Origin of the sequence: Streptomyces sp. NPDC007084 (assembly GCF_040703595.1) — a bacterium.
In the GTDB taxonomy this organism is placed as follows: domain Bacteria; phylum Actinomycetota; class Actinomycetes; order Streptomycetales; family Streptomycetaceae; genus Streptomyces.
The window spans coordinates 1-115,343 of the sequence record NZ_JBEYFY010000014.1; the positions used below are offsets into that span (position 1 = coordinate 1).

Annotated in this window: 88 protein-coding genes and 5 tRNA genes (1 of these 93 running past the window's edge); 63 read left to right on the forward strand and 30 right to left on the reverse strand. The window is 71.9% G+C overall.

Features of this window, described 5'->3' with window-relative positions; all coding sequences use genetic code 11:
* The 5 genes from AB0912_RS14460 to serA all read left to right on the forward strand — a co-directional run.
* The coding region (locus AB0912_RS14460; RefSeq protein WP_366699358.1) for an EAL domain-containing protein at nucleotides 1-2,209 on the forward strand (2,209 nt) is incomplete at its 5' end.
* Nucleotides 2,210-2,451: 242 nt separating this feature from the next.
* On the forward strand, nucleotides 2,452-4,305 hold the full coding sequence (locus tag AB0912_RS14465) for an acetolactate synthase large subunit (RefSeq protein WP_366699360.1): 1,854 nt from the start codon (nucleotides 2,452-2,454) through the stop codon (nucleotides 4,303-4,305).
* Nucleotides 4,306-4,325: 20 nt separating this feature from the next.
* Nucleotides 4,326-4,853 (forward strand): acetolactate synthase small subunit, encoded by a 528-nt coding sequence (gene ilvN, locus AB0912_RS14470; protein WP_366699362.1) that lies wholly within the window; start codon nucleotides 4,326-4,328, stop codon nucleotides 4,851-4,853.
* A gap of 147 nt (nucleotides 4,854-5,000) precedes the next feature.
* Nucleotides 5,001-6,002, forward strand: coding sequence for a ketol-acid reductoisomerase (gene ilvC / locus AB0912_RS14475; protein ID WP_366699365.1), 1,002 nt, complete (start codon nucleotides 5,001-5,003; stop codon nucleotides 6,000-6,002).
* 311 nt (nucleotides 6,003-6,313) lie between these two features.
* Nucleotides 6,314-7,903 carry a phosphoglycerate dehydrogenase gene (gene serA, locus AB0912_RS14480; protein ID WP_366699367.1) on the forward strand — a complete coding sequence of 530 codons (1,590 nt, stop codon included), beginning with the start codon at nucleotides 6,314-6,316 and terminating at the stop codon, nucleotides 7,901-7,903.
* Nucleotides 7,904-8,105: 202 nt separating this feature from the next.
* Here the strand turns inward: serA and AB0912_RS14485 are convergent, their stop codons facing one another.
* Both AB0912_RS14485 and AB0912_RS14490 read right to left on the reverse strand, forming a co-directional pair.
* Nucleotides 8,106-11,078, reverse strand: a complete 2,973-nt coding sequence (locus AB0912_RS14485) for an AAA family ATPase (RefSeq protein ID WP_366699369.1) — start codon at nucleotides 11,076-11,078, stop codon at nucleotides 8,106-8,108.
* 155 nt (nucleotides 11,079-11,233) lie between these two features.
* Entirely contained in the window at nucleotides 11,234-12,886 is a 1,653-nt protein-coding gene (locus tag AB0912_RS14490; protein ID WP_366699371.1) for an MFS transporter, read from the reverse strand.
* A 109-nt stretch (nucleotides 12,887-12,995) separates the two neighbouring features.
* Between AB0912_RS14490 and AB0912_RS14495 the strand changes: the two genes are divergently transcribed.
* Entirely contained in the window at nucleotides 12,996-13,586 is a 591-nt protein-coding gene (locus AB0912_RS14495) for a TetR/AcrR family transcriptional regulator (RefSeq protein ID WP_366699373.1), read from the forward strand.
* Between the two features lie 7 nt (nucleotides 13,587-13,593).
* On the opposite strand, the gene AB0912_RS14500 is transcribed toward AB0912_RS14495, so the two are convergent.
* Nucleotides 13,594-14,853: a helix-turn-helix domain-containing protein gene (locus AB0912_RS14500; protein WP_366699375.1), complete on the reverse strand. Its 1,260-nt coding sequence runs from the start codon at nucleotides 14,851-14,853 to the stop codon at nucleotides 13,594-13,596.
* A gap of 164 nt (nucleotides 14,854-15,017) precedes the next feature.
* On the opposite strand from AB0912_RS14500, the gene AB0912_RS14505 reads away from it, so the two are divergent.
* The 3 genes from AB0912_RS14505 (at nucleotide 15,018) to AB0912_RS14515 (ending at nucleotide 18,391) form a co-directional block, all read left to right on the forward strand.
* A complete protein-coding gene (locus tag AB0912_RS14505; protein WP_366699377.1) occupies nucleotides 15,018-15,944 on the forward strand; it encodes a proline dehydrogenase family protein in 927 nt (308 codons plus the stop codon).
* Nucleotides 15,945-16,044: 100 nt separating this feature from the next.
* Nucleotides 16,045-17,676: an L-glutamate gamma-semialdehyde dehydrogenase gene (gene pruA / locus AB0912_RS14510; RefSeq protein WP_366699379.1), complete on the forward strand. Its 1,632-nt coding sequence runs from the start codon at nucleotides 16,045-16,047 to the stop codon at nucleotides 17,674-17,676.
* A gap of 172 nt (nucleotides 17,677-17,848) precedes the next feature.
* Nucleotides 17,849-18,391: a GNAT family N-acetyltransferase gene (locus AB0912_RS14515; protein WP_366699381.1), complete on the forward strand. Its 543-nt coding sequence runs from the start codon at nucleotides 17,849-17,851 to the stop codon at nucleotides 18,389-18,391.
* A gap of 49 nt (nucleotides 18,392-18,440) precedes the next feature.
* Here the strand turns inward: AB0912_RS14515 and AB0912_RS14520 are convergent, their stop codons facing one another.
* Nucleotides 18,441-19,388, reverse strand: a complete 948-nt coding sequence (locus tag AB0912_RS14520) for a LysR family transcriptional regulator (RefSeq protein WP_366699383.1) — start codon at nucleotides 19,386-19,388, stop codon at nucleotides 18,441-18,443.
* Nucleotides 19,389-19,454: 66 nt separating this feature from the next.
* On the opposite strand from AB0912_RS14520, the gene AB0912_RS14525 reads away from it, so the two are divergent.
* Both AB0912_RS14525 and AB0912_RS14530 read left to right on the forward strand, forming a co-directional pair.
* The gene (locus AB0912_RS14525; RefSeq protein WP_366699385.1) at nucleotides 19,455-21,071 is read left to right on the forward strand and encodes an MFS transporter; all 1,617 of its coding nucleotides are present in this window, start codon (nucleotides 19,455-19,457) and stop codon (nucleotides 21,069-21,071) included.
* Nucleotides 21,072-21,276: 205 nt separating this feature from the next.
* Nucleotides 21,277-21,408, forward strand: a complete 132-nt coding sequence (locus AB0912_RS14530; RefSeq protein ID WP_366699387.1) for a hypothetical protein — start codon at nucleotides 21,277-21,279, stop codon at nucleotides 21,406-21,408.
* Nucleotides 21,409-21,636: 228 nt separating this feature from the next.
* Here AB0912_RS14530 and AB0912_RS14535 read toward each other — a convergent pair whose 3' ends face one another.
* Nucleotides 21,637-23,238, reverse strand: a complete 1,602-nt coding sequence (locus tag AB0912_RS14535; protein ID WP_366699389.1) for a metallophosphoesterase family protein — start codon at nucleotides 23,236-23,238, stop codon at nucleotides 21,637-21,639.
* A gap of 142 nt (nucleotides 23,239-23,380) precedes the next feature.
* Between AB0912_RS14535 and AB0912_RS14540 the strand changes: the two genes are divergently transcribed.
* The 3 genes from AB0912_RS14540 to AB0912_RS14550 all read left to right on the forward strand — a co-directional run bounded on the left by AB0912_RS14540 (nucleotide 23,381) and on the right by AB0912_RS14550 (nucleotide 27,572).
* On the forward strand, nucleotides 23,381-24,424 hold the full coding sequence (locus AB0912_RS14540; RefSeq protein WP_366699391.1) for a 3-isopropylmalate dehydrogenase: 1,044 nt from the start codon (nucleotides 23,381-23,383) through the stop codon (nucleotides 24,422-24,424).
* A gap of 266 nt (nucleotides 24,425-24,690) precedes the next feature.
* Nucleotides 24,691-25,779, forward strand: coding sequence for a branched-chain amino acid aminotransferase (locus AB0912_RS14545; protein ID WP_366699393.1), 1,089 nt, complete (start codon nucleotides 24,691-24,693; stop codon nucleotides 25,777-25,779).
* A gap of 335 nt (nucleotides 25,780-26,114) precedes the next feature.
* Nucleotides 26,115-27,572 (forward strand): FG-GAP-like repeat-containing protein, encoded by a 1,458-nt coding sequence (locus tag AB0912_RS14550; RefSeq protein ID WP_366699395.1) that lies wholly within the window; start codon nucleotides 26,115-26,117, stop codon nucleotides 27,570-27,572.
* A 276-nt stretch (nucleotides 27,573-27,848) separates the two neighbouring features.
* On the opposite strand, the gene AB0912_RS14555 is transcribed toward AB0912_RS14550, so the two are convergent.
* Entirely contained in the window at nucleotides 27,849-29,282 is a 1,434-nt protein-coding gene (locus AB0912_RS14555; RefSeq protein ID WP_366699397.1) for a cytosine permease, read from the reverse strand.
* Nucleotides 29,283-29,448: 166 nt separating this feature from the next.
* On the opposite strand from AB0912_RS14555, the gene ureA reads away from it, so the two are divergent.
* From ureA to cimA, 5 genes are all read left to right on the forward strand, one after another.
* Nucleotides 29,449-30,153, forward strand: coding sequence for an urease subunit gamma (gene ureA, locus AB0912_RS14560; protein ID WP_366699399.1), 705 nt, complete (start codon nucleotides 29,449-29,451; stop codon nucleotides 30,151-30,153).
* Nucleotides 30,150-31,859, forward strand: a complete 1,710-nt coding sequence (locus AB0912_RS14565; RefSeq protein ID WP_366699401.1) for an urease subunit alpha — start codon at nucleotides 30,150-30,152, stop codon at nucleotides 31,857-31,859. The genes ureA and AB0912_RS14565 overlap by 4 nt, the downstream gene beginning before the upstream one ends.
* A 24-nt stretch (nucleotides 31,860-31,883) precedes the next feature.
* Nucleotides 31,884-32,921 carry an agmatine deiminase family protein gene (locus AB0912_RS14570; protein ID WP_366699409.1) on the forward strand — a complete coding sequence of 346 codons (1,038 nt, stop codon included), beginning with the start codon at nucleotides 31,884-31,886 and terminating at the stop codon, nucleotides 32,919-32,921.
* A 15-nt stretch (nucleotides 32,922-32,936) separates the two neighbouring features.
* A complete protein-coding gene (locus AB0912_RS14575) occupies nucleotides 32,937-33,527 on the forward strand; it encodes a TetR/AcrR family transcriptional regulator (RefSeq protein ID WP_366699411.1) in 591 nt (196 codons plus the stop codon).
* Nucleotides 33,528-34,005: 478 nt separating this feature from the next.
* Nucleotides 34,006-35,610 carry a citramalate synthase gene (cimA, locus tag AB0912_RS14580; protein WP_366699414.1) on the forward strand — a complete coding sequence of 535 codons (1,605 nt, stop codon included), beginning with the start codon at nucleotides 34,006-34,008 and terminating at the stop codon, nucleotides 35,608-35,610.
* A gap of 54 nt (nucleotides 35,611-35,664) precedes the next feature.
* Here the strand turns inward: cimA and AB0912_RS14585 are convergent, their stop codons facing one another.
* Nucleotides 35,665-37,545 (reverse strand): ricin-type beta-trefoil lectin domain protein, encoded by a 1,881-nt coding sequence (locus tag AB0912_RS14585; protein WP_366699416.1) that lies wholly within the window; start codon nucleotides 37,543-37,545, stop codon nucleotides 35,665-35,667.
* A gap of 258 nt (nucleotides 37,546-37,803) precedes the next feature.
* Between AB0912_RS14585 and AB0912_RS14590 the strand changes: the two genes are divergently transcribed.
* Both AB0912_RS14590 and AB0912_RS14595 read left to right on the forward strand, forming a co-directional pair.
* Entirely contained in the window at nucleotides 37,804-40,845 is a 3,042-nt protein-coding gene (locus tag AB0912_RS14590; RefSeq protein WP_366699418.1) for a glycoside hydrolase family 3 N-terminal domain-containing protein, read from the forward strand.
* A 211-nt stretch (nucleotides 40,846-41,056) separates the two neighbouring features.
* On the forward strand, nucleotides 41,057-42,412 hold the full coding sequence (locus tag AB0912_RS14595) for a hypothetical protein (protein ID WP_366699421.1): 1,356 nt from the start codon (nucleotides 41,057-41,059) through the stop codon (nucleotides 42,410-42,412).
* Nucleotides 42,413-42,740: 328 nt separating this feature from the next.
* Here AB0912_RS14595 and AB0912_RS14600 read toward each other — a convergent pair whose 3' ends face one another.
* Nucleotides 42,741-43,358, reverse strand: coding sequence for a YceI family protein (locus AB0912_RS14600; RefSeq protein WP_366699423.1), 618 nt, complete (start codon nucleotides 43,356-43,358; stop codon nucleotides 42,741-42,743).
* Nucleotides 43,359-43,647: 289 nt separating this feature from the next.
* On the opposite strand from AB0912_RS14600, the gene AB0912_RS14605 reads away from it, so the two are divergent.
* The 3 genes from AB0912_RS14605 (at nucleotide 43,648) to AB0912_RS14615 (ending at nucleotide 46,246) form a co-directional block, all read left to right on the forward strand.
* Nucleotides 43,648-44,145, forward strand: a complete 498-nt coding sequence (locus AB0912_RS14605; RefSeq protein WP_366699425.1) for a hypothetical protein — start codon at nucleotides 43,648-43,650, stop codon at nucleotides 44,143-44,145.
* A gap of 250 nt (nucleotides 44,146-44,395) precedes the next feature.
* A complete protein-coding gene (locus tag AB0912_RS14610) occupies nucleotides 44,396-45,994 on the forward strand; it encodes an acyl-CoA carboxylase subunit beta (protein ID WP_366699427.1) in 1,599 nt (532 codons plus the stop codon).
* Between the two features lie 57 nt (nucleotides 45,995-46,051).
* Entirely contained in the window at nucleotides 46,052-46,246 is a 195-nt protein-coding gene (locus tag AB0912_RS14615) for an acyl-CoA carboxylase subunit epsilon (RefSeq protein ID WP_366699429.1), read from the forward strand.
* A 148-nt stretch (nucleotides 46,247-46,394) separates the two neighbouring features.
* Here the strand turns inward: AB0912_RS14615 and AB0912_RS14620 are convergent, their stop codons facing one another.
* The 8 genes from AB0912_RS14620 to AB0912_RS14655 form a co-directional block, all read right to left on the reverse strand.
* Nucleotides 46,395-46,976, reverse strand: a complete 582-nt coding sequence (locus tag AB0912_RS14620) for an ATP/GTP-binding protein (protein WP_026248371.1) — start codon at nucleotides 46,974-46,976, stop codon at nucleotides 46,395-46,397.
* Nucleotides 46,957-47,553, reverse strand: a complete 597-nt coding sequence (locus tag AB0912_RS14625) for a DUF742 domain-containing protein (protein WP_366699431.1) — start codon at nucleotides 47,551-47,553, stop codon at nucleotides 46,957-46,959. Before AB0912_RS14625 ends, AB0912_RS14620 begins: the two co-directional genes overlap by 20 nt.
* A gap of 94 nt (nucleotides 47,554-47,647) precedes the next feature.
* A complete protein-coding gene (locus AB0912_RS14630) occupies nucleotides 47,648-48,061 on the reverse strand; it encodes a roadblock/LC7 domain-containing protein (RefSeq protein WP_054219305.1) in 414 nt (137 codons plus the stop codon).
* Between the two features lie 10 nt (nucleotides 48,062-48,071).
* Nucleotides 48,072-51,299 (reverse strand): nitrate- and nitrite sensing domain-containing protein, encoded by a 3,228-nt coding sequence (locus tag AB0912_RS14635; RefSeq protein WP_366699433.1) that lies wholly within the window; start codon nucleotides 51,297-51,299, stop codon nucleotides 48,072-48,074.
* Between the two features lie 354 nt (nucleotides 51,300-51,653).
* Nucleotides 51,654-52,229, reverse strand: coding sequence for an ATP/GTP-binding protein (locus AB0912_RS14640; protein ID WP_028802395.1), 576 nt, complete (start codon nucleotides 52,227-52,229; stop codon nucleotides 51,654-51,656).
* Entirely contained in the window at nucleotides 52,210-52,608 is a 399-nt protein-coding gene (locus AB0912_RS14645) for a DUF742 domain-containing protein (RefSeq protein ID WP_059131717.1), read from the reverse strand. The genes AB0912_RS14640 and AB0912_RS14645 overlap by 20 nt, the downstream gene beginning before the upstream one ends.
* A 111-nt stretch (nucleotides 52,609-52,719) precedes the next feature.
* Nucleotides 52,720-53,133 carry a roadblock/LC7 domain-containing protein gene (locus AB0912_RS14650; protein ID WP_095936862.1) on the reverse strand — a complete coding sequence of 138 codons (414 nt, stop codon included), beginning with the start codon at nucleotides 53,131-53,133 and terminating at the stop codon, nucleotides 52,720-52,722.
* 9 nt (nucleotides 53,134-53,142) lie between these two features.
* Complete coding sequence (locus AB0912_RS14655; RefSeq protein ID WP_366699435.1) at nucleotides 53,143-57,012, reverse strand: nitrate- and nitrite sensing domain-containing protein; 3,870 nt, start codon at nucleotides 57,010-57,012, stop codon at nucleotides 53,143-53,145.
* A gap of 595 nt (nucleotides 57,013-57,607) precedes the next feature.
* Here AB0912_RS14655 and AB0912_RS14660 point away from each other — a divergent pair.
* From AB0912_RS14660 to AB0912_RS14700, 9 genes are all read left to right on the forward strand, one after another.
* Nucleotides 57,608-57,796, forward strand: a complete 189-nt coding sequence (locus AB0912_RS14660; RefSeq protein ID WP_366699437.1) for a hypothetical protein — start codon at nucleotides 57,608-57,610, stop codon at nucleotides 57,794-57,796.
* A 181-nt stretch (nucleotides 57,797-57,977) separates the two neighbouring features.
* On the forward strand, nucleotides 57,978-58,754 hold the full coding sequence (locus AB0912_RS14665) for a fumarylacetoacetate hydrolase family protein (RefSeq protein WP_366699439.1): 777 nt from the start codon (nucleotides 57,978-57,980) through the stop codon (nucleotides 58,752-58,754).
* On the forward strand, nucleotides 58,747-60,264 hold the full coding sequence (gene gltX / locus AB0912_RS14670; protein ID WP_366699441.1) for a glutamate--tRNA ligase: 1,518 nt from the start codon (nucleotides 58,747-58,749) through the stop codon (nucleotides 60,262-60,264). The genes AB0912_RS14665 and gltX overlap by 8 nt, the downstream gene beginning before the upstream one ends.
* A 381-nt stretch (nucleotides 60,265-60,645) precedes the next feature.
* Complete coding sequence (locus AB0912_RS14675; RefSeq protein WP_366699443.1) at nucleotides 60,646-61,383, forward strand: HAD family hydrolase; 738 nt, start codon at nucleotides 60,646-60,648, stop codon at nucleotides 61,381-61,383.
* An 89-nt stretch (nucleotides 61,384-61,472) separates the two neighbouring features.
* Nucleotides 61,473-61,544 (forward strand) — tRNA-Gln (locus AB0912_RS14680).
* Nucleotides 61,545-61,587: 43 nt separating this feature from the next.
* Nucleotides 61,588-61,660: transfer RNA gene (locus AB0912_RS14685), tRNA-Glu, on the forward strand.
* A 62-nt stretch (nucleotides 61,661-61,722) separates the two neighbouring features.
* Nucleotides 61,723-61,795: transfer RNA gene (locus AB0912_RS14690), tRNA-Glu, on the forward strand.
* A 16-nt stretch (nucleotides 61,796-61,811) separates the two neighbouring features.
* Nucleotides 61,812-61,883 (forward strand) — tRNA-Gln (locus tag AB0912_RS14695).
* Nucleotides 61,884-61,912: 29 nt separating this feature from the next.
* A tRNA-Glu gene (locus AB0912_RS14700) sits at nucleotides 61,913-61,985 on the forward strand.
* 228 nt (nucleotides 61,986-62,213) lie between these two features.
* Here the strand turns inward: AB0912_RS14700 and ndgR are convergent.
* Nucleotides 62,214-62,930, reverse strand: a complete 717-nt coding sequence (gene ndgR / locus AB0912_RS14705) for an IclR family transcriptional regulator NdgR (protein ID WP_028806673.1) — start codon at nucleotides 62,928-62,930, stop codon at nucleotides 62,214-62,216.
* Between the two features lie 190 nt (nucleotides 62,931-63,120).
* Between ndgR and leuC the strand changes: the two genes are divergently transcribed.
* The 4 genes from leuC (at nucleotide 63,121) to AB0912_RS14725 (ending at nucleotide 66,482) form a co-directional block, all read left to right on the forward strand.
* Complete coding sequence (leuC, locus tag AB0912_RS14710; protein ID WP_366699445.1) at nucleotides 63,121-64,545, forward strand: 3-isopropylmalate dehydratase large subunit; 1,425 nt, start codon at nucleotides 63,121-63,123, stop codon at nucleotides 64,543-64,545.
* A gap of 5 nt (nucleotides 64,546-64,550) precedes the next feature.
* A complete protein-coding gene (gene leuD, locus AB0912_RS14715; RefSeq protein WP_366699447.1) occupies nucleotides 64,551-65,144 on the forward strand; it encodes a 3-isopropylmalate dehydratase small subunit in 594 nt (197 codons plus the stop codon).
* A gap of 312 nt (nucleotides 65,145-65,456) precedes the next feature.
* Complete coding sequence (locus tag AB0912_RS14720; RefSeq protein ID WP_366699449.1) at nucleotides 65,457-65,687, forward strand: hypothetical protein; 231 nt, start codon at nucleotides 65,457-65,459, stop codon at nucleotides 65,685-65,687.
* Between the two features lie 138 nt (nucleotides 65,688-65,825).
* On the forward strand, nucleotides 65,826-66,482 hold the full coding sequence (locus AB0912_RS14725; protein ID WP_366699451.1) for an HU family DNA-binding protein: 657 nt from the start codon (nucleotides 65,826-65,828) through the stop codon (nucleotides 66,480-66,482).
* A 186-nt stretch (nucleotides 66,483-66,668) separates the two neighbouring features.
* Here AB0912_RS14725 and AB0912_RS14730 read toward each other — a convergent pair whose 3' ends face one another.
* Together AB0912_RS14730 and cofC are read right to left on the reverse strand one after the other, a co-directional pair.
* A complete protein-coding gene (locus tag AB0912_RS14730) occupies nucleotides 66,669-66,872 on the reverse strand; it encodes a hypothetical protein (protein ID WP_366699453.1) in 204 nt (67 codons plus the stop codon).
* 47 nt (nucleotides 66,873-66,919) lie between these two features.
* Nucleotides 66,920-67,558: a 2-phospho-L-lactate guanylyltransferase gene (cofC, locus tag AB0912_RS14735; protein ID WP_366699455.1), complete on the reverse strand. Its 639-nt coding sequence runs from the start codon at nucleotides 67,556-67,558 to the stop codon at nucleotides 66,920-66,922.
* A gap of 144 nt (nucleotides 67,559-67,702) precedes the next feature.
* Here cofC and AB0912_RS14740 point away from each other — a divergent pair, with 144 nt between their 5' ends.
* From AB0912_RS14740 to AB0912_RS14750, 3 genes are all read left to right on the forward strand, one after another.
* Nucleotides 67,703-68,473 carry a lysophospholipid acyltransferase family protein gene (locus tag AB0912_RS14740; RefSeq protein WP_366699457.1) on the forward strand — a complete coding sequence of 257 codons (771 nt, stop codon included), beginning with the start codon at nucleotides 67,703-67,705 and terminating at the stop codon, nucleotides 68,471-68,473.
* Nucleotides 68,470-69,480 (forward strand): NAD(P)H-dependent glycerol-3-phosphate dehydrogenase, encoded by a 1,011-nt coding sequence (locus AB0912_RS14745; protein ID WP_366699459.1) that lies wholly within the window; start codon nucleotides 68,470-68,472, stop codon nucleotides 69,478-69,480. Before AB0912_RS14740 ends, AB0912_RS14745 begins: the two co-directional genes overlap by 4 nt.
* Before the next feature lie 117 nt (nucleotides 69,481-69,597).
* Entirely contained in the window at nucleotides 69,598-70,755 is a 1,158-nt protein-coding gene (locus tag AB0912_RS14750) for a D-alanine--D-alanine ligase family protein (protein ID WP_366699461.1), read from the forward strand.
* A 51-nt stretch (nucleotides 70,756-70,806) separates the two neighbouring features.
* Here AB0912_RS14750 and AB0912_RS14755 read toward each other — a convergent pair whose 3' ends face one another.
* Both AB0912_RS14755 and AB0912_RS14760 read right to left on the reverse strand, forming a co-directional pair.
* On the reverse strand, nucleotides 70,807-71,322 hold the full coding sequence (locus AB0912_RS14755) for a DUF3515 domain-containing protein (protein WP_366699463.1): 516 nt from the start codon (nucleotides 71,320-71,322) through the stop codon (nucleotides 70,807-70,809).
* A gap of 20 nt (nucleotides 71,323-71,342) precedes the next feature.
* Nucleotides 71,343-71,576, reverse strand: coding sequence for an Lrp/AsnC ligand binding domain-containing protein (locus AB0912_RS14760; protein WP_037625030.1), 234 nt, complete (start codon nucleotides 71,574-71,576; stop codon nucleotides 71,343-71,345).
* Between the two features lie 206 nt (nucleotides 71,577-71,782).
* Between AB0912_RS14760 and AB0912_RS14765 the strand changes: the two genes are divergently transcribed.
* On the forward strand, nucleotides 71,783-72,748 hold the full coding sequence (locus tag AB0912_RS14765) for a thiamine-phosphate kinase (RefSeq protein WP_366699465.1): 966 nt from the start codon (nucleotides 71,783-71,785) through the stop codon (nucleotides 72,746-72,748).
* 142 nt (nucleotides 72,749-72,890) lie between these two features.
* Here AB0912_RS14765 and rpmB read toward each other — a convergent pair whose 3' ends face one another.
* Complete coding sequence (gene rpmB / locus AB0912_RS14770; RefSeq protein WP_004924906.1) at nucleotides 72,891-73,076, reverse strand: 50S ribosomal protein L28; 186 nt, start codon at nucleotides 73,074-73,076, stop codon at nucleotides 72,891-72,893.
* A 258-nt stretch (nucleotides 73,077-73,334) separates the two neighbouring features.
* Here rpmB and AB0912_RS14775 point away from each other — a divergent pair, with 258 nt between their 5' ends.
* Nucleotides 73,335-75,137 (forward strand): DAK2 domain-containing protein, encoded by a 1,803-nt coding sequence (locus AB0912_RS14775; protein WP_366699467.1) that lies wholly within the window; start codon nucleotides 73,335-73,337, stop codon nucleotides 75,135-75,137.
* 91 nt (nucleotides 75,138-75,228) lie between these two features.
* On the opposite strand, the gene AB0912_RS14780 is transcribed toward AB0912_RS14775, so the two are convergent.
* Entirely contained in the window at nucleotides 75,229-76,269 is a 1,041-nt protein-coding gene (locus AB0912_RS14780; protein WP_366699581.1) for a DMT family transporter, read from the reverse strand.
* Nucleotides 76,270-76,363: 94 nt separating this feature from the next.
* Between AB0912_RS14780 and AB0912_RS14785 the strand changes: the two genes are divergently transcribed.
* The gene (locus AB0912_RS14785) at nucleotides 76,364-77,287 is read left to right on the forward strand and encodes a LysR family transcriptional regulator (RefSeq protein WP_366699469.1); all 924 of its coding nucleotides are present in this window, start codon (nucleotides 76,364-76,366) and stop codon (nucleotides 77,285-77,287) included.
* A gap of 761 nt (nucleotides 77,288-78,048) precedes the next feature.
* On the opposite strand, the gene AB0912_RS14790 is transcribed toward AB0912_RS14785, so the two are convergent.
* Both AB0912_RS14790 and AB0912_RS14795 read right to left on the reverse strand, forming a co-directional pair.
* Nucleotides 78,049-81,210 (reverse strand): tetratricopeptide repeat protein, encoded by a 3,162-nt coding sequence (locus tag AB0912_RS14790; protein WP_366699471.1) that lies wholly within the window; start codon nucleotides 81,208-81,210, stop codon nucleotides 78,049-78,051.
* Complete coding sequence (locus tag AB0912_RS14795) at nucleotides 81,207-83,045, reverse strand: HSP90 family protein (RefSeq protein ID WP_366699473.1); 1,839 nt, start codon at nucleotides 83,043-83,045, stop codon at nucleotides 81,207-81,209. Before AB0912_RS14795 ends, AB0912_RS14790 begins: the two co-directional genes overlap by 4 nt.
* Before the next feature lie 163 nt (nucleotides 83,046-83,208).
* Here AB0912_RS14795 and recG point away from each other — a divergent pair, with 163 nt between their 5' ends.
* The 8 genes from recG (at nucleotide 83,209) to mutM (ending at nucleotide 90,876) form a co-directional block, all read left to right on the forward strand.
* On the forward strand, nucleotides 83,209-85,425 hold the full coding sequence (recG, locus tag AB0912_RS14800) for an ATP-dependent DNA helicase RecG (RefSeq protein ID WP_366699475.1): 2,217 nt from the start codon (nucleotides 83,209-83,211) through the stop codon (nucleotides 85,423-85,425).
* A 192-nt stretch (nucleotides 85,426-85,617) separates the two neighbouring features.
* Nucleotides 85,618-86,205, forward strand: coding sequence for a 16S rRNA (guanine(966)-N(2))-methyltransferase RsmD (rsmD, locus tag AB0912_RS14805; protein WP_366699477.1), 588 nt, complete (start codon nucleotides 85,618-85,620; stop codon nucleotides 86,203-86,205).
* Nucleotides 86,202-86,711 carry a pantetheine-phosphate adenylyltransferase gene (gene coaD / locus AB0912_RS14810; RefSeq protein ID WP_366699479.1) on the forward strand — a complete coding sequence of 170 codons (510 nt, stop codon included), beginning with the start codon at nucleotides 86,202-86,204 and terminating at the stop codon, nucleotides 86,709-86,711. The genes rsmD and coaD overlap by 4 nt, the downstream gene beginning before the upstream one ends.
* 99 nt (nucleotides 86,712-86,810) lie before the next feature.
* A complete protein-coding gene (locus AB0912_RS14815) occupies nucleotides 86,811-87,890 on the forward strand; it encodes an ATP synthase F0 subunit B (RefSeq protein WP_366699480.1) in 1,080 nt (359 codons plus the stop codon).
* Nucleotides 87,891-88,067: 177 nt separating this feature from the next.
* Nucleotides 88,068-88,712 (forward strand): YceD family protein, encoded by a 645-nt coding sequence (locus tag AB0912_RS14820; RefSeq protein WP_366699482.1) that lies wholly within the window; start codon nucleotides 88,068-88,070, stop codon nucleotides 88,710-88,712.
* A gap of 2 nt (nucleotides 88,713-88,714) precedes the next feature.
* Nucleotides 88,715-88,888 carry a 50S ribosomal protein L32 gene (rpmF, locus tag AB0912_RS14825; RefSeq protein WP_006139588.1) on the forward strand — a complete coding sequence of 58 codons (174 nt, stop codon included), beginning with the start codon at nucleotides 88,715-88,717 and terminating at the stop codon, nucleotides 88,886-88,888.
* A gap of 19 nt (nucleotides 88,889-88,907) precedes the next feature.
* On the forward strand, nucleotides 88,908-89,774 hold the full coding sequence (gene rnc, locus AB0912_RS14830; protein WP_366699484.1) for a ribonuclease III: 867 nt from the start codon (nucleotides 88,908-88,910) through the stop codon (nucleotides 89,772-89,774).
* A gap of 241 nt (nucleotides 89,775-90,015) precedes the next feature.
* Entirely contained in the window at nucleotides 90,016-90,876 is an 861-nt protein-coding gene (gene mutM, locus AB0912_RS14835; protein WP_366699486.1) for a bifunctional DNA-formamidopyrimidine glycosylase/DNA-(apurinic or apyrimidinic site) lyase, read from the forward strand.
* On the opposite strand, the gene AB0912_RS14840 is transcribed toward mutM, so the two are convergent.
* Entirely contained in the window at nucleotides 90,873-91,289 is a 417-nt protein-coding gene (locus AB0912_RS14840; RefSeq protein WP_366699488.1) for a helix-turn-helix domain-containing protein, read from the reverse strand. The two genes, mutM and AB0912_RS14840, sit on opposite strands and share 4 nt — an antisense overlap.
* 262 nt (nucleotides 91,290-91,551) lie before the next feature.
* A complete protein-coding gene (locus AB0912_RS14845; protein WP_366699489.1) occupies nucleotides 91,552-92,514 on the reverse strand; it encodes a CAP domain-containing protein in 963 nt (320 codons plus the stop codon).
* Nucleotides 92,515-92,668: 154 nt separating this feature from the next.
* Between AB0912_RS14845 and AB0912_RS14850 the strand changes: the two genes are divergently transcribed.
* The 4 genes from AB0912_RS14850 (at nucleotide 92,669) to AB0912_RS14865 (ending at nucleotide 99,309) form a co-directional block, all read left to right on the forward strand.
* Nucleotides 92,669-92,950: an acylphosphatase gene (locus AB0912_RS14850; RefSeq protein ID WP_366699491.1), complete on the forward strand. Its 282-nt coding sequence runs from the start codon at nucleotides 92,669-92,671 to the stop codon at nucleotides 92,948-92,950.
* 378 nt (nucleotides 92,951-93,328) lie between these two features.
* Nucleotides 93,329-93,532 (forward strand): hypothetical protein, encoded by a 204-nt coding sequence (locus tag AB0912_RS14855; RefSeq protein WP_028802434.1) that lies wholly within the window; start codon nucleotides 93,329-93,331, stop codon nucleotides 93,530-93,532.
* A 256-nt stretch (nucleotides 93,533-93,788) separates the two neighbouring features.
* Nucleotides 93,789-97,523: an AAA family ATPase gene (locus AB0912_RS14860; RefSeq protein ID WP_366699492.1), complete on the forward strand. Its 3,735-nt coding sequence runs from the start codon at nucleotides 93,789-93,791 to the stop codon at nucleotides 97,521-97,523.
* Between the two features lie 367 nt (nucleotides 97,524-97,890).
* Nucleotides 97,891-99,309 (forward strand): sugar porter family MFS transporter, encoded by a 1,419-nt coding sequence (locus tag AB0912_RS14865; RefSeq protein WP_366699493.1) that lies wholly within the window; start codon nucleotides 97,891-97,893, stop codon nucleotides 99,307-99,309.
* Between the two features lie 131 nt (nucleotides 99,310-99,440).
* Here AB0912_RS14865 and AB0912_RS14870 read toward each other — a convergent pair whose 3' ends face one another.
* Complete coding sequence (locus tag AB0912_RS14870; protein ID WP_366699495.1) at nucleotides 99,441-100,409, reverse strand: LLM class flavin-dependent oxidoreductase; 969 nt, start codon at nucleotides 100,407-100,409, stop codon at nucleotides 99,441-99,443.
* 161 nt (nucleotides 100,410-100,570) lie between these two features.
* On the opposite strand from AB0912_RS14870, the gene ftsY reads away from it, so the two are divergent.
* Nucleotides 100,571-101,773, forward strand: a complete 1,203-nt coding sequence (ftsY, locus tag AB0912_RS14875; RefSeq protein WP_366699497.1) for a signal recognition particle-docking protein FtsY — start codon at nucleotides 100,571-100,573, stop codon at nucleotides 101,771-101,773.
* A gap of 207 nt (nucleotides 101,774-101,980) precedes the next feature.
* Here the strand turns inward: ftsY and AB0912_RS14880 are convergent, their stop codons facing one another.
* The gene (locus AB0912_RS14880; protein ID WP_366699499.1) at nucleotides 101,981-102,643 is read right to left on the reverse strand and encodes a bifunctional DNA primase/polymerase; all 663 of its coding nucleotides are present in this window, start codon (nucleotides 102,641-102,643) and stop codon (nucleotides 101,981-101,983) included.
* A gap of 445 nt (nucleotides 102,644-103,088) precedes the next feature.
* Between AB0912_RS14880 and AB0912_RS14885 the strand changes: the two genes are divergently transcribed.
* The 6 genes from AB0912_RS14885 to ftsH all read left to right on the forward strand — a co-directional run bounded on the left by AB0912_RS14885 (nucleotide 103,089) and on the right by ftsH (nucleotide 112,928).
* Entirely contained in the window at nucleotides 103,089-104,561 is a 1,473-nt protein-coding gene (locus tag AB0912_RS14885; RefSeq protein ID WP_366699501.1) for a hypothetical protein, read from the forward strand.
* 415 nt (nucleotides 104,562-104,976) lie between these two features.
* Entirely contained in the window at nucleotides 104,977-106,317 is a 1,341-nt protein-coding gene (locus AB0912_RS14890; RefSeq protein ID WP_366699503.1) for an ammonium transporter, read from the forward strand.
* Nucleotides 106,314-106,652, forward strand: a complete 339-nt coding sequence (locus AB0912_RS14895) for a P-II family nitrogen regulator (RefSeq protein WP_081219652.1) — start codon at nucleotides 106,314-106,316, stop codon at nucleotides 106,650-106,652. The genes AB0912_RS14890 and AB0912_RS14895 overlap by 4 nt, the downstream gene beginning before the upstream one ends.
* Nucleotides 106,653-106,703: 51 nt before the next feature.
* On the forward strand, nucleotides 106,704-109,166 hold the full coding sequence (locus AB0912_RS14900) for a [protein-PII] uridylyltransferase (RefSeq protein ID WP_366699505.1): 2,463 nt from the start codon (nucleotides 106,704-106,706) through the stop codon (nucleotides 109,164-109,166).
* A gap of 138 nt (nucleotides 109,167-109,304) precedes the next feature.
* Nucleotides 109,305-110,858: a signal recognition particle protein gene (gene ffh, locus AB0912_RS14905; RefSeq protein WP_366699507.1), complete on the forward strand. Its 1,554-nt coding sequence runs from the start codon at nucleotides 109,305-109,307 to the stop codon at nucleotides 110,856-110,858.
* A 132-nt stretch (nucleotides 110,859-110,990) separates the two neighbouring features.
* Nucleotides 110,991-112,928 (forward strand): ATP-dependent zinc metalloprotease FtsH, encoded by a 1,938-nt coding sequence (gene ftsH / locus AB0912_RS14910; protein ID WP_366699509.1) that lies wholly within the window; start codon nucleotides 110,991-110,993, stop codon nucleotides 112,926-112,928.
* A gap of 103 nt (nucleotides 112,929-113,031) precedes the next feature.
* Here ftsH and AB0912_RS14915 read toward each other — a convergent pair whose 3' ends face one another.
* On the reverse strand, nucleotides 113,032-113,889 hold the full coding sequence (locus tag AB0912_RS14915; RefSeq protein WP_366699511.1) for an SAM-dependent methyltransferase: 858 nt from the start codon (nucleotides 113,887-113,889) through the stop codon (nucleotides 113,032-113,034).
* 199 nt (nucleotides 113,890-114,088) lie between these two features.
* Here AB0912_RS14915 and proS point away from each other — a divergent pair, with 199 nt between their 5' ends.
* A protein-coding gene (proS, locus tag AB0912_RS14920) for a proline--tRNA ligase (protein ID WP_366699513.1) crosses the window boundary here: on the forward strand, nucleotides 114,089-115,343 show its 5' portion. Its footprint extends 161 nt past the window's final position; the window shows 1,255 of its 1,416 coding nt (coding positions 1-1,255); its start codon is at nucleotides 114,089-114,091; its stop codon lies off the right edge, out of view.

Below are 115,343 nucleotides of genomic sequence, written 5' to 3' on the forward strand. Positions count from 1 at the left end.
TGGACTTGCCGTCGTCCACGGAGCCGGCGGTCGCGAAGCGCAGCAGGGTGGTCGCGGCGCCCCCGGCCCGGCGAGCCCGCCTCCCGGCGAGCGCCGGAGCCGGCCCGCTCCCCAGGAGCACGCCCTCGGGCGGGAGCCGGACGGCCCCCAGCAGCCCGCCCCGCACGGACCGGGCCACGGCCGGTACCCGCTCTCGCGTCCGATCGCCGGATCGCTCGCCGCGCTCACGCCGTACCTCGCCGCCGCGGTGTGCACGCTGGGGATCCTCTACAACATCCTGAACGGGCGCAGGGTGGACCGCGTGGTGCTCATCACCGCCGGTCTCGTCGTCCTCGCCCTCGTCGTCCGCCAGGGCATCATGCTGCTCGACAACATCACCCTCACCCAGGAACTGGCGCAGAAGGAGAACCACTTCCGCTCCCTGGTGCAGGGCTCCAGCGACGTCATCATGATCGCCGCTCCGAACGGCGTGCTGCGCTACGTGAGCCCGGCCGCCGCCGGGGTCTACGGCCGTGACGCCGAGGAACTCGTCGGCTCCGAGCTGGCCTCCCTCATCCACCCCGAGGACCTCGGCTGCGTGGTCCACGAGGTGCGCCGGTTCCTCGCCGCCAGCCACGCGGAGGAGCCGACCACCCGGATCGAGTGCCGGTTCCGGTCCGGCGACGGCGGCTGGCTGAACGTGGAGTCCACCGTCAACCGGCACCACGGCGGCCTCATCTTCAACAGCCGTGACGTGACCGAACGCGTCCGCCTCCAGGCGCAGTTGCAGCACAACGCCGAGCACGACCCGCTCACCGACCTGCCCAACCGCGCCCTGTTCACCCGGCGCGTCCAGCAGGCCCTGTCCGGGCGCCGCTCCTCCGACCGGGGCACCGCCGTCCTGTTCATCGACCTCGACGGCTTCAAGGCGGTGAACGACACGATCGGGCACCAGGCGGGCGACGAACTGCTCGTCCAGGCCGCCCGCCGGCTCCAGGACTCCGTCCGGCACGGCGACACCGCCGCCCGCCTCGGCGGGGACGAGTTCGCGGCGCTCATCGTCGGCGACGGCGGCCGGGACCGCACGGCCCGCGAGCAGCAGATAATGGAACTGGCCGACCGGCTGCGGATCAGACTCTCCCAGCCCTACTGCATCGACGGCAACGATGTCCGTGTCGCCGCCTCCATCGGCGTCGGGTTCGCCGAACCGGGCCTGGGCGCGGGCGAGTTGCTGCGCAACGCCGACCTGGCGATGTACCGGGCCAAGGCGGCGGGCAAGGGCCGCGTCGAGCTGTACGCGCCGCAGATGCAGCAGGACGTGGTCCGCAAGGCGGAGCTGGCGACCCGGCTGCGTTCGGCGCTCCAGGACGGCGAGTTCGCCCTGCTGCACCAGCCCGTGGTGTCACTGGACAGCGGCCGGATCGCGTCGGTCACCGCACAGGCGCGCTGGCGTTCCTCCCAGGGGGTGCTGTTCACGCCCGCCGAGTTCCTGCGGGTCGCCGAGGACAGCGACCGGACCGCCGAGCTGAGCCGCTGGATGCTGGACGAGGCCGTCGGCCAGGCGGCCGAGCGCACCGCCGCGGGCATCGCGGTGCCCGTCGTCGTCCGGATGACCGCCCGGCGGCTGCTGGACCGCTCCATGCCGCTCGGCTCGGTCGAGTCCCTGCTCACCCGGCACGGGCTCGCCTCCGGCGGGCTGATCATCGAGCTGTCCGACACCGACCCACGGGTCCCGCTGGACGAGCTGGAGCGCCGTCTGAACGCCCTGCGGCGCCTCGGGGTCCGGATCGCCCTGGACGGCTTCGGCAGCGGCTACGCGGCGATCACAGCGCTTCGCCGGCTCCCCGTCGACATCCTGCGGCTCGACCGCGGCCTGATCGAGGGGGTCGTCGAGTCCGCCCGGCTGCACAAGATCACCAGCGGGCTGCTGCGGATCGCCACCGACCTCGGGATGCAGTCCGTCGCGGACGGGGTGGACCTCCCCGAGCAGGTGGTCGCGCTGCGGGCGATGGGCTGCACCCACGGCCAGGGCATGGCGTTCTCCGGGCCGCTGGACGAGTACCGGCTGCGCCGGGCGCTCTCCGCGGGCCATTTCCCCGTACCGGACGGGCCGGTGGAGCCCGTCTTCGCGGGCGGCAGAGCGGCCGTCTACACCGGGGGAATGCCGGTCGTCCTGGGGGGTGGAACGGCACTGCGCTCACATAATGAGACTCCCGTCCCACCCACTTGACAGTCGGTGCGTGCCGGGGGGAGGGTCAATGCCATGCGCACCCGAATTCTCGTACTTGGAAAGCGCGTCGGCTGAAGCCAGGTGGTCACCGGAGGATCCGGAACACCCAGCGACCGCACCGGCGCGCTCCCCTCGCTTGCCTCACGGCACGAGGGGTTTTTTGTTGCACCAGCGCCTTTCGATCAGCAAACGCACACCGCACAAAAGTCGCAAAAACCCTCAGCATCGAGAAGAGAATGCCGATGACCGAGCAGGCCACCGGGGCCCACCATCCGCAGCCGCGGCCCCGTTCCGGAGGACAGCAGTCCGCCCCCGTCGAGCACGTCACGGGTGCGAAGTCCCTCATTCGCTCGCTCGAGGAGGTCGGGGCCGACACCGTATTCGGTATCCCCGGCGGGACGATCCTTCCGGCGTACGACCCGATGATGGACTCGAGCCGGCTGCGCCACGTGCTCGTCCGTCACGAGCAGGGTGCGGGTCACGCGGCCACCGGTTACGCGCAGGCCACCGGCCGGGTCGGCGTCTGCATGGCCACCTCCGGCCCCGGCGCGACGAACCTGGTGACGCCGATCGCGGACGCCATGATGGACTCCGTCCCGCTGGTCGCCATCACCGGCCAGGTCGTCACCAAGGCGATCGGCACGGACGCCTTCCAGGAGGCGGACATCGTCGGCATCACCATGCCGATCACCAAGCACAGCTTCCTGGTCACCAAGCCCGAGGACATCCCCAAGGCCATCGCCGAGGCCTTCCACATCGCCTCCACCGGCCGCCCGGGCCCCGTCCTGGTCGACATCCCGAAGGACGTGCTCCAGGCGCAGACGACGTTCTCCTGGCCGCCGCAGAGCGACCTGCCGGGATACCGTCCGGTGACCAAGCCGCACGCCAAGCAGATCCGCGAGGCCGCCAAGCTGCTCACCCAGGCCAAGCGGCCCGTGCTGTACGTCGGCGGCGGCGTCCTCAAGGCGCACGCCACCGCCGAGCTGAAGGTCCTCGCCGAAGTCACCGGAGCGCCCGTCACCACCACCCTGATGGCGCTCGGCGCGTTCCCCGACAGCCACCCGCTGCACGTGGGAATGCCGGGCATGCACGGTTCGGTCACCGCCGTCACCGCGCTGCAGAAGGCCGACCTGATCGTCGCCCTCGGAGCCCGCTTCGACGACCGCGTCACCGGCAAGCTGGACAGCTTCGCGCCCTACGCGAAGATCGTCCACGCCGACATCGACCCGGCCGAGATCGGCAAGAACCGCGCGGCCGACGTGCCGATCGTCGGTGACGCCCGCGAGGTCATCGCCGACCTGGTCCAGGCGGTGCAGAAGGAGCACAGCGAAGGCAACACCGGCGACTACAGCGCCTGGTGGAAGGACCTCGACCGCTGGCGCGAGACGTACCCGCTCGGCTACGAGCAGCCCGACAACGGCTCGCTCTCCCCGCAGCAGGTCATCGAGCGCATCGGCCAACTCGCCCCGGAGGGAACGATCTTCGCGGCGGGCGTCGGCCAGCACCAGATGTGGGCCGCGCACTACATCCAGTACGAGCAGCCCGCGACCTGGCTGAACTCCGGCGGCGCCGGGACGATGGGCTACGCGGTCCCGGCCGCGATGGGCGCCAAGGCGGGACAGCCCGACCGCACCGTCTGGGCGGTCGACGGCGACGGCTGCTTCCAGATGACCAACCAGGAACTCACCACCTGCGCCCTGAACAACATCCCGATCAAGGTCGCCATCATCAACAACGGCGCCCTCGGGATGGTCCGCCAGTGGCAGACCCTCTTCTACAACCAGCGCTACTCCAACACCGTGCTGCACAGCGGCCCGGACGCGGACGGCAAGCAGCCGAGCGCCGGCACCCGCGTCCCCGACTTCGTCAAGCTGTCGGAGGCCATGGGCTGCCACGCGATCCGCTGCGAGTCCCCGGACGACCTCGACAAGGTGATCGAGGAGGCGAACTCGATCAACGACCGCCCGGTCGTGGTCGACTTCATCGTCCACGAGGACGCGATGGTGTGGCCGATGGTCGCCGCAGGCACCTCCAACGACGAGGTCATGTTCGCCCGGGACGTCCGCCCCGACTTCGGCGACAACGAAGACGACTGAGAGAGAGCCGAGTCAGACCCATGAGCAAGCACACCCTCTCCGTCCTCGTCGAGAACAAGCCCGGTGTCCTCGCCCGGATCACCGCCCTGTTCTCCCGGCGCGGCTTCAACATCGACTCCCTCGCCGTCGGTGTCACCGAGCACCCGGAGATCTCCCGCATCACCATCGTGGTGAACGTGATCGACGCCCTTCCGCTCGAACAGGTCACCAAGCAGCTCAACAAGCTCGTCAACGTGCTGAAGATCGTCGAGCTGGAGCCCGGTTCCGCCGTGCAGCGCGAACTCGTCCTGGTGAAGGTGCGCGCCGACAACGAGACGCGCTCCCAGATCGTCGAGATCGTCCAGCTCTTCCGCGCCAAGACCGTCGACGTCTCCCCGGAGGCCGTCACCATCGAGGCCACCGGCGGCGCCGACAAGCTGGAGGCGATGCTCAAGATGCTGGAGCCGTTCGGCATCAAGGAGCTGGTCCAGTCCGGCACGATCGCGATCGGACGCGGGGCGCGTTCGATCACCGACCGGTCGCTGCGCGCGCTCGACCGTTCCGCCTGAGCCGGCACACCGCCCGGTACACGGGCGGGCGGCACCCGCGGCCCGCCCGTATACCGAGACCCGAGAACTTCCCTTCCCCCGCCCGCCGTACGGTGGGACGCAACACCGGCGCAACACCCGCAATACCGGATAACAAGGAGAACCCCAGTGGCCGAGCTGTTCTACGACGACGACGCCGACCTGTCCATCATCCAGGGCCGCAAGGTCGCGGTCATCGGCTACGGCAGCCAGGGCCACGCCCACGCGCTGTCGCTGCGCGACTCGGGTGTCGACGTCCGCGTCGGTCTGCACGAGGGCTCCAAGTCCAAGGCGAAGGCCGAGGAGCAGGGCCTGCGCGTGGTGACGCCGTCGGAGGCCGCGGCCGAGGCCGACGTCATCATGATCCTGGTGCCGGACCCGATCCAGGCCCAGGTCTACGAGGAGTCCATCAAGGACAACCTGAAGGACGGCGACGCGCTGTTCTTCGGCCACGGCCTGAACATCCGCTACGGCTTCATCAAGCCGCCGGCCGGCATCGACGTCTGCATGGTCGCCCCCAAGGGCCCCGGCCACCTCGTGCGCCGCCAGTACGAGGAGGGCCGCGGCGTTCCCTGCATCGCGGCCGTCGAGCAGGACGCGACCGGCAACGGTTTCCAGCTCGCCCTCTCGTACGCCAAGGGCATCGGCGGCACCCGCGCCGGTGTTATCAAGACGACTTTCACCGAGGAGACCGAGACCGACCTGTTCGGTGAGCAGGCCGTCCTCTGCGGTGGCACCGCCGCCCTGGTCAAGGCCGGTTTCGAGACGCTGACCGAGGCCGGCTACCAGCCGGAGATCGCGTACTTCGAGTGCCTGCACGAGCTGAAGCTCATCGTCGACCTGATGTACGAGGGCGGCCTGGAGAAGATGCGCTGGTCGGTCTCCGAGACCGCCGAGTGGGGCGACTACGTCACCGGCCCGCGCATCATCACGGACGCCACCAAGGCCGAGATGAAGCAGGTCCTCGCCGAGATCCAGGACGGCACCTTCGCCAAGAACTGGATGGACGAGTACCACTCGGGCCTGAAGAAGTACAACGAGTACAAGAGCCAGGACGAGAAGAGCCTGCTGGAGACCACCGGCAAGGAGCTGCGCAAGCTCATGTCGTGGGTGAACGACGACGAGGCGTAAGCCGCGCGGGAAGGGGCCGGGGCGGCACGCTCCGGCCCCTTCGCCGAACCAGGGGTAACCCCCGGGGCAGCGGTGTTGTCCATCACGTCCAGCCACGGACGGGTGATCCTTCCGCCAAGGCACAGGACGACCGCTTCGGCGCCACTAGACTGCTGCACATCACCAACGCGTCAGGCCCACAGCGTCGTGCGTCTTCCACGCGGCTCAAGCGACCCCCTCAGAAGTGCAGGCACACCCCGGGGGCCGCTATAAACCCTCCACCGCCTGCGGCCGTCGGGACGGCCGTCCGCATTGGACTTGTGAGGACTCACGTGAGCTCGAAACCTGTCGTACTCATCGCTGAAGAGCTGTCGCCCGCGACCGTAGACGCCCTGGGCCCGGACTTCGAGATCCGGCACGCGAACGGCGCGGACCGCGCCGAGCTGCTGCCCGCCATCGCCGACGTCGACGCCATCCTCATCCGCTCGGCCACCAAGGTCGACGCCGAGGCCGTCGCCGCCGCCAAGAAGCTGAAGGTCGTCGCACGAGCCGGCGTCGGCCTGGACAACGTCGACGTCTCCGCCGCCACCAAGGCCGGCGTGATGGTGGTCAACGCCCCCACCTCCAACATCGTGACCGCCGCCGAGCTGGCCTGCGGTCTCCTCCTCGCCACCGCCCGCCACATCCCGCAGGCCAACACGGCGCTGAAGAACGGCGAGTGGAAGCGCAGCAAGTACACCGGTGTCGAGCTGGCCGAGAAGACCCTCGGTGTCGTCGGCCTCGGCCGGATCGGCGCGCTGGTCGCCCAGCGCATGTCCGCGTTCGGCATGAAGGTCGTCGCCTACGACCCCTACGTGCAGCCCGCCCGGGCCGCGCAGATGGGCGTGAAGGTCCTCTCCCTGGACGAGCTGCTGGAGGTCGCGGACTTCATCACCGTGCACCTCCCGAAGACCCCCGAGACGCTCGGCCTGATCGGCGACGAGGCGCTGCACAAGGTCAAGCCGACCGTGCGCATCGTCAACGCCGCGCGCGGCGGGATCGTCGACGAGGAGGCGCTGTACGCGGCGCTCAAGGAGGGCCGCGTCGCCGGCGCCGGCCTCGACGTGTACGCCAAGGAGCCCTGCACGGACTCCCCGCTCTTCGAGCTGGACGAGGTCGTCTGCACCCCGCACCTCGGCGCCTCCACGGACGAGGCCCAGGAGAAGGCCGGCATCTCCGTCGCCCGCTCGGTGCGCCTCGCCCTCGCCGGCGAGCTGGTCCCGGACGCGGTCAACGTCCAGGGCGGTGTCATCGCCGAGGACGTCAAGCCCGGTCTCCCGCTCGCCGAGAAGCTCGGCCGCATCTTCACCGCCCTCGCGGGCGAGGTCGCGGTCCGCCTCGACGTCGAGGTGTACGGCGAGATCACCCAGCACGACGTCAAGGTGCTCGAACTCTCCGCGCTCAAGGGCGTGTTCGAGGACGTCGTCGACGAGACCGTCTCCTACGTCAACGCCCCGCTGTTCGCCCAGGAGCGCGGCGTCGAGGTCCGGCTGACCACCAGCTCCGAGTCGCCCGACCACCGCAACGTGGTCACGGTCCGCGGCACCCTCGGCGACGGCCAGGAGGTCTCGGTCTCCGGCACGCTGGCCGGCCCCAAGCACCTCCAGAAGATCGTCGCCGTCGGGGAGTACGACGTGGACCTCGCGCTCGCCGACCACATGGTCGTGCTGAGCTACGAGGACCGCCCCGGCGTCGTCGGCACCGTCGGCCGCATCCTCGGCGAGTCCGGCATCAACATCGCCGGTATGCAGGTCGCCCGCGCGGCCGTCGGCGGCGAGGCCCTCGCGGTCCTCACCGTCGACGACACGGTCCCGCAGAACGTCCTGACCGAGGTGGCCGAGGAGATCGGCGCGACGTCGGCCCGCTCCGTCAACCTGGTCTGACCCGCCCCGGGTCTCCCCGGGAAGACCCACCGACAACGCCGAGGGCCGGGCCACCTACGGGTGCCCGGCCCTCGGGCGTGCCCGGCGCGGGGCGGGTGTACGCGTTCGGTACGCGCGGCGGGTGTACGGGTCCGGCCGGTGGCCCGGCCGGGGCGCTGGGTGAGTGGCCCGGCGTCCCGCCGCATGATCCAAACGACAGGGCCTAGGCCGGTGCGTTTTGTTCCGGTTCGATCAGGCCCTCCCGGTAGGCGATCGCCACCGCCTCCGTGCGGCTCGCCGCGCCCAGTTTGGCGAGGATGTTCGACACGTGGACGCTCGCCGTCTTCCCGCTGATGAACAGCTCCTCGCCGATCTGCCGGTTGGTGCGCCCCCGGCCGAGCAGCCGGAGCACATCGCTCTCCCGGGCGGTCAGCGCCGCGATGCGCTCCCCAGTCGCCGGCGCGTCGGAGAGCCGGCCGCGCCGGATCAGCGCGTCCACCGCCTCGCGCAACGGCACCGCGCCCAGCCGCGCGGCGCTGTCCCGGGCCGCGCGGGCCTGCTCGGCGGCCTCCTCGCGGCGGTCGGCGGTGAGCAGCGCCTCGGCGAGACGGGCGCGGCAGCGGGCCAGCTCATAGGGGTCGCCGTAGTCGAACGCGGCGACCGCCCGCTCCCAGGCGGCGACGTCCGGCCCGGTGGCCGCCCGCACCCCCTCGGCCTCCGCGCGCGCCAGCCAGGCCAGTCCCTCCGGGCCCTGCCGGGTGCCGTCCTCGCCCCGGTCGGCCGTGTGCCGGGCCAACTCCACCATCTCCGCGGCCGTTTGGGCCCAGCGTCCGGCCGCCGCCGAGTCCCCGGACCGGCGAGCCCCTTCCGCCGCGTCCGCGACCGCCGCCAGTGTGAGCGCGGCCAGCCGCACCACCACGTCGGGCCGGTCGGCCCCCGAGGCGTCCGTGAGGGCCTCGACCGAGTCGCGCATCCGGCGGACCGCGTCCTCGGCGTCGCCGCGCAGGGCCGCCGCGTCGGTCAGCACGACGCTCGCGACGAGCGTCGCCATCCAGTCGAAGGGCCGGTCGAGCAGCGCGCGGGCCCCGGCCACCGCCGCCTCCTGCTCGCCGCGCGCCAGAGCGACGTACAGCGCGGGCCCGGTCGCGAACCCGCCCGCCGCGGGCAGGAGTTCGGCGTCGGCGACGGCCGCTCGCGCGCACTCGTCCCAGCGGCCCAGCGTGTAGAGGAGCAGGGACTGCAGATAGCGCAGCTCCAGCGCGTACGGCGAGGAGAGGAGACCGCCGCGGCGGGCGCGGTCCAGGCCGTCACCGATCCAGGTCAGGCACTCGTCCAGGTCACCGGACTCGTAACAGCCGATGGCCAGGTTGAACAGGGCGCGCATCTCGACCGGCAGGTTCCCGGCGGCGCGGGCCAGCTCGCGGGCCCGGCACAGCCGCTCCCGGCCCCGCCCGGTCCGCCGGTTGTGCGCCTCCATGCCGACCAGCGAGATCATCAAGTCGGCCTGGGCATCGCCCAGCCGGAGCCGCTCGGCGATCTCCAGCGCCTGCCGGCCGACCCGCTCCGCGTCCTCGTCGCGCCCCACGTACCGCGCGGCCATGACATGGGTGGCCGCCGCCCACACCCAGGTGTACGAGGGCGGCTCGGCCGGGATCAGGGCGAGGGCCTCGCTGCTGTAGGTGAAGGCGTCCGCCAGGCTGTCGATCCGCATCAGGTTGCCCGCGAGGGTGTAGCGCACCCGCGCGGCGAGTTCGGAATCGGCGTCCGCGCCGGCCCGGGCGAGCGCGGAGCGGGTGAGCTGGACGGCGCGATGGGGTTCACCGGCGTGGGCGGCGGCGGCCGAGGCGCGCAGGGTGAGACCGACCGTGCCGCCGGCGGGGCGGGCGGAGGCGTCCACCACCGCCCACAGTTCGAGCGCGGCCTCCAGGTGGCGCAGCTCCTCGGCGGGCGCGCCCACGCGCTGGGCGTGGTCGGCGGCTTCCAGGGAGGCGGCCAGCGCGTCCGCCAGGTCGTGGCTCTCCCGCGAGTGGTGGGCGCGCTCCGCCGCACTGTCGCCCGAACGGCCGTCCGCGGCGAGGAGTCTGGCGAACACCCCGTGCAGCCGGACCCGCTCGCCGGGCAGCAGGTCCGCGTACACGGCCTCGCGGATGAGGGCGTGCCGGAACGAGTACGTCGCGTCGTCGCCCGGCAGCAGGAGCTGGCGTCCGACCGCCTCGCGCAGCGCCGACTCCAGCTCCTCCTCCGGCAGTTGTACGGCGTCACGCAGCAGGTCGTGCCCGACGCGGCGCCCCGCGACGGCCGCCGTGCGCAGCACCTGCTGGGCGGTCTCGGAGAGTTGCTCGATGCGGATGAGCAGGACGTCGGCGAGACCGCTGGGCATGGCGGGGGAGCCGTCCGCGTCGTCCCCGGGCAGGGCGGCGAGCAACTCCTCGGCGTAGAAGGCGTTTCCCTCCGCGCCGGCGACGATCCGGCGGACCGTGCTGTCGGAGACGGGGCCGGTGCGCAGCGCGCGCACCAGCCGGGCCACGTCCGCGTCGGCCAGCGGGCGCAGCTCCAGCCGGTCGACGGGGGGCAACCGGATCAGCTCGGCGAGCAGCGGGCGCAGCGGGTGGCGGCGGTGCAGGTCGTCCGCGCGGTACGAGGCGAAGACCGCGAGGCGGCGGGGCGGGCCGCCGGGGGAGGGGCGCTGGAGAACGCCCCGGCTGAGCAGGAAGCGCAGCAGGTCGCGGGAGGACTGGTCGGCCCAGTGCAGGTCTTCGAGGACGAGCAGCAGGGGGGTCAGGTCGGCGAGGTCGGCGAGGAGTCCGGCGATGCCCTCGAAGAGCTGGAGGCGGCTGCCGGCGTCCGGCGTGCTGCCGGCTCCGCCCGCCCGGCCGATCAGGCGGTCCACCGCCGGGTGCGCGGTGAAGGCGGGGGCGAGCCGCTCGTCGGCCGCGGCGGCGCCGAGGATCTCCGTGAACGGCAGGTACGGCAGGCCGACGTCACCGAGGTCCACGCAGTGGCCGGTCAGGACGGTCATGCCGGCGGCGGTGGCGTGCGCGGCGGCCTCCGTCAGGGTGCGGGTCTTGCCCACTCCGGCGTCCCCGGCGAGCAGCACGGCGCGCGGGTCGCCGGCCGTGGCCCGCTCCAGCACGCCGGTGAGCCGGGCGAGTTCGTCCTCCCGGCCGATGAACGGCGTACCGAATGTCTGCGTCACCCGACCATCCTGGCATGCCCCGCCGACAACGCCCGGCGAGTTTTCCTCGCCGCCCGGAGCGGGGGAGTACGACGACGCCGGGTGGGGCCGGAGGGGTCCGGCCCCACCCGGCGGAGGGGGCGTGCGGCGCCCGGCCCGGGCCCGGCACCGGACGCTCAGGCGGTCGCCTCTTCGGCGGCAGCTTCTCCGGCGCCCGTCGGGCGGGCTGCTGTCTCTCCGGCGCCCGTCGGGCGGGCTGCTGTCTCACCGGCCCTCGTCGGGCGGGCTGCTGTCTCACCGGCCCCCGCCGCACGCACCGCGACCCGGCGCAGGGTCGTCTCGGCGAGGAGAGCGGCGGCCAGCAGCAGTACCGCTCCCGCCACGGCCGCCGCCTGCATGCCGTGGGTGAAGGCCTCCCGCGCGGTGGAGGCGAGGGCCCGGCCCGCGTCGCCCGGCAGGTGTCCCGCGACGGCGAGTGCCCCGCCCAGCGTCTCGTGGGCCGCGGCCGGGGCGCCGGCCGGGATGTCGTGGCGGTAGACGGCGGTGCCGATGGAGCCGAGGACGGCCATGCCGAGGGCGCCGCCGAACTCGGCACCCGTCTCCAGCAGGGAGGCGGCGGAGCCGGAGTTGCCGACCGGGACGGTGCCGAGCGCCAGGTCCATCATCTGGGACATCACCGTGACGATCCCGGCGGCGAGGATGCCGGCGCCGGCCAGGACCAGCCAGAGCGAGTCGGTTCCGGCGAGGGCCAGCAGCGCGTATCCGCCGGCGGCGACGGCGAAGCCCCCGGCGACGACATGGGCACGGTGCACGCCCTTGTCGACCAGTTGGGCGGCGACCGGCGCGGCCACACCGACCAGGACGGTGGGCAGCAGCGACCACAGGGCGGCGGACATGGAGCTCTTGCCCAGTACCGACTGGAGGTACTGCGTGGTGAAGAACGCCGAGCCCATCATGCCGAACGAGGAGACCAGGTTGAGGACGACGGCGGGGGCGAATCCCCGGCCCCGGAAGAGCGCGGGGGAGATCAGCGGGGACCGCGCGGTGCGCTGACGGTGCACGAAGAGCGCGGCGAACAGCAGGCCGACGGTGACCGAGACGACGTACCGCACGTTCCATCCCTCGGAGGGGATCTCCTTGATGCCGTAGATCACCGGCAGGACGGCGGCCATCGACAGCGGCACGCTGAGCAGGTCGAAGCGGCCGGGCTCCGGGTTCCGCGACTCCGGCAGCAGGAACGGGCCGAGGGCCAGCAGCAGGACCATCGCGGGCAGGTTGACCAGGAAGACCGAGCCCCACCAGAAGTACTGGACGAGGACGCCGCTCATCACCGAGCCGAGCGCGATCCCGCCGGTCATGACGGCCGACCACAGGCCGATCGCCTTCGCGCGCTGCCCGGGGTCGGTGAACATCGTGCGGACGATCGCCATGGTGGACGGCATCAGGGTGGCGCCGCCGACCCCGAGGAGCGCGCGGGCGGCGATGAGGGTCCCGGCGCTGTCCGCGTAGGCGGCGAGGGCGGAGGCGGTGCCGAAGGCGGCGGCGCCGATCAGCAGCAGCCGGCGGCGCCCTATGCGGTCGCCCAGCGAGCCCATGGTCATCAGCAGGCCGGCCAGTACGAACGCGTAGATGTCGAAGATCCAGAGCTGCTGGGTGCCGCTCGGCCGCAGGTCCGCGCTGATCGCGGGGATCGCGAAGTACAGCACGGAGACGTCCATGGAGACCAGGAGCAGCGGAAGCATCAGCACGCCGAGGGCGGTCCACTCGCGGCGGCCGGCCCGGGCACCTGAGGCGCCGGGGGCGGGAGTCGTGCTCGTCGGGTTCGTCATGACAGGGACTGTACGGACGTCATAAACGCTTGTCTAGTACGGCTGTATAAAACGTTCGTCTGTGACGCCGGTATAGGACGGTTGTCTGAATCGCGGTAGGCTGGGTCGCATGGGACACCGTGAGGATCTGCTCGAAGGCGCGAAGCGCTGCCTGCTGGAGAAGGGCTTCGTGCGCACGACGGCGCGCGACATCGTCAAGGAGTCGGGGACGAACCTGGCGTCCATCGGCTACCACTACGGCTCGAAGGACGCGCTCCTCGCGACCGCGTACGTGGATCTCATCGCCAACATCGGGGACACGTTCGGGGCGTTCGCGAGGACCGACACGGCGAGCGCGCCCGGCTCCCTGGAGCGGTTCCAGGAGGCCTGGGAGAGCATCACCCGGTCCTTCGTCCGGGAGCGCCCCATCTGGCTGCTCACCTTCGAGGTGATCACCAACTCCGACCGGCTGCCCACGGTCCGCGAGCACCTGGCGAAGGCCTCGGACGAGGGCCGCCGCGGACTCGTCCCGCTGCTGGCCGGCGGCACGGAGGCCGACGTGGACGACACCACCCTGCGCACGCTCGGCGGCTTCTACCAGGTCCTGCTCAACGGCCTCAGCGTCCAATGGCTCTTCGACCCGGCCTCGGCGACGGACGCCACCCAGCTGACGGAGGGCCTGCGCCGGGTGATCGAGGGGGCGGCGAAGGCCGGGAGCTGAGGGCGTCCTACAGCCGCGCCCCCTTGAGGGTCATGTGGAGGAGGAGGCGGTCCTCGCCGTCGTCCAGGTCCAGGCCCGTGAGCTGTTCGACGCGGGACAGGCGGTAGTAGAGGGTCTGGCGGTGGATGCCCAACTCGGCTGCCGTGCGGCCCGCCTGGCCCGCGAGGTCGAGGAACGCCTCGGCGGTGCGGGCCAGTTCGCGGTGGGCCGGGGCCAACAGGGTGCGGACCACCGGGTCGTGGGCCGCCTCCGGGGGCAGCGCGGTGAGCAGCCGGTACGGTCCGATGGCCCCCCACTCGGCGACCGGCCCGAGCCTGGGTTCGGCCAGCACCGCCCGTGCCGCGGAGGCCGCCTCCAGCCAGGCCGCCCCCAGCTCGCCGAGCCCGGCCCGCGCCCCGGAGACCCCGGCCGCCGCCGGCCCGCCCGGGGAGGTCCCGGCCGCCGCAGGCCCGCCGGGGGAGTTCTTGGTGCCGCCTCCGCCGCCCGGTCCGGCGCCCGCCTCCCGTACGAAACGGGTGGCCGCCGTCAGCGCCGGGGCCAGGGCGTCCGCCGAGCGCAGCCGTACCAGCAGCGCGAGGCTCTGGGCGGTGGTGCCCCACGGGACGGTGCACAGGGCGGTCGCGCCGGGCACCGTACGCGCCGAGGGGGCGTCGTCCGGGTCGGCCGAGGGCCACGGCGCCACGCACACCACCGCGTGCAGGCCCTCCCCGCGCGGCCCCAGCGCCGTCCGCAGCTCCGCCACCGCCATGTCGCGCTGCCAGCCGCGCTCGGCGGTCAGCACCGCCCGCAGCTCCCGGGTGAGGTCCGCGCCCGCCTGCGCCTCGTCCGCGAGCAGGGCGCCGATCCGGGAGGTCACCTCCATGGCGGCGGCCAACTGGGTGTCCGTGGGGCCCGGGTCGTCGTCGAGCAGCCAGACATAGCCGAGGACGACACCCCGATGGCGTACCGGCAGACAGATCCGGCCCCGGTACACGCCCGCCTCCGGGGTCGGCGGGATGCGGACCGGCGCCGAGGCGCGGGTGATGCCGAAGCCCTCGAACCAGGTCCGGACCGCCGTGGTGGAACGCCGGGTCAGGATCGAGCGGGTGCGCACCGGGTCCAGCGCCGACGGATCGAGGTCGCCCTCGCTGTCGTACGCCCCGAAGGCGATCAGCTCGAAATCACGGTTCTCCAGCGTCGCGGGGACGCCGAGGAGTGCCGAGATCTCGTCGACCAGCTCCTGGTAGTCGCCTCTGTATTCACCGCTCACCCGGGCATTCTCCCGCATTTCAGCGAGCCCTTCATACATCTGTCTGAGATCCGGGGAACAGATGCGTGACAGGTGTCGATGGCCCAGGATCGAAGAGATCCCTAGGTTTCACGGTGGTTCTCCGTGCCGTACCCGAATCGTCGGGATTCGGCCTCCTGCTGGCCTTGTTGTGGAGGTGCCCCGTGCTGGGTCCCGTGATTCTCGCCGCCTCGCGCAGCGACAAGATGCGCCGTCTGATCTCGGCCGCCCCGGTGACCAAGCCGGTCGTGGACCGCTTCATCCCCGGTGAGACCGTCGACCAGGTCGTCCCGATCATCGAGGACCTGACGGCCAAGGGCCTGGAACTCACCATGGACGTCGTCGGTGAGGACATCACCACCCCCGAGCAGGCCGCCGCCGCCCGGGACGCCTACCTGGCGCTCATCGACCGCCTCAGGGAGCTGGACCTCGGCACCCGCGCCGAGATGTCCGTCAAGCTCTCCATGTTCGGCCAGGCGCTGGAGGGCGGCCACGAGCTGGCCCTCGCCAACGTCCGCCCGGTCGTCGAGGCCGCCGCCGCCATCGGCACCACCGTCACGCTGGACGCCGAGGACCACACCACCCTCGACTCGATGTTCGCCATCCACGAGGAGCTGCGGAAGGACTTCCCGCAGACCGGCTGTGTGATCCAGGCCTACCTGTTCCGCACCGAGGCCGACGCCCGCCGCCTCGCCGAGAACGGCAGCCGCGTCCGCCTGGTCAAGGGCGCCTACAAGGAGCCCGCCGAGGTCGCCTACCAGCAGAAGGCCGAGACCGACAAGGCGTACGTGCGGATCCTGAAGATCCTCATGGAGGGCGAGGGGTACCCGATGATCGGGTCCCACGACCCCCGGATCATCTCCATCGCCCAGGAGCTGGCCCGCCGGGCCGGGCGCAAACTGGACGAGTACGAGTTCCAGATGCTCTACGGCATCCGCGGCGACGAGCACCTGCGGCTCGCCGCCGAGGGCCACCGCATGCGCGTCTACACGGCGTACGGCACCGACTGGTACGGCTACTTCATGCGCCGCCTCGCGGAGAAGCCGGCCAACCTGCTCTTCTTCGCGCGCTCGATCCTCACCAAGGGCTGACCGATGGCCGCCGCACGGATCACCAAGGGCTGAGAACCGGCCTGAGCCCCACGGCTTGACATCCCGAAACACCCGCCCGACTCAAGGAGTTACGGAACCCATGGACGCTGTGACCCAGGTCCCCGCCCCCGTCAACGAGCCGGTGCACGGCTACGCCCCCGGCTCGCCCGAGCGCGCCCGTCTGGAGGCCAAGCTCAAGGAGCTGGCCGAGAACCCGATCGAGCTGTCGATGACCATCGGCGGCGAGAAGCGGCTCGGCGGCGGTGAGCGCTTCGAGGTCGTGCAGCCGCACAACCACAAGGCCGTCATCGGCACCGGCGCGCACGCCACCGCCCAGGACGCCCAGGACGCGATCGACGCCGCCCTCGCCGCCGCCCCGGCCTGGCGCGCCATGTCCTTCGACGACCGCGCCGCGATCATCCTGCGCGCCGCCGAGCTGCTGGCCGGCCCCTGGCGCGAGACGCTGGCCGCCTCCACCATGCTCGGCCAGTCGAAGACCGCCCAGCAGGCCGAGATCGACACCCCCTGCGAGCTGGTCGACTTCTGGCGCTTCAACGTCAAGTACGCCCGCGACCTGCTGGCCGAGCAGCCCCCGGCCAACTCGCCGGGCGTCTGGAACCGCCTCGACCACCGTCCGCTGGAGGGCTTCGTCTACGCGATCACGCCCTTCAACTTCACGGCCATCGCGGGCAACCTGCCCACCGCTCCGGCGCTCATGGGCAACGTCGTCGTCTGGAAGCCGTCCCCGACGCAGACCCACGCCGCCGTGCTGCTCATGCGGCTCCTGGAGGAGGCCGGCCTGCCCAAGGGCGTCATCAACCTCGTCACCGGTGACGGCGTCGCCGTCTCCGAGGTCGCCCTGGTCCACCGCGACCTCGCGGGCATCCACTTCACCGGCTCGACCAAGACCTTCCAGTACCTGTGGAAGACGGTCGGCAACAACATCGAGAAGTACCGCGCCTACCCGCGTCTCGTCGGCGAGACCGGCGGCAAGGACTTCCTCGTCGCCCACCCCTCGGCCGACCGCGCCGTCCTCAAGACCGCGCTGACCCGCGGTGCCTTCGAGTACCAGGGCCAGAAGTGCTCGGCGACCTCCCGCGCCTACATCCCGGCCTCCATCTGGAACTCCGGCTTCAAGGAGGAGTTCGCGGCCGAGGTCGACTACCTGACCATGGGTGACGTCACCGACCTGTCGAACTTCATGGGCGCGGTCATCGACGAGCGCGCGTTCGCCAAGAACAAGGCGGCCATCGACCGCGCCAAGTCCGACCCGGCCTGCACGATCGTCGCGGGCGGCTCCTACGACGACTCCGTCGGCTACTTCGTGCGCCCGACCGTGGTGGAGTGCTCCGACCCGGAGAACGAGGTCTTCAAGACCGAGTACTTCGGCCCCTTCCTCGCCGTCCACGTCTACGAGGACGACGCGTACGACGCGATGCTGACCCAGATGGAGTCCGCGTCCGACTACGCGCTCACCGGCTCGGTCATCGCGGGTGACCGCGCCGCCGCCGCGTACACGATGGACAAGCTCCGCTACGCCGCCGGCAACTTCTACATCAACGACAAGTCGACCGGCGCCGTCGTCGGCCAGCAGCCCTTCGGCGGCGGCCGGTCCTCCGGCACCAACGACAAGGCCGGCGCCCCGCAGAACCTGATGCGCTGGACGCTGACCCGCGCCATCAAGGAGACGCTGGTCCCGCCGACCGACTACGGCTACCCGCACATGGGCTGACACCCCGTCACCGACTCCGCCCCCGCCCACGGTCTCCCCCGTCCGTGGACGGGGGCGGTTCCATGCCCGGGCGTCGGAACGCGGCGGCACGGGCCGGCTGTGAACCCGGTGCCGTTGTGAACTATGTGGCAAGGGGGGGGCCGACGACCGCCGTCGTGTGAATACTGGCCGCATGGCCATCCGACTGCGGACCGCCCACACCGCGGACCTCGCCCCCGCCGAACTCAGCGCCGCCCGCACCCTCCTGGAGGACGCCTTCGACGGCGACTTCCGCGACGAGGACTGGGACCACGCGCTGGGCGGCCTGCACGTCCTCGTCCACGACGACCAGGGCCTCGCCGGACACGGCTCGGTGATCCAGCGCCGCGTCCTGCACGCCGGACGCTCGCTGCGCGTCGGCTACGTGGAGGCCGTCGGCGTCCGCGCCGACGCGCGCCGTACGGGCCTCGGCGGGCGCGTGATGGCCGAGGTGGAGCGGGTCATCGAGGGCGCCTACCCGCTCGGCGCGCTCTCCGCCAGCGAGGACGGCGCCGCCCTCTACACGGCGCGCGGCTGGCACCTGTGGCCCGGCCGTGTCTGCGCCCTCGCCCCGGACGGCGTGATCCGCCTCCCCGAGGAGGAGGGCACCACCTTCCTGCGCCCCACCCCCGCCCTCGGCACCCTCGACCCGGCGCACGAGCTGGTCTTCGACTGGCGCGACGGCGACGTGCTCTGACCGGCGCGGTCTCCTGGACGAGTGGGTCCCCCGGCGGGGGTGCCGCCGGTCAGGCGGGGCCGAACTCCGCCGCCAGCTGGGCGAAGGACCGCCGCAGCCACCGGTGCGCCGGGTCCGAGTCCAGCCGTACGTGCCACGCCTGCGCCGCCGTCACGCGCGGCAGGTCCAGCGGGATCTCCAGGACGGCGAGCGGCATCGTCCGGGCCGCCTCCGTCGCGACCTCGACCGGGACCAGCGCCAGCGCGTCGGTGCGCAGGGCGAAGAAGCAGGCCGCGCCGTAGGTGGGAGCGGTGGCCAGGACGTCGCGCTTCAGGCCGAGTTCGGCGAGCCGGTCGTCCACCACGCTGCGCGTGCGGCCACGCCGGGTGACGGTGATGTGGGGGAGCGACGCGAAGGACTCCGGCGTCAACGGGCCGCGCGCGAAAGGGGCGTCGGCGCGCGCGACGGCCACGTACCGGTGCACGTGCAGGATGGCGCTGCGCACGTCGTGCGGCAACGGCTCCGGCAACTCGCCCACGTCCAGGTCGACATGGGTGCGCAGGTCCGCCGGGTCCTCGTCGCCCTCCGGAAGCAGCCGCAGCCGTACGCCGGGTGCCTCGCGCGCCGCCAGCTCCAGCAGCGGGGCGCCCAGCGACATGGCGATCCCGTCGTTCGTACGGATCCGGAACTCCCGCTCCAGCGTGGCGAGTTCGACGTCCCGGGGCGGGTGCAGCGCGGCCACCGCCGCGGCGAGCGCCGCCTGTACCCCGGGCCGCATCGCGTGCGCCGCCGGGGTCAGGGTCAGACCCCGGCCGGACGGGACGAGAAGCGGATCGCCGACCACCCGGCGCAGCCGGCCCAGGGTGCGGCTCATCGCCGAGGGGGACACGCGCAGCTCGGCCGCCGCGCCCGCCACGCTGCCCGCCCGCAGCAGGGCGTCGAGCGCCGGGAGCAGGTTCATGTCCGGGAGGGGCGCCCGCTCGTCGGACGGAGGGGGCGCCGATCGCGATTGCTGCATGAGACGCAAGGCTAAGTGAAGCAATCGGACCTTGTGTGCAGCAATGGGCGCCCCGAGTCTGGACCCATGATGAATTCGCGTCAGCGCGGCACCGCGCTCCTGGTCGCGGGCTGCTTCTTCATGGAGATGCTGGACGGCACGATCGTGTCGACCGCCGCTCCCCGGATAGCGGGCGACCTGCACACCACCCCCGCCTCGGTCGGCCTGATCATCACGGCCTACCTCGTCACCCTCGCCGTCCTCGTCCCCCTCTCCGGCTGGCTCACCGCCCGCTTCGGCCCGCGCCGGGTCTTCCTCGCCGCGATCACCGTGTTCACCCTCGCCTCCCTCGGCTGCGCCGTGGCCCCGGGTCTCGGCGTCCTCGTGGCGACCCGGGTCCTCCAGGGCGCGGGCGGCGCGATGATGGTGCCGGTCGGCCGGCTCGTCGTCGTCTCCGGCATCGCCAAGCAGGACCTGCCGCGCGCCGTCGCCTACATCGTGTGGCCGGGCCTCGCCGCCCCGGTCGTCGCGCCGCTGCTCGGCGGAGTGATCACGACGTATGCCTCCTGGCACTGGATCTTCCTGCTGAACGTGCCGCTCGGGGTCGTCGCCCTGCTCGTCGCCCGCCGGCTCATCGCGCCCGGCACACCCGGCGGCGCGCCGCCGCTCGACGTGCCCGGCATGCTGCTCGCCGGCACCGGTCTCGCCGCCCTGACCTGGACCGCGCACCTCGTCGCCGAGACCGGCGCCGGTCCGGCCGGGGCCGCGGTGAGCGGCGCCGTGGCGGTCGTGGCCCTCGCGGCGGCCGTACGGCATCTGCTGCGCGCCCCGCGTCCGCTGGTCAACCTGCGCACCCTGGACGTGCCCTCCTTCCGGGTGGCGGCGCTCGACGGCGCCGTGAGCATGGCCGTCGTCTCCGCCGTCCCCTTCCTGCTGCCCCTGCTCTTCCAGGAGGTGTTCGGCTGGAGCGCGGTGAAGTCGGGCGCCGTGGTGCTGTTCGTGTTCGCCGGCAACATCGGCGTCAAGCCGGCCACCACCTATCTGATCAACCGGTTCGGGTTCCGGCCGCTGCTGCTCGTCTCCACCCTCGGCCTCGCGGTCACCACGGCGGCCTGCGCCCTGTTCACCGCCGCGACACCCGTCGCGGTCATCGCCGTCGTGGCGGCGGCCGGCGGTGTCGTCCGTTCGGTCGGGCTGAGCGGCTACGCGACCATCGCGTTCAGCGAGACCGGCGAGGAGCGGATGCGGGACGCCAACGCCCTCTTCGCGACCTCGCACCAACTGGCCGCCGGACTCGGCGTCGCCGTCGCCACCGTGGCGCTGCGCGGGGGAGCGGCCCTGACGGGCGGCGGCCGGCCGGCGTACGCCGTCGCCTTCGGGTTGCTCGGCGCGCTGTGCCTGCTGCCGGCCGCGGGCGCCCTGCGGCTGCACCCCTCGGCGGGGGACGCGGCACGCACACTCGCTCCCCGGACCGCGGCGGACACGGGCGCTCCCGGCGTGGCACGTGAGGCCGCTCCTGGCGTGGGGCGTGAGGCCGCTCCCGGCGAAGCGCGCGAGGCCGCTTCCGAAGCCGCGCCCGGGGCCGCGCCCGGCGAGGCGCGCGAGGCCGCTTCCGGAGCCGCTCCCGGCGAGGCGTCAACTGTCGTCCCTGGTGGGAGCGGTGTGACGCGGTCCACCGTCTCAGATAGTAGGAAGTCCGAGTAATTGTAGAGACAGAAGCCCGGTCCTCGCCTAGCTTGGTAGGAGCCGAACGTTTTCGCTCGACCCAGCGAATGGCGGTCGTGAGCCGGAGCCCCTGGCAGGCAACCCCTGCGGCACCGCTCCCCGCCCCTTCCGGCGTCTCGTAAAGACCTCACCGCTCTTCCGGCCGCCCCCGCGCGGGCGACGGAAGGTAAGGAGTCGCATCATCATGGCCGAGACGACCGTCCGCCGAGTCCGTCACCACTCCCGTTCGAGCAGCGAGTCCGACCGCAAGAACGCCGCCGCCGCGCTCCAGCGCTCCCTCGACCGCAGGGACAACGGCGGCGAGACGGGCCACTGAGGCCCGCCGCCCCTCGAACCCTCGAACCCGCGAACCCCTTCAGACCGGGAGCCGCCCGCGAAGGTGCGGCGCGAGGCCCACGCCCCGTGCCGCACCTCGGTCACGTCCTGCGCCGCGCCCCGCTCACGTCCTGCGCCGCGCCCCGGTCACGTTCTGCGCCACCCCCCGGTGTTCCATGCCGTGTGCCGCCCCGGCCGCCGGTGATGGGTGCCCCGCGCCCGCCCTGGCTCAACTGCCGCGCCGCACCACGAAGTGGTCGATCCGCTCGCCGTTCTGCGCCAGCGCCGACACCGTGAGCCGTGGCGCGGGACCGGCCTCCGCCTCCACCGAGAGGAAGGAGTAGCCGGTGTACCGCACCCGCGACCACTCGACCGTGTCCGGCTTCCGCTTCCCCGACTTCGTCCAGTGGAAGGTCTCCACGGACTCGCGGTCCAGCACCCTCCGCTCGTAGCTGTCCTTCACCCCGATGGGGAACCGGTACAGGCTCTTGCCCGCCCCGCCCGCCGTGACGTACACGATGCCGTCGCGGGTCGGGTCGGTCGTCGCGCCCACCGGCACCGCCCGGCCCACCGCGCCGCCCTTGATCGCGTCCGTCCGCTCGTACACGTGGTTGTGACCGTTGATCACGAGGTCCACCTGGTGCCGGGCGAACAGCGGCAGCCAGGCGTCGCGCACCCCGCCGTCGGAGGCGTGCGTCGACGTCGAGTACGCGCAGTGGTGGAAGAAGACCACGACGAAGTCGACCTGCCCGCGCAGCTCCTTGAGGCGCCGGTCGAGCCACGCGGTCTGCCGGCCGCCCGAGTAGCCCAGGTTGGCGGGGATCTCGTACGACACGTCGTTGGCGTCCAGCGCGACCACGCCGACGTTGCCGTAGGCGAACGAGTAGACGCCCGGCGCCCGTTTGGCGTCGAAGCCGTTGTCGGGGAGCGACCAGCGCGCCGACTGGCCGCCGTAGCCGTTCGGCGAGTACCAGGCCTCCATGTCGTGGTTGCCGGTCGTCACCATCCACGGCACCGAGCGCGCCACCGTCTCGGTCTGCTTCAGGAACAGGTCCCAGGCGGCCGGGTCGTAGATGTCCGACCGCTCGCCGTGGCCGATCCCGTCCGCGTAGCAGATGTCGCCCGCGTGCAGGTGGAACGCCGGGCCCCGGCCGAGCAGCACCTTGTCGTTGGCGAGCGCGTCCGGGGTGACCCCCTGGTCGCCGAAGGCGGTGAACACGAACTTCTCCGGCCGGGCCGGCGCCGTACGGAAGTGGCCGAGCGTCGCGTGACGCGCCTTGCCCGCCGGATCGAAGCCCTCGTGGCCGACGCCGTAGTAGTACGTCGTCCCCGGGCGCAGCCCGTCGAGCGCCGCGTGCAGGTAGTACTGGTCCAGCGCGAGCCGCTGCCCGGCCACGCCCGGGGTGTGCAGGTCGCGGACCTCGGCCTCGATGCGCCGGCTCAGCGACCAGGGCGTCAGGCCCACCCGGACGAACGGCTTGCGGACGGCGGAGGGGACCTGCCAGGAGATCCGCATCTGGGTCCTCGGGTCCGCGCCGAAGGCGAGATGGCGGCCGAACGGCGTGACGGCCGAGCCCGGCACCCGGCCGGTGGCCGGACGCGCCGCCGGTCCGGCCGCCCCCGGGCGGCTCCTGGGACCGGAACCCGCGCAGCCGGCCAGCAGCCCGCCGCCCGCGAAAGCGCTCGCCGACACCAGCGCCCGGCGCCGGGTCAGCTTCGCGCGCAGGTACTCGTACTGCTCCGCCATGCTCATGCTGTCCGCGAGCTGGCGCGGGATGCCGACGTCGGGGACGGGGGGCTCGGGGGGAGTCACCCGGGAAGGAGCGGTCATGTCTGGAAAGTTCCCAGCGCGCGCCAACAGCCGTCATACATACGGGTGAACACCGGTCGAAGGGTGGGCGTGCTCCGGGACTCGACTGTCCGGATGGCGGACATCGTGTGTCATCCCATGGGACAAGGAGTACGGTGCCGTCATGTCTCGCAGCATCGATCTCGCAGTGATCCCCGGTGACGGCATCGGCCAGGAAGTCGTGGCCCAGGGCCTCAAAGTCCTCTCCGCCGTCCTCCCGCAGGACGTGAAGCTGGAGACCAAGGACTTCGACTTCGGCGCCCGGCGCTACCACGCCACCGGTGAGACCCTCACCGACGCCGACCTCGAAGCGCTGAAGAAGCACGACGCCATCCTGCTCGGCGCGATCGGCGACCCCTCGGTCCCGTCCGGCGTCCTGGAGCGCGGCTTCCTGCTCAAGCTCCGCTTCGCCTTCGACCACCACGTGAACCTGCGTCCCTCGAAGCTGCTGCCGGGCGTGCAGACCCCGCTCGCCGGGCAGCCCGAGATCGACTTCGTCGTGGTCCGCGAGGGCACCGAGGGCCCGTACACCGGCAACGGCGGCACCATCCGCAAGGGCACCCCGCACGAGGTCGCCACCGAGGTCTCCGTCAACACCGCCTTCGGTGTCGAGCGGGTCGTCCGCGACGCCTTCGCCCGCGCCCAGGCCCGCCCCCGCAAGAAGCTCACGCTGGTCCACAAGAACAACGTGCTGACCTTCGCGGGCCACCTGTGGACGAACATCTTCAACCAGGTGGCCACGGAGTTCCCCGAGGTCACCACCGACTACATCCACGTCGACGCGGCGACGATCTACCTCGTCACCGACCCGGCCCGCTTCGACGTGATCGTCACCGACAACCTCTTCGGCGACATCATCACCGACCTCGCCGCGGCCGTCTCCGGCGGCATCGGCGTCGCCGCCTCGGGCAACATCAACCCGAGCGGCGAGTTCCCCTCGATGTTCGAGCCCGTGCACGGCTCGGCGCCCGACATCGCGGGCCAGGGCAAGGCCGACCCCAGCGCCACCGTCCTGTCCGTCGCCCTCCTGCTGCGCCACCTCGGCTACGAGACCGAGGCCGCCCGCATCGAGGACGCCGTCGCCGCCGACCTCGCCGAGCGCGTCGGCAAGCCGGCCCGCAGCACCGAGGAGATCGGCGACGCGCTGGCCGTACGCGTAGCCGGCTGACCCGCCGCACCGCCTACGTCACGTAGCAGCCGCCGGGTCGCATCCGCACCCGGCGGCTTTGCCCTGCCCTCGCCGGGTGCCACCATCAATCCCTGGGCCTCCCCGGGCCGCCATATCCGCCGTTTTCCCCCGCGGTCCTCCGCTGGGCGATAATCGAACGCGGAGCCGCGGAATGAGGGAATGCTCGGACGTCCTACCACTGGCCACTGGCAGTGCGGGCGTGAGCGCGGCCCGTCACATCCACACCGGTGAAGGACAAACCACTCATGACGCAGCCCACGATCGAGCTCAAGCCGTCCGCCGGCCCGCTCTCCGCCGCCGAGCGCGAGGCGATCCTGGCCAACCCGGGGTTCGGCCGCCACTTCACCGACCACATGGTGACGATCAAGTGGACGGAGGGCCGCGGCTGGCACGACGGGCAGCTCGTTCCCTACGGACCGCTCTCGCTCGACCCGGCGAACATGACCCTGCACTACGCGCAGGAGATCTTCGAGGGACTCAAGGCCTACCGCCAGCCCGACGGCTCCGTCGCCACGTTCCGCCCCGACAAGAACGCCCGCCGCTTCCAGGCCTCCGCCCGCCGGCTCGGCATGCCGGAGCTGCCGGTGGAGACCTTCATCGAGGCCTGTGACGTGCTGGTCCAGCAGGACCGCGACTGGGTCCCGGCGCACGGCGGCGAGGAGTCCCTCTACCTGCGCCCGTTCATGATCGCGACCGAGGTGGGCCTCGGCGTGAAGCCGGCCAACGAGTACCTCTTCCTCGTCATCGCCTCGCCCGCCGGCGCCTACTTCGCGGGCGGCGTGAAGCCCGTGTCCATCTGGCTCTCCGAGGACCGCGTCCGCGCCGTCCCCGGCGGCATGGGCGACGCGAAGACCGGCGGCAACTACGCGGCCTCGCTGCTCGCGCAGGCCGAGGCCGCCGCCAAGGGCTGCGACCAGGTCTGCTACCTCGACGCCGTCGAGCACAAGTGGATCGAGGAACTGGGCGGCATGAACCTGTACTTCGTGTACGGGGACCGGATCGTCACCCCCGCCCTCACCGGGTCGATCCTGGAGGGCGTCACCCGCGACTCCCTGCTGACCGTCGCCCGGGACCTCGGCTACACCGCCGAGGAGGGCCGCCTCTCCATCGACCAGTGGCAGACCGACGCCGAGAACGGCAGCCTCACCGAGGTCTTCGCCTGCGGCACCGCCGCCGTCATCACCCCGGTCGGCACGGTCAAGCGCGCCGGCGCCGAGTGGAAGCAGTCGGGCGGCGAGCCCGGCCCGGTCACCCTCAAGCTCCGCGAGGCCCTGCTCGACATCCAGCGCGGCGTCACCGAGGACACCCACGGCTGGATGCACCGCCTGGGCTGACCCCGCCGGCCCGGCCCCGTCCGGGCCGCCCGCGTCGGCCCCGAGTCCCCGCCAAGTCCCCGCGCGAGCGGACGACCGGGCGGGGACAGGCGTTTTCCGGCCCTCGCCCGGCCACCGGCGTTTCCCGGTCCTCGCCCGGCCACCGGCCCTCGCCCGGCCACCGGCCCTCGCCCGGCCACCGGAGCCGTCCGGTCACCGGGGCCCTCCGGCCCCCGCGCCGCCCCCTCCGCCGCGGACCCGGCGTCTTCCCGGCCGTCCCTCCATCCCCGTACAACCCTTCAGGCACATCGAAGGTCAACAACTCCGTGCCGTACGCATGTTCTGGAGGGAAACCCATGTCCCAGTACCGTCGTCATCGCTCCCGGCGTTCCGTCGCCCTGGCCGCCGGCGCCGTCGCGGCCGCCCTGGCGGGCGGTCTGCTGATCGCCCTGCCCGGCGCCGCGAGCGCCGCCCCCTCGGGCCTCGGGGACGACTTCAACGGCGACGGCTACCGGGATCTGGCGACCGGCGCCCCGGGCGCCGTCGCGGGCGGCAAGGCGAAGGCGGGCGCCGTGGTCGTCTCCTACGGCTCGGCGAGCGGCATCAGCGCCGCCCGGCACAAGACCACCTCGCAGAGTTCCTCCGGTGTGCCGGGCGCCTCGGAGACCTCCGACCGCTTCGGCACCGCACTCGCGCACGGCGACCTCAACCGCGACGGCTACGGCGATCTCGTGGTCGGCACCCCCCAGGAGGACGTCAGCGGCGACGTCGACGGCGGCTCCGTCACGATCCTGTGGGGCGGCGCCTCCGGGCTGTCGGGCGGAACGACGGTCAGCGACCCGAATCCCGCGGGCCACGACCGGTTCGGCCAGTCGCTCGCCGTCGGCGACTTCACCGGTGACGGCAAGGCCGATCTGGCGGTCGGTTCCACCGGCAAGGACGTGTGGATCTTCAAGGGCGGCTTCACCAAGTCAGGCGGCGCGGCCGGGAAGCTGCGCCTGGACGCGCGGATCGAGTCCGGCGCGTACCCGAAGGGCGCCGTCCGGCTCGCCGCGGGGGACTTCGACGGCGACGGGGCGGACGACGTGGTGGTGGGCTCCTCCGCCGGGAACTTCGTCTACCGGGGCGGCCCGGCCGGCCCGGTGTTCCAGACCGAGGCGGGCGGGGGGTACGCGGGGGCGCTCACGGCGGGCGACTTCGACCGCGACGGGCACGACGACCTGGTCGTCGGCACCGACTCTGTCCCCGTTCTGGACCCGACGGCGAAGGGCGGCTACGTCACCGTGTTCTACGGCGGTGCGGCGGGCGTCGACCCGGCGCGCACGGCCGTCTTCACCCAGGACACCCCGGGCGTGCCGGGAACGGACGAGTCCGACGACTCGTTCGGCGGCGCGCTCGCGGCGGGTGACGTCGACGGGGACCGCTACCCGGACCTCGCCGTCGGCGCGGCCTTCGAGAGCATCGGCTCCGCCACGCACGCGGGCAACGTCTGGGTGCTGCGCGGCGGCGCCTCCGGCCTGAAGGCGACCGGCGCCCAGTCCTTCAACCAGGGCACCGCGGGCGTCCCGGGCGCCAACGAGTCGTCGGACCTGTTCGGCGACGCCCTCCACCTCGCCGACCACGACAAGGACGGCCGGGCCGACCTGTCGGTGGGCGCGGGCGGCGAGAACAGCGACGACGGCGCCGTGTGGGTGCTGCGCGGTGCCGCCGGTGGCATCACGGCCACCGGCTCGGTGAGCTTCGGCGCGTCCTCCGTCGGCATCGGGAAGTCGGGCGACGACCCCATGTTCGGGGACGTCATGTCGGGCTCCTAGGGCGTGTCGTTTGGATCATGTGGCGGGTCGCGGGGCAGGGCACGCACTCCCCCAAGCTCTTCGAGCAGGGGGTACCCCCAGCGGCGTTGTCGTCGGTTGCCGACGCTCCGCGTCGTCGCCCTCCTCCGCCTTGCAGCTGCACGCACCCTGCCCCGCTCGGCCCAGCCGACAAGGCGCCGCACTCCGGCGCCACCTGATCCAAACGACACACCCTAGGTCCCGTCGTCGAATCCCCGTCGTTCGCCCGGCGGGCAGGCGGGGATTCGACGACAGGGCCTAGGCTCCGCTCTCCGCCGTGGCGAGTTCCTCCGCCGCGGTCGCGGGGGCCTGTGCCTGGCGGGCGGTGAGGGCGACATAGAGGAGGCCGCCCACCAGGCCCGACAGCAGGAAGCTGCAGTCCACCCCGCCGGTCAGCTTCAGCAGCGGGCCCTCGTACGAGGGGAGGGAGACCGCGAGCAGACCGGCGCAGGCGCCGACCGCCCAGGCCGCGGTGGCCTGCACGCTCCAGCCGGCCCGGTACCAGTAGACGCCGCCCTTCGAGCGCCGGTTGAAGACCTGGAGGGCGTCCGGGTCGTAGACACCCCGGCAGCGCGCGAAGCCGATCAGGGTGATGACCGCCCACGGGGTGCCGATCGCGGTGAGCAGCAGGACGAACGAGGTCATCGCGGACTGCGCGTTCCAGGCGTAGTGGCCGACGAAGACGCAGAGCATGGCGACGACGGCGACCGAGCAGGTGGCGCGGGCGCGGGAGGCGCGGGGCAGGATCGCGTCCAGGTCGAGGCCCATCGAGTAGAGCATCAGACCGGCGTTGCCGACCGAGCCGGCGGAGGCGGCCAGCAGCAGCGGCACCAGGTACCAGCCGGGGGAGGCGGCGACCAGCGGGCCCGCGTAGTCGAGCGCCGCGTGGGCCGCGTACGCCGTGAAGGTGCCGAAGAGCTGGGGGACCAGCAGGCCGGCAATCAGGCCGATCCAGGTGGCGTGCAGGACGGTGCGCGAGGAGTGGCGCTCGGGGGAGATGTAGCGGGTGTAGTCGCCGAGCAGCGTGATGAACGCGATCGGGCCCGACAGCCCCGCCGCCACCGCGGCCAGCAGCCAGGTGGGCCAGAACGAGCCGAGCAGATAGCCGCCGGTCTCCGGGATCGCGGCGGTGGTGAAGTGCGGGGCGTACGCGATCACGCCGACCACCAGCAGCGCGGTCATGCCGATCGCGAGGGCGCGGGACATGGTGAGCAGCACCCGGTAGCCGTAGACCGCGCCGGCGACGGTGGCCGCGGCGAGCACGACGTACACGACGGCGTACGCGGCGCCGCTCGGCGCGAGGCCGAAGAGCCGGCCGAGGACGCTCACCATCACGTCGCCGCCGATCCACACGGTCAGGGCGGTGTAGCCGAGGGCGAGGAGCAGTCCGACGACCGAGCCGACGAGCCGGCCCCGGACGCCGAACTGGGCGCCGGAGGAGGTGGAGAGGTTGGTGCCGGTGCGCAGCGAGACCAGGGCGAGCGGCGCGGTGAGCGCGGTGCCGACCACGGTGCCTGCCACGATCGAGCTGACCGAGGACCACCAGTCGAGCCCGAAGGAGGGCGGCAGCCAGCCGAAGATGATCACGCCGAGGCAGAGGTTGGAGCCGAGCAGGATCGACTTGAGGTCGCCAGGTCCGCTGGTGCGTTCCTCGTCGGGGATCGTGTCGACTCCGCGCTGTTCAATCGGCATGGCTGGTCTCCTTCGACGGCCGCCCGGGGCTGGTACCGCTCGCTTCACAAAGTTAGAGCGACGTTCAATGTGTCGTCTGGAACGCTCACCCGTCAATGTTTCCCTTCCATGAAATCCGCGTTTAGAGTGATGCTCTAAATGGAGGAAGGCGAGGAGGTGTCCTGGCGTGCGACTGACCCCCACGGAGCGTGACCGGCTGCTGCTGTTCTCGGCCGCCGAACTGGCCCGCGCCCGCAAGGCCCGCGGACTGCGGCTCAACGTGCCCGAGGCCACCGCGCTGATCGCGGACACCGTCTGCGAGAAGGCCCGCGACGGCGCCCGGCTGGCCGAGGCGATCGAGGCGGCCCGGTCCGTCCTCGGCCCCGACGACGTGCTGCCCGGCGTCGCCGACGTGGTCACCGAGGTGCACGTCGAGGCCGTCTTCGACGACGGCTCCCGGCTCGCGGTCGTCACCGGCCCCATCGGCGGCGGACTCGGCGAGGACGCCCCCGGCGCGCTGCTCCCGGCGCCCGCGCACACCGAGCCCCCGGCGGCGGTGCGGCTGACGGTCACCAACACCGCGGCCGTGCCCGTCTCCGTCACCTCCCACTTCCACTTCTTCGAGGCCAACCCCCGGCTCGACTTCGACCGCGCCGCCGCCTACGGCATGCGGCTCGCCGTCCCCGCCGGGTCCTCCGTCCGCTTCGGCCCCGGCGAGAGCGCCGAGGTCGGTCTCGTGCCGGTCGGCGGCGCCCGCGTCGCGATCGGCTTCGCCGGTCTGGTCGACGGCCCCCTCGACGCGCCCGGAGCGAAGGAAGAGGCCTTGCGCCGGGCCGCCGCCTGCGGCTACCTCGGCGTACCGGACACCCGCGAGAAGGAGGCCGGGCGATGAGCCGCCCCGGAGGACACCCCGCCGAGGCCCGCCGCCTCACCCCCCACGAGTACGCCGCCACGCACGGCCCCCGGGCCGGCGACCGGATCCGGCTCGGCGACTCCGGGCTGACCGTCCGCGTCGAGTCCGACGCCCAGCTCCCCGGCGACGAGTTCCTCGCCGGCTTCGGCAAGACCGCCCGCGACGGACTGCACCTGAAGGCCGCCGCCGTCCGCGACACCTGCGACGTCGTCATCAGCAACGTGGTGGTGATCGACGCCGCGCAGGGCGTCCGCAAGGTGTCCATCGGCATCCGCGAGGGCCGGATCTGCTCGATCGGCCGGGCCGGCAACCCCGACACCCTCGACGGCGTCGACGTGGTGGTCGGCACCGGCACCTCCATCGTCTCCGGCGAGGGACTCATCGCCACCGCCGGAGCCGTCGACACCCACGTGCACCTGCTCTCGCCGCGCATCATGGAGGCCTCGCTCGCCTCCGGCGTCACCACCGTCATCGGCCAGGAGTTCGGCCCCGTGTGGGGCGTCGGCGTCAACTCGCCCTGGGCGCTGCGCCACGCCTTCGGCGCCTTCGACGCCTGGCCCGTCAACATCGGCTTCCTCGGCCGGGGTTCGTCCTCCGACGGCGCCCCGCTGGTCGAGGCGCTCGCCGAGGGCGGCGCCTCCGGCTTCAAGGTCCACGAGGACATGGGCGCCCACACCCGCGCCCTGGACACCGCGCTGCGCGTCGCCGAGGAACACGACGTCCAGGTGGCCCTGCACAGCGACGGGCTGAACGAGTGCCTGTCCGTCGAGGACACCCTGAAGGTGCTGGACGGACGCACCATCCACGCCTTCCACATCGAGGGCTGCGGCGGCGGACACGTGCCCAACGTGCTGAAGATGGCGGGCGTCCCGAACGTCATCGGGTCCTCCACCAACCCGACCTTGCCCTTCGGCCGGGACGCGGTCGCCGAGCACTACGGCATGATCGTCTCCGTCCACGACCTGAAGACCGACCTGCCCGGCGACGCCGCCATGGCCCGCGACCGCATCCGCGCCGGGACGATGGGCGCCGAGGACGTGCTGCACGACCTGGGCGCGATCGGCATCACCTCCTCCGACGCCCAGGGCATGGGCCGGGCCGGCGAGACCGTCCGCCGCACCTTCGCCATGGCCGGCAAGATGAAGGCCCAGTTCGGGGCGCCCGAGGACCACGACAACGAACGCGTCCTGCGCTACATGGCCAAGCTGACCATCAACCCGGCCATCGCCCACGGCCTGGCCCACGAGGTCGGCTCCATCGAGACCGGCAAGCTCGCCGACATCGTGCTGTGGCGCCCCGAGTACTTCGGCGCCAAACCGCAGCTCGTCCTGAAGTCGGGCTTCCCCGCCTACGGTGTCGTCGGCGACCCCAACGCCGCCACCGACACCTGCGAACCCCTCGTCCTCGGGCCGCAGTTCGGCGCGCACGGCGCCACCCCCGCCGAGATCTCCGTGGCGTTCGTCGCACAGGCCGCGCTCGACCAGGGCCACGACACCATGCCGACCCGCCGCCGCCGCGTCGCCGTCCGCGGCACCCGCGGCATCGGCCCCGCCGACCTGCGCCTCAACTCCCGTACCGGAGCGGTCGATGTCGACCAGCGCACCGGCCTGGTCACCCTCGACGGTGACCCGCTGCGCTCCGAGCCCGCCGACTCGGTCTCCCTCAACCGCCTGTACTTCCTGTAACCGACCCCGCCACTAAGGAACACCATGTCTGCTGCCGCCGACGGCTTCCGTATGCCAGCCGAGTGGACCCCGCACGAGCGCACCTGGATGGCGTGGCCGGGCCCCAACCCCACCTTCGACAACCCCGAGGACCTCGCCGACTCGCGCGCCGCCTGGGCGGCCGTCGCCCGCGCCGTCCGCCGCTTCGAACCGGTCACCGTCGTCTGCGGCCCCGGCCAGTCCGAGGCCGCCGCCGCCCTCCTCGGCCCCGGTGTCGACACCGTCGAGCGGGAACTCGACGACGCCTGGATGCGCGACATCGGCCCCACCTTCCTCACCAACGGACAGGGCGAACTCGCCGCCGTCGACTGGACGTTCAACGGCTGGGGCGCCCAGGACTGGGCCCGCTGGGAGCACGACAGCCTGATCGGCGCCCAGGTCGCCGAACTGGCCGGCGCCAAGACGTACGCCTCCCGGCTCGTCAACGAGGGCGGCGCCATCCACGTCGACGGCGAGGGCACCGTGCTGCTCACCGAGACCGTGCAGCTCGGCCCCGAGCGCAACCCCGGCTGGAGCCGCGCGGAGGTCGAGGCGGAGATCCACGCCCAGCTCGGCACCCGCAAGGCGATCTGGCTGCCGCGCGGCCTGACCGGCGACTACCCCCCGCACGGCTTCGGCACCCTCGGCCACGTCGACATCGTCGCCGCCTTCGCCCGGCCGGGCGTGATCGTCGCGCACTCCCAGCAGGACCCGGCCCACCCCGACCACGAGGTCAGCCGGGAGGTCATCGGGCTCCTCAGGGGCCAGACCGACGCGCGGGGCCGCGCCATCGAGGTCGTCGAGGTGCCCGCCCCGACCGTCCTGGAGGCCGACGGGCACTGGGCCGACTACTCGTATATCAACCACTACCTCTGCAACGGCGGCGTCGTCCTGTGCGGCTTCGACGACCCGCGCGACGAGATCGCCGCGGGCGTCTTCCGCCGTCTCTTCCCGGAGCGGACGGTGACCCTGGTCGACGCACGTACGATCTTCGCGGGCGGCGGTGGCATCCACTGCATCACCCAGCAGCAGCCGAAGGTCTGAACACGGGAGTCACGGATGGCCGGTGCGCGCAGGAACGCGCCGCCGCGCGAGGAGGTCCTCGCCGCCGCCATGGAGATGATCGCCGATCGCGGTCTGGAGAAGCTCACCATGGCGGCGCTCGGCCGCGAGGTCGGCATGAGCAGCGGCCATCTCCTCTACTACTTCCGCACCAAGGACGAGCTGCTGCTGCGCACCCTGGAGTGGAGCGAGGGCCGGCTCGGCGCCGAGCGCGGCCGGCTGCTCGCCGCCCGCGGCACCGCCCGCGAGCGGCTCGACGCCTATGTCGACCTGTACGTCCCCGACGGCCACCGCGACCCGCACTGGACGCTCTGGCTGGAGGTCTGGAACCGCTCGCAGAACGCCGCCGAGGAGGCCCGGGACCGGCAGGTCGCCATCGAGGGCGCCTGGCACCGGGACCTGGTCGCGCTGCTCGCCGAGGGCATCTCGCGCGGCGAGTTCCGCGCCGTCGACCCGGACCGCTTCGCCGCCCGGCTGCGCGCCCTGCTCGACGGCTTCTCCATCCACGTGGCGATCGGCCTGCGCGGCACCGACCGCGAGCGGGTGCTCTCCCATGTGCGCGAGTTCCTCGACGAGTCACTGGGCTGACCCGCCCCGCGGCCCCGGAGCGCCCACCTCGCCAGGCCCGGAGCGCCCGCCTCGCCAGGCCCGGAGCCCCCGCCTCGCCAGGCCCGGAGCGCCCACCCCGCCAGGCCCGGCGCTCCCGCCCCGCCAAGCCCCGGAGCGCCCGCCTCCGCCGGACCCCGGGGCGCCCGCGCCGTCCGGAAGGGTGCTCGCATCCTGAGACACCCCGTGAGCGGGCCCGTGCTCTGTGCCAGACTGCCCCCGTGCTCTCGTTCGCCACGATTATTGGCAGCAGGCGCGCCGGTCCGCAGTGACCGCCTTGTACGACCAGGTACGGGCGGACACCGTCGTTCTCGACCCGCGCGCAGACCTCTCGCACCCGCGAGGGGTTTTTCGCTTTTCTGGCCCACCTTCAGCCGGGAGCGCCGCGCGCGGGATCATTGGGGGACGGTGGAGCCGGTCATTCCGGTAGACCGAGATTCAACACAGGAGCCTTGAGACCATGACGGAAACCAGCGAGCTGGACGACGCGTTCCACGTCTTCGACACGACACTGCGCGACGGCGCGCAGCGCGAGGGCATCAACCTCACCGTGGCGGACAAGCTGGCCATCGCACGGCACCTGGACGACTTCGGGGTCGGCTTCATCGAGGGCGGCTGGCCCGGCGCCAACCCCCGCGACACGGAGTTCTTCGCCCGCGCCCGGCAGGAGATCGACTTCCGGCACGCCCAGCTCGTGGCCTTCGGCGCGACCCGCCGGGCAGGCGGCAAGGCCTCCGAGGACCCGCAGGTCAAGGCACTCCTGGACTCCGGCGCCCCGGTGATCACCCTGGTCGCCAAGTCCCACGACCGGCACGTCGAGCTGGCGCTGCGCACCACCCTGGAAGAGAACCTGGAGATGGTCCGCGACACCGTCGCCCACCTGCGCTCCCAGGGCCGCCGCGTCTTCGTCGACTGCGAGCACTTCTTCGACGGCTACCGCGCGAACCCCGGCTACGCCAAGGCCGTCGTCCGCGCGGCGGCCGAGGCCGGCGCCGACGTCGTGGTCCTGTGCGACACCAACGGCGGGATGCTCCCCGCACAGGTCCAGGCCGTCGTCGCCACCGTCCTCGCCGACACCGGCGCCCGGCTCGGCATCCACGCCCAGGACGACACGGGCTGCGCCGTCGCCAACACCCTGGCCGCCGTCGACGCGGGCGCCACCCACGTCCAGTGCACGGCCAACGGCTACGGCGAGCGGGTCGGCAACTCCAACCTGTTCCCCGTCGTCGCCGCCCTGGAGCTGAAGTACGGCAAGAAGGTGCTGCCCGAGGGCGCCCTGCGGGAGATGACCCGGATCTCGCACGCCATCGCCGAGGTCGTCAACCTGACCCCCTCCACCCACCAGCCGTACGTGGGAGTCTCGGCCTTCGCCCACAAGGCGGGCCTGCACGCCTCCGCGATCAAGGTCGACCCCGACCTCTACCAGCACATCGACCCCGAGCAGGTCGGCAACACCATGCGGATGCTGGTCTCCGACATGGCGGGCCGCGCCTCCATCGAGCTGAAGGGCAAGGAACTCGGCGTCGACATCAGCGGAGACCGCGAACTGGTCGCCCGCGTCGTCGCCCGCGTCAAGGAGCGCGAACTGGAGGGCTACACGTACGAGGCGGCCGACGCCAGCTTCGAACTCCTGCTGCGCGCCGAGGCCGAGGGCCGGGCCCGCTCCTACTTCCAGGTCGAGTCCTGGCGCGCCATCGTCGAGGACCGCCCCGACGGCACCCACGCCAACGAGGCCACGGTCAAGCTCTTCGCGAAGGGCGAGCGCATCGTCGCCACCGCCGAGGGCAACGGCCCGGTCAACGCCCTCGACCGCGCCCTGCGGGTGGCCCTGGAGACGATCTACCCCCAGCTCGCCAAGCTGGAGCTGGTCGACTACAAGGTCCGCATCCTGGAGGGCAAGCACGGCACGTCCTCCACCACCCGCGTCCTGATCGCCACCTCCGACGGCACGGGGGAGTGGTCCACCGTCGGCGTGGCCGAGAACGTCATCGCCGCGTCCTGGCAGGCACTGGAGGACGCCTACACCTACGGCCTGCTGCGGGCCGGGGTGGAACCGGCGGCCTGACCGGCGAAGCGCCGGAGGAGCCCTCGCCCCTCCGGCGCTCATCCCTGTGGGGGGCTACTGGAGACGCCACTTCTGGTTGGCGGCGCCCGTGCAGGACCAGATCTGCGCCCGGGCCCCGTTCGCCGAGGAGTTGTCCGTCACGTCGAGGCACTTGCCCGCCGCCGTGTTCACCACGTCACCGGTCGAGGCGTTGTACGTCCAGCGCTGGGCGCCCGAGCCGTTGCAGTCGTAGAGCTGGACCTTCGCGCCGTTCGCCGTGGAGGCCGAGGTGACGTCGAGGCACTTGCCGAGCGAGCGCACCGAGCCGTCCGCCTGCACGCTCCAGGACTGGGCGGCCGTGCCGTTGCAGTCGTAGAGCTGCACCGCGCTCCCGTTGGCGCTCGAACCTCCCGCCACGTCAAGGCACTTGCCGGCCAGACCGACGAACGCGCCCGACTGCGCGCCCCCGCCCGACTGCGTGCCCGACCAGGTGAACGTCGCCGACGTCTTGCCCGGCAGCGAGTAAGTGGCGTGCTGGGAGCCCCAGTTGATCGTGACGGTCTTCGCGGCCGAGCCGTCGTTGTAGGCGATCAGGGCCTTGGAGCCGTCCGGGTTGCGCCAGGCGACGTTCGGGACCGCCGAGGACGCGGTGGAGGCGATCCGCTGCGCGCCGGGCCGGACGAACTTCGTCAGATGGCCCATCGTGTAGTACTCGACCGTGTAGTCGACGCTGCCGCTCGCCCCGTCGCCGTTGTGCACGGTGACCAGACCGGTGCAGGTGCCGCAACCGCCGTTGTGCGGGCCCATGTTCTGGTCCACGGCCAGCGACCACTTGGTCACCGACTTCGCCCAGTTGCGGGTGTAGTCGACGATGTTGAGCATGTCCTCGCGCTGCTGGTTGGCGATCCAGGTGCCGCCGGAGTGCTCGGTGCCGAAGGCGTCGAGGCCCGGGTACTGGTTGTGCACGCTCGTCTGCTTGGACACGTCACCGCCGTACCCGTGCCAGGCGATCCCGCCGAAGTTCGGGTGCGAGCGGACCGCCGCGTCGTCCACGGTCTGCGCCGCGTAGGAGTCGTAGACGTCCCAGTTCCAGTCGTGCGCCAGCACCTTGGTGGACAGCCCGGCCGCCTGGAGCTTGGGCAGCAGCTCGCTCTTGGTGAAGTAGGCGAGCCCCGAGGCGTTCCAGCTCATCGAGGGGTACCCCGAGCAGCAGGTCGGCTCGTTCTGCGCGGTGACGTAGGAGACGGGGACACCCTGGTCACGGTAGGCCTGGAGGTACTTCACGAAGTACGAGGCGTACGCGCCGTAGTCCTCGGCTTTCAGCCAGCCGCCGTTGAGCGACCCGCTGTCCTTCATCCAGGCCGGCGCCGTCCACGGCGAGGCCATCACGGTGAGGGACGGGTTGAGCTGGAGCGCCTGCCGGGTCAGCGGCACCACGTCGGCCAGGTCGTGCGCGATGGAGAACCTGGCCAGGTCCGGGTCGCTCTGCCCGGCCGGCACGTCGTCGTAGCTGTAGCCGAACCGGGCCAGGTCGGAGGCGCCCATCGGGTTGCGCAGGAAGGACAGGCCGATCCCGTCCGTCGGCGAGAAGAGCTTGCGCATGGTCGCGTCCCGGGTGCTCTGCGACAGCGCCCCGCTGCTGTTCATCAGCCAGGCCGCCGTGTCCGTGAACGAGGCGCCGCCACCGGTGAACGTCTGGTACCGGGTGTTCTCGTCGACGGTGATGTTCTCGCCGGAGCCGCCGCTGCCGGACTGGAAGGCGAAGGGTGCCTGGGCCTGGAGGCCGCGGACCACGTGCCGACCGCCGGAGTCGTCCGTGGTCGTCAGCCAGGCAGTGACCTGTTCGCCCGCGGCGTGCGCCGTGACCGGGGTGGCCGCCGTGAATCCCGCGGTGGTGAGCAGCCCGGCGACGATCAGCCGGACCGCCCGGGTGGACCTCCTGATGGATCTCCGCATGAGCGCCGCCCTTCTGGAGTGGGGGGTTGGGGAGGCGTGCGAGGCGTGAGTAAATGACGGCTTCCGACCCGCGTCAAGGGGTCGCGCGTTCACATTCTGAACGGACAACTCCCCTGATCCGGCCGGGACGTGAGTGTGTACCGGTTCTGACGTGAAGCCTTGACGGGTCTCCGGGACGTCAGTTAACTCACGCCGTGATCTAAGTCGTGAGAAGCCTGATCCACGCCGTGAGACGAACGTGAGAGTCGAGGGGAACCCATGACAGGGCTCGATCGGAACTCCGTACGAAGAACCGCACTGCTGGCCGGCGCCGCGCTGATCGCGGGACTGCTCCCGCTCGCGTCCGCGGGGACGGCCTCGGCCGCCGACCCCGATCCCGTCCCGGTCGACCGCTTCGAGGGCGAGGTGCCCTTCGCGAACCAGCCCGCCGAAGGCATCTTCACCTGGGGCGGCGACGCCGACGACCCGCCCCGGCTCGCCCTGACCGCGCGGTCCGACGCGCCCGAGGGCGACAAGGTCCTCACCGGCGAGTACGACATCAGCGGCTACGGCGGCTTCACCCACGACTACGCCGCCGACCGGCCGGGCCACGACTGGTCGGCGCACAAGGGCATCCGCTTCTGGTGGGACGGCCGCGACAACGGCCGGAAGATCGCCTTCGAGATCAAGGACGGCGGCGCGGGCGGCGAGGCCTCCGAGCTGTGGACGACCTCCTTCACGGACGACTTCACCGGCTGGAAACAGATCGAGATCCCCTTCACCGACTTCACCTATCGCACGGACTACCAGCCCGTCGGCGGCATCGACCAGGTGCTCGGACTGACCGACATGTGGGGCTACGCCGTCACCCTCCCGGTCGGCTCCCCGGGCGAGTTCGCCATGGACCACGTCGAGCTGTACGGCAAGGCCGACCAGTCCCTGCGCGCCTCCGTCACCACCGACTCCGCGGTCTACCCGGTGAAGGAGGGCGGCACGGCGAACGTGCGGGTCTCCGTCGCCACCACCGGGTCCGCCCCGCTCGACGAGCCCGTGACCGTCGCCTACGAGAGCACCGGCGGCACCGCCGAGTCCGGCAAGGACTACACCCCGGTCAAGGGGGAGTTCACCTTCCCCGCGGGCACGGCCTCCGGCGCGAGCCGCACGGTCCGCGTCCCCACCCTGCGCGACCGCTCCGCCGAACCGGCCGAGACGATCCCGCTCAAGCTCACGGTGACCGGCGCCAAGGCCCCCGCCGAGACCCCGCAGGTCGTCATCGACGCCCACGGACTGCCGTACCTGGACGCGAAGCTCCCCGTGAAGAAGCGGGTCGCCGACCTCCTCTCCCGGATGTCGCTCGCGGAGAAGGCCGGGCAGATGACCCAGGCGGAGCGCGGCGCGATCGGCGCGGGCGGTGACATCGCCGCGTACGACCTCGGCTCGCTGCTCTCCGGCGGCGGCTCCACCCCGACCCCCAACACCCCCGCCGCCTGGGCCAGGATGATCGACGGCTACCAGCTCCGGGCGCAGGCCACCCGCTTCCAGATCCCGCTGATCTACGGCGTGGACGCGGTGCACGGCCACAACAACCTGGCCGGCGCGACGGTCATGCCGCACAACATCGGCATCGGCGCCACCCGCGACCCCGCGCTCGCCGAGCGGACCGGCGCCGTCACCGCCGCCGAGGTCCGCGCCACCGGCGTCCCCTGGGACTTCGCGCCCTGCCTGTGCGTGACCCGCGACGAACGCTGGGGCCGCTCGTACGAGTCCTTCGGTGAGGACCCGGCCCTCGTCGAGTCCATGGAGACCGTCGTCCAGGGCCTCCAGGGCGACCGCGCCGGCAAGGACCTGAAGCGCGGCGACAAGGTCCTCGCCACCGCCAAGCACTTCGTCGGCGACGGCGGCACCGCCTACGGCTCCTCCACCACCGGCGGTTACACCGTCGACCAGGGCGTCACCAAGGTCAGCCGCCAGGAGCTGGAGGCCGTCCACCTCGCCCCGTTCCAGGAAGCGGTGGACCGCGGCGTCGGCACCGTCATGCCCTCGTACTCCTCGCTCGACATCCTCGGCGACGGCCTGGGCCCGGTGAAGATGCACGCCCGCGCCGACATGATCAACGGCGTGCTCAAGGACCGGATGGGCTTCGACGGCTTCGTCATCAGCGACTGGAACGCCATCGACCAGCTCCCCGGCGACTACGCCGCGCACGTCCGCACCTCGGTCAACGCCGGCGTCGACATGATGATGGTCCCCTACGGCTACAAGGAGTTCAGCGGGACGCTGATCGACGAGGCGAAGGCCGGCCGGGTCACCGAGCGGCGGATCGACGACGCGGTCGCCCGCATCCTCATCCAGAAGTTCCGCCTCGGCCTCTTCGAGAAGCCGTACGCGGACACCAGCGGCGCCTCCGCCATCGGCTCCACGGCCCACCGGGCGGTGGCCCGGCAGGCGGCGGCCGAGTCCCAGGTCCTGCTGAAGAACGCCGGCTCGGTCCTGCCGCTCAAGAAGTCCCAGAAGGTGTACGTCGCCGGGTCCAACGCCGACGACATCGGCAACCAGACCGGCGGCTGGACCATCACCTGGCAGGGCTCGTCCGGCGACATCACCCCGGGCACGACGATCCTCCAGGGCATGCGCAAGGCGGGCGGAAACGTCACCTACTCCCAGGACGCCTCGGCCCCGACCGCCGGATACGACGTCGGCGTGGTCGTCGTCGGCGAGACCCCGTACGCCGAGGGCGTCGGAGACGTCGGCAACGGCAACGACCTGGAGCTGACCGCCGCCGACAAGGCGGCCGTCGACAAGGTGTGCGCGGCCATGAAGTGCGCCGTGCTCATCGTCTCCGGCCGCCCGCAGCTCATCGGCGACCGCCTCGGCGACATCGACGCGCTCGTCGCCTCCTGGCTGCCGGGCACGGAGGGCGACGGCGTCGCGGACGTCCTCTACGGCAAGCGCGCCTTCACCGGACAGCTCCCGGTCACCTGGCCGAAGTCCGAGTCCCAGCTCCCGATCAACGTCGGTGACACGTCCTACGACCCGCAGTTCCCGTACGGCTGGGGCCTGACGACGCTCACCGGCGTGCCCGGCGGCGGCACCGCCACCCTCAAGGCGCTCGCCCTGGCCGCCTCGGTGGCGGAACGCGCCGGCGCCCACACGGTCGCCCGCGCGGCCGTGACCAAGGCCCGGCTGCTGGTCCAGCAGAAGATCGGCACGGCGGTCACCGCCGCCTTCGCCAAGCCCTTCGCGGACGCCGACCATCTGCTCCTGACCCGGCACTACGCGGCCGCGGTGGCCAAGCTGACGGAGGCCTACCGCGCCGGCTGACACCGGACGCGAAAGCGCCTGCCGGGGCGGCTGCTCAGCCCCGGCCGGCGCTTGCGGCCGTCCCGCGCTTTTCCGGCGGCGGGATCGGCGGAGAGGGCGGGGGAGAGCCGGTCGCCCGCCCGGTGCCCGGGTTCATGTGGAGCGCCGGTGCCCGCTTTCCCGCCGCCGGCCCGGTGCCCGGTTTCGCGGGGATTCAGGTAGCTTCGAAGATATGAGGGCCGCACGCACCCGAGGAATCCCGGGCCTGTTGGTCGCACTGGTATTCGCGGCCCTGGCCCTGCTGTCGTTCGCGCCCGGCGCGCAGGCGGCCACCAGCGTCTCCACCGTCGCCGCGGCGCTGCGCGAAAGCCCGGTCTACGTGGACCCGGCCGCCGCCGACCAGCTCTCCGCCGCGCAGGCCTCCGCGCTGGCCGAGAGGATCGAGAAGGCCGACAAGCCCGTCTTCGTCGCGGTGCTCCCCGCCGACTACCCCACCGAGGACCTCTTCCAGAAGCTGCGCACCGCCACCGGCGTCACCGGCCTGTACGCCATCCGGCTCGGCGACCGCTTCGACGCCCGCGCCGACTCCGCGGTGATGTCCCGCACCGCCGTGCGCAACCTCGTCACCAGCGTCCAGGGCGAGCGCGACGCGAACACCCAGCTCGGCGAGTTCACGGCAAGCGCGCTCGCCAACATCCGGGGCTCGGCGCCCTCGGGCTGGAGCGGTGGCGGGGACGGCGGCGGAGTCTCGGCGGGCGCGCTGATCACGGTCGGCGCGGTCGTGGTGGCGGGCGGCGCGGGCGCCTACACCGTCGCGCGGCGCAGCAGGCACCGCCGCGAGGAGGAGCAGCGGGCCGCGCTCGAACGGCTCCGCGTGGTCGTGGACGAGGACATCACCGCCTTCGGCGAGGAACTCGACCGGCTCGATTTCCACCCCGCCGAGGCGGGCGCCGACGACACCATGCGCGCGGACTACGAACGCGCCCTGGACGCCTACGAACAGGCCAAGTCCGCGATGGCCGCCGCCCGGCGCCCGGAGGACGTGCGGGCCGTGACCCAGGCACTGGAGGACGGCCGCTTCTCGCTCGCCGTGCTCGCCGCCCGCCGCGAGGGCCGGCCGCTCCCCGAGCGCCGGGCCCCCTGCTTCTTCGACCCCCGGCACGGCCCCTCGGTCGCCGACGCCGCCTGGACTCCCGCCGGGGGCACCCCGCGCGAGGTCCCGGTCTGCGCGGCGGACCAGGCCCGCCTCGCCGACGGCCTGGACCCGGCGGTCCGCGAGGTGGACACGGACCGGGGCCGCCGCCCGTACTGGGACGCGGGCCCGGCGTACGGCCCCTGGGCGGGCGGCTACTTCGGCGGCGGCCTGCTGCCCGGCCTGCTCGTCGGCACCGTCCTCGGCAACCTGATGGCCGGTCCCGCCTACGGGGCCGGATACGGCTCGGGCTACGGGGACTTCGGCGGCGGAGGGTACGGCGGCGGCGACGTCTCCGGAGCGGACTTCGACCCGGGCGACTTCGGCGGCGGCTTCGGCGGTGGCGGCGGGGACTTCGGGGGCGGCGGCGGAGGCGACTTCGGCGGAGGCTTCTGACCCACCGGGCCACCGGGACCGTCGGGACAGGCGGGGACGACCGGGACAGGCGGGACCACCGGGACAGGCGGCGACCACCGGGACCGTCGAAACCGTCAGAGCCGGCGGGACTGGCAAGACCGGCAGGGCACGGCGCCCGGCGAAGGCCCGGAACGCCGAAGCGCCCGCCCTCCGCCCGAGCTGGGCGGGGTGCGGGCGCGTTCGCGGCACCGGGACTCGTAGTACGGCGGAACTCGTCGTACGCCGGAACTCGCAGCACTCCGGTACTCGCGGTGCTGCCGACGCTCCTGGTGCTGCCGGTGCTGCCGGTCCTGCGAGGCCGGACGGCTCAGTCGCCCGCGCGGATCGCCGAGATGTCGAAGTTCAGCTTGATCTTGTCGGAGACGAGGACGCCACCGGTCTCCAGGGCCGCGTTCCAGGTGATGCCCCAGTCGGAGCGCAGGATCTCGGAGGTGCCCTCGAAGCCCACGCGCTCGTTGCCGAAGGGGTCCTTCGCGGCGCCGTTGAACTCCAGGTCGATGCTGATCTCCCTGGTGGTGCCGAGGATCGTCAGGTCACCGGTGATGCGGTAGTCGTCACCGCCCAGCGCCTCGGCCTTGGTGGAACGGAAGGTCATCGTCGGGAACTCGTCGATCTTGAAGAAGTCGGCGCTCTTCAGGTGACCGTCGCGGTCCGCGGACCCGGTGTCGATGCTGTCCATCTTGATGTCGAGGGAGGCCGTCGACTTGGCCGGGTCGCCGCCGTCCAGGTGGAGGGTGCCCTCGACGTCGTTGAACTTGCCCTTGACGTTGGTGACCATCGCGTGACGCGCGACGAAGCCGATCGTCGTGTGCGCGGGGTCGATCGTGTACTCGCCGGTCAGCGCGGTCAGTTCCGGGCTGACGGGAGCCGCGGCGGGGGCCGGCGACTCGGCGGCGTCGGTGGACTTGCGGCCGAAGATACCCATGACGTGCTCCTTGAGGGGACGGGCCACGGTTCGGGGCGGAGCCGTAGCGTTGTTCTGTTGAATCTTCAACGAGGTCAACACAGGGAACCGTAGACCCATTCCATTCAATGTTCAACATCATCCGCAATGTGTCTACGGCGTCACGTTATGTCATCTCCGCTCACCCCCTGGCGAACGCGCGTAGCGCTCGGGCACCATCTGCGTGCACCCCCTGCACAGCCGCCCCACAGGAAGCACGGCCGTATGCCGTACGGCCGCCGACGGTCCTCCGCAGGAAAGGTTCCCCCTCATGAAGTTCAGGTCCGCGCTGACCGCTCTCGCCCTCGTCGTCGCCCCCGGCGTCGCGGTGATCGGCACCTCCACCGACGCCTTCGCCGCCACCAAGATCAGCCACGCCACCGCGACCTCGATGTTCCGCCAGGTCGGCATCACTTGGTCCTCCTCCGGCGGTTGCTCCGACCGCAACAACTCCACCTGTACGTCCTTCGACCAGCTCAACCTCACCAGCGCTCAGGGCGCCCAGACCCTCAAGGGGGCCAGCGGCTGCGCCCTCAACATCACCGGCGGCACCGAGACCGGCCACGCGAGCGGCACCTACTCGCACTGGAACGGCTACAAGCTCGACTACGGCAAGAGCACCTGCGTCACCAACTACATCAAGAACAACTTCACCTACATCGGCCTGCGCGGTGACGGCGCTCCCCAGTACCAGTCCGGCTCCGGCAACATCTACGCCGACGAGGGCAACCACTGGGACGTCCTCTACTACAACTGTGGCGGCTGCTGAGCCGGCGCGCGAGGCGACGCGGACCCCCCTTCCGGGGTCCGCGTCACTCCACCGACGGCACGCGCCCCGAGGGAATGTGAGCTGTCTCTCGGCCGAGGGCTTTGTGCGACCCCTACAAGCAGAAGCCCCTCTGAGCAGTCCGATTGCCTGCATGGGGTGGCGGTTCTGTTCAGGGTTACCAGGAAAACGGGCCGGAGACTGTACAGAGTCGACGGGCCCCTTTCCTTGGTGGACTTCGTAAGGTCGCTACATGACCGTTTTGGACGAGGCCGGCTCCACGAGCGCCACAGGCGAACCGACGGACGCGCGCGGGCGGGTGGCGGAGCTGCACGCGATCCGTGCGGAGGCTCTGCGCGGCCCCAGCGAGAAGGCGACCGAGGCGCAGCACGCCAAGGGCAAGCTGACCGCCCGGGAGCGCATCGAGCTGCTGCTGGACGCGGGCTCGTTCCAGGAGGTCGAGCAGTTGCGCCGGCACCGGGCGACCGGTTTCGGCCTGGAGGCGAAGAAGCCGTACACCGACGGTGTCATCACCGGCTGGGGCACGGTCGAGGGCCGCACGGTCTTCGTGTACGCCCACGACTTCCGCATCTTCGGCGGCGCGCTCGGCGAGGCGCACGCCACCAAGATCCACAAGATCATGGACATGGCCATCGCGGCCGGTGCCCCGCTGGTCTCCCTGAACGACGGCGCCGGCGCCCGTATCCAGGAGGGCGTCTCCGCGCTCGCCGGCTACGGCGGCATCTTCCAGCGCAACACCAAGGCCTCCGGCGTCATCCCGCAGATCTCGGTGATGCTCGGCCCGTGCGCGGGCGGCGCGGCCTACAGCCCCGCCCTGACGGACTTCGTCTTCATGGTCCGCGAGACCTCGCAGATGTTCATCACCGGCCCCGACGTGGTCAAGGCGGTGACCGGCGAGGAGATCACCCAGAACGGCCTCGGCGGCGCCGACGTCCACGCCGAGACCAGCGGCGTCTGCCACTTCGCGTACGACGACGAGGAGACCTGCATCGCCGAGGTGCGCTACCTCCTGTCGATGCTCCCGCAGAACAACCGCGAGAACCCGCCGCGCGTCGCCTCGGACGACCCGGCCGACCGCCGCGGCGAGGTCCTGCTGGACCTGGTCCCGGCCGACGGCAACCGTCCGTACGACATGACCAAGGTCATCGAGGAACTCGTCGACGACGGCGACTACCTGGAGGTCCACGAGCGCTGGGCGCGCAACATCATCTGCGCGCTGGCCCGGCTCGACGGCCAGGTCGTCGGCATCGTGGCCAACCAGCCGCAGAGCCTCGCGGGCGTCCTCGACATCGAGGCCTCCGAGAAGGCCGCGCGCTTCGTCCAGATGTGCGACGCCTTCAACATCCCGATCATCACGCTGCTGGACGTCCCCGGCTTCCTCCCGGGCGTCGACCAGGAGCACGGCGGGATCATCCGGCACGGCGCCAAGCTGCTCTACGCGTACTGCAACGCGACGGTGCCCCGGATCTCCCTCATCCTGCGCAAGGCGTACGGCGGTGCCTACATCGTCATGGACAGCCAGTCCATCGGGGCCGACCTCACCTACGCCTGGCCCACCAACGAGATCGCGGTGATGGGCGCCGAGGGTGCCGCCAACGTCATCTTCCGCCGCCAGATCGCCGAGGCCGCCGACCCCGAGGCCATGCGGGTGCGCATGGTCAAGGAGTACAAGGCCGAGCTGATGCACCCGTACTACGCCGCCGAGCGCGGTCTGGTCGACGACGTCATCGACCCCGCCGAGACCCGCGAGGTCCTGATCAAGTCGCTCGCGATGCTGCAGACCAAGCACGCGGACCTGCCGTCCCGCAAGCACGGCAACCCCCCGCAGTAACCCCGCGGACCTTCCGCGGTACCCCCGCGGAAACCTCTCTCATGGAGACTGAGACCTATGAGCACTCCCGACATCCGCGTCGAGAAGGGCCACGCCGACGCCGAGGAGGTCGCCGCCATCACGGCGATCCTGCTGGCCCGCGCCGCCGCGGCTCCCGCCGACGCCGCTGTGGCCCACCGGCCCCGCCCGCGGGCCGGCTGGCGCCGCCTTGAGCGCGAGGGCGGCTTCCGCGCCCCGCACAGCTGGCGCTGACGCCCCCAGGCACCCTTACGGCCCCGTCCCTCCCCTCGGAGGGACGGGGCCGTCGGCATAGGGCGCCCACAGCTCGGCCGGTGGCGGAACGGGAAAGGCCCCCGTTCCTGCCTGTGAAGGAGGAACGGGGGCCCAGTCCGGTCAGGCCCTAGCGGAGGCGCGCCATCAGGGCGTGCTCCACGAGCGTGATCAGCGCCGACTTGGCGTCCGCGCGGTGGCGGGCGTCCGTCGTGATGATCGGGGTGTCCGGGCCGATCTGGAGGGCCTCGCGGACCTCGTCCGGGTTGTACGGCTGGTTGCCGTCGAAGCCGTTGAGGGCGATGACGAACGGCAGGCCGCTGTTCTCGAAGTAGTCGACCGCGGGGAAGCAGTCGGCGAGACGCCGGGTGTCGACCAGGACGATCGCGCCGATGGCGCCGCGGACCAGGTCGTCCCACATGAACCAGAAACGGTCCTGGCCGGGGGTGCCGAACAGGTACAGGATCAGATCCTGGTCCAGGGTGATACGTCCGAAGTCCATGGCGACGGTGGTCGTCGTCTTGTCTCCGGTGTGCGTGAGGTCGTCGATGCCCGCCGAAGCGGACGTCATGACGGCCTCGGTGCGCAGCGGGTTGATCTCCGAGACGGCGCCGACGAACGTGGTCTTGCCCACGCCGAAGCCGCCCGCCACCACGATCTTCGCGGACGTGGTGGAGCGGGAAGGCCCTCCGCTAGAGCTTGCGAAGTCCACTGAGCACCCTTTCGAGCAAAGTCACGTCTGGCTGGCCGCCGGCGTTCTCGTCGCCGCCGGGCTGATGGATGGCGACCAGGCCCGCCTCCGCCAAGTCGGCGACGAGGATCCTGGCGACACCGAGAGGGATCGTCAGCAGGGCCGAGATCTCGGCCACCGACTTGATCTCCCGGCAGAGGTTGCAGATCCGCTGATGCTCGGGCAACTGGCCCTGCATCTGGTGCGGCTGCGCGGTGGTGTGCACCAGCGCCTCGATGGCGAGCTGGTAGCGGGGCCTGGTGCGGCCGCCCGTCATGGCGTACGGACGCACCAGGGGGTTGGACGCCCCGGTGGGCGACGGCTCGGGTGAGCGCCGCTGCGGTTGGACGGGCTGGATGCGCGGCGCCGACGGCTGGTCGTACGGCGACGGCCCGGGGCCCTGTGGACCCTGGGGCGGGTACGGCTGCCGCCGGTGGCTGGGCGCGGAGGGAAAGTTGTACCGGTTCGGGTTCTGTGAACCGTCGCCCTGGCCGCCCTGCCCCTGGCCGGGGCCGTACGACCAGTTGCCCGAAGACGAACCGCCTGGGGGTGTTACCACTTTCTCCTCCTCCGACTGTGCCGGGCACCCATCACTGTGGGTCCGCGTCCCGAAACCTTACGGCTACAAGACGCCAATACGCACCGTCCGTCTGTTAGTTGAGAAGGCTGCCCTGGAGCTCCGCGCGGAGATCCGGGGTCAGGACCGTGCCCGCGCGGTCCACCAGAAGCGCCATCTCGTACCCAATGAGGCCGATGTCCGCCTCCGGGTGTGCAAGGACCGCGAGCGACGAACCATCGGAAACGGACATGATGAACAGGAATCCCCGCTCCATCTCCACAACCGTCTGGTTCACGTGGCCGCCCTCGAAGATGCGGGAGGCACCCGCGGTCAGCGAGGTCAGACCGGACGCGACAGCGGCCAGCTGGTCGGCGCGGTCACGGGGAAAGCCTTCGGACATGGCCAGAAGGAGTCCGTCGGCGGAGACCACCACCGTGTGCGACACCCCGGGGGTGTTGTCCACGAAATTGGTGATCAACCAGTTCAGGTTCTGTGCCGCCTGGCTCATCGGGCTCACACTAACGCTCCTGGTTGTAGGTGCTGTCAGAGCCGAAACCCTGACCGTTCGTGTCACTACCTGCATTGCGTCCCCGCTCGACACCCCGGCGCAGGTTGCTCAGCCTGCCCCGGACGTCCTCGGGAGCGCGGGAGACCTGGGGGCCGCCCTGGGGGGTCGATTCCGCGGTGCCCTCGACCAGGTTGGCCTTGGGAACCCGCCGGGGCAGACCGGATGAGGTGACCCCGCCCGCCTTCGGCTTCTTGAGCTGTTCGGCGCGCTGCCACCGGTCGTCGTTGGACGAGCGCCAGTCGCCGTCGGCCTTCCCGTCGGGAGCCGCCGGAGCCTGCTCCCCCGCGTGCTCCGCGGGAGTCCGGCCGGTGCCGTTGACGTTGCCGCCGGCGGTGGATCCGCGGCGGGGCAGTCCGGCATCGGTCAGCGCGTGGGCGGCCGAGGGGGCCGGTCCCGGACGACCGAAGCCTACGCGGTCGGGCTCACTCACGTCAGCGGCCTGCGATGATTCCGCTTCCGGAGCGTACTCGGGACGGTAACCGCCCTGGTACGCCTCCTGCTGCGGCCAGTCGTCCTGGTAGGACGGCTCTTCGAAGCCCGAATGCGTCTCCGGTGCGGAACCGCGCGCTCCGGCGTGCTCCTCCGGAACGGCTTCCGGATAGGCCGTCTCCGGGTAGCCGCCCGTGGACGGGAAGTACGCCTCGTCGTACGCGGCACGCTGCGGTTCCTCGTACGACGTCTGCTGGTCGTACGTGGTCTGCTGCTCCTCGCGCACACCCTGTCCGCCGTCGTACGCCGGAGCGCCGTCGAACGACTGCCGGCCGTTGTCGTAGGGCTGCCGGCCGTCGTCGAAGCCCTCGGTGTAGCCCTGCGCGCCCTCGATGGCGTCCATGCCCTGCGCCTGGGCCTCCAGGGCCGCCCGGCGCTCCTCGCGCATCAGCGAACGGCCCACCGGGTCGAGGTCGCGGATGTCGTCCGGGACCTCGTAGCGGCTGTCGTCGAAGCCGAGGTCCGCGGCGGTCAGGACCGGCTGCTGCTGGACGCCGAAGTCCTCGCCCGGGAACGACTGCTGCTCCGGGATGATCTGGGACACGGTGAACTCGTCGCGCAGCGGCTGCTCACCGCCGCCGCCGTGGGTGATGGCGTCGGGGAGCATGACCAGCGAGGTGGTGCCGGCCTGCTCGCCCGAGGGACGGAGCTGGACACGGATGCCGTGCCGGTCGGACAGCCGGCCGACCACGAACAGGCCCATGCGCTGGGAGATCGCGGCGTCCACGGTCGGCGGGTTGGCCAGCTTGTGATTGATGTCCGCGAAGTCCTCGGCGGTCAGGCCGATGCCCTTGTCGTGGATCTCGACCATGATGCGGCCGTCCGGCAGACGGGTCGCGGTGACGCGGACCTTGGTCTGCGGGGAGGAGAACGTGGTGGCGTTCTCCAGCAGCTCGGCGAGCAGGTGCACGAGGTCGGTCACGGCGCGGCCGTGGATCTCGGCCTCCGGCACACCGGAGAGTTCGATGCGCTCGTACTGCTCCACCTCGGAGGAGGCGGCGCGCAGCACGTCGACCAGCGGGACCGGCTGGTCCCAGCGGCGGCCGGGCTCCTCGCCGGCGAGGACCAGGAGGTTCTCGCCGTTGCGGCGCATACGGGTCGCGAGGTGGTCCAGGCGGAAGAGGTTCTCCAGCTGGTCCGGGTCGGCCTCGTTGTTCTCCAGGTCGGTGATCAGCGTGAGCTGGCCCTCGATGAGCGACTGGTTGCGGCGCGAGAGGTTGGTGAAGATCGCGTTGATGTTGCCGCGCAGCAGGGCCTGCTCGGCGGCCAGCCGGACCGCCTCGCGGTGGACCTGGTCGAAGGCGCGGGCGACCTCGCCGATCTCGTCCGTGGTGGTGATCGGGATGGGCTGCACCCGGGTGTCCACGCGGCCGGGGTCGGTGCGCGAGAGCTGGTCGACCAGCATCGGCAGCCGCTGCTCGGCGACGTTGAAGGCCGCGTTGCGGAGCTGGCGCATCGAGCGGCTCATCTGGCGGGCCACCATGCCGGCCAGGATGAACGCGGCGAGCAGGGCGATCACGACGGCGGCGCCGGTGATGAGGGCGTCGGTCTTGGCGCTGTCGGAGATGTCCGCGGCCTCGGCCACGGCCTTGTCGGCGAGGTCCGACTCGATCTGCCGGTAGGCGTTGTACTTGGCGGTGTTGATCGCCCACCAGTTCTGCGGGGTGATGCCCTTGGCGGCCAGGGCGACCCGGTCGCTCTCCTGCGGGGACTGGAGCCCGGCGAGGGTGGTGACCATCTCGGTCGGGTCGGACGGCGGCTTCACGTAGTTCGGGTCGGCCTCGGCGGCCTGCCTGCCCTGCTCGGTCAGCTCCGTCTTGATCTTCGCCTGGGCGGCCGTGAGCTTGTCGGCGTCGGCCTGGGTGCCACCGCCGATGTACTCCTCGATGGCGATGCCCTCGAGGTAGGCGTAGGAGGAGAGGGCGACGCGCTGGCTGGCGAGGCTGCTGACGCCCGGGCCGGGCTGGACCAGCATGTGCATACCGATCGACCGCTCCAGCGACAGAGCCGCCTTGGAGAGGGAGATCGCGTAGACGGTACGGCCGTAGCTGGTGATGTTTCCGGTGCCCAGACCGAGTTCGTTGGCGAACTCCATCAGCGGGTGCTGGATCTGGAGGTAGCCCTCCTCGGTCTTCACCCCGGGGAGCTTGGAGGTGTACGCGACCTTCCGCAGGGAGTCCAGACCGGGCTCGACCTTGCGGAAGACGGCGAGGCGCCGCTCCAGACCCGCCGTCTTCGGCATGTTCTGGGCGGCCGCGTCGAAGGCGTCGGCGGCGTTGTCGGTGTCCTTGCGGACGGCCGCGACGGTGGCCTTGTCCTTGGCGCTGGCCTGGCTGCCCTTGAGCAGCGGGGCCGCGCTCACGTCACGCTCGACGAACAGCTTGTCGCCGTAGTCGAGTGCCGCCCGCACCAGCCGCGCGGTCTTCTCGGCGTCCTGGGCCTGCTGCCAGGTGTCGATCGAGCTGCGCACCTGGAAGCCGCCCATGACGAGGCCGACGACCACGGGTATGAGCAGGATCGCGTTCAGCCTGGTCGGCACGCGCCAGTTGCGCGGGGAGAGACGGCCGCCGCTCGGTGCGGGCGCCGGGGTGGGCTCCGGGCCGGGCATGTGTGCGGGCGCCGCTCCGCGCGGCGGCGGGGTGAAGTTGCCCCGTGCCGACGGCTCGGGACCGTTCGTGCTTCGCCTCACTCGACCAACAACCTCTCGGCGTCGGCACCTACGTTGTGCCGCGGTATCTCCAGCGCCCGTGACTTGCTAATGGGCAGTTCAGCGCATTCCAGCACGTCAGGGAGCGCCCTTCCAAACACTCGGAACCAAGGATTCCGGGTGGCATCGGCCACAGATAAAACGGTCATAAAGAGCGAGCCCCGCCAAAAGGCGGGGCTTTCGTGAGCGCAGCGGTACCGGTCGACCGCGAACCGTGTCGGCGCCGGTGAAATTCTCTGTCGAAACGTTATGAACACTGTCGCCGACCGTGTCAAACGACACAGCCGGCTCCAGTCCGTCTACGACAACTTCCGTATGGAACTGTCGACTTGGCTGCTACCGCAGCCGGGCCATGAGCGCGTGCTCGACGAGCGTGATCAGCGCGCTCTTCGCGTCCGCGCGGTGCCGGGCGTCCGTCGTGATGATCGGGGCGTCCGGACCGATCTGCAGGGCCTCGCGTACTTCCTCGGGGTTGTACGGCTGGTGCCCGTCGAAGCCGTTGAGGGCGATGACGAACGGCAGGCCGCTGTTCTCGAAGTAGTCGACCGCGGGGAAGCAGTCGGCGAGACGCCGGGTGTCGACCAGCACCACCGCGCCGATGGCGCCGCGGACCAGGTCGTCCCACATGAACCAGAAACGGTCCTGGCCCGGCGTACCGAAGAGGTACAGGATCAGGTCCTGGTCGAGGGTGATACGGCCGAAGTCCATGGCCACCGTGGTGGTGGTCTTGTCCCCGGTGTGGGTGAGGTCGTCGATGCCCGCCGAGGCGGACGTCATGACGGCCTCGGTGCGCAGCGGGTTGATCTCCGAGACGGCACCCACGAACGTGGTCTTGCCGACACCGAAGCCACCCGCCACGACGATCTTCGCGGAGGTGGTCGCCCGGCCTCCGTCAGAGCTTGCGAAGTCCACTGAGCACCCTTTCGAGCAAAGTCACGTCCGGCGCGCCGCCGTTGTTCTCATCGCCGCCAGGCTGGTGAATGGCGACCAGTCCGGCCTCCGCGAGGTCCGCGACGAGGATCCTGGCCACACCGAGCGGCATGGACAGGAGGGCCGACACCTCGGCCACCGACTTCACTTCCCGGCACAGGTGGCAGATGCGCTGGTGTTCGGGGAGCAGGCCCATCAGTTGCGCCGGATCGGCCGTGGTGCTGATCAGCGCCTCGATGGCGAGTTGGTACCGCGGCCGGGTCCGGCCGCCGGTCATCGCGTACGGACGTACCAGCGGCTGGTCGCCCTCATCCCCGTACGGCTCTGCGTACGGATCATGAGAGGCGGTGGGCGGGGTCATGAATCCTCCGGGCGGGACAGCAAGTCGGTCAGTCGTGCCGTCTGTTGAGGCCGGTGGGGGGATTGTGGCGGCCGGACGGTGATTTCGTGCGGTGTCTGGATCCGGGGGCGGTCAGTGAAGCAGACTGCCTTGTAGTTCAGCGCGCAGGTCCGGCGTGAGGACGGCGCCCGCCCGGTCGACGAGCAGCGCCATCTCGTAGCCCACGAGGCCGATGTCGCACTCCGGGTGGGAGAGGACGGCGAGGGACGAGCCGTCCGAGATGGACATCAGGAAGAGGAAGCCGCGCTCCATCTCCACGACCGTCTGGGCCACCGTCCCGCCCTCGAAGATCCGGGACGCCCCGGCGGTCAGCGAGGTCAGTCCGGAGGCGACGGCCGCCAGTTGGTCCGCGCGGTCGCGGGGAAAGCCTTCGGACATGGCCAGAAGGAGTCCGTCGGCGGACACGACGACGGTGTGGGACACCCCGGGGGTGTTGTCCACGAAGTTGGTGATCAACCAGTTGAGGTTCTGTGCCGCCTGGCTCATCGGGCTCAACTAACGCTCCTGCTGGTGAGTGGGGCTGGGGAAGCTGCCGGTCTGGCTGCCTGGAGCGGCCTGTCGACCTTGCTGAATGCCCCTACGGAGGTTGGTCAGCCGGCCGCGTACGTCGTCAGGCGCACGGGAGACCTGCGGACCGCTTTGGTGCTGTTGCTGCTGTGCCGTGCCCGCGACGAGGTTGGCTCGCGGGACGCGGCGCGGCAGGCCGGAGGTGGTGACCCCGCCCGCCGACGGCTGACGGACGCGCTCTGCCTGCCGGACGAGGTCGTCGTTCGGAGAGCTGCGCCACGAGGCACTGGCCGGTGCGGCGGCCGGCCGGTGCGGCGGCGCCGAGGGGCCCTGCGGCTGCTGGGGGGCAGCCGGCGCGGAACCCTGGGAACCGTTGGTCTGGAGGTGCTGGCCGTTCTGCGCGGCGCCGTTCGCGCCGGTGCCGACGCCGTCCGACTGTCCGTTCGCCTGACCGTGGAACCAGTTGGTCTCCAGCGTGTCGAACAGCGGGGTGCGGCCGTCACCGGGACCGGTGGCCGGCGGCAGCGCCTCCGGCTCCTGCGGGCGCGCGGGCTGCTGCGGGACCGCCGGGCGCTCGAACTGGCCCGTGGACGAGGAGTCCTGCCGGTTGTCGTAGCCCGGTACCGCGAACTGCCCGGTGGACGAGGGGTCCTGGGCCGCTCCGTAGCCGGGGCGGGCGAACTGGCCGGTGGACGACGGGTCCTGGGAGGCGCCGTAGCCCTGGGGCGCGAACTGGCCGGTGGCGGCCGGGTTCTGTGCCGCCGGGACACTGCCCGGGCCGTACACGTCCGGACGCTGGAACTGTCCGGTGTGCTGACCGGTGTTGTGCTGGCCGCCGTTGCCCTGGCCGGTGTTGCTCTGACCGCCGTTGTGCAGGCCGCCGTTGTGCTGGCCGGTGTACTGCGGCGCTCCGGCGCCGGGGCGCGGGGCGTCGAAGTCGGGGCGGGCGAACTCCGAGGTGGAGGCCGGACCCTGGTGGTCCTCGATCCGCGGCATGCGCGAGGTGGCCTCGGGGTCCTCGTGACCGCGCGGGGCGTCGAGGGACGCGCGCGGCACGGGCGGCTGCGCGTTGTCGTCGCTCCAACTCGGCGTACGGGAACCGGTGTTGCCGCCGGGAAGCTCGGCGCGCGCGCCACCGCGGCCCGGCAGCTGCGGCCGGCGACGGCTGTTCTTGCCGGCCGGCGGCTGCGGGGCCTGCGGCGGCGTGGCGGCGGGGGCGTTGTCGCCGAAGCCGCCCTGCTGCCGGGCACCGGAGCCGGCGGGGGCGCCGAACGCGTTCTGCCGGCCACCGGAGGTGTCGCCGAAGGCGTTCGCCGAACCCGGTCCCTCACCGAAGCCCTGCGGGGAGCCGTTGCCGGCCTGGAGACCCTGGGCGCCCTGCGGGCTCTGCCCGAAGGCACCCGCGCCGGCACCGGCCGGAGCCGGCCTGCCCTGCTGTCCCGCACCGGGACCCTGCGGGCCGCGCGCACCGCCGGGAGCACCGGGGCGACCGCCCTGGTTGCTGCCGGGCAGCGCCGCCCGCGCACCCTGTCCGGCACCGACCTGGCCGCGCTGCGGCGGGGCGCCGAGGGAACCGCCGGCGGACGCCGAGGCGCCGGCGCCGAGCGAGGGACCGCCCTGCTGGCCGCTGCCGCGACGGGCCGCGGCCAGACCGGCCGAGGCCTGCGCGGCGGCCGGGCCGCCGCCCTGCGCGCCCTGGCCGGGCTTGCCCGGAACGGGCTTCTTGCCGCCCTGGGCGACATCGACGGGCAGCATGACCAGCGCGGTCGTACCACCGGAGTCGGACGGCCGGAGCTGGATGCGGATGCCGTGGCGCTGCGACAGACGGCCGACCACGAACAGACCCATGCGGCGGGAGACGGAGACGTCCACGGTGGGCGGCGAGGCGAGCCGCTCGTTGATCGCGGCGAGGTCCTCGGGGGAGAGGCCGATACCGGTGTCGTGGATCTCGATCAGCACCCGGCCGTCGGGCAGGGCGTGACCGGTGACCTTGACCTTGGTCTGCGGAGAGGAGAACGAGGTGGCGTTCTCCAGCAGCTCGGCGAGCAGGTGCACGAGGTCGTTGACCACGCGGCCGGCCACTTCGGTGGTCGGCACCGAGGCCAGTTCGATGCGCTCGTACTGCTCCACCTCGGAGGCGGCGGCGCGGAGCACGTCGACCAGCGGGACCGGGCGCGTCCAGCGGCGGCCGGGCTCCTCACCGGCGAGGACGAGGAGGTTCTCGCCGTTACGGCGCATGCGGGTCGCGAGGTGGTCGAGCTTGAACAGCGAGGAGAGCTGGTCGGGGTCGGCCTCGCGCGACTCCAGCTCGGATATGAGCGAGAGCTGGCGCTGGATGAGACCCTGCGAGCGGCGCGAGAGGTTGGTGAACATCGCGTTGACGTTGCCACGCAGGAGGGCCTGCTCGGCGGCGAGGCGGACGGCCTCGCGGTGCACGTCGTCGAAGGCCGCGGCCACCTGGCCGATCTCGTCCCGGGAGTGCACACCGACGGACTCGACGGAGGTGTCGACGTCCTGCGGGTCCGACTCCGAGAGCTGCTTGACCAGCTCGGGCAGCCGGTCCTGGGCGACCCGGGTCGCGGTGTCCTGGAGGCGCCGCAGCGAGCGGATCATGGACCGGGCCACGACGAAGGCGCCGACGAGCGAGACACCGAGCACGAGCAGGATCAGCGCACCGGAGAGGATCGCCTCGCTCTCCGACTCGTTGCGGAGCTGGCGGGCCTTCTGCTCCATCTGGCCGAGCAGCGTCGTCTCGATCGTCGACATCTTGTCGATCTTGTTCGAGTCGTCGTCGATCCAGTCCTTGTACGAGCGCTTGGGCTGGGTCTTCAGGCCGTTCGGGCTCAGCACACGGCGGGCGTACTTGTCCGCCTCCTGGATGATCGGGTTGGACCCCTCGATCGGCTTCATCAGCTCGGCGTAGCCGTTGCCGTAGATGTTCTTGAAGCCGCTGATCTCCGAGTCCTCGCTCTCCTGCGCGGAGGACGCGTAGAGGCGGTCGTTCTCGGAGAGCGTTCCGTAGGTCTTCGGCTGCTCGGGCAGCGCGGCGGCGATCACGGCCCGCTGGACGGAGGCGTACTCCTTGGCGGTGGAGAAGGCCGTCAGCGCACGGGTGCGCTGGATCATCTCCGGGTTGCTGGTCGCCTCGGCCATGTCCTGCGAGAGCGCGAGGAGCTGGCTGACGAGGCGGTGGTACGCCTCGACCGTCTGCATCGAGTTGCGCGGGTCGCTGTAGGCGCCGTCGCGGATGGTGTTGAGCTTGATCAGCTCGCTCGCGATGCCGACGAGGCTGTCGCGGACACCGGAGAGCTGACCCTTGCTGGTCGCGTCGTCGATGTCCTGCGTGCCTTCGAGGAAGTGCTTCTTCGCGATGTCCGTCGCGTCGCGCGCACCCTTGACCGTGTAGTCGCTGGACCGGGCGCCGTGCGCCAGCGGTCCGGCCGACAGGTCGCGCTCCTTCTGGAGCGCGGCGGCCAGCTCGGTCGCCTGCTTGGTCATCTCGGTCAGCAGCTTCATGTTGTCGAGCTGCTGGATGTTGTCCATCGACTCGTTGATGCGCAGTGCGCCCAGCGAGGTCGCGGCGACCACGGGGAGCGCGAGCAGCGAGACGAGTCGCGTCGAGATGCGCCAGTTCCGCAGGGCGACGCGCGGGCCGGGGCCCGGCGTGCTCGGCGGCGTGGCGGCCGGTGTGGTGGCGGGAGCCTTGGGCTTCGCGCCGGGGCGAGCGGACTCGCCGCCGCCGCCGACCTCTGCCGGTCCCGGGTTCTGGGCGTGCTGGGGCGAGGAACCGCGGTCGGTCCCGCCGCGCGGCTCCGGCTCCGCCGAAGCGCTGCCATCCCTCTTGAAACGTCCCTGCACTAGCGTCGCAACCTCTGGACCAGGCGCCCCTCCGCGTGAACGGCGGGACGGTGTCGGCGTCGTACAAAGGCGCAGATGCGCCTCATGGTGTGGTCGTGAGTGACCGGCGCAGGCTCCCCTTTCCCGCCGCCACTCGGCGCTGCGTTGCGCCCCTGCGCGCCGGTTCGTATCCCGCGGCGGTCCGTGGAATTCCAGCACAGTGCAGGATCTCCAACAAGGGCCGAGTACCAGGCTGTGACCTCCGTGACAGCACGTGAGGGGCGCGTCACGAGATGTGCAAAGTGATCTCGTACATACCGGGCGTATGCCTACGAGCCACTGGTGCGCACCCCCTGTCCCAGTCGCCATGATCAGGAGCGGAATGATTGCTTCAGTGGAGCAATGTCCGTTTGGTCGGCTGGAGTTGGGGGTCGGAATTGACCGCTTTGCCCCTGCGTGAGTGAGCAAACTCACACTACGATCATGGCGTCTTCACGTCTTCGCCCGGGAATTGCATGTTTAGCCTGACGCTTTACAGGGATGGCGAATCCGACAACCCGCGCCTATCCGGGGCTCTTCGCCCCCGGCGCCCAGGACGACAAGGTCGAGTACAACGGTGAAGACGACGATGATGTTCCGCAACATTGCCAACCCGCGACGCACCACGCTGGCGCACCTCGACGACGCCGGCGCCCTCGGGACCGCGGAGCAGCCGGAGCACTCCCTCGACCTTCCCGGCCAGACCGCCAACCCGCGCCGCACCATCCTCATGGAGGTCCCGGTCTCCGCGACCGCCGCGGAGTGAACCGGAGCGCCACCGGGTGGGCGCCGATGCGTGAGCGCCGCCGGGTGAGCGCGGGCGCCGCCGAGTGAACCGCCCGGCTTGCCGCGACCGCCCCGGCGGCCGTGCGCGAGGCCCGCACCCCTTGCCGCGTTAGCCTGGAGCGTCAGACTCCAGCCAGCTCAGTGAGGGGCGCAAGGATCCCGTGCGCATCGCCAGATTCTCCATCGACGGCAACGTCGCTTTCGGCGCGGTCGAGGGCGACAGGCCGGACGAGCTCGTCCTCGACATCATCAAGGGCATCCCGTTCGCGGACTTCGAGCTCTCCGGCACGAAGGTCCCGCTGAGCAAGGTGCGCCTGCTGCCGCCGGTGCTCCCGAACAAGGTCGTGGCCTTCGGCCGCAACTACGCGGAGCACGCCGAGGAGCTGGACAACGAGGTGCCCGACGCCCCGTTCGCCTTCTTCAAGCCGTCCACCTCGGTGATCGGCCCCGGCGACCCGGTCCAGTACCCCTCCTTCACCAGCGACCTGCACCACGAGGCGGAGCTGGCCGTGGTGATCGGCCGGATGTGCCGCGAGGTCCCCCGCGAGCGCGTCAAGGACGTCATCCTCGGCTACACCTGCGCCAACGACGTCACCGCGCGCGACGTCCAGAAGCGCGAGAAGCAGTGGGCCCGGGCCAAGGGCTTCGACAGCTCCTGCCCGCTCGGCCCCTGGGTGGAGACGGACCTCGACCCCGCCGACCTGACCATCCAGTGCACGGTCAACGGGCAGCAGCGCCAGCTCGGCCGCACCAGCGAGATGATCCACTCCGTCGAGGACCTGATCGTCAACATCACCGAGGCCATGACCCTGCTCCCGGGCGACGTCATCCTCACGGGCACCCCGGCCGGGGTCGGCCCCCTGAACGTCGGCGACGAGGTCGCCGTCGCCATCGAAGGCATCGGCACTCTCACCAACAAGGTGATCAAGCGTGGCTAACGCGATTTCCCCCCAGTCCTCGACTCCGCTCGGACAGGGGGTGCCCCCACGCGTACGTTTCTGTCCGTCCCCGACCGGCAACCCCCACGTGGGCCTGGTCCGCACCGCCCTGTTCAACTGGGCGTTCGCCCGGCACAACCAGGGCACCCTGGTCTTCCGCATCGAGGACACCGACGCGGCCCGCGACTCCGAGGAGTCGTACCAGCAGCTCCTCGACTCGATGCGCTGGCTGGGCTTCGACTGGGACGAGGGCCCCGAGATCGGCGGTCCGCACGCGCCCTACCGCCAGTCGCAGCGCATGGACATCTACCGTGACGTCGCCGCCAGGCTGCTGGAGGCCGGGCACGCCTACCCCTGCTACTGCTCCACCGAGGAACTGGACGCCCGCCGCGACGCCGCCCGCGCCGCCGGCAAGCCGTCCGGTTACGACGGCCACTGCCGCGACCTCTCCGCCGAGCGGAAGGCCGCCTACGAGGCCGAGGGCCGCACGCCGATCATCCGCTTCCGGATGCCCGACGAGCCGATCACCTTCGACGACCTGGTCCGCGGCGAGATCACCTACCTCCCGGAGAACGTGCCGGACTTCGGCATCGTCCGGGCGAACGGCGCCCCGCTGTACACGCTGGTCAACCCGGTCGACGACGCCCTGATGGAGATCACCCACGTCCTGCGCGGCGAGGACCTGCTCTCCTCCACCCCCCGGCAGATCGCCCTCTACAAGGCGCTCACCGAGCTGGGCATCGCCAAGAGCACCCCCGCCTTCGGACACCTCCCGTACGTCATGGGCGAGGGCAACAAGAAGCTCTCCAAGCGCGACCCGGAGTCCTCGCTCAACCTCTACCGCGAGCGCGGCTTCCTCCCCGAGGGCCTGCTGAACTACCTCTCCCTGCTCGGCTGGTCGCTCTCGGCGGACCGCGACATCTTCTCCGTGGAGGAGATGGTCGCCGCCTTCGACGTCACGGACGTCAACCCGAACCCGGCTCGCTTCGACCTCAAGAAGTGCGAGGCGATCAACGCCGACCACATCCGGCTGCTCGACGTCAAGGACTTCACCGAGCGCTGCGCCCCCTGGCTGCGCGCCCCCTTCGCCCCCTGGGCGCCGGAGGACTTCGACGAGGCCAAGTGGCAGGCGATCGCCCCGCACGCCCAGTCGCGGATGAAGGTCCTCTCCGAGATCACCGACAACGTCGACTTCCTGTTCCTGCCGGAGCCGGCCGTCGACGAGGCGTCCTGGACGAAGGCCATGAAGGAGGGCAGCGACGCCCTGCTCCGCACGGCCCGCGAGAAGCTCGACGCGGCCGACTGGTCCTCCCCGGAGTCCCTCAAGGAGGCCGTCCTGGCCGCCGGCGAGGAGCACGGCCTCAAGCTCGGCAAGGCCCAGGCGCCGGTCCGTGTCGCCGTGACCGGCCGCACGGTCGGCCTGCCGCTCTTCGAGTCCCTGGAGATCCTCGGCAAGGAGAAGACGCTGGCCCGCGTCGACGCGGCCCTGGAGCGCCTCGCCGCCGCCTAGGGCGTGTCGTTTGGATCATGTGGCGGGTCGCGGGGCAGGGCACGCACTCCCCCAAGCTCTTCGAGCAGGGGGTACCCCCAGCGGCGTTGTCGTCGGTTGCCGACGCTCCGCGTCGTCGCCCTCCTCCGCCTTGCAGCTGCACGCACCCTGCCCCGCTCGGCCCAGCCGACAAGGCGCCGCACTCCGGCGCCACCTGATCCAAACGACACGCCCTAGTCACCGGCTGTACGCGCGGTGGAGGGGCGGTGTCCAACCGGGCACCGCCCCTTTGCCGTACGCCGGCCAACCCCCGCGCCCGCCACCCCCGTCGGACACCCCCACGAGGAACCGCACCACGGCGACCGAAGGACAGCCGGCCGGTCACGGCGCTACGGTCGGGGCATGGGCATCGACGCCGTGGTCTGGGACATCGACGACACGCTCTTCGACTACACCGCCGCCGACCGGGCCGGCATGCGCGACCACCTGGCCGCCGAGGGCCTGCTCGACGGGCACGCCTCCGTCGAGCACGCCCTCGCCCGCTGGCGCGAGGTCACCGACGCGCAGTGGGCACGGTTCTCGGCGGGCGAGACGGACTGGCAGGGCCAGCGCCGGGACCGCGTCCGGGTCTTCCTGGGGGAGGAGCGGCTGAGCGACGCCGACGCCGACGCGTGGTTCGACCGCTACATCACCCACTACGAGACCGCCTGGGCGCTGTTCCCCGACGTCCTGCCGGTCCTCGACAGCCTCGTGACCAGCCACCGGCACGCGGTCCTGTCCAACTCCAGCCTGCTCGTACAGGACCGCAAGCTGCGCGTCCTCGGGGTGCGCGACCGCTTCGAGGCGATCCTGTGCGCCGCGGAACTCGGCGTCTCCAAGCCCGCCGCGGAGGCCTTCCACGCGGCCTGCGAGGCCCTTGGCCTGCCGCCGCACCGGGTCGCCTACGTGGGCGATCACCCGGAGATCGACGGCCGGGGCGCCGCCGAGGCGGGCCTGCTCTCCGTGTGGATCGACCGTGACGGCGCCCACAGCGCCGCCGGCGGTCCGCCGACCGGCCCGCACCGCATCGCCTCGCTGGCCGAACTCCCGGCGCTGCTCGGCGCCGATACCCGTTTTGGAGCGCCGTCCACCTTCGGGTAATGTTCTTCCTGCGCCGCCGAGAACGGGCCGAAAGGCCGGAGTTCGGAGGCGCTAGCTAAGACAAGATCCCGCAGGGGATTGCGTCTCAGTGGCCTATGGTGTAATTGGCAGCACGACGGTTTCTGGTTCCGTTAGTCTAGGTTCGAGTCCTGGTAGGCCAGCTCGCAGAGCTCATCTGCACACCGCGGAGACCAGCTCCGCAAAGCCCCCGTTGTGTAGCGGCCTAGCACGCTGCCCTCTCAAGGCAGTAGCGCCGGTTCGAATCCGGTCGGGGGTACAGATCCTTCCCAGGGGGACAGTCCGGGTCGCACCCACTGACTCCCATGCAGGATCGCTAGGGCCCCCGTTGTGTAGCGGCCTAGCACGCCGCCCTCTCAAGGCGGTAGCGCCGGTTCGAATCCGGTCGGGGGTACTGGTCTAAACCACCATGGGCTATGGTGTAATTGGCAACACTACGGTTTCTGGTACCGTCATTCTAGGTTCGAGTCCTGGTAGCCCAGCTCGGATCTGCGGAAACGCAAGATCCAAGGCCCCCGTTGTGTAGCGGCCTAGCACGCCGCCCTCTCAAGGCGGTAGCGCCGGTTCGAATCCGGTCGGGGGTACGTGTTCGAAAGGGTCTCCACTCCGGTGGGGGCCCTTTCGGCGTTCCCAAAGTCCTCTGTCACTCCCGGCCGTTCCCGTACGGGGCCGACGGTGTCGCCAACTCGGCGCGCGAAGAGGTGAGTTCGGTGCTCCGGGGCGGGCCTGCCGCGGCGTTGGGGCCGGCCCGTCCCGTGCGCGAGAACGTAAGACGAGGAATGTGAAGCGGGAGAGTGGGGGAGCGGGGGCGGTCAGCCCGTGCGGCGCAGGGCCTCGGAGAGGCGGCCCGCCGCGTCGATGACCGCCTGGGCGTGCATCCGGCCCGGGTGACGGGTCAGGCGCTCGATCGGCCCGGAGACCGAGACGGCGGCGACCACGCGGTTCGAGGGGCCGCGCACCGGCGCGGAGACCGAGGCCACACCCGGCTCGCGCTCGCCGATCGACTGGGCCCAGCCCCGGCGCCGCACCCCCGACAGGGCGGTCGCGGTGAAGCGGGCGCCCTGCAGACCGCGGTGCAGCCGCTCCGGCTCCTCCCACGCCATCAGGATCTGCGCGGACGAACCGGCCTTCATGGTGAGCGTGGAGCCCACCGGAACCGTGTCCCGCAGACCCGACAGGCGCTCGGCCGCGGCGACGCAGATCCGCATGTCTCCCTGCCGGCGGTAGAGCTGGGCGCTCTCGCCGGTGATGTCCCGCAGATGCGTGAGCACCGGCCCCGCCGTGGCGAGCAGGCGGTCCTCGCCGGCGGCCGCGGCCAGCTCGGCGAGGCGGGGGCCGAGGATGAACCGGCCCTGCATGTCACGCGCCACCATGCGGTGGTGTTCGAGTGCCACGGCGAGGCGATGTGCCGTGGGCCGTGCCAGTCCGGTCGCCGCGACCAGGCCCGCGAGGGTGGCCGGACCGGACTCCAGAGCGCTCAGGACAAGGGCTGCCTTGTCCAGAACGCCGACGCCGCTACTGTTGTCCATGAAACGATACTCGCGTCTCACTCTGTGAAACGCAAGTTCAATTTCCGGTGGAACGCGCCACCCTTGTAGACACAGCGGCCCGCCGACCAACGGGCCCGGCGGACGACGTCCGGACGAGGGGTACGAACGTCTGCCGCCTCGGAAATCTCTAGTTGGGCCGGCGCCACACAGGCCGGCCGGAGGGAAAGCGATGGGTAGGACACTCGCGGAGAAGGTCTGGGACGACCATGTCGTCCGGCGCGCCGAGGGCGAGCCCGACCTCCTCTTCATCGATCTGCACCTGCTGCACGAGGTGACCAGCCCGCAGGCCTTCGACGGTCTGCGCCAGGCCGGGCGCCCGGTGCGGCGGCTCGACCTCACCATCGCCACCGAGGACCACAACACCCCGACCCTCGACATCGACAAGCCCATCGCCGACCCGGTCTCCCGGGTCCAGCTCGAGACGCTGCGCAAGAACGCGGCCGAGTTCGGGGTGCGGCTGCACTCCCTGGGCGACGTCGAGCAGGGCGTGGTGCACGTGGTGGGCCCGCAGCTCGGCCTGACCCAGCCCGGCACCACCGTGGTCTGCGGCGACTCGCACACCTCCACGCACGGAGCCTTCGGCGCGCTCGCGTTCGGCATCGGCACCTCGCAGGTCGAGCACGTGCTGGCCACCCAGACGCTGCCGCTGGCCCGCCCGAAGACCATGGCCATCACGGTCGACGGCGAACTGCCCGACGGCGTCACCGCCAAGGACCTCATCCTCGCGATCATCGCCCGGATCGGCACCGGCGGCGGCCAGGGCTACATCCTGGAATACCGCGGCTCCGCCATCGAGAAGCTCTCGATGGAAGCCCGCATGACCATCTGCAACATGTCGATCGAGGCCGGCGCCCGCGCGGGCATGATCGCCCCCGACGAGACCACCTTCGCCTACCTCAAAGGCCGTGCGCACGCCCCCGAGGGCGAGGACTGGGACGCCGCCGTCGCGTACTGGAAGACCCTCAAGTCCGACGACGACGCCACCTTCGACGCGGAGGTCGTCATCGACGCCGCCGCGCTGGCGCCGTTCGTCACCTGGGGCACCAACCCCGGCCAGGGCGCGCCCCTTTCGGCCCAGGTCCCCGACCCGGCTTCGTACGAAGACGCTTCGGAGCGCCTGGCCGCCGAAAAGGCCCTGGAATACATGGGGTTGACCGCCGGGCAGCCGCTGCGCGACATCAAGGTCGACACCGTCTTCGTAGGTTCGTGCACCAACGGCCGTATCGAGGACCTGCGCGCCGCCGCCTCGATCGTCGAGGGCCGCAAAGTCGCCGACGGCGTACGGATGCTGGTCGTCCCCGGCTCCGCGCGGGTCGGTCTGCAGGCCGTCTCCGAGGGCCTGGACGTGGTCTTCAAGGAGGCCGGCGCCGAATGGCGGCACGCGGGCTGCTCGATGTGTCTGGGCATGAACCCCGACCAGCTCGCCCCCGGTGAGCGCTCCGCGTCCACCTCGAACCGCAACTTCGAGGGCAGGCAGGGCAAGGGCGGCCGTACGCACCTCGTATCGCCGCAGGTGGCGGCCGCGACCGCGGTCCTCGGCCACCTGGCCTCGCCGGCCGATCTGTCCGACGCCCCCGTGCCCGCTGGAGTCTGAGAGCCATGGAAGCATTCACCACGCACACCGGCCGGGCCGTCCCGCTGCGCCGCAGCAACGTGGACACCGACCAGATCATCCCCGCCCACTGGCTCAAGAAGGTGACCAGGGACGGCTTCGAGGACGGTCTCTTCGAGGCCTGGCGCAAGGACCCGTCCTTCGTCCTCAACCAGCCCGAGCGCGCGGGCGCCACGGTCCTGGTGGCGGGCCCCGACTTCGGCACCGGCTCCTCCCGCGAGCACGCCGTGTGGGCCTTGCAGAACTACGGCTTCAAGGCCGTGATCTCCTCCCGCTTCGCGGACATCTTCCGGGGCAACTCGCTCAAGAACGGCCTGCTCACGGTGGTTCTGGAGCAGAAGACCGTGGACGCGCTCCAGGAGCTGACCGAGCGGGACCCGCAGGCCGAGATCACCGTCGACCTGGAGTCCCGCGAGGTGCGCGCCGAGGGCATCACCGCCGCCTTCGACCTCGACGAGAACGCCCGCTGGCGGCTGCTGAACGGGCTGGACGACATCTCCATCACCCTGCAGAACGAGGGCGACATCGCCGCCTACGAGGCCAAGCGGCCCTCGCACAAGCCGAAGACGCTCCAGGTCTGACCCGACAGCCGCTTCGGGCCGGACCCGGCTCCGGCCGCGAGAGCACCTTCGCGATCTGAGCAAGGCTGATTTCGGCCACCCGCAACACCCCTCTGTACCCCCAATCGTGGACGGTTGGGGGTACGGCTGTTTCCGCCCCCGAAGGCCCCCGCGCACCCCCGTGACACCTGTCAACTCCCCTGGTTACAAGGGAATTTGAGGGGGTACGCGCAGAGTGCCACAGCATCCGGCCGACGTCGCCAGGAGGCCCTCGGGAGGCGGCAGTTACCCCCTGCGCAGGCGACAACTCGCCCCAGATGGCACAATCTGTGCATGGAACACGACGGCCAACTCCAGCTCTACTCGGCAGTCGCGGCCCAACTCAAGGAAGCGCACACAACAGTGCGCGCACTGCAAGTCCCGGAGGGCGTACGGATGGCGCTGACCCGGAAGCTGCTGGTCATTACGGCCGTGGCCAAGCACGATCTCGCCGACGCGACAAGGCGGCTGGAGCGGTTCACCAAGGACCTCGACGAGGGCCGATTCCTCGAAGGGGAACGCTGAGGAACTCCGCTGCGGCCCGAGTTCGTTGCGGCACAAGGGTGATTAGCCCGTTTCGTGTTTGATTTGCGGTATATATCTGCCTAACGTGCGAAAAAGCTTGAACGCATTCGTTCGGGCAATGTCTCCGAAGGGGAAGACGTGAACAAGGCGCAGCTCGTAGAAGCGATTGCCGACAAGGTCGGTGGCCGTCAGCAGGCCGCCGACGCGGTCGACGCGGTACTGGACGCGGTCGTCCGTGCGGTCGTCGGCGGGGACCGGGTCTCGGTCACCGGCTTCGGTTCCTTCGAGAAGGTCGACCGTCCGGCTCGTTACGCCCGCAACCCGCAGACGGGTGAGCGGGTCCGGGTCAAGAAGACCTCCGTGCCGCGCTTCCGCGCGGGCCAGGGCTTCAAGGACCTCGTGAGCGGCTCGAAGAAGCTCCCGAAGAACGACGTCGCGGTCAAGAAGGCCCCGAAGGGCAGCCTGTCCGGCGGCGCTTCGGCGACGGTGAAGAAGGCCGCGGCCAAGAAGGCCACGACGGCCAAGAAGGCGACGGCCCGCAAGGCCACCACCGCCAAGAAGGCGACCGCGAAGAAGACCACCGCGGCGGCCGCGAAGAAGACCACGGCGACGGCGAAGAAGACGACCGCCAAGAAGACCACGGCCACCGCCAAGAAGGCCGCGGCGAAGAAGACCACCGCCAAGAAGGCGACCGCCAAGAAGGCCCCGGCGAAGAAGGCGACGGCCAAGAAGGCCCCCGCCAAGAAGTCGGCGGCCCGCAAGACCACCACCGCCAAGAAGGCCACCGCCCGCTAGAAGCAGGGCGCCGGGGTACCTCACGCGCCGGGCCGGGCTCCCCTCGGGAGCCCGGCCCGCGGCGTGTTCAAAGCCCGGGCGGACGGGCTGTCCGGAGCCCCGGCGGACGGGCTGTCCGGAGCCCCGGCGGACGGCGTGTTCGGAGGCCCGGCGGACGGTCTGTTCAAGGCCTGTGCGGACGCGTGGTCAGAACGTCTGCAGGGTGATCAGCGTGATCCGGCGGTCCGCGCCCTCGCCCTCGGTCTCGATCCGCACCCGCTGTCCCGGCCGCAGCAGCCGCAGACCGCCGGCGTCGAACGCCGCCCCGTCGAAGGGCACCGGAGTGCCGTCGTCGAGCAGCACCTGTCCGCTGCGGGTCTCGGGGTCGTACGTGTACGAGGTCGCCTGCATGACGGCAGCCTAGTGACCCCGGCCCGCCCCGCACGGCCCCGGACGGCCTAGGCCTCCGGAATCAGCAGCCGGGCCGCCGCCGTGAGTGTCCGGGGCCCCACCCCGAGCGTCAGCGCCGCCCGCAGATCGTCCCCGGTGTCCACGTCCTGCCGAACGGAATCCACCGCGTCGAGCCCGAGTTCCGCGGCGCCCGAGGCGCGATGCCGGGCCCGGGAATCCGTACCGAAAGCCGGGAGCAATTCGGCGCCGGGAGAAGCGGCCAGGAGTGTGGTGCCGATTGCGGCCGCGTCGGGCAGAAAAGCGCGGGGGAATTCGGCGGCCGCGCGCAGAACCCGGGCCAATTCAGCGGGGCGCAAGGCGGGCAGATCGGCGTTCAGGGCCGCGACGGCGCTTCCGGGTTCCCGGGACCGTACGACGTCCGCGCCGTGCGCCAGTGCCGCGTTCAGACCGCCTCCCGGCTCGTCCGCGACGATGCGCGCGCCCAGCGCGGCCAGCTCGCGTCCGGCCAGCGGATCGCCCGTGACGACCGCCACATCCCCGACCGCCTCGCAGGCCAGCGCCGCCGCCACGGTGTCCTGCGCGAACGCCAGCGCGAGAGCCGGGCGCAGTCCCGCGGAGGCGGTGTCCGCGAGCCTGCTCTTGGCCCGCGCCAGGGGCTTGAGGGGAATGACCACAGTCCACCGCACGACGGCTCCGCCCTTACTCGTCACGCCTTATTGTGACCCGCCAGCCCTGGCGGTCCGGACGCCGGGGCGTACGGTGTTCTCGACAGACAGGCGGCCTGGGGCGACACTTGTGCGGCCCCCCAGGCCTTAGAGGAAGGTGTCCGCGTGCCCCGCCGCAGAATCGGCTTCTGGTACCGCTTGGCCGCGGTTCTCTGCAAACCGCCGCTGGTGGTTCTGATCAAGCGGGACTGGCGCGGAATGGAGAACATTCCGGCCGAGGGCGGATTTATCACCGCGGTGAACCACAATTCGCATGTGGACCCGTTCGCGTACGCGCACTATCAGTACAACACCGGGCGTGTTCCGCGGTTCCTGGCGAAGGCCGGCCTTTTCCGGAAGGGATTCGTCGGCGCCGCGATGCGCGGCACCGGACAGATCCCCGTCTACCGCGAGAGCACCGACGCGCTGAGCGCCTTCCGCGCCGCCATCGACGCCGTGGACCGCGGTGAGTGCGTCGCCTTCTATCCCGAGGGCACCCTCACCCGTGACCCCGACGGCTGGCCGATGACCGGCAAGACCGGTGCGGCCCGGGTCGCCCTGCAGACCAAGTGCCCGGTGATCCCGGTCGCCCAGTGGGGCGCCAACGAACTGCTGCCGCCCTACGCCAAGAAGCCCAACATCCTTCCGCGCAAGACCCACCACGTGCTCGCGGGCCCGCCGGTGGACCTCTCGCGCTTCTACGACAAGGAGATGAGCCCGGACCTCCTCAAGGAGGCCACCGAGGTCATCATGGCCGCCATCACCGCGCAGCTCGAGCTGATCCGCGGCGAGAAGGCGCCCGAGAAGGTGTACGACCCGCGCGAGGTGCGTATCGCGCAGCGCCGCAGGGCCGCGGCTCGGGCGAAAGCACAGCAGGAAGAGGGGCAGGGCACGTGAGCAACCCGGTCAGGGCGGCCGTCTTCGGGACCGGATCGTGGGGCACGGCCTTCGGGATGGTGCTGGCCGACGCAGGGTGCGACGTCACCCTGTGGGCCCGCCGCCCCGAACTCGCCGAAGCGGTCAACTCCACGCGGATGAACCCGGACTACCTCCCGGGCATCGAACTCCCGGAGAACCTGCGGGCCACCGCCGACCCGGCCGAGGCGGCGCGCGGCGCCGACTTCACCGTGCTCGCCGTGCCGTCCCAGACCCTGCGCGCCAACCTCGCCGAGTGGGTGCCGCTGCTCGCCCCCGGCACCGTGCTCGTCTCCCTGATGAAGGGCGTCGAACTCGGCACGGTGAAGCGGATGAGCGAGGTCATCGAGGAGGTCGCCAAGGTCTCCCCGGACCGGGTCGCCGTCGTCTCCGGACCCAACCTCGCCAAGGAGATCGCCCAGCGCATGCCCGCCGCGGCGGTCGTCGCCTGCCGTGACGAGTCGGTCGCCCGCAGGCTCCAGGCCGCCTGCCACACCCCGTACTTCCGCCCCTACACGATCACCGACGTCGTGGGGTGCGAACTCGGCGGCGCGGTGAAGAACGTGATCGGCCTCGCGGTCGGTATCGCCGACGGCATGGGACTCGGTGACAACGCCAAGGGCTCGCTCATCACCCGCGGTCTCGCCGAGACGACCCGCCTCGGACTCGTCATGGGCGCCGACCCGATGACGTTCTCCGGCCTCGCCGGCCTCGGCGACCTCGCCGCGACCTGCTCCTCGCCGCTCTCCCGCAACCACACCTTCGGCCTCAACCTCGGCCGGGGGATGACCTTGCAGGAGAGCATCGCGGTCACCCGGCAGACCGCCGAGGGCGTCAAGTCCTGTGAGTCCGTGCTGGATCTGGCGCGCCGGCACGGCGTCGACATGCCCATCACGGAGACCGTCGTCGGCATCGTCCACGAGGGCAAGCCGCCGGTGGTCGCCCTCAAGGAGCTGATGTCGCGCAGCGCCAAGCCCGAACGGCGCTGAACGGACCCCGCCGTACCGCCGGGCGGGCGACGCTCCGCGACGGCCGGTACGACGCTGAGCAACGGCCGCCGTGGGGCGCTGACTCACCGCCCTACCACCGGGTACTCTCAACGCGATATGAGCACCGAGAACCTCCCCCAGAGCCCTGAGCAGCCGCAGCGCAAGCCGCGCGTGGCTGTCGTCTTCGGCGGCCGCAGCTCCGAACACGGGATCTCCGTGGTCACGGCCGGCGCCGTCCTCAGCGCCATCGACCGGACCAAGTACGACGTCCTGCCGATCGGCATCACCCAGGACGGCCGGTGGGCGCTCACCGCTGACGACCCGGCGCGCATGGCGATCGTCGACCGCGAGCAGCCGAGCGTCGAGCAGATCGCCGAGTCCACGGAGGGCGGCGTGGTGCTCCCCGTCGACCCCTCCAGCCGCGAGGTCGTCTACACCGAACCCGGCTCGGTCCCCAAGGCGCTCGGCGAGGTCGACGTCGTCTTCCCGGTGCTGCACGGCCCGTACGGCGAGGACGGCACCCTGCAAGGACTCCTGGAGCTGTCCGGCGTCCCCTACGTCGGCTCGGGTGTGCTGGCCTCGGCCGTCGGCCAGGACAAGGACTACATGAAGCGGGTGTTCACCTCGTTCGGCCTCAAGGTGGGCCCCTACGTGGTGATCCGGCCCCGCGAGTGGGAGCAGGACGAGTCCGCCGCCCGCAAGAAGATCGTCGACTTCGCGGGTGAGCACGGCTGGCCGCTGTTCGTGAAGCCCGCGCGCGCGGGTTCCTCGTTCGGCATCACCAAGGTCGACGACCTCGCCGGGCTCGACGAGGCGATCGCGGAAGCCCAGCGGCACGACCCGAAGATCATCGTGGAGGCGCTGCTGACCGGCCGCGAGATCGAGTGCGGGGTGCTGGAGTTCGAGGACGGGCCGCGCGCCTCGGTGCCCGCCGAGATCCCGCCCGTGCAGTCGCACGCCTTCTACGACTTCGAGGCCAAGTACATCGACTCGGCCGACGGGATCGTGCCCGCGCCGCTCACCGAGGAGCAGACCGCCGAGGTCCGCCGGCTCGCCGTCGAGGCCTTCGAGGCCGCCTCCTGCGAGGGCCTGGTCCGCGCGGACTTCTTCCTCACCGATGACGGCGAGTTCGTGATCAACGAGATCAACACCATGCCGGGCTTCACGCCGATCTCCATGTACCCGCGGATGTGGCGGGAGACGGGCGTGAGCTACGCGGAGCTGGTCGACCGGCTCGTCCAGGCGGCGCTGCGCCGCTCGACGGGTCTGCGCTGAGCCTTCCGCCGCGCCGGGGGGCCTGCCAGGGAACCGCTGTGTCAGCCGTTGTCAGTCGGCGATCCCTTTGGGGATCGCCTTCTTGACGCCGGCCGCGAGCCCGACCAGGACGCCGGAGACGTCGTCGCCCTCCGGGACCGTGACCTCGACGTACGCCTCGCGCAGGGCGGTGGTGAGGCGGGTGGACCCGTCGTCCTGTTTCTCCATCAGCCAGTCCACGCCGTTCACGCCGCCGCCGACCGCCTTCGGGTCGTCGCCCGCGGCCACCTTCGGATCGGTCATCTTCGCAGGCCGTTCGACCCCGCAGCGCAGTATGATCGCCGTCGCCGGGCTTCCCCAGGCCGCGGTCAGCGCGGACCGGGGCTCCGGGTCCTCACGGCGGTGGCCGTCCAGTGTCCGCGGCAGCACCGTCTCCAGCTTCCGGCACAGCTCGGCGGCTTTCGCCCCCGGGTTCGGAACCGCGACGGACGTGCTGTCGTCGCTTGAGAAGCAGCCCGTGACCGCGGTCAGAACCGCGATGACGGGCAGCCCGAGGAGAGCGGCGTGCCGGGGACGGAAGAAGGTCACCGGCCAAGGGTAGACGGGGGCTACAGGTGCACGACCGGGCAGGTCAGGGTGCGGGTGATGCCGTCCACTTGCTGGACCTTGGCGACCACCATGCGGCCGAGTTCGTCCACGGTGTCGGCCTGGGCCCGCACGATCACGTCGTACGGTCCTGTCACGTCCTCGGCCTGGATCACCCCCGGGATCTTGCCGATCGTCTCGGCGACGGTCGACGCTTTGCCGACCTCCGTCTGGATCAGGATGTACGCCTGTACCACGGAACCTCCAGGGCGGCCACGAGGATCATGTGGGGAAAAGGAACGCCACGGTATCGCGTCGTCGCTCGCCGCGGGGAGACCCGCGGTGACTGGGGCCCCCGCGCCGGGGAGCGGGGACGGCACAGGTTGACGGTCCATTCGACCGTACCGACTACGGACACCGCTCGCGACCGGGCACGAGCAGCGACAGAGGGAGCACGACGATCATGAAGGGCACCGTGGGCGAGTTGGGGGAGTTCGGGCTCATCCGAGAGCTCACCTCGCGTCTCACCACCACCCCGGCGGTCCGGGTCGGCCCCGGCGACGACGCCGCGGTGGTGGCAGCGCCGGACCGCAGGGTCGTGGCGAGCACCGACATCCTCCTGGAGGGACGGCACTTCCGCCGCGACTGGTCCACGGCCTACGACGTCGGCCGCAAGGCCGCCGCGCAGAACCTCGCGGACATCGCCGCGATGGGCGCCGTGCCGACCGCGCTGCTGCTCGGCCTGGTCGTGCCCGCCGAACTCCCGGCCACCTGGCCGTCCGAGCTGATGGACGGCCTGCGCGACGAGTGCCAGGTGGCGGGCGCGGCCGTGGTCGGCGGCGATGTCGTACGGGGCGACACCATCACCGTGGCGATCACCGCGCTCGGCGATCTGCGCAACCACGAGCCGGTCACCCGGGCCGGCGCCCAGCCCGGTGACGTGGTGGCGGTGACGGGCTGGCTCGGCTGGTCGGCGGCCGGCTTCGCGGTGCTCTCCCGGGGCTTCCGTTCGCCGCGCGCGTTCGTCGAGGCCCACCGCCGCCCCGAACCGCCGTACCACGCGGGTCCCGCGGCGGCCGGGCTCGGCGCGACCTCGATGACGGACGTGAGCGACGGGCTGATCGCGGACCTCGGGCACATCGCCGAGGCGAGCAAGGTGCGCATCGACGTCCGCTCCGGGGACATCGACGTGCCGTCCCAGATGAACGACATCGGGCAGGCCGTCGGCGTCGATCCCATGCAGTGGGTGCTGAGCGGCGGCGAGGACCACGCGATCGTCGCCACGTTCCCGCCGGACGTGAAGCTGCCCGCCCGCTGGAAGGTGATCGGCGAGGTCCTCAACCCGTCGGCGCTGCCCCAGGTCACCGTGGACGGCGCCCCCTGGACGAACAAGGGCGGCTGGGACCACTTCGGGGACATCGAGTCCTGAGGGCGCGGAACGCGCCGCGGTGGACGTCCTCGGACGCGCACCGCGGCGCGTTCCGCGCTTCCCGGGCAGCAAAAAACCCGCCCACCGTGAGGTGGACGGGCTCAGTGCAAGCGAACCAGCAGTGGCCGCGCGCTAGCGGTTGTCAGCGCGAGACCTTGCCGGCCTTGATGCACGAGGTGCAAGCGTTCACGCGCTTCGGCGTCCCGCCCACCACGGTACGGACGCGCTGGATGTTGGGGTTCCAGCGACGGGGCGTACGGCGGTGCGAGTGCGAGATGTTGTTGCCGAAGCCCGGCCCCTTGCCGCAGACGTCGCAGTTGGCAGCCACGGGTCACTCCAAAGACTTCAGATGCACTTACGGTTGATCCCGGCATGCCGAGATCAGGATCCAGGATCTGAGTGGCGGTGCCAGGGGGATGGCCCGAGTGGATCGGGCAACTGGAGCAGCATACAACGACTGCGTCCGGAGAACGAAACTACCATGGCTCGGCCGACCCCCCGCCCGCGTCCCGCCGGGCCCCCTACCGGCAGTAACCCTTGCTGGGTCTACGCTGCGTCCCACGTCCAGCAGCTCAAGGAGGCACAGGTGCCGCAGGGACCGCGGACATTCGATGCCCTCGCGGTACGCACCTGGTGCGGGCTCGCGCTCCAGGCCCTCGGCCGCGCGCGCGAGGAGATCGACGCGATCAACGTCTACCCGGTGGCCGACGGGGACACCGGCACCAACCTGTATCTGACCGTGGAGTCGGCCGCCGCCGCCGTCGAGGCGGTGTTCGCGGGCCACGCGATGGCCGCCGCCTCCGCGCCGCCGTCCCTCGCCGACGCCGTACGGGCCATGGCGCACGGCGCGCTGATCGGCGCCCGGGGCAACTCCGGGACGATCCTCGCGCAACTGCTGCGGGGCATGGCGCAGGTCCTCGCCGCCGACGGTGAGACGGCCCACACCGACGGCCCGGGGCTGCGGCTGGCCCTCCGGCACGCGGCCGAGTCCGCCCGCCGGGCCGTCGCCCACCCCGTGGAGGGCACCGTCCTGACCGTCGCGACGGCCGCCGCCGAGGCGGCCCGCGATGTCGAGGGGGACTGCGGCAGCGTCGCGCGGGCGGCCTACGAGGGGGCGCGCGTCGCGCTCACCGCGACGACCGGGCAGCTCGCCGTCCTGGAGCGGGCCAAAGTGGTCGACGCGGGCGGCCGGGGACTGGTCGCGGTCCTCGGGGCGCTGGTGCAGACGTTCACCGGGGAGGTCCCGAAGCAGGACAGCGGGAGCGCAGCCCCTGCCCGCTCGCACGCGGAGCAGCCTCCGCGCCCTGTACTGGATGGGGCACCGCTCGCCCCTGCCCGCTCGCACGCGGAGCAGCCGGCGGACGGGCCGGAGACCCCCGCCGGCGCCGAGGGGGCGGACGCGGCCGAGGGGGCGGACGCGGCCGATCCGGAGGCCGCCTGCGGTGACGGGGCTCCCGGCGAGAGCGGCCCCGCCTTCGAGGTGATCTACCTCCTGGAGGCGGAGGACGCCGCCGTGGACCGGCTGCGCGAGCGGCTCGACGGGCTCGGCGACTCCCTTGTGGTGGTCGGCGGCGACGGGCTGTGGAACGTCCATGTGCACGTCGACGACGCCGGTGCCGCCGTCGAGGCGGGCGTCGAGGCCGGCCGGCCGCACCGTATCCGCATCACCCACTTCGGGCTCGGCGACGTGCACGCCGGGGGAGCGGGACGGCCGCCCCGGGAACGGGCCCAGCGCGCCGTCGTGGCCGTCGTACCCGGTGAGGGGCTGGCCGGGCTGTACACGGAGGCCGGGGCGACCACCGTGCTCGCCCGGCCCGGGGAGCCGCCCGCCAGCGGTGAACTCGTCCAGGCGGTACGGCGGGCCCACGCGCGCGAGGTGGTGCTGCTGCCCAACGACGCCGATCTGCGCCACACCGCCGCCGCTGCCGCCGAACAGGCCCGCGCCGAAGGGGTCAGGGTCGCGCTGATCCCGACCCGCTCCGCCGTGCAGGGCATCGCCGCGCTCGCCGTGCACGAACCGGAACGCCGCTTCGACGAGGACGTCGTCGCCATGACGTCGGCCGCGGGCGCCACCCGCTACGCCGAAGTCGCCGTCGCCGAACGGCAGTCCTGGACCATGGCGGGCATCTGCCAGGCCGGGGACGTGCTCGGGCTCATCGACGGTGACGTCGCCGTCATCGGGGCGGACGTGACGACCACGGCCGAGACCGTCCTCGACCGCATGCTGGCGGCCGGCGGCGAACTGGTCACCCTGGTCCTCGGCGACGAGACCCCCGACGATGTCGCCGGGCGCCTCGAAGCCCGGGTGCGGGAGGCGTACCTGGCCGTGGACACCGTGGTGTACCGGGGCGGTCGGCAGGGGGCGTTGCTGCTCATCGGGGTCGAATAGGCGGGCGGGGAGGCGCTGTTGCGGGGCCGGTGGGGGAGTGGTGGGGCGGGTTGCGCGAGCCGCGGGACGGTCGGGCGGGGTGTAGGGCCGGTCAGGCGGCCGTCCGTTCTGCCGGTTCCTTCGGGGGGTCCTCGGGTTCCCTGGGTTCGTTCAATTCCTTCGGTTCGTTCGGTTCCGGCTGTTCCGGCTGTTCCGGCTGTTCCGGCTGTTCCGGCTGTTCCGGCGTACCGGGGCGGGGGGTGGGCGCGGGTGTTCCGGTCCGGGAGGCGCGTTCCACGGCCTGCCCCCAGTAGGTGCCGGTGACCATCAGTACGGCCCCGAGCGCGGTGAGCGCGGTGAGGTGTTCGCCGCCCAGGGAGATGCCGACGGCGACGGCCCACACCGGTTCCGTGCCCAGCAGCAGACTGGCCCGGCTCGCCGAGCCGCGCTGCACCGCCCAGGTCTGGGCGAGGAACGCGAACACGCTGCAGAACAGGGCGAGATAGAGAAGCTGCGCCCACCCCGCCGCGTCGACTGCGCCGAGCCTCGGCAGGCTGCCCGCGACGGGCACCAAGAACAGGGCGGTGCCGACGACCGTCTGAACCGCCGTGATCTGCAAGGGCCTTACCGTCCGGCGCGAGGTGAGCCGCCCCACGAGGGCCACGTGCCCGGCGCGGACCAGGGCCGCCGCGAGCATCAACAGGTCGCCCCCGCGCGGCTCGTGGAAACCATTGCCCGACACCAGGAGCCCGACGGCCAGCAGACACACGCCCGTCGCGGCGAAGTAGCGCGGGGGCAGTCCGGTCCCGCCCGCCGAGCGGTCGAGGAACGGGGTGAGCACCACGGTGAGGCTGATGATCAGGCCCGCGTTGGCCGCGCTGGTGTGGGCGACGCCGTACGTCTCCAGGACCAGGATCGCGGCCTGCGTGACCCCGAGCACCGACCCGATCCGCAGCTCGTCACGGGTGGGACGGCCGTCCCGTCTCCGGGCGGCGACCACCAGGAGACAGGCGGCGGCCGAGATGCCGTAACGCGCGAACAGGACGAGCAGGACGGGGAGCGCCGATGTGGCGGTCTTCGCGGCCAGATAGCTGGAACCCCAGACGGCGGCGACAAGGAGGAGCACTGCGTCAGTGCTGCGGACTCGGGACACGCCCTCACGCTCCCGCAGCGCGACCCTGAAGCCCAGAGCCACCTTCTTCAAGGACCTTGAAGCATCACTACATAAATGTGCCTACACTGCGCGGATGAACGAGCGGCAGCTACGGATCTTGCGGGAACTCGGGGAACTGGGCAGCGTCACCGCCGTGGCCGAGGCGCTGCTGATGACGCCCTCGGCGATCTCCCAGCACCTGCGGCTGCTGCAACGCACGATCCCGGTCCCGCTCACCGAGCGCGACGGGCGGCGGCTGGTGCTCACGGACGCGGGGCGCGCGCTGGCCGGCGCGGCGATCGAGGTCGAGACCGCGCTCGCCCGGGCCCGGCACGCCGTCGACGACTTCGTGGACGAACCGGCGGGGCAGGTGTCGGTGGCGGCCTTCCACAGCGCGGGCTCCGCCTTCTTCCCCGTGCTGCTGCGCGGGCGGGCCGCGGAGGCGCCACGGCTCTCGTTCGCCGACGAGGACGTGGAGCAGGACCAGTTCCCCCGGCTCACCCGCGACTACGACCTCGTCCTCGCCCACCATCTCGGGCAGACGCCGCCCTGGCCGCGTACGGTCACCGCGACCACGCTGCTGCGCGAACCGCTCGACGTCGCCCTGCCGGCCGACGATCCGCTGGCCCGCCGGGAGCATCTGACCCCGCAGGACGTCGCGGGGCGCCCCTGGATCACCGTGCACGACGGCTTTCCGCTGATGGCGACCATCGAGGCCATCGCGACCGCCGCGAACCGGCGGCTCGACATCGTGCACCGCGTCAACGAGTTCGCGGTCGTCGCGGAGACGGTAGCCGCGGGCGGCGGCCTCGCGCTGATGCCCCGCTGGACCAGCCGCCCGCACCCCGCCCTGGTCCTGCGCCCGCTGAGCGGCGTCCACGCGATCCGCCGGATCGACGTCCTCCACCGCCCCGAACGCGCGGCCCGCAAGGCGGTCCGCACGGTACTCGCCGAACTGCGGGACGCGGCGAAGACGATCCGTGAGGGTGATGGCTCGGACGGGGGGCGGGAGGACTGAGGGCGGGGGACTGACGGGAGGACGGGGGGCGGGGGACTGAGGGGAGTGCCCAGGGGCCGGCTGGCTTGGGGGCCGTCCAGGGGCGGGCGGTACCAGGGCGCGCCCCGAGCCCCCGCGAGTGGTTGGGGGAGGGGGCCGGCTCGCGCTGTGGGCGTGACCGCTGAGGGGCGCGACCGCTGACGGGGGTGGCCGTTGCCGGGCGTGCCCGGTGAGGGCGAGGGCCTGTCTCCCGGCGCTGTTCCGACCGGGGGTGTGGGCTCTCGGCGCGCTCTGGGTGCGCTGGGGTGCGCTTACGTCCCGGTCGGGACCGGCATTCGGACGGGGGCGGGACCGGGTCCCGAGCCAGGCCTGACCGTGGCCCGCCAGGTCCGGATCACGGCCGGGCCCGGGTCAGGCTGGGCAGGCCCGGATCAGGCAGGGCCCCTGGATCAGGCCGGCCCGGATCACGCCGGACAGGCTCGCATCAGGCAGCATCCGATCAGGCCGGCCCGGGTCACGCCAGGCAGGCCGGGATCAGGCCGGGGAGGCTCGGATCACGGGCCGGCCCGAGTGAGACTGGGCAGGCCCGGATCAGGCAGGCCCCCGGATCAGGCCCTCGGAGCAGGCCGGCCCGGATCACGGCCAGGCAGGGCCGGGATCGCGCCGGCCGGGCCCGGGGCAGGCCCGGATCACGCCGGGCAGGGCCCGGGTCATACCCGGCAGGCCCGGATCACGTCAGCCAGGTCCGGATCACCCCGGTCAGGCCCGGCGCAGGACCCGGATCAGGTCCTCCCCGGGCCCTCCATCAGTTCCCGCAACCGTTCCGCCTCCGTGCGGCGGGCCTCGGCCGTCTCTCCGGGCAGGCGGGGGCAGGCGTCGAGGACCGCGGCGGCGCGCGCCGCCGCCGCCTCGCGTCGGCCGAGGTCCGCCTCCAGCCGGCCGGCGGCCAGTTCGGCTCCGGTGCGGGCGTCGAGGAAGTCGTCCCCGAGCGAGGTGAACGCGGCGACGGCGTGGCCGAGTTGGCCGAGGGCCTCCTCGAACGCGGCCCGCGCGGAGGCCTCTTCCGCGTCGTCCCGCACCGAACGGGCGATCAGGTCCCCGAACTGCCGGTGCGTGTGCCCGAGTTCGGCGACCATCCGGCGCCACGCGTCCTCCGCGTCCTCCGCGTCCTCCGCCTCCCGCGCCTCCTCGGCGTCCGCTCCGGCCGAGGAAGGCCCGGCACCCGGCGAGCCGGGAGCGTCCGCCGGGTGCTCGACCGCGGCGGCGCACTCCCTTAGCGCCGCCTCCATCAACTCCCGTGCCTCGGCGAGCCCTTCGCCCCGGTGGGCCGCCGACCACGCACGTGCCCGGAGCGACCGGACCAGCCCGTGCACATTGCCCAGCTCGCGCCACAGATCGCCGGCCCGGGCGTACGCCTGGTCCGCCTCGGCGGTCAGCCCGGCGCGGCCGAGCGCCTCGGCGGCGAGATGCGCGAGCATCGCGTGATCCCGCTGCCCGGGCCAGTGCCGGGCGATGTCCGCCGCCCGCAGCCAGTGCTCGGCCGCCGCCCGGTGTTCGCCCAGCTCGGTCAGACAGTCACCGAGCCACCAGCGCGTCTGCACGATCGCGCCGTCGCCGTGCGTCTCGCCCGTGAGGTCGGGCAGCGCCGACTCCAGGATCTCGGCGGCCTCCGCCCACCGCCCCTGCCGGAGCAGGAAGCCGCCGAGCTGATGCCGCGCCCAGGCCCCGAGCGTGCCGGCCTCGCCCGCCTCGTCGGCCCAGTGCGCCGCCTCCAGCGCGTGGTCCGAGGCGGCACCCGCCTGCCCGGTGGCCGCCAGGATCTCGGCCAGCCGCAGATGGAGCTGGGCCTGACCGGTCGGCTCCAGATGGCCCGCGCCGTGCTCCAGGGCGGCCCGCGCCGACCGTTCGGCCAGCTCCGCGTCGCCCAGGTGCAGGGCGATCCCGGCCAGCCGGGAGTCGTACTCCACCGCGAACCACGGCAGCCCCGCCGCCACGAACCCGTCGACGGCCAGCGTGAGCGACGCGACCGCCGCCGCCCCGTCCCCGGCGCGCGCCGCCAGCTCCCCGAGCATCGCGTGCGCCTCCGCGCCCCGCGAGGCCACGGCCACGTCGTCGGCGATATACGGCTCCACCAGGGCCGACAGCTCCCGGGCCGCCCCTTCCGCGGCGCCCAGGACGTCGTCCTCCGGACCCGGACCTGGACCTGGACCCGGACCCGGACCGGCGGCCGGAGCGCCCGCCTCCGACTCCGCGGACGACGACTCCGCGGACGCCGACTCCGCCGCGGCTTCCGCCTCCTCCACCCGGTACATCAGCGTCCGCGCCCGGCCGACCAGCACCGACGCCGTCTGCGACACCCCGGTGCCGCCCCGCGCGTACAGGGCGAGCGCCTCCTCGCGCAGCTCGTCGCCGGTCGCCAGCGCCGCCGCCGTGTCGCCGGTCAGCGCGCGTACGAACGCGGCACGGGAACGCGCCGCTAGTGCCTCACCGGGGTCGCCCGCCTCCGCGTACAGTTCCGCCGCCCGCAGGAACAGGCCGGCGCCCTCCGGGCCGCGCTCCATCGCCGCGTGATCGGCGATCTCCGCGCGGTCGCGGACGTCCAGCTCGTGCCCCTCGGCGGCGCGCGCGACCGCCGCCCACGCCTCCATCGCCTCCGGGCTGCGGCGCGCGGACAGCCGCCGGGCCTCGGTGAGCAGCGCCTCCAGACCGGCCGCCGCGCTCCCGCCGGGCGCGGGGTCACCGGTCTCGCCGTGCCCGGAGGCCCCGGCGCCGGGCTGCGCGGGAGTTGCCGGGGCGGCCTGCGGGCGCTGCGCGGCGCCGGCCGGCCGGGTGGACCGTACGCCCAGCGGCAGCCGGTCCACCAGGGCCGGCTGGTCCATCCGGGCGCGGGCCCGCTCGCTCACGTACGACGTGCCGTTGCGCGCGTCGAACAGGGCGGCCAGCGCGAGCGCCTCCCCGCGCGCGTGGACGGCGAGTCCGGCCGCCGTCCACTCCCGGCCGGCCGGGCCGGGCACCGTCTGCTCCCCGAACCCCAGAGCGGTCAGGCGGTCCATGAGGAGCGCCACCACCGCCATGAAGTCCAGCTTGCTGCGCGGCTCCCCGGAGTCCGTGAAGTAGGCCGGCCGCTCCGCGAGGAGTTCCAGGGCACGCGCCTCGTTGCCGGTGACCGCGCAGAACTCCACGTGGTCCGCGTAGGCGCCCCGCATGCTCTCCATGGCCCGCACCAGCCGGAAGCCCCGCAGGTGATGGGCGCGCGCCTCCTCGGCCCGCCCGAGCCGCAGCAACGGCAGCAGCGATGAGGCGAGCACCGTGTGCGGCTCGTGGGCGCAGCCGAACTCGCCCTCCAGCACCGGCGCCCACAGCTCCAGCGCCTCGGCGTCCGCGCCGCACCGCGACCGCCACCACCCCTGCCCGTGCAGCTCGCACGCGTGACAGTCGGCCATCGTGTCGCGGTCCGCGGCGAGCCAGGCACCGTACGCCCGCTCGGCCCGCTCCATGTCGCCCAGATGCGCGGCGACACTGAACTCGGCGCTGCGCACGGCCCGTTCGGAGTGGCCGGCGAGGCGGTAGCGGTGCTCCATCTCGCCGAGCCACTTCTCTATGGAGGCGAGCGGGACGTGCGGCTGGCCGAGCATGCCCGCCGACACCCACTTGAAGACCCAGTGCAGGGAGTGGATCTCGTACTCGTCGAAGTCCTCGGGCCGTTCGTCCCACATGCGCAGCAGGCGCGCGAAGGGCACGAACATCTTGTCCTTCTCGGAGCTGTAGTTGTAGACCTTCAACTGGTGCCCGAGCGCCTCGATCACGGCGAGCGGGATGCCCAGTTTCTCGGCCTCCAGCAGGAGTTGCTCCGCGCGCGCGTTGCGGGCGGGACCCTCCGGCTGCCCGTAGTTGTCCGCCATCGCCTGGCGCAGCGTGTCGAAGTCCATGCCGGCCGGGCTCATCGGCGGTCGTCCTTTCCGGGGTCGGTGTGCGTGGCCCACTCCAGCAGGCCGATGAAGGCGCGGTTCAGCAGCGCGGAGTCCGCCGGCCGCAGCGGGCGCTGGGCCATCAGCAGGGCCTGCCCGTAGAGGGACTCGGTGGCGGTGCCGATCAGGTCCGGGTCGTCGAGCGAACCGATGCGCCGGATCAGCGGGTTGAGATGGTTCAGCACCAGCCGCGCGCGCGGGGCGCTGCCCCGCAGCGAGCCCAGGATGCCCGCCCACAGGTCGTCGGCCTGCTCCTCGGCCTCCGCGCGGGCCTGCTCGTGCCGGGCCGCCCGGTCGTCCAGATGCAGGGCGGGCACCGACAGCGGATGGAAGGCCCGCAGGACGACATCGCAGCCCAGCGGGTCGAGCCGGGCCCGCGCGGCGGCCAGGAACGCCGACAGGGCCAGCTCCTCGGCCGGGTCCACCAGGTCCAGATGGGCGGTCACGGTGTCCGCGTCCAGCTCCGAGACGACCGTGCCGGGACGCACCGAGGGCAGCGCCTCGACCAGCTCGCTGTCGTACGTGTAACCGCCGTTGACGACACCGACGCCCTGCGCGGACGCGATCGGCGCGACCTGCCGGTACTCCTCCACCGTCCGCGTGAAGTGCACCACCGGGTGCCGCTGCGCGAACTCCTCCAGGGACAGCCGTCCGTCGGTCGTCTCGAACGGCAGCCACGGCAGCATCGTGCGCAGCATCTCCGGGTCGTGCCGCGCCAGCGACTTCACCCCGAGGTGGTGCACCGACAAGAACGCCGCCAGCCGCTCCGGGTCACCCGCCGCGAGCCCGGTCAGCCAGGACCGGATGCGCTCGCCCAGCGCCTCCCGTACGGCCGCGAGCGTGTCGTCCTCGTACAGCGACTCGCGGGACGCGGTGGGCCGCAGACTGTCCGTGTCCAGGACGCAGCGCACGAAGAACGCCCAGTCGGGCAGGAGCTGTTCGGCCCGCTCGGTGAGCAGCATGCCCTTCAGGTGCACCCGGTGACTCGCCCGCTGCGCGGGACTGACCGCCGACGGCAGCACATAGGCCACCCCCCGGACCCCGGCCAGCGGCACGTCCAGGTCGATCGAGTCCAGCGGAGTGAACCCGAACAGCTCGTGACAGTGCCGGGCCAGCGCCACCCGGCGGGTCGCCGGACTCGGATAGGCGCGGTCCCAGGGCGCCGGAAGATCCGCGATCGGCTCGTCGCCCACCCGCACGTCGTACGGCAGCAGCGCCCCGAACTCCCGCGCGAGGGACCGGACCCGCTCGGCGCCCAGCCACTCGCCGGCGCCGGCGCGCGCCTCCAGGTGCACGGTGGTGCCCGGTTCGGGGCGCGCCGAGTGCGGCAGCGTGCGCACGGTGTACGAACCGTCGTCGGCCGCCGTCCACTCGACCGGCGGCGCGTCGGGCGTCCGCGCGCTGCGGCTGACCACCCGGATGCGCTCGGCGACGACGAAACACGCCAGCAACCCGATGCCGAACTGGCCGAGGAAGTCCGAACGGGCCGCCTCCAGACCGTCGTCGCGCTTGGAGCTGCGGCCGATCGTCGCGAGCAGACCGTGCACATCGGACTCGGTGAGCCCGATGCCGGAGTCCTCCACGTGCAGCGTGCCGCCCTCGGCACGCAGCCGCACCGTGGCGGGCGCGCCCGGCTGCTCGGCGCGGCGCGCGGTGATCGCGTCCACGGCGTTCTGCAGCAGCTCGCGCAGGTAGACCTTGGGGCTGGAGTACAGATGACGGGAGAGCAGGTCGACCAGACCGCGCAGGTCCACCTGGAACGTGTGAGGAGACGGGGAGGCCGGAGAAGGCTGAGAAGTCTGGGAGTCCATCGTCGCTGCGCCGGTGGGGGGACGTGCGACGGCGCGGGGTCGGGCGGTCCCGGGGGAGGGTGACCGCGAAGAGGGCCGGAGCGCGTCATCCTAGGCCCGGAACGAGCCGTCTGACCAGCGGATTTCCGGTACGTATACGGCAATGTCAGTGGCGTGGTGTGCAATGGATCTCGTGCCCGTGCTCGATGAACCACTGAAGAAGGCGCTCGGTGCCGCCACCGCGAAGGTGATGGCCGAGCACCTCGGCCTGCACACCGTCGGCGATCTGCTGCACCACTACCCGCGCAGATACGAGGAGCGCGGGCAGCTCACCCACCTCGCCGACCTGCCGATGGACGAACACGTGACCGTGGTCGCCCAGGTCGCCGACGCGCGCCTGCACACCTTCGCCTCCTCCAAGGCGCCCCGCGGCAAGGGCCAGCGCCTCGAAGTCACCATCACGGACGGCAGCGGCCGCCTCCAGCTCGTCTTCTTCGGCAACGGCGTGCACAAGCCCCACAAGGAGCTGCTGCCCGGCACCCGCGCGATGTTCTCCGGCAAGGTCTCCGTCTTCAACCGCCGCCTCCAGCTCGCCCACCCGGCGTACGCGCTGCTGGGCGGTGACGGCGACGAGGCGGCGGAGAGCGTCGACAGCTGGGCCGGCACCCTCATCCCGATCTACCCGGCCACCGCCAAGCTGGAGTCCTGGAAGATCGCCAAGTCGGTGCAGACCGTCCTGCCGAGCGCCCAGGAAGCCGTCGACCCCCTCCCGGACGCCCTGCGGGACGGCCGCGGCCTGGTCACCCTCCCCGAGGCCCTCCTCAAGATCCACCGCCCGCGCACCAACACGGACGTCGCCGAAGCGCGCGCCCGCCTCAAGTGGGACGAGGCGTTCGTCCTCCAGGTCGCCCTGGCCCGCCGCCGCCACGCGGACGCCCAACTCCCCGCCGTGGCCCGCGTCCCCGCCCCCGACGGCCTGCTCACCGCCTTCGACGCCAAGCTCCCCTTCACCCTCACCGACGGCCAGCGAAAGGTCTCCCAGGAGATCTTCGACGGCCTCGCCACCGAACACCCCATGCACCGGCTCCTCCAGGGAGAGGTGGGAAGCGGGAAGACCTTGGTGGCCCTGCGCGCCATGCTCGCCGTGGTCGATGCCGGGGGACAGGCCGCGATGCTCGCGCCCACCGAGGTGCTCGCCCAGCAGCACCACCGGTCGGTCACCGAGATGATGGGCGAGCTGGCCGAGGGCGGCATGCTCGGCGGGGCCGAGCACTCCACGAAGGTCGTGCTGCTCACCGGCTCCATGGGAGCGGCGGGCCGCCGGCAGGCGCTGCTCGATCTGGTCACCGGCGAGGCCGGGATCGTCATCGGCACGCACGCGCTGATCGAGGACAAGGTCCAGTTCCACGACCTGGGCCTGGTCGTGGTGGACGAACAGCACCGCTTCGGCGTCGAGCAGCGCGACGCCCTGCGCGGCAAGGGCAAGCAGCCCCCGCACCTGCTGGTCATGACCGCCACCCCCATCCCGCGCACGGTCGCGATGACGGTCTTCGGCGACCTGGAGACCTCCGTCCTCGACCAGCTGCCCGCCGGCCGCTCCCCGATCGCCAGCCATGTCGTCCCCGCCGCCGACAAGCCGCACTTCCTCGCCCGCGCGTGGGAGCGCGTGCGCGAAGAGGTGGAGAACGGCCATCAGGCCTACGTGGTCTGCCCCCGCATCGGCGACGAGGAGGACGACCCGAAGAAGGCCAGGAAGAAGCCGTCCCCCGAGGACGACGCGGAGAAGCGTCCGCCGCTGGCCGTCCTGGACGTCGCCGCCCAGCTCGCCAAGGGCCCCCTCCAGGGCCTCCGGATCGAGGTCCTGCACGGCAGGATGCACCCGGACGACAAGGACGCCGTGATGCGCCGCTTCGCCGCCGGCGAGACGGACGTCCTGGTCGCGACGACGGTCATCGAGGTCGGGGTGAACGTACCGAACGCCACCGCCATGGTGATCATGGACGCCGACCGGTTCGGCGTCTCCCAGCTCCACCAGTTGCGCGGCCGGGTCGGCCGCGGCTCGGCGGCCGGGCTCTGCCTGCTGGTCTCCGAGATGCCCGAGGCGAGCCCGGCCCGCCAGCGGCTGAACGCGGTGGCGGCCACGCTCGACGGCTTCGAACTCTCCCGTATCGACCTCGAACAGCGCCGGGAGGGCGATGTGCTCGGCCAGGCCCAGTCCGGCGTCCGTTCCTCCCTGCGGATGCTCGCCGTCATCGAGGACGAGGAGATCATCGCGGAGGCCCGCGAGGAGGCCACCGCGGTCGTCGCCGCGGACCCGGAGCTGACCGGCCTCCCCGGCCTGCGCACCGCCCTGGACGCCCTGCTGGACGAGGAGCGCGAGCGGTACCTGGACAAGGGCTGAGCGGCGGGGAGCCCCCGCCGGCAGACGGGCCAGGGGTGGGCCGCCGCCGGCAGACGGGCCAAGGGTGAGCCCCCGCCGGCAGACGGGCCAAGGAACGCTGACCTGCCCCCGGCCGGGACGGTGAGCGGCGGTGAGCCGGTCCTGGCTGAGAGACTGGGGGCGTCCGAATCACCCCCAGCGCAAAGGACCCTCATGACCCGCGTGATCGCCGGCCGGGCCGGCGGACGCCGTCTGGCCGTCCCGCCGGGCACCGGCACCCGCCCCACCTCCGACCGGGCGCGCGAGGGCCTCTTCTCCACCTGGCAGTCCCTGCTCGGCGGCCCGCTGGACGGCGAGCGCGTCCTCGACCTGTACGCCGGGTCCGGCGCCGTCGGCCTGGAAGCGCTCAGCCGCGGCGCCGGACACACCCTCCTCGTCGAGGCGGACGCCCGCGCGGCCCGGATCATCCGGGAGAACGTGAAGACACTGGGCCTGCCCGGCGCCGAGGTCAGAGCGGGCAAAGCGGAACAGATCGTCCGCACCGCCCCGCCGACTGAACCGTACGACCTGGTCTTTCTCGACCCCCCGTACGCCGTCTCGGACGACGATCTTCGCGAGATCCTGCTCACACTCCGGACGGGGGGCTGGCTCGCGGAGGACACCCTCGTCACCGTGGAGCGCAGCACCAGAGGCGGCGAATTCGCGTGGCCGGACGGTTTCGAGGCCCTGAGGGCCCGTCGATACGGCGAGGGCACGTTTTGGTACGGTCGCGCCGCCTCTACGTGCGAAGACGCACGATGACCGGACCGGAGAGCGAGGGACCACTGTTGCGCCGCGCCGTCTGTCCGGGGTCATTCGACCCCATCACCAACGGACACCTCGACATCATCGCCCGCGCCTCCCGGCTGTACGACGTCGTCCACGTCGTGGTGATGATCAACCAGTCGAAGAAGGGCCTGTTCACGGTCGACGAGCGGATCGAGCTGATCCGCGAGGTCACCTCCGAGTACGCGAACGTCCAGGTCGAGGCCTACCACGGCCTCCTCGTCGACTACTGCAAGCAGCGCGACATCCCGGCCATCGTGAAGGGCCTGCGCGCGGTCAGCGACTTCGACTACGAACTCCAGATGGCCCAGATGAACAACGGCCTCTCCGGTGTCGAGACCCTCTTCATCCCCACCAGCCCCACCTACAGCTTCCTGTCCTCCTCGCTGGTCAAGGAGGTCGCGCAGTGGGGCGGCGACATCAGCCACCTCGTGCCGCCGGTGGTCCTGGAGCAGCTCACCGAGCGGCTCGGCAAGCAGTGAGCGCCTGACAGTGCGTCACCCGGTGTCGTCCGGGGCGGGAGTGGTCGTACAGTCGACCCGTCCGTCTCCATCACAGCTTTAGAGAGTGGCGAGCACACGGTGGACGTGCAGAAGAAGCTCGATGAGATCGTCGCGGCGGTCAGCGGCGCCCGGTCCATGCCCATGTCGGCCTCGTGCGTGGTCAACCGCGCCGAGCTGCTCTCGATGCTCGAAGAGGTACGCCAGGCCCTGCCCGGCTCACTCGCCCAGGCGCAGGAGCTGATCGGCGGCCGGGAGCAGATGGTCGAGCAGGCCCGTCAGGAGGCCGAGCGGATCATCGAGAGCGCGCACGCCGAGCGCGGCTCCCTGATCTCCGACACCGAGGTCGCCCGCCGCTCGCAGAACGAGGCGGACCGCATCCTCGCCGAGTCCCGCAAGGAGGCCGAGGAGATCCGCGCCGAGGCCGACGACTACGTCGACTCCAAGCTCGCCAACTTCGAGGTCGTCCTCACCAAGACCCTCGGCTCCGTCGGCCGGGGCCGCGAGAAGCTCCTCGGCACCGGCCCGGGCGTCGACGACCAGGGATACGAGGACGAGGACGCCCCCGAGCGCAGCCACGACCCCGAGACCCTGCGCCGCAACGCCGACGAATACGTCGACATCAAGCTCGGCGCCTTCGAGGCCGTCCTCGCCAAGACCCTGGAGGCCGTCGGCCGCGGCCGGCAGAAGCTGCACGGCCGGATCGCCAGCGACGACCTCGGCGACCTGACCCCGTTCGGCGACGACGGCACGCCGGGCCTGCACACCAGCGACTCCGACTACCTGGCCGGCCTCGCCGAGCTGGCCGAGGCCCCCGAGCAGCCCGCGCCGGCCGCCGAGCCCCCGGCCCAGCAGCCGTCGTACGGCCGGCAGCAGGAGGCGTACGCCTACCAGCACCAGCAGGACGATCCGTACGGCTACCAGCAGCAGTACGCCCAGCAGCCCGACCCCTACGGCTACCAGCAGGCCGACCCGTACGCCGCGTACCAGCAGCAGGGCTACGACCAGCAGCCCGCGTACGACCAGAACCAGCAGCAGGGCTACGTCCAGCCCGGGCACGTCCCGGAACAGCAGGGGCTGGACGAGACGAGCCTCTTCGACACCAGCATGATCAGCGCCGAGCAGCTCAGGGCCTACGAACAGGGGCGCGGCGGCCACTGACGGCCGCACCCGCGACGGCGCGCGCCGGCGCCCGGAGCGGAGACCGCGCACCGGATTGGGCCGTGAGCGAAAGGTCCAGTATCCTGGCTCTTCGGTCGCGTGTACGTCCGCGATCAGCGCTGCCCGCGAAGCACCAAGGGGGCAGCGTCCCCATGAGCTCGAAGATCGAAAGCAGGAATGGCCCTGAACGCCCGCCTCGACCACCGCAACCCGCTCGTGTTCGACACACACGAGCTGGGCCGGCGTCCTGGCGCGCTCCAGCGCCTGAACCGCACGATCGACGCACCCCCGGATCTCGGGATCCAGGATGTCATCGGAGTGCCGGAAGGCGCCCCGGTGGAGCTCGACCTCCGCCTGGAGTCGGTCATGGAAGGGGTGCTTGTCACAGGCACCGCCCGTGCATCGGCCAAGGGGGAGTGCGTAAGGTGTCTGGAGCCGCTTGAGCAGGTGCTCGAAGCGGACTTCCAGGAGATGTTCTCGTACCCTGACGCCGACGACCGGGGCCGCCCCAAGGCGGAGCCGGCCGACGACGCCGAGGACGACGAGGACACGCTCTTTCTTGAGGACGGCCTGTTCGACCTCGAACCCGTGCTGCGTGATGCGGTGGTGCTCGCACTGCCGATGCAGCCGGTGTGCCAGGACGACTGCCCGGGCCTGTGCTCCGAATGCGGAGCCCGGCTGGCGGACGACCCGGAGCACCACCATGACGCCGTCGACATCCGTTGGGCGGCACTGCAGGGACTCGCCGGTTCACTCGAAGATGGCGAGAAGGACGAGTTGAGCGGCGCCGAACCTGGCGTCGACGAGAAGCAGGAGAAGTAGCCGTGGCTGTTCCGAAGCGGAAGATGTCGCGCAGCAACACGCGCCACCGCCGGTCGCAGTGGAAGGCTGCGGTCCCCACCCTGGTTGCGTGCGAGCGCTGCCACGAGCCCAAGCTGCAGCACATCGCGTGCCCGGCTTGCGGCACCTACAACAAGCGCCAGGTCCTCGAGGTCTGAGCGGCCGGTGAGAGGTCTGATGTCTGACGCCAAGAAGCGCTCTCTCCGCGCAAGCGGAGGTGCCCCGGCGGACAACACAGCCTCGTCCCACACGCTTCTGGAAGGGCGGCTCGGCTACAAGCTCGAGTCCGCCCTTCTGGTGCGTGCGCTGACCCACCGTTCCTACGCGTACGAGAACGGCGGTCTGCCGACCAACGAGCGCCTGGAGTTCCTCGGGGACTCCGTGCTGGGGCTCGTGGTCACGGACACGCTGTACCGCACCCACCCCGACCTGCCCGAGGGCCAACTGGCCAAGCTGCGGGCCGCGGTGGTCAATTCTCGTGCGCTGGCGGAGGTGGGCCGCGGCCTCGAACTCGGCTCCTTCATCCGGCTCGGCCGGGGCGAGGAAGGCACGGGAGGCCGGGACAAGGCGTCCATCCTCGCCGACACCCTCGAAGCGGTGATCGGCGCTGTCTATCTCGACCAGGGTCTGGAAGCGGCGGGCGAACTCGTCCACCGGCTCTTCGACCCGCTGATCGAGAAGTCCTCGAACCTCGGTGCCGGCCTGGACTGGAAGACCAGCCTCCAGGAGCTCACCGCGACCGAGGGGCTCGGCGTTCCCGAGTACCTGGTCTCGGAGACCGGCCCCGACCACGAGAAGACCTTTACTGCTGCCGCCCGCGTCGGAGGCGTCTCGTACGGCACCGGCACCGGCCGCAGCAAGAAGGAGGCGGAGCAGCAGGCCGCGGAGTCCGCGTGGCGTGCCATCCGCTCCGCCGCGGACGAACGCGCGAAGTCGGCCCAGGCCGCGGAGCAGGCGGCTGACGCCGCCCACCTCGCGGCCCAGGACGCCGAGGGGACCGCCGACACCCCCTCGACGCCGAGCACCGACACGGCCACGGCCTGATCCTTCACCCGAAGCACCGCACCACCGCATCGCCGCACCACCGGACCCCGCCGCAGCGCGCCAGCGCCGCGGCGGGGTCCGCGCGTGTGCGGGGGTGGTGATGCGCAGGCGCAGGCGCGTGTGCGGCGTGCGGGGGTGTCCCGGCCCGCTCGCGGGGCCCCCAACTCCTCGTCGGCGGCGCCCGCCTGCCGCGATGTACGCTTCCGGCATCACCCTCAGCCCGCCCCTCCGGAGGAGTCCCGTGCCCGAGTTGCCCGAGGTCGAAGTCGTGCGGCGGGGCTTGGAGCGCTGGGTGTCCGGGCGGCTCGTCAAGAGCGTCGAGGTACGTCATCCCCGCGCCGTACGGCGGCACTTGGCAGGACCGGACGGCTTCGCGAAGTCCCTCGCGGGGCAGCGGATCGGCGCGGCGATGCGCCGGGGCAAGTACCTGTGGCTGCCGCTGGACGACTCCCCGTACTCCGTGCTCGCGCACCTCGGGATGAGCGGCCAGCTCCTCGTGCAGCCCGAGGCGGCCGTGGAGGAGAAGCACCTGCGCATCCGGGTCCGCTTCGAGGACGACCTCGGCACCGAGCTGCGCTTCGTCGACCAGCGGACCTTCGGCGGGCTGTCGCTGCACGAGAACACCGCGGACGGGCTGCCCGACGTCATCGCGCACATCGCCCGCGATCCGCTGGACCCGCTCTTCGACGACGCCGCGTTCCACCTCGCGCTGCGCGCCCGCCGCACCACGATCAAGCGCGCGCTGCTCGACCAGTCGCTGATCAGCGGTGTCGGCAACATCTACGCGGACGAGGCGCTGTGGCGCTCCAGGCTGCACTACGAACGTCCGACGGGGACCATGACCCGGCCGCGCACCACCGAACTCCTCGGCCACGTCCGCGAGGTCATGAACGACGCCCTCGCCGCCGGCGGCACCAGTTTCGACAGCCTGTACGTCAACGTGAACGGCGAGTCGGGCTACTTCGACCGCTCGCTCGACGCGTACGGGCGCGAGGGCGAGCCCTGCCGCCGCTGCGGGACGCCGATGCGCCGCCGGGCGTGGATGAACCGCTCCAGCTACTTCTGCCCGCGCTGCCAGCGCCCGCCGCGCACCGCCTTCTAGGCTTTCTCGGCTCCGCGCGTCTCGTCGTAACGCCGTCGGGACTCCAGGACCTCGTCCATGGCGCCCTCCACGAACGTGATGAGGGTCAGCAGACGCTCGGCGACCTGGCGGCCCAGCGGCGTGAGGCTGTAGTCGACGCGCGGCGGGTTCGTGGGCTGAGCGTCCCGGTGCACCAGGCCGTCGCGCTCCAGGGCGTGCAGGGTCTGGGAGAGCATCTTCTCGCTGACGCCGTCGACCCGGCGGCGCAGTTCGTTGAAACGGAACGTGCCCTCGTGCAGCGCCCCCAGCGTGAGCGCGCCCCAGCGGCCGGTGACATGCTCCAGCGTGCCGCGCGACGGACACCCCCGCGCGAACACGTTGTACGCGAGATCCTCACAGCCGGGACGCTCAAAGGCCGCGCTGACGCTTTCCATACCCGGAGCATACGCAGCCACAGCGCTTCCGAAAAGGTCGCACTAACCAGAAGTTAGCGACCGCCGCCTCGCCCGAGCCCGGCGCCCTGGAACGAGACACATCTGCCCAGGCCACGGCCAATGCCCTCGCCGGACCCACGCGAAGACCCAGAACACCGCCCCCTGGGGCCGACCCCGGTCCCGCCCCCGAGGGAGCCGCCGGGACGGCCGCGCGCGTACGCAGGCGGGCGGGCGCCGCCGGGTGCTGGGCCCTACGGTCGGCTCAGTAGCCGAAGTCCTGGGTCCACCACGGGCCGCCCGTGCCGAAGTGGGCTCCGACGCCGAGGGTCTTGAAGTCGCAGTTCAGTATGTTCGCGCGGTGGCCGGGGCTGTTCATCCAGGCTTCCATCACCGCTTCCGCGGTGGACTGGCCGCGGGCTATGTTCTCGCCGCCGAGGCTGGTGATGCCGGCCTTCGCCGCGCGGTCCCAGGGGCTGAGGCCGCTCGGGTCGGTGTGGTCGAAGAAGTCGCGGGCCGCCATGTCCTCGCTGAAGGCCTGCGCCAGGTCCGACAGCGCGCTGTTCGCGGACACCGGGCTGCAGCCCACCTTGGCGCGCTCGTCGTTGACGAGCTTGAGCACCTCGGCCTCGGCCGCCGTCTGGGCGGACACGGTCACCGGGGCCTCGGGCGCCGGAGCCTTGGTCGCCGTCTTCGAGGGCTTCGGGGCGGCCTCGGGGGCCTTCGACTCCTTGGTCGGCTCCGCGCTCGGCTTCTTCGAGGGCGTCTTCGTGGGAGCGGCCGACGGGGCGGAGGACGAGGGGGCGGCCGAGGGGGTCGCCGCGCGGTGGGCGTCACGGCTCGTCGCCGTGTCGTCGTCGTGCGCCTCCGCGCTGCCCGAGGTGCCGCCCTGCTGGGTCTCCAGGCCGGACGGGGAACTGGCGGCCTGCACGTTGTCCGCGTTGCCGCCCCCGCCGAGCGCGTAGTTGTCGCTGCCGGGCAGCACGCCGGCCGCGACGGCGACCGTGCCGAGGGCCACGGCCGCGGAGACACCGAGCAGACCGGTGCGTACCGGGGTCGCGCCCTTCTTCTTGCGGTGCGAGCGGGCGGACGACGTGGACGGGAGATCGGCGACGGCCGCGTAGCCGTACAGGTTCTCCGGACCGTAGTTCTCCGTGTGGGCCCCGTGCTGGTCGGTGGCGCGGCCTGTGGCGGCGCGGCCGGCGGCGTGGCGTCGGTGGCGTCCCATCTCCTGGGCCTTCCTCGATCTTGCGTCAGGCGATCCTCAAACGAACCCCACTCGAAAGAGTGAGTTTCCAATGAGACTCATTGGGTGGGGACGGTACCCCATGGCGCAAGGGGAGGAAGTGCTCCGCGGGACATTGTCCGGTTAGCGTGCACCCATGAACGAGGTTGTACGGCTGGTCGTCTGGGTGCGCGGACGCGTCCAAGGTGTGGGTTTCCGCTGGTTCACGCGTGCCCGGGCCCTGGAGATCGGCGGGCTGAGTGGTTTTGCTCTCAATCTGGACGACGGACGCGTCCAAGTGGTCGCGGAGGGCCCCCGCGACGGCTGTCAGGATCTGCTCGACTGGCTCCAGGGCGACGACACGCCCGGCCGGGTGGACGGAGTCACTGAGATCTGGGACACGCCCCGGGGGATCTACGACGGCTTCGCCATCCGCTGACGAACTCGGCCCCGACGCCTCCCCGGCAGGCACCCGCGCATGCCCCGGGCACCTGCCCGAAGCGGAAACCACCAGGTGGTTGCCAAGACGGCCGCGAAGTGGCAGGCTCGCGAGGTAACGATGATCTCCACGCCCTGAGGTCCCGCAGGAGTCGCAGCGCAGCCGGTTGAGAGCCGCGCGACAGCGGGTTGCCCACCAATACGGGGCGTGATCGTGTTGACCGTCAAACTTTTTGGTGAGACTCTGAAAGCCCCGCGCACCTTAGCTGTTTGGCATGTGGAACGGCAGCAAAACATCAGCAGTGCCAAGCATCGCGGGTGCGATCCCTCACGACCCACACCGCTTCGGTCGGTCACTCATTGTGGAGGACCATCCATCATGGCAAAGGCGCTTCTCGGTTACGTCGGCGGTTCCGACCCGCGGCTCATCGCCGAGATGCGACGGCTCCAGCAGCGCGTACAGGACCTCGAATCCGAGCTTGTACGGATTCAGGCCGAGAACGACGCGCTCGCGGCTGCCGCTTCTCACGACTCGCTTCTCGAAAGCATCGACGTACCCCAGGCGGAGCCTGCGCTCACCTGATCGCTGCACGGCACCACGACGACAGCAGTGGTCGGGCGGCCCGAATGAACCGCTGACCCGGATCAACCGCTAAGTTGTCAGATTTGCAAGGGACGCCTCTTCGGCGTCCCTTCTTTCTTGCCCGGCCCCCGCCTCCGGCCCCCGCTCTCGCGAGCCCCCGTCCCCTCTCTTTAACGTGTGGTCTGCCCTCCGCGCTAAAGAGTGAAACCGCGCGTTCATGGAGTGAGACGCGGCCCGAAAGGTAGAGTCCGGCGGCGTGCACCTCAAGGCCCTGACCCTGCGCGGGTTCAAATCGTTCGCCTCGGCGACCACGCTGCGGTTCGAGCCGGGCATCACCTGTGTCGTGGGCCCCAACGGCTCGGGCAAGTCCAACGTCGTGGACGCGCTGAGCTGGGTCATGGGCGAGCAGGGCGCCAAGTCGCTGCGCGGCGGCAAGATGGAAGACGTCATCTTCGCCGGCACCACAGGCCGCCCGCCGCTCGGCCGCGCCGAGGTCTCCCTCACCATCGACAACTCCGACGGCGCCCTGCCGATCGAGTACGCCGAGGTCACCATCACGCGGATCATGTTCCGCAACGGCGGCAGCGAGTACCAGATCAACGGCGACACCTGCCGCCTGCTGGACATCCAGGAACTGCTGTCCGACTCCGGCATCGGCCGCGAGATGCACGTCATCGTCGGCCAGGGCCAGCTCGACTCCGTACTGCACGCCGACCCGATGGGCCGCCGCGCCTTCATCGAGGAGGCCGCCGGCGTCCTCAAGCACCGCAAGCGCAAGGAGAAGGCGCTGCGGAAGCTGGACGCGATGAAGGCGAACCTCGCCCGCGTCCAGGACCTCACGGACGAACTGCGCCGCCAGCTCAAGCCGCTCGGCCGGCAGGCCGCCGTCGCCCGCCGCGCCGCCGTCATCCAGGCCGACCTGCGCGACGCCCGGCTGCGCCTGCTCGCCGACGACCTCGTCCGGCTGCGCGGGGCGCTCCAGTCCGAGATCGCCGACGAGGCCGCCCTCAAGGAACGCAAGGAGTCCGCCGAGGCCGAGCTGAAGAAGGCGCTCCAGCGCGAGGCCCTGCTGGAGGACGAGGTCCGCCGGCTCACCCCGCGCCTGCAACGCGCCCAGCAGACCTGGTACGAACTCTCCCAGCTCGCCGAGCGGGTCCGCGGCACGATCTCGCTGGCCGACGCGCGCGTGAAGAGCGCCACCTCCGCGCCCCCCGAGGAGCGGCGCGGACGCGACCCCGAGGACATGGAGCGCGAGGCCGCCCGGATCCGTGAACAGGAGGCCGAACTCGAAGCGGCCCTGGAAGCGGCGGAGCGGGCCCTGGAGGACACGGTCGCGCACCGCGCCGAGCTGGAGCGCGACCTCATGGTCGAGGAACGCCGCCTCAAGGACGTGGCCCGCGCCATCGCCGACCGCCGCGAGGGGCTCGCCCGCCTCAACGGGCAGGTCAACGCCGCCCGTTCACGCGCCGCGTCCGCGCAGGCCGAGATCGACCGGCTCGCCGCCGCACGGGACGAGGCACAGGAACGCGCGTTCGCCGCCCAGGAGGAGTACGAGCAGCTCAAGGCCGAGGTCGAGGGCCTCGACGCGGGTGACGCCGACCTCACCGACCAGCACGAGGCCGCCAAGCGGGCGCTGGCGGACGCCGAGGCCGGCCTGAGCGCCGCCCGTGAGGCGGTCACCACGGCCGAACGGCGGCGGGCCGCGACCCAGGCCCGCCACGAGGCCCTCGCGCTCGGGCTGCGGCGCAAGGACGGCACGGGCGCGCTGCTCGGCGCCCGCGACCGGCTGACCGGCCTGCTCGGCCCCGCCGCCGAACTGCTCTCGGTCACCCCCGGCTTCGAGGTCCCGCTCGCCGCCGCGTTCGGCGTGGCCGCCGACGCCATCGCCGTCAGCACCCCCGCCTCCGCCGCCGAGGCCATCCGCCTGCTGCGCAAACAGGACGCCGGCCGGGCCGCCCTCCTGCTCGCCGGCGCCCCCGACGATCCCGACGACCCGTACGACGGCGACACGGAGGGTGCGACGGACGCGGAGGGTGCGACGGACACGGAACGGGCGGGGGCCCCGAGGGGTACGGGACCCGACGCCGCAGCCGTGTATGAACCCGCCCGCGGGTATGGACCCGGGCCCACGAACGAGGCCGGCCACATCAACGCCCCCGGCGGTGTGGACCACCTGCTCGCCCCCGACGGCATCCGGCGCGCCGCCGACCTCGTACGCGGCCCCGCCGAACTCATGCCCGCCGTACGCCGGCTGCTGCGCGGGATCGTCGTCGTCGGCACCCTGGAGGACGCCGAGGACCTCGTCTACGCGCGCCCCGGACTCACCGCCGTGACCGCCGAGGGCGACCTGCTCGGGGCGCACTTCGCGCACGGCGGGTCCGCGGGCGCGCCCAGCCTTCTCGAAGTACAGGCCTCCGTGGACGAGGCGGCGGCCGAGCTGGAGGAGCTGGCCGTGCGCTGCGAGGAGCTGACCGAGGCACAGCGCCGCGCCGCCGAGCTGCGCAGCGGGCGGGCCGCCCTCGTCGAGGAGCTGGGGGAGCGGCGGCGGGCCGCCGAGCGGGAGAAGTCCTCGGTCGCCCAGCAGCTCGGCCGGCTGGCCGGGCAGGCGCGGGGCGCGGCGGGCGAGGCCGAGCGGAGCACCGCTGCCGCCGCCCGCGCGCAGGACGCCCTCGACCGGGCCCTGGAGGAGGCCGGGGAACTGGCCGAACGGCTCGCGGTGGCCGAGGAGATGCCCGTCGAGGAGGAACCCGACACCTCGGCCCGGGACCGGCTCGCCGCGGACGGCGCCAACGCCCGGCAGACCGAGATGGAGGCCCGGCTCCAGGTACGTACGCACGAGGAGCGGGTCAAGGGCCTCGCCGGACGGGCCGACTCGCTCGACCGGGCCGCCCGCGCCGAACGCGAGGCACGCGCGCGTGCCGAGCAGCGCCGGGCCCGGCTGCGCCACGAGGCGGCCGTCGCCGAGGCCGTCGCCTCCGGAGCGCGGCAACTGCTCGCGCACGTCGAGGTCTCGCTCGCCCGCGCCGACGAGGAGCGCACCGCCGCCGACGGCGCCAAGGCGCGGCGCGAGCAGGAACTCGTCGCCGCGCGCGGCCAGGGCCGCGACCTCAAGGCGGAGCTGGACAAGCTCACCGACTCGGTGCACCGCGGTGAGGTGCTGGGCGCCGAGAAGCGGCTGCGCATAGAGCAACTGGAGGCGAAGGCGCTGGACGAGCTGGGCGTCGAGCCGGCGGGACTCGTCGCGGACTACGGCCCAGACCAGCTCGTACCGCCGTCGCTGCCCGCCGAGGGCGAGGAGCTGCCCGAGGACCCGGAGCACCCGCGCAACCAGCCCCGGCGCTTCCACCGCGCCGAGCAGGAGAAGCGGCTCAAGTCGGCCGAACGCGCCTACCAGCAGCTCGGCAAGATCAATCCGCTCGCCCTGGAGGAGTTCGCCGCGCTGGAGGAGCGCCACAAGTTCCTCAGTGAGCAGTTGGAGGACCTCAAGAAGACGCGGGCCGACCTCCTCCAGGTGATCAAGGAGGTCGACGAGCGGGTCGAGCAGGTGTTCACCGAGGCGTACCGGGACACCGCCCGGGAGTTCGAAGGGGTCTTCAGCCGGCTGTTCCCCGGCGGCGACGGGCGGCTGATCCTGACCGACCCGGACAACATGCTCACCACCGGCGTCGACGTCGAGGCCCGGCCGCCCGGCAAGAAGGTGAAGCGGCTCAGCCTGCTCTCCGGCGGCGAACGGTCGCTGACCGCCGTCGCGCTGCTGGTGTCGATCTTCAAGGCGCGACCCAGTCCGTTCTACGTGATGGACGAGGTGGAGGCGGCGCTCGACGACACCAACCTCCAGCGGCTGATCCGCATCATGCAGGAGCTGCAGGAGGCCTCGCAGCTCATCGTGATCACGCACCAGAAGCGCACGATGGAGGTCGCCGACGCGCTGTACGGCGTCTCCATGCAGGGCGACGGCGTCTCGAAGGTCATCAGCCAGCGCCTGCGCTGACCCCGGAAGGACATCAGCGCCTGCGCCGCCCCCCGGACGGACGCACAGGGGCCCCGGCTTCGCCGTGTTCCGCGCATCACATCCGTGTATCTCCCACGGAGTTACTTCCGAGGCTTCGGGGGCACAAGGCCCTGTGTTCAGCCGTTCGAGGGTCAATCATTCAACTCTTGAACACAGTCGCACTCGTTCGGGCGCACAAACTCACAGCAGGCCAACTATTGACTTCGAAACTTGAAGGCATAGTCTCTGCAACGTTGCTTTTACCTTCAGGTGGTGGGTGACGTGAAGTTGTGCGCCACTGGTACCACCATCGAAGGGTTTCGCCCCCCACCCCCGGCAGCGAGGCCGGTGGCCCGAGGAGTTTTACGTGACCAGCGCAGCGCAGGCACCTCAACCGGTAGCCAAGTCGGCTCATCCCGAACATCTCGGGCATGTCATCTTCATCGCGGCCGCCGCCGCGATGGGCGGTTTCCTGTTCGGTTACGACAGCGCCGTCATCAACGGAGCCGTCGAGGCCATCCGCAGCCGCTACGACATCGGCTCCGCGGCCCTGGCCCAGGTCATCGCCATCGCCCTGATCGGCTGCGCCATCGGCGCCGCGACCGCCGGCCGCATGGCCGACCGCATCGGCCGTATCCGCTGCATGCAGATCTCCGCGGTCCTGTTCACCATCAGCGCCGTCGGCTCGGCCCTGCCCTTCGCGCTGTGGGACCTCGCCTTCTGGCGCATCATCGGCGGATTCGCCATCGGCATGGCCTCCGTCATCGGCCCGGCCTACATCGCCGAGGTCTCCCCGGCGGCCTACCGCGGCCGGCTCGGCTCCTTCCAGCAGGCCGCGATCGTCGTCGGCATCGCCATCTCCCAGCTCGTCAACTGGGGCATCCTGAACGCCGCCGACGGCGACCAGCGCGGCAAGCTGCTGGGCCTCGAGGCCTGGCAGGTCATGCTCGGCGTCATGGTCATCCCGGCCGTCCTCTACGGCCTGCTGTCCTTCGCGATCCCCGAGTCGCCGCGCTTCCTGCTGTCCGTCGGCCGGCGCGACCGCGCCCGTGAGGTGCTCAGCGAGGTCGAGGGCGACGGCGTCGACCTGGACGCCCGCGTCGACGAGATCGAGCACGCCATGAAGAGCGAGCACAAGTCGAGCTTCAAGGACCTGCTCGGCGGCACCTTCTTCTTCAAGCCGATCGTCTGGATCGGCATCGGCCTCTCGGTCTTCCAGCAGTTCGTCGGCATCAACGTCGCGTTCTACTACTCCTCGACGCTGTGGCAGTCGGTCGGCGTCGACCCCTCGGACTCGTTCTTCTACTCGTTCACCACGTCGATCATCAACATCGTCGGCACCGTGATCGCCATGATCTTCGTGGACCGGATCGGCCGTAAGCCGCTCGCCCTCATCGGCTCGGTGGGCATGGTCATCGGCCTCGGCCTGGAGGCCTGGGCCTTCTCCTACGACCTGGTCGACGGCAAGCTGCCCGCCACCCAGGGCTGGGTCGCCCTGATCGCCGCCCACATCTTCGTCCTCTTCTTCGCCCTCTCCTGGGGTGTCGTGGTCTGGGTGTTCCTCGGCGAGATGTTCCCGAACCGGATCCGCGCCGCCGCCCTCGGTGTCGCCGCCTCCGCGCAGTGGATCGCCAACTGGGCCATCACCGCGAGCTTCCCGTCGCTGGCCGACTGGAACCTCTCGGGGACCTACGTCATCTACACGATCTTCGCCGCGCTCTCCATCCCGTTCGTGCTCAAGTTCGTCAAGGAGACGAAGGGCAAGGCCCTGGAGGAGATGGGCTAGCCCCTCCCGCGCCACCGGCCGACCCCGCGCGGGCGCCGGTGGCCCCCGGAACTCGGGGAGGAGGGCCAAGTCCCCGCTGCCCCTCTCCTCGTACTCGTGAGAGACGTACCGCCCCGGTTCGGACCGTCAGGTCAGTCGAGCCGGGGCAGTACGTCGTCGCAGAAGAGCCGCAGACCGCGCCACCCCTCCTCCAGCGGCATCCCGCCGGCCAGCGGGTGCAGGACCAGGTTGTCCAGACCCGCCGCCACACACTGGTCGGGCGTCAGGACGCGGTAGACGCCCTCGGCGCGCAGCTCCCCGACCGTCGTGGCCGCCGACCGTACCGCCGAGCGGATCTCCCCGGACTGCCAGGAGGCGTACGTCCGTGCCTCGTGCAGGAAGTGCCGGCCGTACTCGGCCCAGGCGCGGTCCGGGTCCTGCGAGATGTGCAGCAGCGGGGTCTCGGCGCCGGGCATCATGGTCCAGCCCTCCGTGCCGTACTCGCCCAGGCACTCCTTGTAGTACGCCTCCAGCTCGGGCAGGTGCGCGCTCGGGAAGAACGGCAGCCCCAGCCGGGCCGCGCGCCGGGCCGCCGCCCGGGAGGAGCCCCCGACCAGCAGCAGGGGGTGCGGATCGGAGAACGGGCGCGGGGTGACCCGTACCGTCCGGCCCCGGTAGTCGAACTCCTCGCCCGTCCAGGCCTTGAGGAGCGTCTCCAGCAGCTCGTCCTGGAGCCTGCCGCGCCGCTTCCAGTCGACGCCGAACTGGGCGTACTCCTCGGGCCGGTAGCCGATGCCCGCCACGGTCACCAGGCGCCCGCCGCTGAGCAGGTCCAGCACGGCGATGTCCTCGGCCAGCCGCAGCGGGTCGTGCAGCGGCCCGATGACCGCCGAGACCGTGACCGCCACGTTCCGGGTCGCCCCGAACACCGCGCCCGCGAACGCGAACGGCGAGGGCAGCCAGTTGTTGCCGACCCCGTGGTGCTCCTCGGTCTGCACCGTGGTGATCCCGCGGTCGTCGGCGTACCGGGCCATCTCGACGGCCGCCCGGTAGCGCGCGCTCAGCGAGGCGGGTGTGGCACCGGGTTCCACGAGGTTGAAGCGCACGACCGACACGGGCATGGGAGCCCCCCTTCGTGTGGGATGGGGGAGGTTAGCTGACGGTGCGTCAGGTATCCAGGGCCGTGACGCCCCGCGCCGGCTCCTCGTACGAAACGACAAGACTTCTCGCGCGCGGGGGAAAATCCCTCCCGGGCGGGCCATGGCTGATACTGGGGGACGTTATGGAAACCGTCATCCTTGCTGTAGTCATCGCCGTGGTCGTGATCGGCGCGCTCGGCGGGCTCGTCGTCGGCAGTCGCAAGCGCAAGCAACTGCCCCCGCCGCCCCCGTCCGCCCCCGACATCACCGCCCCGCCGGCCGAACCGCACGTCGGCGACGAGGCCGAGACGCCGTCCGACGAATCGCGCCGCACGATAGAGGAAGTGGATCTCCCCGACCGCTCGGCCGAAGCGCCGGTCGTCGTGGAGGAGCCGCCGGCCGCCCCCGGCATCGAGATCCCGGAACCGACCGCCGGCCGCCTGGTGCGCCTGCGCAGCCGGCTCTCCCGCTCGCAGAACGCGCTCGGCAAGGGGCTGCTCACGCTCCTGTCCCGCGAGCACCTGGACGACGACACCTGGGAGGAGATCGAGGACACCCTGCTGACCGCCGACGTCGGCGTGCAGCCCACCCAGGAACTGGTCGACCGGCTCCGTGAGCGCGTCCGGGTGCTCGGCACGCGCACCCCCGAGGAGCTGCGCGCCCTGCTGCGCGAGGAGCTGCTCCAGCTTCTCGTCCCCGAGTTCGACCGCGAGGTGAAGACCGACTCCAACCTCGACACCCCGGGCATCGTGATGGTCGTCGGGGTCAACGGCACCGGCAAGACCACCACCACCGGCAAGCTCGCGCGCGTGCTCGTCGCCGACGGCAAGAACGTCGTGCTCGGCGCCGCCGACACCTTCCGCGCCGCCGCGGCCGACCAGCTCCAGACCTGGGGCGAGCGCGTCGGTGCCCGGACCGTCCGCGGTCCCGAGGGCGGCGACCCCGCCTCGATCGCGTTCGACGCGGTCAAGGAGGGCATCGAGGAGGGCGCGGACGTCGTCCTCATCGACACCGCGGGCCGGCTGCACACCAAGACCGGCCTGATGGACGAGCTGGGCAAGGTCAAGCGCGTGGTCGAGAAGCACGCCCCGCTGGACGAGGTGCTGCTCGTCCTCGACGCCACCACCGGCCAGAACGGTCTGATCCAGGCCCGGGTGTTCGCCGAGGTCGTGGACATCACCGGCATCGTGCTGACCAAGCTCGACGGCACGGCCAAGGGCGGCATCGTCATCGCGGTCCAGCGCGAGCTGGGCGTGCCCGTCAAGCTGGTGGGGCTCGGCGAGGGCGCGGACGACCTGGCGCCGTTCGAGCCGGAGGCGTTCGTTGACGCCCTTATCGGAGAGTGACCACCCGCGCGACCGCGTAGGTGCCCGAAGAAGCGCCCGCCTCCCGAGACGTACTCGGGGGCCGGGCGCTTCGGCGTACGGGGCGGGGACGGCTCCCGTCGGACGCAGGGAGGTCGGAACGGGGTGCCCGGTCGAAACGGGGTGCCCGGTCGGAACGCGGGCCCCGGTCGGAACGCGGGCCCCGGTCGGAGGGCTGGCTTCGGGCGGTCAGGCGCGTGAGCGGTGGGCCACGTAGGCGAGGGTGCCGAGCAGCAGCCGGGCCTGGGGCGGGTTGGTCGCCGAGTCGAGCGCGGGGGAGCGCAGCCAGCGGACCGGGCCGAGGCCCGCGCGGTCGGAGGGCGGGGCGGTGAGGAACGTGCCCGGACCGAGGCCGTGCAGGTCGAGGGAGGCGTCGTCCCAGCCCATCCGGTACAGCAGTCGGGGGAGGTCGGCGGCCGAGCCGGGGGAGACGAAGAAGTGGGCGCGGCCGTCCGGAGTCGCCGCGACCGGACCGAGCGGGAGGCCCATGCGCTCAAGGCGGACGAGCGCCCGGCGCCCGGCGGCCTCGGCGACCTCGATCACGTCGAACGCGCGGCCGACCGGGAGCATCACCGCGGCGCCCGGGAAGCGGGCCCACGCGTCGGTCACCTCGTCCAGCGTCGCCCCGGCCCGGATCACCGGGGCGAAGTCCAGGGGGTGCGCTCCGGGCGCCGGACAGCCGGTCCCGCCGCACGAGCACGCGCCGGCCGCGGCCCGGGCGCCCGGGACCACGTCCCAGCCCCACAGTCCGGTGTACTCGGCGACGGCCGTGCACTCCGACGAGCGGCCGCGGCGCCGCGTGGCGGTCCGGATGTCGCGCATCGTCCGACTGCTGCCGATCGTGAAGCCCATGCCCCCTCCAACGGGTCCGAGGCACCACTGGTTACGTGACGGAGCCGGAATGTCACGCTCTGCTCTCGGCTGCCCACTGCCGCGGCATCCAGACGGCGCACTGTCGCGTAGGGGGTGGTGCGGTCGGCGTCGCGCGCCCCGGCGTACACCGTGCCGCCCATCCCCGGTGATGCTGTGTCAAGTGAATCGCGATCAGGGGACTCGGAGTTCATTCGAAGGGGTGGCGAATGGTGGCGTTTCACGGATCGCCATGGCTGGAGCGGTGATCGTAGGATTACTTTGAGTGCACGAGTCCTGGGGACGTCGCACTCGTGGGTATGCCAAGGGCAACTCGGCTTCCCGTTCGAAGGGTGAGAAGAGGCGGACGGGCGGCCGTATTTACCGGCATTCTGATAGGGCTTGGCGCACAGCGGCGGCAAGTGGTTCCAGGGATGGGGGCGTTCCAGTGGGCGGCAACGGCGGAGGCGGGGCGAGCGCGGAGAAGCGCCCCAACGAACTGCTCGGCTCGTGGTTCGTGCGCAGCGGCTGGTCCAAGGGCGAGCTGGCGCGTCAAGTCAACCGCCGGGCACGCCAGTTGGGGGCCAACCACATCTCCACGGACACCTCCCGGGTGCGCCGCTGGCTGGACGGGGAGAACCCCCGCGAACCGATCCCGCGCATCCTGTCCGAGCTGTTCTCCGAGCGCTTCGGCTGTGTCGTCGCCGTCGAGGACCTCGGGCTGCGCGCCGTCCACCAGGCACCCTCCGTATCGGGTGTCGACCTGCCCTGGACCGGACCCCAGACCGTCGCGCTGATCAGTGAGTACTCACGCAGCGACCTGATGCTGGCGCGGCGCGGCTTCCTCGGCAGCTCGCTCGCGCTCGCCGCCGGCCCCGCCCTCGTCGAGCCCATGCAGCGCTGGCTGGTACCCACCTCGCTGGCCCAGCAGGAGCCCGAGCCGCCCGCCCCGACCCGCCGCGGCGGGCGCCTGTCCGAACCGGAGCTGGACCTCCTGGAGTCCACCACGGTGATGTTCCGCCAGTGGGACGCCCAGTGCGGCGGCGGCCTGCGCCGCAAGGCCGTCGTCGGCCAGCTCCACGAGGTGACCGACCTGCTCCAGGAGCCGCAGCCCGCCGCCACCAGCAAGCGCCTGTTCAAGGTCGCCGCCGAACTCGCCGAGCTGGCGGGCTGGATGAGCTACGACGTGGGTCTCCAGCCCACCGCCCAGAAGTACTTCGTGCTCGCCCTGCACGCCTCCAAGGAGGCCGGTGACAAGCCCCTCGGCTCGTACATCCTCTCCAGCATGAGCCGCCAGATGATCCATCTCGGGCGCCCCGACGACGCGTTGGAGCTGATCCACCTCGCGCAGTACGGCAGCCGCGACTGCGCGAGCCCGCGTACCCAGTCGATGCTGTATGCGATGGAGGCCCGCGCCTACGCCAACATGGGCCAGCCCGGCAAGTGCAAGCGGGCCGTGCGGATGGCCGAGGACACCTTCGCCGACGTGCACGAGTGGGACGAGCCCGACCCCGACTGGATCCGCTTCTTCTCCAAGGCCGAGCTGTACGGCGAGAACTCGCACTCCTACCGCGACCTCGCCTATGTCGCCGGCCGCAGCCCCACCTACGCCTCCATGGCCGAGCCGCTCATGCAGGAGGCGGTCGACCGCTTCGGCGAGGACTCCGAGCACCAGCGCTCGTACGCGCTCAACCTCATCGGCATGGCCACCGTGCACCTGCTCAAGCGCGAGCCCGAGCGAAGCGCCGAACTGGCCCTCGAAGCCCTCAGGATCGGCAAGAAGGTGCGCTCCGAGCGCGTCAACACTCGTATCCGAAAGACCGTCGACACCGCCGTGCGCGACTTCGGGGAGCTGGCCGAAGTCGTCGATCTCACCGAACAGTTGGCCGTCGACCTGCCCGAGACCGCCGAAGCCGTCTGACCCCGGGCCGCCGACGCGGCCCCACCCCCGTGCCCCGGCCGCGGCCGGCCGTCCCGAAACGCCCGACTCGGCTCCCCCATGCCAGGTCATCGGACGGCCCACCGCGGCCGGTTCCATGCTCCGCCGTGCCCGGCGGTTCGCCCGCCGCAAGGCCTCGCGGGGCGCTTGCCGGACGCCGTCACAGCGGGTCGCGCGGGCCACCGCCGAAGATTGCGTCACGATAACGATCGACGCGAACACAATCCGGCAGTTCATGAACGCGTAACACGCCGTGCGCCTTCGTCACTGGTGCGAAACATCGAGGGCCGTCGACGGAAACCGCGCTGCGCCAATCTCATGGCGCATAACCGGCCCACCCCTCACGCCCACTCAGGCTTCGCCCGCACGGGGCCGTACCAACGACGAGGAGACGCCGATGGCACCAGCCATCACCCTTGCCGCAGAGGCGCCAAAGCTGTCTGCCGCCAACACAGGGTTCATGCTCATCTGTTCCGCCCTGGTGCTGATCATGACCCCGGGCCTCGCCTTCTTCTACGGAGGCATGGTCCGCGTCAAGAGCACCCTCAACATGCTGATGATGAGCTTCATCAGCATGGGGATCATCACCATCCTGTGGGTGCTGTACGGCTTCTCCCTGGCCTTCGGAACGGACAAGGGTTCGTTCTTCGGCTGGAACTCGGACTGGGTCGGCCTCAGCAACATCGGACTCACGGAGCTGTGGCCGGGCTACACCATCCCGGTCTTCGTGTTCCTGGTCTTCCAGCTCATGTTCGCGATCATCACCCCGGCGCTGATAAGCGGGGCGCTCGCCGACCGCGTGAAGTTCACCGCGTGGTCGCTGTTCATCGCCCTGTGGGCGACGGTCGTGTACTTCCCGGTCGCCCACTGGGTCTGGGGTGACGGCGGCTGGGCCTTCGACCTGGGCGTGATCGACTTCGCCGGTGGTACGGCGGTCCACATCAACGCCGGTGCCGCCGCGCTCGGCGTGATCCTCGTCATCGGCAAGCGCGTCGGCTTCAAGAAGGACCCGATGCGTCCGCACAGCCTCCCGCTGGTGATGCTCGGCTCCGGCCTGCTGTGGTTCGGCTGGTTCGGATTCAACGCCGGCTCCTGGCTCGGCAACGACGACGGCGTGGGCGCGCTGATGTTCGTCAACACCCAGGTCGCCACCGCCGCCGCCATGCTGGCCTGGCTCGCCTACGAGAAGATCCGGCACGGCGCGTTCACCACGCTGGGCGCCGCCTCCGGCGCGGTCGCCGGCCTGGTCGCCATCACCCCGTCCGGCGGCGCGATCTCCCCGCTCGGCGCCATCGCGATCGGCGCCATCGCCGGTGTCCTGTGCGCCATGGCCGTCGGCCTGAAGTACCGCTTCGGCTACGACGACTCGCTCGACGTCGTCGGCGTCCACCTCGTCGGCGGTGTCATCGGCTCCCTGCTCATCGGCTTCTTCGCCACCGGCCACGGCCAGTCCACCGTCGAGGGCCTCTTCTACGGCGGCGGCCTCAGCCAGTTCTGGAAGCAGTGCGCCGGCGTCTTCGCCGTCCTCGGCTACTCTCTGGTCGCCTCGGCCATCCTCGCCCTCCTCATCGACAAGACCCTCGGCATGCGGGTCAGCGAGGACGAGGAGATCGCCGGCATCGACCAGGCCGAGCACGCCGAGACCGCATACGACTTCAGTGGCGCCGGCGGCGGCGCCGCTGCCCGGACCGCCGTGCCCGCCCCGGCCGACACGGACGCCAAGAAGGTGGACGCATGAAGCTCATCACCGCCGTCGTGAAGCCTCACCGGCTCGACGAGATCAAGGAGGCCCTCCAGGCCTTCGGGGTTCACGGACTGACGGTCACCGAAGCCAGCGGCTACGGTCGGCAGCGGGGACACACCGAGGTCTACCGCGGCGCCGAGTACACCGTGGACCTCGTCCCCAAGATCCGCATCGAGGTGCTGGCCGAGGACGACGACGCCGAACAGCTCATCGACGTCGTGGTGAAGGCCGCCCGCACCGGAAAGATCGGCGACGGCAAGGTGTGGTCCGTCCCGGTCGAGTCGGCGGTCCGGGTCCGGACCGGGGAGCGCGGCCCGGACGCGCTCTGACCGGCCGAACACCGACCGGCACGACAGAGGAAGAAAGACAGGAGTCGCTGGGTGACGAGTACCGAGACACGTACGGAAGCAGAGGACTCGGGACCCAGCGGCTACGCGGCGGCCCGGCTGCGACTCCTCCAGGAGGGGGCGCGGTCCGGGCCGCCGCGCCGTGCGGCCCTCGCCGAACTCACCGACGACTGGCTCACCGGCCTGTTCACCGCCGGCTCCACGGGCCTGCGCGGGGTCTCCCTCGTCGCCGTCGGCGGCTACGGACGCGGTGAACTCTCCCCGCGCAGCGACCTCGACCTGCTGCTCCTGCACGACGGCGGGGACTCCCGCGCCGTCGCCGCCCTCGCCGACCGCATCTGGTACCCCGTCTGGGACCTCGGCCTCGCCCTCGACCACTCCGTCCGCACCCCGGCCGAGGCCCGCAAGACCGCCGGCGAGGACCTCAAGGTCCAGCTCGGCCTGCTCGACGCCCGCCACCTCGCCGGCGACCTCGGCCTCACCGCCGGACTGCGCACCGCGATCCTCGCCGACTGGCGCAACCAGGCGCCCAAACGGCTGCCCGAACTCCAGGAACTGTGCGCCGAGCGCGCCGAACGCCAGGGCGAACTGCAGTACCTCCTCGAACCGGACCTGAAGGAGGCGCGCGGCGGGCTGCGCGACGCCACCGCCCTGCGCGCCGTCGCCGCGTCCTGGCTCGCCGACGCACCCCGCGAAGGGCTCTCCGACGCCCGCCGCCGGCTCCTCGACGTCCGCGACGCCCTGCACCTCGCCACCGGCCGCGCCACCGACCGCCTCGCCCTCCAGGAGCAGGACCAGGTGGCCGCCGAGCTGGGCCTGCTCGACGCCGACACCCTGCTCCGCCAGGTCTACGAGGCCGCCCGCGTCGTGTCCTACGCCAGTGACGTCACCTGGCGCGAGGTCGGCCGCGTGCTGCGGTCGCGCGCCGTACGGCCCCGGCTGCGCGCCATGCTGGGCGGCGGCCCCAAACCCGCCGCCGAACGCTCCCCGCTCGCCGAGGGCGTCGTCGAGATGGACGGCGAGGTCGTGCTCGCGCGGGCCGCCCGCCCCGAACGCGACCCGGTCCTGCCGCTGCGCGCCGCCGCCGCTGCCGCCCAGGCCGGCCTCCCGCTGTCCCTGCACGCGGTGCGGCGGATGGCCGCCGCCGCGCGCCCCCTCCCCACCCCCTGGCCCGCCGAGGCACGCGAACAGCTCGTCACCCTCCTCGGCTCGGGCCGCCCGACCGTCGACGTCTGGGAGGCCCTGGAGGCCGAAGGCCTGATCACCAGGCTGCTGCCCGACTGGGAGCGGGTGCGCTGCCGGCCGCAGCGCAACGCCGTGCACATCTGGACCGTCGACCGCCACCTCATCGAGACCGCCGTCCGCGCCTCCGAACTGACCCGCCGCGTCGGCCGCCCCGACCTGCTCCTCGTCGCCGCCCTGCTGCACGACATCGGCAAGGGCTGGCCGGGGGACCACTCCGTGGCCGGCGAGATCATCGCCCGGGACGTGGCCGCCCGGATCGGCTTCGACCGCGCGGACGTCGCCGTGCTCGCCACTCTCGTACGGCACCATCTGCTGCTCATCGACACCGCGACCCGCCGTGACCTGGAGGACCCCGCCACCGTCCGCTCGGTCGCCGAGGCCGTCGGCTCGCAGGGCACCCTCGAACTGCTGCACGCGCTCACCGAGTCGGACGCCCTCGCCACCGGCCCCGCCGCCTGGTCGTCCTGGCGCGGCTCCCTCGTCGCCGACCTGGTCAAACGGGTCGCCGCCGTGCTCGCCGGGGACGCCCCCGAGGAGCCCGAGGCGGCGGCGCCCACGGCCGAGCAGGAACGGCTCGCCATCGAGGCGTTCCGCACCGGCGGACCCGTCCTCGCCCTGCGCGCCCAGACCGAGCCCGTCGACCCCGAGACCGAGGCGGTGCCGGAGGACCCCGAACCGCTCGGGGTCGAACTGCTCATCGCCGTCCCCGACCAGCCCGGCGTGCTCCCCGCCGTCGCCGGTGTCCTCGCCATGCACCGGCTGACCGTCCGCACCGCCGGGCTGCGCGCCCTCGACCTGCCCGACGAGGTCCCCGGCTCGGTGCTGCTGCTCGACTGGCGGGTCGCCGCCGAGTACGGCTCCCTGCCGCAGGCCACCCGGCTCCGCGCCGACCTGGTGCGCGCGCTGGACGGCTCCCTCGACATCGCCGCCCGGCTCGCCGAACGCGACGCCGCCTACCCGCGCCGGCGCGGCACCGTCGCCCCGCCCGCGCGCGTGACGGTCGCCCCGGCCGCCTCCCGGCACGCCACCGTCATCGAGGTCCGCGCCCACGACGCCCCCGGCCTGCTGCACCGCATCGGACACGCCCTCGCCCTGGAGAAGGCGCACGTCCGGGTCCGCAGCATGCACGTCTCCACCCTCGGCGCGAACGCCGTGGACGCCTTCTACGTCACCGGGACCCAGGGCGCGCCCCTCCCGCCGGAGGAGGCGCTCTCGGTGGCCCGGGCGCTGGAGGAGGCGCTGCGGGAGTGACCGCCCGGGCGCGTGTCCGCCGGGCACGCGCCGGTCCCCGCCCGCGCTTGTCCAGCGGGCGGGGATGATTCGCTTGCCGCGCCGGATACTCTGGAAGGCAGCCCACATAGACCCCCGACCACGAGGACCGACGCCGCCGTGTTCGACACTCTCAGCGATCGCCTTAGCGCGACTTTCAAAAACCTGCGTGGGAAAGGCCGGCTGAGCGAAGCGGACATCGACGCCACGGCGCGCGAGATCCGCATCGCCCTGCTCGAAGCCGACGTCGCGCTCCCCGTAGTCCGCACCTTCATCAAGAACGTCAAGGAGCGCTCCCTCGGCGCCGAGGTCTCCAAGGCGCTGAATCCCGCCCAGCAGGTCCTCAAGATCGTCAACAGCGAGCTTGTCGACATCCTGGGCGGCGAGACCCGCCGGCTGCGGTTCGCCAAGAACCCGCCCACCGTGATCATGCTCGCGGGTCTCCAGGGCGCCGGTAAGACCACCCTCGCCGGAAAGCTCGGCAAGTGGCTCAAGGACCAGGGGCACTCCCCGCTCCTCGTCGCCGCCGACCTCCAGCGCCCGAACGCGGTGAACCAGCTCAGCGTCGTCGCCGAGCGGGCGGGCGTCGCCGTGTACGCGCCCGAGCCGGGCAACGGCGTGGGCGACCCGGTCAAGGTCGCCAAGGACTCCATCGAGTTCGCGAAGACCAAGGTCCACGACATCGTGATCGTGGACACCGCCGGCCGCCTCGGTATCGACCAGGAGCTGATGCGGCAGGCCGCGGACATCCGCGACGCCGTCAGCCCCGACGAGATCCTCTTCGTCGTCGACGCGATGATCGGCCAGGACGCGGTCAACACCGCCGAGGCCTTCCGGGACGGCGTCGGTTTCGACGGCGTGGTGCTCTCCAAGCTCGACGGTGACGCCCGCGGTGGTGCCGCCCTTTCGATCGCCTCGGTCACCGGCAAGCCGATCATGTTCGCGTCGAACGGCGAGAAGCTCGACGACTTCGACGCCTTCCACCCGGACCGGATGGCCTCCCGCATCCTCGACATGGGTGACCTGCTCACCCTGATCGAGCAGGCGGAGAAGACGTTCAGCCAAGAAGAGGCCGAGAAGATGGCCTCCAAGCTGGCGTCCAAGAAGGGCCAGGACTTCACCCTGGACGACTTCCTGGCCCAGATGGAGCAGGTCCGGAAGATGGGCAGCATCAGCAAGCTGCTCGGCATGCTCCCGGGCATGGGCCAGATCAAGGACCAGATCAACAACCTGGACGAGCGCGACGTCGACCGTACGGCCGCGATCATCAAGTCGATGACCCCGGCCGAGCGCCAGGAGCCGACGATCATCAACGGCTCGCGCCGCGCCCGTATCGCCAAGGGTTCCGGTGTCGAGGTCAGCGCGGTCAAGGGCCTGGTCGAGCGGTTCTTCGAGGCCCGCAAGATGATGTCCCGCATGGCCCAGGGCGGCGGGATGCCCGGCATGCCGGGGATGCCGGGCATGGGTGGCGGCCCCGGCCGCACCAAGAAGAAGCAGAAGCAGGCCAAGGGCAAGCAGCGCTCCGGCAACCCGATGAAGCGCAAGCAGCAGGAGGAAGAGGAGGCGGCCCGCCGCGAGGCCGCCGCCCAGGGCGGCAATGCCTTCGGCCTCCCGCAGCAGAGCGCCCAGGAGAACTTCGAACTGCCGGACGAGTTCAAGAAGTTCATGGGCTGACGCCGGCCCGTTCACGTGACGCCGCTGGCGGCGTCCCTCCGGAGAGGGACGCCCCCGGTCGGCTCCGAGCGGCGGCGGTCCGGTGCCACGAGCGCGGGTGCCGCCGTACGTCTTGTGTCGTAACGTCCGGATATGAGCAACCCCGTGCCGCCGCGCAAGGCGCCTGACCAGCCGTGGCGTACCGAGGGCACCCCGCCCGAGCCGGCGCCGCCGCCCTCCGGCCGGCGGAAGATGCCCGGCGGCTGGTGGAGCCTGATCCTGGCCGCGCTCGTCGTGTTCCTGATCGCCAACCTGGTGCTGTCCTTCTTCAACGAGGGCGACGAGCCGACGATCTCGTACACCGAGTTCAGCAAGCAGGTCGGCGAGGGCAACGTCACCAAGATCTACTCCAAGGGCGACGCGATCCAGGGGCAGCTCAAGAAGTCCCGCGACAACCCCGACGGCGACGGGAAATACACCAAGTTCAAGACCCAGCGCCCGGTCTTCGCGGACGACAAGCTCTGGGAGAACCTGGAGCGGCACGACGTCACGGTGACCGCCTCGCCCGTGGTCCAGCAGCGCAGCCTGCTCTCCAACCTGCTGATCTCGCTCGCCCCGATGCTGCTGCTGGTCGTCCTGTGGGTCTTCATCGCCCGCCGGCTCAGCTCCGGCATGGGCGGCGCCGGCGGCATGCTCGGCCGCAAGGCACCCCCGAAGCCGGTCGAACTGGTGCCCGGCGGCAAGCGGACGACCTTCGCCGACGTGGCCGGCATCGACGAGGTGGCGGGCGAACTCAACGACGTCGTGGACTTCCTCAAGAACCCCGACGCCTATCGCAGGATGGGCGCCAAGATGCCCCGTGGCGTCCTCCTCGCGGGCCCGCCCGGCACCGGAAAGACGCTGCTCGCCCGGGCCGTCGCGGGGGAGGCGGGCGTTCCGTTCTTCTCCGCGTCCGCCTCCGAGTTCATCGAGATGATCGTCGGCGTCGGCGCCTCCCGGGTGCGGGAACTGTTCGCCGAGGCCCGCAAGGTCGCCCCCTCGATCATCTTCATCGACGAGATCGACACCATCGGGCGGGCCCGCGCGGGCGGCTCCGGCATGGGCGGCCACGACGAGCGCGAGCAGACCCTCAACCAGATCCTCACCGAGATGGACGGCTTCTCCGGCTCGGAGGGCGTCATCGTCATCGCCGCCACCAACCGCGCCGACATCCTCGACCCCGCCCTCACCCGCCCCGGCCGCTTCGACCGCGTGGTCAGCGTCTCGCCGCCCGACCGCGACGGCCGGGAGGCGATCCTGGAGATCCACACCCGGCAGATCCCGCTGGCCCCCGACGTGGACCTGGAGCAGGTCGCCCGGACGACCCCGGGCATGACCGGCGCCGATCTCGCCAACCTCGCCAACGAGGCCGCCCTCCTCGCCGTCAAGCGCCAGCAGGACCAGGTGACCCAGGGCGACCTGTCCGAAGCGCTCGAAAAGGTCCAGCTCGGCGCCGAACGCCCGCTCGTCATGCCCTACGACGAACGCCGCCGCACCGCCTACCACGAGAGCGGCCACGCCCTCCTCGGCATGCTGCGTCCCGGCGCCGACCCCGTCCGCAAGATCACCATCGTGCCGCGCGGCCGGGCGCTGGGCGTCACCCTCTCGACCCCGGACGCGGACCGGTACTCGTACACCGAGGAGTATCTGCGCGGCCGGATCATCGGCGCCCTCGGCGGTATGGCCGCCGAGCACGTCGTCTACGACGTCATCACCACCGGCTCGGAGAGCGACCTCGAACAGGTCACCCGGCTCGCCCGGGGCATGGTCGCCCGCTGGGGCATGAGCGACCGCGTCGGCCGCCTGTCCGCCCTGCCCGACGACGCCACGCAGGCCTACGGCCTCGCCGCGGCCCCGGGCACCCTCGACTCCATCGACCACGAGATGCGCCGCATCGTCGACGAGTGCTACGAGGAGGCCTGCGCCAAACTCCGCGAACACCGGGGCCAACTGGACGCCCTGGCCGAGGCGCTGCTCGCGAACGAGACGCTGGACGAGGCGGAGGCGTACCGGATCGCGGGTGTGCCCCGGATGACGAAGGACGACGACTGACCCGGCCGACGCGCCAGCCCGGCCCCGGACGGCCGGGGACCGCTCAGTCCGCTCAGACGCTCAGTCCGCTCAGACAGTCCGGGCGCTCAGACCGTCCGGGCGCTCAGACCGTCCGGGCGATCAGATACCGGAACACGTTGGGCATCCAGACCGTGCCGTCCCGGCGCAGATGCGGATGCAGCGCCTCCGCGACCTCCTTGTCGACCTGGGCCTGGTCGGTCGCGTCGACCGCCGCGTCGAACAGCCCCGTGGACAGCAGCCCCCGTACGGCGCTGTCGACGTCCGCGTACCCGAACGGGCAGGCCACCCGGCCCGAGCCGTCCGGCCGCAGCCCGGCCCGCTGGGCCACGTCCTCCAGGTCGTCGCGCCGCGCGGCCCGCCAGGCGGGCGCGGTGCGCAGCGGATCGGCGAGCTTGCGGGCCACCCGCAGCACGGCCGAGGTGCTGCACCGCTCCGGCGGGCCCCAGCCGACGAGCACCACGGGCGTCCCGCGGCCGGCCAGCGGCGCCGCCTGCGCGAGCTGCGCGGCGAGCCCCTCGGAGTCGCCGGCCACACAGCCGATCGGCTCGAAGGAGGTCACCAGGTTGTACGGCGGCTCCTGCCCGGTGGCCGCGTCGCCGGGCGGCCCGGACACGAGCCGGGTCGGCGGTTGCGCCCGCTTCCCCCGGTCCCCGGGCAGTAACCGCTCCCGTGCGAGCGTCAGCCGTTCGGGTGACGCGGAGTCGACCCCGGTGACCGCCGCGCCACGGGAACGTGCCATCAGCAGGGCGAGTCCCGCCCCGCAGCCGAGCCCGAGAAGCCGTGTCCGCGCGCCCACTTCGAGCCGTTCGTGGACGGCCTCGTAGAGCGGCACCAGCATCCGCTCCTGGATCTCGGCCCAGTCACGCGCGCGTGCAGCACGGTCCGTACGGGGCGGTGGGCCCGCGTGAGGAAGGTGCTGCCGCACGAGCGTCGGTGTCATCGAAAGTGCCCCAATCAGCCGAGAGTTGCCGCCGGGCCCTGATTCCTTCGCCCCCGCGCAGTAGGCCCGCACTCCCCCCGTATGTCAGGTAACTCCGGGCTCGTCGTGCCGTCCAGGGGTTGCGGGGGCCTGTTTGCTCCCCGGTCACGAAGGCCGCGAGAATTCACATCCCGGCAACGTGGGCCCGTACCATCGCGGCATGGCAAAGGCACCCGTTCTCACGCCCCAGGCGGACGACTTCCCGCGCTGGTACCAGGACCTGATCAACAAGGCCGAGCTGGCCGACAACGGCCCGGTGCGCGGCACCATGGTCATCAGGCCGTACGGGTACGGGCTGTGGGAGCGGATGCAGCAGGAGATGGACGCCCGCATCAAGGAGGCGGGTGCCCAGAACGCGTACTTCCCGCTGTTCATCCCGCAGTCGTACCTGACCCGGGAGGCGGAGCACGTCGAGGGCTTCGCGCCCGAGCTCGCGGTCGTCACGCACGGCGGCGGCAAGGAGCTGGAGGAGCCGGTCGTCGTCCGGCCCACCTCCGAGACGATCGTCAACGAGTACTTCTCCAAGTGGGTGCAGAGCTACCGCGATCTGCCGCTGCTGATCAACCAGTGGGCGAACGTGGTCCGTTGGGAGATGCGCCCGCGGGTGTTCCTGCGGACGACCGAGTTCCTCTGGCAGGAGGGCCACACCGCCCACGCCACCTACGAGGACGCCCGGGACTACGCCGCGTACATCCACCGCGAGGTGTACGCCGACTTCATGGTGAACGTCCTCGGCATCGACGTCGTCCTCGGCCGCAAGACGGCGAGCGAACGGTTCGCGGGCGCGATCAACACCCTCACGCTCGAAGGCATGATGGGCGACGGCAAGGCCCTCCAGATGGGCACCAGCCACGAGCTGGGACAGAACTTCGCGAAGGCCTTCAACACCCAGTACCTGTCCAGGGACGGGCAGCAGGAACTCGTCTGGCAGACCTCCTGGGGCTCCTCGACCCGCATGGTGGGTGGCCTGATCATGTCGCACGGCGACGACAACGGGCTGCGGGTGCCGCCGCGCCTCGCCCCCGTCCAGGTCGTCGTCCTCGCCATCAAGGGCGACGAAGCGGTTCTGGCCAAGGTCCACGAGATCGGCGACCGCCTGAAGGCCGCCGGCGTAAGGGTCCAGGTCGACGACCGCACGGACACCCCCTTCGGGCGCCGCGCCGTCGACTGGGAACTCAAGGGCGTGCCGGTACGCGTCGAGGTCGGCCCCCGTGACCTGGAGAGCGGCACCGCGATGCTGGCCCGGCGCATCCCCAGCGGCAAGGAACCCGTCGCCGTCGACGCGCTGGCCGCGCTGCTCCCCGGCATCCTGGAGGAGGACCAGGCGCTGCTGCTGCGGCAGTCCCGCGAGCGCCGCGAGTCCCGTACGTCCGACGTGTCGACCGTCGAGGAGGCCGTGGAGGCCGCCGTCGCGG

Excerpts from the sequence above, each read along its gene's own strand:
- AB0912_RS14465 (WP_366699360.1), top strand. The coding sequence starts at position 2,452 with ATGACCGAGCAGGCCACCGGGGCCCACCATCCGCAGCCGCGGCCCCGT.
- ilvN (WP_366699362.1), top strand. The coding sequence starts at position 4,326 with ATGAGCAAGCACACCCTCTCCGTCCTCGTCGAGAACAAGCCCGGTGTC.
- AB0912_RS14490 (WP_366699371.1), bottom strand. The coding sequence starts at position 12,886 with ATGACGAACCCGACGAGCACGACTCCCGCCCCCGGCGCCTCAGGTGCC.
- AB0912_RS14495 (WP_366699373.1), top strand. The coding sequence starts at position 12,996 with ATGGGACACCGTGAGGATCTGCTCGAAGGCGCGAAGCGCTGCCTGCTG.
- AB0912_RS14500 (WP_366699375.1), bottom strand. The coding sequence starts at position 14,853 with ATGCGGGAGAATGCCCGGGTGAGCGGTGAATACAGAGGCGACTACCAG.
- pruA (WP_366699379.1), top strand. The coding sequence starts at position 16,045 with ATGGACGCTGTGACCCAGGTCCCCGCCCCCGTCAACGAGCCGGTGCAC.
- AB0912_RS14515 (WP_366699381.1), top strand. The coding sequence starts at position 17,849 with ATGGCCATCCGACTGCGGACCGCCCACACCGCGGACCTCGCCCCCGCC.
- AB0912_RS14520 (WP_366699383.1), bottom strand. The coding sequence starts at position 19,388 with ATGCAGCAATCGCGATCGGCGCCCCCTCCGTCCGACGAGCGGGCGCCC.
- AB0912_RS14525 (WP_366699385.1), top strand. The coding sequence starts at position 19,455 with ATGATGAATTCGCGTCAGCGCGGCACCGCGCTCCTGGTCGCGGGCTGC.
- AB0912_RS14530 (WP_366699387.1), top strand. The coding sequence starts at position 21,277 with ATGGCCGAGACGACCGTCCGCCGAGTCCGTCACCACTCCCGTTCGAGC.
- AB0912_RS14535 (WP_366699389.1), bottom strand. The coding sequence starts at position 23,238 with ATGACCGCTCCTTCCCGGGTGACTCCCCCCGAGCCCCCCGTCCCCGAC.
- AB0912_RS14540 (WP_366699391.1), top strand. The coding sequence starts at position 23,381 with ATGTCTCGCAGCATCGATCTCGCAGTGATCCCCGGTGACGGCATCGGC.
- AB0912_RS14545 (WP_366699393.1), top strand. The coding sequence starts at position 24,691 with ATGACGCAGCCCACGATCGAGCTCAAGCCGTCCGCCGGCCCGCTCTCC.
- AB0912_RS14550 (WP_366699395.1), top strand. The coding sequence starts at position 26,115 with ATGTCCCAGTACCGTCGTCATCGCTCCCGGCGTTCCGTCGCCCTGGCC.
- AB0912_RS14555 (WP_366699397.1), bottom strand. The coding sequence starts at position 29,282 with ATGCCGATTGAACAGCGCGGAGTCGACACGATCCCCGACGAGGAACGC.
- AB0912_RS14565 (WP_366699401.1), top strand. The coding sequence starts at position 30,150 with ATGAGCCGCCCCGGAGGACACCCCGCCGAGGCCCGCCGCCTCACCCCC.
- AB0912_RS14570 (WP_366699409.1), top strand. The coding sequence starts at position 31,884 with ATGTCTGCTGCCGCCGACGGCTTCCGTATGCCAGCCGAGTGGACCCCG.
- AB0912_RS14575 (WP_366699411.1), top strand. The coding sequence starts at position 32,937 with ATGGCCGGTGCGCGCAGGAACGCGCCGCCGCGCGAGGAGGTCCTCGCC.
- cimA (WP_366699414.1), top strand. The coding sequence starts at position 34,006 with ATGACGGAAACCAGCGAGCTGGACGACGCGTTCCACGTCTTCGACACG.
- AB0912_RS14585 (WP_366699416.1), bottom strand. The coding sequence starts at position 37,545 with ATGCGGAGATCCATCAGGAGGTCCACCCGGGCGGTCCGGCTGATCGTC.
- AB0912_RS14590 (WP_366699418.1), top strand. The coding sequence starts at position 37,804 with ATGACAGGGCTCGATCGGAACTCCGTACGAAGAACCGCACTGCTGGCC.
- AB0912_RS14595 (WP_366699421.1), top strand. The coding sequence starts at position 41,057 with ATGAGGGCCGCACGCACCCGAGGAATCCCGGGCCTGTTGGTCGCACTG.
- AB0912_RS14600 (WP_366699423.1), bottom strand. The coding sequence starts at position 43,358 with ATGGGTATCTTCGGCCGCAAGTCCACCGACGCCGCCGAGTCGCCGGCC.
- AB0912_RS14605 (WP_366699425.1), top strand. The coding sequence starts at position 43,648 with ATGAAGTTCAGGTCCGCGCTGACCGCTCTCGCCCTCGTCGTCGCCCCC.
- AB0912_RS14610 (WP_366699427.1), top strand. The coding sequence starts at position 44,396 with ATGACCGTTTTGGACGAGGCCGGCTCCACGAGCGCCACAGGCGAACCG.
- AB0912_RS14615 (WP_366699429.1), top strand. The coding sequence starts at position 46,052 with ATGAGCACTCCCGACATCCGCGTCGAGAAGGGCCACGCCGACGCCGAG.
- AB0912_RS14630 (WP_054219305.1), bottom strand. The coding sequence starts at position 48,061 with ATGAGCCAGGCGGCACAGAACCTGAACTGGTTGATCACCAATTTCGTG.
- AB0912_RS14645 (WP_059131717.1), bottom strand. The coding sequence starts at position 52,608 with ATGACCCCGCCCACCGCCTCTCATGATCCGTACGCAGAGCCGTACGGG.
- AB0912_RS14650 (WP_095936862.1), bottom strand. The coding sequence starts at position 53,133 with ATGAGCCAGGCGGCACAGAACCTCAACTGGTTGATCACCAACTTCGTG.
- AB0912_RS14675 (WP_366699443.1), top strand. The coding sequence starts at position 60,646 with ATGGGCATCGACGCCGTGGTCTGGGACATCGACGACACGCTCTTCGAC.
- ndgR (WP_028806673.1), bottom strand. The coding sequence starts at position 62,930 with ATGGACAACAGTAGCGGCGTCGGCGTTCTGGACAAGGCAGCCCTTGTC.
- leuC (WP_366699445.1), top strand. The coding sequence starts at position 63,121 with ATGGGTAGGACACTCGCGGAGAAGGTCTGGGACGACCATGTCGTCCGG.
- leuD (WP_366699447.1), top strand. The coding sequence starts at position 64,551 with ATGGAAGCATTCACCACGCACACCGGCCGGGCCGTCCCGCTGCGCCGC.
- AB0912_RS14720 (WP_366699449.1), top strand. The coding sequence starts at position 65,457 with ATGGAACACGACGGCCAACTCCAGCTCTACTCGGCAGTCGCGGCCCAA.
- AB0912_RS14730 (WP_366699453.1), bottom strand. The coding sequence starts at position 66,872 with ATGCAGGCGACCTCGTACACGTACGACCCCGAGACCCGCAGCGGACAG.
- AB0912_RS14750 (WP_366699461.1), top strand. The coding sequence starts at position 69,598 with ATGAGCACCGAGAACCTCCCCCAGAGCCCTGAGCAGCCGCAGCGCAAG.
- AB0912_RS14765 (WP_366699465.1), top strand. The coding sequence starts at position 71,783 with ATGAAGGGCACCGTGGGCGAGTTGGGGGAGTTCGGGCTCATCCGAGAG.
- AB0912_RS14785 (WP_366699469.1), top strand. The coding sequence starts at position 76,364 with ATGAACGAGCGGCAGCTACGGATCTTGCGGGAACTCGGGGAACTGGGC.
- AB0912_RS14790 (WP_366699471.1), bottom strand. The coding sequence starts at position 81,210 with ATGAGCCCGGCCGGCATGGACTTCGACACGCTGCGCCAGGCGATGGCG.
- AB0912_RS14795 (WP_366699473.1), bottom strand. The coding sequence starts at position 83,045 with ATGGACTCCCAGACTTCTCAGCCTTCTCCGGCCTCCCCGTCTCCTCAC.
- recG (WP_366699475.1), top strand. The coding sequence starts at position 83,209 with ATGGATCTCGTGCCCGTGCTCGATGAACCACTGAAGAAGGCGCTCGGT.
- rsmD (WP_366699477.1), top strand. The coding sequence starts at position 85,618 with ATGACCCGCGTGATCGCCGGCCGGGCCGGCGGACGCCGTCTGGCCGTC.
- coaD (WP_366699479.1), top strand. The coding sequence starts at position 86,202 with ATGACCGGACCGGAGAGCGAGGGACCACTGTTGCGCCGCGCCGTCTGT.
- AB0912_RS14820 (WP_366699482.1), top strand. The coding sequence starts at position 88,068 with ATGGCCCTGAACGCCCGCCTCGACCACCGCAACCCGCTCGTGTTCGAC.
- rnc (WP_366699484.1), top strand. The coding sequence starts at position 88,908 with ATGTCTGACGCCAAGAAGCGCTCTCTCCGCGCAAGCGGAGGTGCCCCG.
- AB0912_RS14840 (WP_366699488.1), bottom strand. The coding sequence starts at position 91,289 with ATGGAAAGCGTCAGCGCGGCCTTTGAGCGTCCCGGCTGTGAGGATCTC.
- AB0912_RS14845 (WP_366699489.1), bottom strand. The coding sequence starts at position 92,514 with ATGGGACGCCACCGACGCCACGCCGCCGGCCGCGCCGCCACAGGCCGC.
- AB0912_RS14850 (WP_366699491.1), top strand. The coding sequence starts at position 92,669 with ATGAACGAGGTTGTACGGCTGGTCGTCTGGGTGCGCGGACGCGTCCAA.
- AB0912_RS14855 (WP_028802434.1), top strand. The coding sequence starts at position 93,329 with ATGGCAAAGGCGCTTCTCGGTTACGTCGGCGGTTCCGACCCGCGGCTC.
- AB0912_RS14870 (WP_366699495.1), bottom strand. The coding sequence starts at position 100,409 with ATGCCCGTGTCGGTCGTGCGCTTCAACCTCGTGGAACCCGGTGCCACA.
- ftsY (WP_366699497.1), top strand. The coding sequence starts at position 100,571 with ATGGAAACCGTCATCCTTGCTGTAGTCATCGCCGTGGTCGTGATCGGC.
- AB0912_RS14880 (WP_366699499.1), bottom strand. The coding sequence starts at position 102,643 with ATGGGCTTCACGATCGGCAGCAGTCGGACGATGCGCGACATCCGGACC.
- AB0912_RS14890 (WP_366699503.1), top strand. The coding sequence starts at position 104,977 with ATGGCACCAGCCATCACCCTTGCCGCAGAGGCGCCAAAGCTGTCTGCC.
- AB0912_RS14895 (WP_081219652.1), top strand. The coding sequence starts at position 106,314 with ATGAAGCTCATCACCGCCGTCGTGAAGCCTCACCGGCTCGACGAGATC.
- ftsH (WP_366699509.1), top strand. The coding sequence starts at position 110,991 with ATGAGCAACCCCGTGCCGCCGCGCAAGGCGCCTGACCAGCCGTGGCGT.
- AB0912_RS14915 (WP_366699511.1), bottom strand. The coding sequence starts at position 113,889 with ATGACACCGACGCTCGTGCGGCAGCACCTTCCTCACGCGGGCCCACCG.